Consider the following 115343-nt stretch of genomic DNA (forward strand, 5'->3'; position numbering starts at 1 on the left):
CTCTATCCTTATTAGACCTCCATCAAGACTAAAATTAATCTTAGAGTATTTTTAAAATTTAGTTAATAGTATTTTTAATTACTGTATAGTTATTTAAGATTTTTTAACTTTATATAGCTAAAAAGCTTCAAGTTATTGCTTTAGAAATAATCAAAAAACAAATCTTATCTCTTGTAATTTTATGAACTATTGTTAATTAATGAAAGTAGTCTTTAAGGACGTAAATTAAAATTTAAGACAAGCAACTTGTCTTTTATACCAAAGTTGTTAATATACTCCATTGTATTTTATTGCTGTTTCGGTATCAAACGTCTCATTATTTTGAGGGTTTGGTGTTAATAGGGAAGTTACTAGGAAAAAAGGTATGAGTGCAATTAGCCACGAAGAGCGCGTTCGTCACGAAGGTTTGCGTGAAAAAATCATGTCAGCAGAGCAAGCAGCAACATTTATCTTGCATGATATGAATGTTGGAATGAGCGGTTTCACAGGGGCAGGCTATCCAAAAGCCGTCCCAGCTGCGTTAGCAGAGCGTATAAAAGCGGCGCAAGCTCGCGGCGAAGAATTCAAAATCGGTTTATTAACCGGCGCATCGACTGCTGCAGAATGCGACGGCGTCTTGGCTGAAGCCAATGGTATCAAGATGCGCACGCCTTATCAGTCAGAGCCTGCGCTACGTAAGCAAATCAACGCTGGTGAAACGCATTATTTTGACATGCATTTATCACACGTCGCTCAGCAAAGCACCTTTGGTTTTTATGGTGACATGCACATGGCGGTGGTTGAAGTGGCCGGTATTTTGCCAGATGGTCGCCTGATTCCATCTACCTCTATCGGCACCAATAACGCATGGTTGCACAATGCCGATCAAATTATTTTAGAAGTAAATAGCCGCCAAAGCTTATTGTTAGAAGGTATGCACGATGTTTTTGATGACATTGGTTTGCCGCCGCATCGTAAACCGATTCCGATTACCACACCGGGTGAGCGTATTGGCGAGCCGTACCTAACTTGTGATTTGGATAAAGTCGTCGCCGTGGTCTTAACCGATTCACCTGACCGCAATAGTAAGTTTGCCGATCCTGATGAGTGCTCAACCAAAATTGCCGGCTACATTATCGACTTTTTCCATGAAGAAGTGAAAAAAGGCCGCATGCCAGCCAACTTATTGCCAATTCAGTCTGGGGTTGGTAACGTTGCCAATGCGGTATTGGCGGGCTTACAAGCCAGTCCGTTTGAGAACTTAACTGGCTATACCGAAGTATTGCAAGACGGTATGTTAGATTTGATTATGTCAGGAAAAATGACCCAAGCGTCGGCAACGGCGATGTCGTTAAGCCCAGAGGCGTTGGCGCGTTTTAATGCCAATATTGAAGAATTGCGCAAACGTATTATTTTGCGCCCACAAGAAATCACCAACCACCCTGAAGTATCGCGTCGTCTTGGCGTGCTCGCCATCAATGCGATGATTGAGTGTGACCTTTATGGTAATGTCAACTCAACCCACGTCATGGGTACCAATATGATGAATGGTCTGGGCGGCTCTGGCGACTTTGCGCGTAACGCCTTTACCTCAATGTTTGTCAGCCCGTCAGTTGCAAAAGGCGGCGCTATTTCATGCATCACGCCGATGGTGTCACACGTTGACCATACTGAGCATGATGTGATGATTATCGTCACTGAGCAAGGTTTGGCGGACTTGCGCGGTTTATCACCGCGTCAACGCGCGCAAAAAATTATTGATAATTGCGCGCATCCAGACTATCGCCCAATGCTACAAGATTATTATGACCGTGCTGCACAGACGGCTGGCATGCAAACGCCGCATTTGCTCGATGAATCTTTATCTTGGCATCAGCGTTATGTTGAAACTGGCGATATGCGCGTCAAAAAAGGTTTGGCTTTGGCGGTTTAGGTTTCAGTGCTTAACTAAATGCTTACTGAAAGGCTTAACGCCAAAATCAGTGCCATAGCTGATAACGCCATTAAAAACACCGCTTGTCTATTTAGATGAGCGGTGTTTTTTTCTTTAAAATACAGATACTTTAAAACTAAGGTAAAGGTTAAAAAAGTGGCTTTATAGGTATGTTTTTTAAAGGTTTAACTATGGCTGTTTAAATATTCAATCAATGGCTTAATGCCAGAGTCGGCAATCCCAACGCCTTGGGCGACTAAACGGCCGTCTTTATCTAATACAGATATCAAGTTAGAGTGGTTAATATCACCATTATCGGCAAATTGATATTTGATATTTAAGGTATTGGCAAGCATACGGGTGCTGGCTTCATCGCTACGAATCAGGCGCCAGTTATCACCAAGCTCATTATGCTCAGCAAAGTTTTTCATCACATCAACGGTATCGCGCTCAGTATCCAATGTCGCCAGTAAAAACTCCGTTTGCGCACGCGCTTCAGGCGTCATCTCTTTATACATCTGTTTCATCGTTTGCACCAAGATAGGGCAGGTATGCTGACAGCTGGTATAAGCCATCACCACCACTTGATTTTTGCCCTCAAGCTTATCAAGCTCAAAGGTATGGCCACGATGATCTGTCCAGTCGCCGCCTGCTTGATAAATAGAATACTCTTGCCCGAGCGCTTCTGCTGGTTCTTGGGCATTCATATCGGCATGATTCATCTGTTGATGATCCTTACCTTTCATGTCGTGATGATTATCTGTCGCGACTTTAGATTCAGAAGTAGTATCAGCTTGACTGTCTTGCGTTGTCGCCGAGTTAATCGCGTCAGGATTGCTACAGGCGAGTAAGCCAATACAGAGCCCAGTAGTCAAAGCCAGTTTGATAGCATAAGCCAGATGAGACAATGGCTGAGTTACTGTATTTTTTGAACTTGTATTTTGCAATCTTGTATTTTGCATAGTTTTTATTGTTTTCATAAGGCAATCCTTAAATACCATTAAATTCAATTGAGCATAAAAAGTAGGGCGCTGTGTTAAAAGGGTGTTAGGTTAAAGTAGAGCGCTATGTTAGGGCAAGTTAATTACTAGCACAGCGTAAACCTAGGCTGCTGACCGTGTATTTGGCTTCTAAGCTTGAGCGAAAACCATAGCGCATAAAGGCTGCATAATCACTTGGGTCGACCGCACCTGCTGCACCCGAGCCACAAAACATTTCTTGGTTTAGATTGCTGTCTGAACGTGATTCGCCAGTGACCAAACTATTATTAAAATTCTCTGTCCATTCCCAAATCAAACCGTGCATGTCTTTGACGCCCCAATAGTTGGCAGGGCTTTGTCCGACATCGGCAAGCTGGTCTTTATTACCTGCCGATTTACCATACCAATCAAGAATGCGTTGGTTGTAACCGGCCTCCAAGCTGCCATTTTTATTGGTAGTAGAAGCTTGTGCGACATATTCCCACTGTTCAACCGTTGGCAAGCGCTTGTTTTGCGCGCGGCAATATTGATTGGCGGCATACCATGAGACATTGACCACAGGCTTACGGAAATCCGCCTTTTTAGGCACAGAGATATTTTTGGTATTGATCCAGTGCTTTAGATAACCAGAATCGGCAAAAATAGGTGCAATGGCACGTTGGCGAAACTTTGGATTTTCTTTTATAAATTGATAAAACTGTATATTGGTGACGGGTAGCTCATCAATTTTGAATGTATCGACTGCCACCAATGGTGAATTTTTGCTCAAATATAACGGACGATAAGTGCCGGGCTGAATAGTCAGCTCTTTTGCTTGCGCTTGCGTGCTTATCAACGCAAAGTCGGTTGTGACGCTAAGAGTACTAACGACCAATAACAGTGCGAGCGGGCGAGCAGTCGTATCCACAATCTTCCGAATGTTCATTTTTAGCGTTTTGTTTTTATGAATGCTGCGAGTGTTGCTTTTGCGAGTGTTAGTAATGTAAGTCCATAACATAACTAATCTCCTAGTAAACCAAAAAAAGGACGGTGCCAAACGCTTGTTCAATCAGATACTGTATTGAAAATGACTGTTCAATGAGAGTTTTTTCATCGAACAGTCTAATTGCAACCCTATTAACTAGCGTAGCTTTCTAGGTTATTTACGAGCAGCTTTGACCTCTTCTGGCGTCACTTCACCACCTTTATTGCCCCAACTGTTAATAATATAAGTAACGACGTTGGCGATTTTTTCATCATCTAGAGCAACAGCTGGCATGACACTGTCGTACTCCTCGCCGTTGACGGTAATTTTACCCGTCAAGCCATGCAAGATAGCATCGACGGCGCGTTTAGGGTCTTCGTTGAGGTAGTCAGACTTGGCCAATGGTGGGAAGGCTTTTGGTATACCAGCACCATTTAATTGGTGACAAGCCGCGCAGTTACTAGCGTAAACAGACTCACCCATTTTAATTCTTTCTTGCTTGTTGGCAGCGGTCACGACAGGCGCTGGCGCATTGGTTTTACCAAGACTTTGTGCCGCTGAGCCTTCAGGTAAGTAGACGTCTTCACGCACTTTTCCTGAATATATTTTCTTGTCCTCTGCACCTTTGACATCGATGATACCAAGCGCACCTTTGTTAAATGCCCGGAAAATAGAGTGGTCAACCATCACAAGCTCGCCTGGGACATCTACTTTGAACTGGGTAATCGCAGCGCCCCCTGCGGGGATAAGGGTGGTTTGAACATTATGGTTTTCAGCGCTACCGCCTTCCATATTGACCTTGTCAAATATCTCACCAATCACGTGGAATGAGGACACCAAGTTAGGACCACCGTTACCAACGAATAGACGAACCGTTTCACCGACGTTGGCTTTCAATGAGTTTTCACCGGTGAGCGCCCCAACTGAACCGTTAAATAACACGTAATCTGGCTGCTCTTTTACCGCTTTTTCCATATCAAAAGGCTGCAGTCCTTTATCGCCATAGTTGCCTTTGGTATAAAAATCGCCCTGCATGACATAAAATTCACGATCAACCTTTGGTAAACCGCCTTCTGGCTCAACCAAAATTAGGCCATACATACCGTTTGCGATGTGCATACCGACGGGCGCTACCGCACAGTGATAGACATACAAGCCTGGTTTTAAGGCTTTAAAGTTAAACTCTGAGGTATAACCAGGAGAGGTAAACGAAGCAGCAGCGCCGCCCCCTGGACCTGTCACCGCATGTAAGTCAATATTGTGCGGCATTTTTGAATCAGGGTGGTTTGATAAATGGAACTCAATTTCATCGCCTTGACGTACGCGAATAAATTGTCCTGGTACCTGACCGTCAAATGTCCAGAAGTTGTACTCAACGCCATCTGCTAGACGCATGGTTTTTTCTACAGTTTCCATTTTTACGATGACTTTTGCCGCATAGTCACGATCGATGGGTGGTGGTACTTCAGGCGCATGGGTGATAACCGCATCAATCACTGGTAGCTCGCCATTTTTGGTGGTTGGCGCTTTGCTGTCTTTTGTGGTTTGAGTGGTTTCCACGCTGGTTGCTGTGGCCTTATCAGGGGTTGATTTATCACAACCGACCATTCCTACCGTACCAAGAGCAAGAAGACAAGCTAATGCAAGTTTAGAATAGCTGAGGGCTTGAGGCTGAGAGGTTGTAGAGTTAAAAAGACGCATAAGGCTCTCCAAACATTGAAAATAAGTGGCTCATTTAACAAAGATCGATTTATATCGGTTATTAGTATCCTAATGTGATAGTTAGATAAAGCGAAAATCACTATAGAAATGATAAGATTAAACAACAAAACTATAAAATGTTGAGCTAATAAATTGGCTTCCATAATATGTATTTTAAATGAATGTTTATAAATAAGCGAATTATTTGCGCAATATTCGTTCACGCTTTTTATACTGATGAGTTATAAATTTAATTAGGTGTTCTTAAGATTTGATGCACTAGAAAAGAGAGGAGTAAAGACTTTAAGAATTAAGATTTAAACGCTGAGATAAGCATTTTAGGATTTGAAAATTCTGCTCCAAATTAGTGAAGCTAAGTGGTTATTAAAATTAGCTATTATAGTAAGTTGGGTTAGTATTGTAAGAGTGGCAGACAGTTTATATTCAACGCTGATCGGAATTTTTGTCATTATTGCTATTTTTTCGATAAGACAGACGACGCTTGATGAGTAAGCCGACAATAACCATCAGGATTGATATACCAATGGCCTTAGTATAGGGGGCTAACACGCCTGCGACAGCGTCATAGTTTTGACCCAAGTAATACCCAGCTAGTGCCAATATCGCGGTCCAAATGCTGGCGCCTAAAGCGGTTAGCGCCAAAAAGGGTAAGAGCGACATTTTATTCATGCCAGCAGGGATGGAAATTAGCGAACGCACGCCCGGCACCATACGCCCAAAAAATACTGCCATTTTGCCATGTTTGTCAAACCATGCATTGGCATCGGTGATGTCAGTAGGTTTTATAAACACGTATTTGCCGTATTTCTCAGTGAACTCGACCAAGCGCGGTTCATCGAATTTATGGCCCAAATAGTATAAGGGTAGCGCACCCAGCACCGCGCCAAGCGTTCCAGTTAAAATAACCAAGACAATGCTCATCTCGCCTTTAGAAGCGGCGAAACCAGCAGCGGGCATAATAATCTCAGATGGGATAGGCGGGAAGACGTTTTCAGCAAACATGGCAAATATAATGCCAAAGTAGCCAAACTTTGCCATGATGCCGAGTACCCATTCACTCATTTGATCCATGTAGATCCTAAATAATTGGCAAATTGATGGCTGTCAGTTTATAACAGCCATCAGCTGATAAAAACTATCGACTGGTAAAGGTAATGGTTTTTGTGCCATTAGTAGATGGCTGGCTAATCGTTACTTTACTGTCTAAAATATCGCCGCGCGCATTGATTTTATAACATTCTGACGAGCTGCCGTTAGGATCGTTACTGAGCAGTAAGTTAGCCGAGGTTTCTATGCAAAACCACGCGGTATTATTGCTGTCTCTGGTTAAAGACCAATCTTGATTATAAGTGCCTATTTTTTTGCGCATGCTTCTATCGGCATAGACGTCTTCGGTAATCAATTTGCTCGATGAACCAACCGTTGCCATTTTGGGAATGGTTGTGGTCTGATTCGAGATCGAGTACTTACCTGAGCTGTCAGTGAAACCATGGAATACCAATGGATTAAGGGTAAAGTAATTAATGGCGACTGATTGATCAGTGACTTGATTGTTGACTTTATTAATGGTATTTACTTCAGCGCCTTGGACTTGTTTATTGTTAAATACCATGCTGCCTTTGGGCGTGACTTTGATGTCAGCAGAGGCGGTTTGATTGCCAACGTTTGCCACCAAGCTTTGACTGCGGGCTTTGGTATAAATATTGAGCATGGCCGCTTCAACGGGATATTGAGTGACAATATTGTTTGAATTGCCCGGCGTGGTGCCACCGTTCATGCCGCCTGCACAAGCGCTTAAGCCTACCGATACCGCGATAACTAATCCTAATTTTTTCATGGTGTATTTCCTCGATTTATTTGAGTTTTCTTTATTTAAATAATTATTACCTGCCTACTATAATCGAATTTTTAAGCGCTGACAGCTGCCGTGTATCCTTGTACCTGCCATTCTTACATCATTATAACAACCGATGATTTTGCAGAAATTTATTAAATAAATGCGTGGTAAAAATTCCTAACCAATTAAAATAGGATAAATCGCTGTTTTTTCTGCTCATACCTCTTTAGTCTGTTATCATTTCGTCCTGTAAAAACGCTAGTTTTACTCTATAAGTACCAATTATAAGCATCATTCGTTAGGACGTTAAAATGATCGTCAAGCAAAAGCCAAGCGCCATCAAACTGCTTTTTACCTTGCGTGGCTCCATTCTGCCCAAGGTCTATCCGCAGATTTTGCTCATTAGCTTAATTAGTGCCTTTATTACCAATATTCAGCACGGATTTCCCAGCTCTTTTTCTTCTTATAGCGTCGCGCCGTTTACCTTGCTTGGTATTGCTTTATCGCTGTTTCTAGGTTTTCGCAATAACGCCAGTTATCAGCGCTGGTGGGAAGCTCGAGGACTATGGGGGCAATTGGTCTATGATACGCGCAGCTTTACTCGTCAAGTGCTGTCTTATATAGATGATGAGAGTGAGAAAGGGCACGATAGCCAGCGCCGATTGGTATATTTAAGCATCGCTTTTACTCATGCGCTGCGTCATCGATTGCGTGACAGTGCGCCTTGGCAAGATGTTGAGCGTTTTGTTGAGCCCGTTTATCATACCAGCATGCAACAGGCGCAAAATTTACCGGATTATCTGCTGCGTCTGCTTGGTAAGGAGCTTGGCTATTGTCGGCAGCAGCGCTTGACGTCAGATCTTATGCTGCAAAATATGGACGAGCGCATCAATTCGATGACGGTGGTATTATCCGCCTGTGAGCGTATTCATAGCACGCCATTGCCGTTTGCTTATACGTTACTGGTGCATCGCACGACGTATTTGTACTGCTTTATGCTGCCTTTTGGTCTGGTTTCTTCTTTAGGCTGGGTGACGCCTTTGATTTGCGGCGTTATTGCTTATACCTTTTTTGGTTTGGATGCGCTCAGTGAAGAGTTGGAAGAGCCTTTTGGGCTGGCTGCCAACCAATTACCGCTGACCGCTTTATCCAGGAATATCGAGATTAATTTGCTAGAAGCCTTGGGTGAAACCGAGTTGCCGCCAAACATCATGGCTAAAAACGGCTATTTGCAATAATCTTTTTATCATAAAATGAGTATGGCAACAAAATTTACGCTATTAACATTTATGGCATAAAAAAGACCACTCTAGCGGTCTTTTTTATTTCACCTTGTCATAATGATTATTAAATGCCGTTTAAAAAACTTAGCAGCGTTTGTTGTTGCGTGGCAGGTAATTGTCTAAAACGTGTCTTAGCACTTTCTGCCTCACCGCCATGCCAAAGTATCGCTTCTGTCAAGCTGCTGGCGCGACCATCATGCAAAAACCGTGCTTCTGGGTCACGTGCGACAATACCGATGCCCCATAATGGCGGTGTACGCCACTCATAGCTTTCGGCATTTTTTTCTTTAACGCCGTCATCTAAACCTTTGCCCATATCATGCAGCAATAAATCGGTATAAGGATAAATAGTTTGCTGGGCGAGCAGCGGAAAGCGCCCGCTAGCGCCCGTTTTTTGTTTTGGCGTATGACAGCTCGCGCAGCCCACTTGGGTAAAGAGCTGCGCGCCTTTATTAAAGGTCGATAAATCAGCCACTCGGCGCTCAGGCACTGCCAAGGCGGCCATAAAATCGGTCACCGCATCCAAGCTGCTGTCTGAAACCTCAGGCGTGCCGCCATTGGGCGCTGTCCAACAAATCGGCTGATTGGCTGTACAATTGGGATCCATAAATACGGAAGTGGTCAAACCCATATCTTGTGACATGGCATTGGCGTTTTGGGTGCGTAGGCTTGAGTTAATCGCCTTCCAGCCAAAGCGGCCAATGCGCTGCTGTTTGCCGTCTTGTACCCAATGTACGCGCCCACTAATGCCGTCTTGATTGTTATCGTCAGGGTCAGCTGCCGCAATGATATCCGCCTCAGGAATCAAGTCGAGCAAACCCATGCCGACCAATTGCGGTGAGATGCGCCCACTGATAGCGGTATCTCCCAGCGGCTGATTGGGGTCGGTTGCGCTAAAGTTAAACTGGATACCGGTAGGTTGGTTGCCATTACTCGCTGTGATGGTGTAGCGCATTTTACCTTCGGCTGCGATGCTGGCATCGATACTTTGATGTTGCATTTGCTCGCCGTAATAAGTGTGCGCAAGCCCTTGTTTATTGCCGAGCCTAAATAATATAGCGTCACTTAGCTCGCCATCTGCCGCATAAATGGGTTTGCGTCCTTCAGCACTATGGCACTGGGTGCAGGCATTGGCGTTAAATAAGGGGCCAACGCCATCAAAGAGCACGCGACCCTGGTTGGCTGGCGTCCATTCGGTGATAAAGAGCTCACGACCTGGCGATACGCCGCCCAAGGCACTGCTTGGCAGATTGGGCATAATCTGTAAAAATGGCCTTGAGATATCGGCAGCGATGGTCGCGTTGCCACCGGCTGGTAGCCAATTGATATCAGTTGCAGGATTGTTTGGGCTGTCTGGGTTTTCAGGTATAGTTGGCGGCGTAGGCTGGCTAGGTAAATTCGGGGTGTTAGAGCTGTCATTGTTTGAGTTATCTGAAGCGTCCGAGCCGCCACAAGCGCTTAGTAGTAAAGTTACCGTTAAACAAAATAGCGCACGGCGTATGACAGGGAATAAAAGAGTAGAGAGAGGATTTGAAAGGTTTGGTGAGCAGTGATTTGGTGAATGAGGCAGTAGAGACATGGTAAGACCTAAAATGGCTAAAAATATCATTTATTAAATTATGAAAAAAAATACCAAAGATGAGTAAGCAGAAATTAACAAAACCATAATTTAACAAGGGCAACATGAATTTGGCTGCCCTTGTTCACTACATTTGCTATTGCATACTCATGTTAAAGATAAGTCGCGTTTATAGCTGGCTTGGTAAATTGACTGGCATAGGAGTGTTATACATCCAAACGTGGGTAGTGTCTTTATTACCGAGTGAGCCCTCAAAGCTCCAACCCCATGTAAAGAGTTGACCGTCTCTATGCGAGGTATTGGCATCTTTCTGCAGAGGTTTTTCATGCGCGATTAAGTGCATGACGCCCATAGCCATATTGTCGATATTTTTTAAGTGAGGTAATTTATTGGTCGGCTCATCTAAATCGTTGTAGACAGTTTTGCCTTCGCTATTTGTCTCCCCAAACATACCCCACGCGTAAAGAATACCATCTGTCGCTGAGCCATTTTCCGATGTTCCATTGTTCGATGACACATTGTCCAGTAACGCATAGCTGGCATTGCCATTCGCATAGATGCGGCGAATATTCTTATCAGTAAACCATGGCAGTTTGGTTGGCGTTAGAATGGTATTTGCCCAAGCGCTTTCAGTAGCATTGAATTTTTCGCCGTTATAACCTATTTGGCTACTGGCATTGAGCCCCCAAGCGTAGACGGCTTCTTTATTGGTTAGCGCCAATACATGGTCACGGCCAGCGGTAAGTTGGGTTACTTTTTCAAGGCCAATGTTTGGGTCAGAGGCAAGCTGAGGAGTAGGGACAATAGCGTTAGTAGTATGAACGTCAACATTGGTATGAGCGTTGGTATTGCCGCTCAGAACATCAATACGAATCGGCCTTGCATTAACATTGATACAGTTATTGGCTTTATTACATTCTTGACCGCGACCTAGATTGGCATAGGCGTCGCTGCCCCAACCCCAAACTTGACCTTTATCATCTAACGCGTACGAGCTATTGGCACTGGCCACCACTTGCACAATATGACCGATGTCAGCGGCTGCTGAAAAATCAACCTTAACCGGTGTGCTGCTATTTATCGTTGTAGCATTACCAAGCTGACCTTGGGTATTGGCGCCAAACGCCCACACGCTGCCGTCTTTGGTAAGTACTAAGTTATGCTTATATCCTGCCGCTACCATCACCGCATTGTCAATACCATCAATGGCACCGATATCTAGGCGGCAATCTTCTGTTTTACTACAAGTGTTGCGACCGGTGTTGCCGCGTCCTAATTGCCCAGAAATATCTTCGCCCCAACTATAAACCTGACCTTTAGCATCTAGCGCCAGCGAATGATTTTGGTTAAATTTAATAGACACAAGGTCTTTTGGTGCACTGTGCATCAGCATGGGAGTATCTGGATGACCCATGACGTCAGCAATTTTTGTGGTCATTCCCAGACCGGTTTGCCCATAATTATTGCGCCCCCAGCCATACAGCTGTCCATCGCGCAGAGCAGCTGTATGTGAGCCACCTGCGGCGACAGTATCGCCCAAATACACAGTTTTGATTGAGCGCATAATGTTGCCAGCATTATCTGTAGCTTCTAAGGTGATTTTATTGCTACCTAATGCCAATAAAATACGTGCGTTAAAATCTCCATTTGTATCGTCGTTTAACGTTTCCACTGGCTCTTCATTGCGCTTATATGTCAACGATTTGATGCCACTGCTATCTTGTACTTGCCCAGAGAAAAATATCGCCGCCACCGCACTATAGCCATCTGTAAAATTACTATCGGTGGTTAAAAGCGGCGGTGTCCCATCAATGATTGTGGTGTCATCAGAATCATTGCCACAAGCGGTTAGTATCAAAGTCGCGCTGATAAGTGCCACTGCTTGGGTAAGATGGGATAAGCGCATAAAAACCTCAATAAATTATCAATAAAAGATAGGTATCTGAATATAGGAAATAGCAACATAGCATAAAATGGGCGTAACTATGGATGCGAATAATATTACAAATGATAATTATTATCAATATATAAATAAAAATGTTGATTTAATATTTTAATGATAGGTGTTCTTTATATAAAGGGATGGTTAATGGTTTTATAGGGTGAATCGTAGAGCAGCATCCAAGGCAGGCGAATAAATATTATTGTTAGATAGGCTTTTATCTATGAAAAAGTAAGGTATATTAAGGAGGAAAGTAACTCATTTATACAGACTTGAATTTTTGAAAATTTGGTTCAATAACAAGCTATTAACATCATAATCAACCGCCCATAATTATGAGGATAATTTGAATAAAATAAGCAAAGAAGCCGCTGCATTTACGGCCTTGCCACTCAACATCCAAAACGCGTTAAAGCAAAATAAACGCATCGTCTTTATCGCCAATAACCCTTCTATTAGCACTGATAAACTTGAGCAGTTATTACGTTCGGATGATGTTTTGGTATTATTTAACCATTTCATCCACGCTGAGTTTTTTGCCAACCAGCCGCTCGCCAGTAGCCTGCCTAAATTGTTGTTTTTTCGCCAAATTGGGGACAGTAAACTGCATTTTGGTTTGCCACCGAGGAGCAATAATGTCGCGGTGATGAAGCGCATGGTAAAAGCGGCACCATTAGGTATTTTACTGAGCAATCAGCCTTATCAATTTCCTTTGCCCAGTGATGATCCAAGTCCCGATGATGACCCGATTGATGATGATCGCATACTGACGCTGCCACCAGCAGTGCAAGTGTTGTTGCAAGATGCGGCGCATCATAGCGTGTTATCGGAGCGCCATCCGGTTGTTGATGACTATCCTTACTTTACAGATATTCACTCTTCAGCCCCTTCGTCAGGATTTTTGTTGTATCGATTGTTGCTAGCGGCGCGCGAGCATGTGCAGCTGCTGCAAAACGCCACTCTGCCGCTACAATTATTAATGATAGGTTTTAATGACAATGATAAAACGGCGCACTTTTGGCAAGGGCATAATTGGGAATTTGAGCGCCATGAAATGAGTTCGCCGCCGCCAGAGGTGGAGATCATACGCCAGTATTAGGCAAGGGGAGATTGGTAATTTAAACGTAGGCGGCATCGGCACAATAAGCCAACTCTATCTCTTTACTGCTAGGCTGGCGTAACAGCGTAATTGAATTTGATTGCTCGTGCGTCCAATCAATCAATCCCATTTTGCAGAACTGCTCAAGCCAGCCGCCCATCGGCCAGCATTGCCATTTTTGATAAAAACGATTGGCATTGACGATAATGCTTTCCAAATGATTGAGAGGCGGACGATAGACGGCGTGCTGCTGATGATAAATAAGGTCGGCGGTCAGATAAAAATTAATATCTAACTGACGGGCAGTAAAGGCAAAGTCGGTATCTTCTGCGCCATAACCGGTGTACTGCGTATCAAAACCCCCTATTTGCTCAAACTTTTCACGTTTAATCGCAAAGCATAAACTCCAAAAAGCGCCGTAATCATTTGTTTTTTTAATAGCTGTCGGTACTGCCTCAGTAGACATCGATTGTTTCGCATCGAAGTTATCGCGATAAGGATTATAAACCGACAGATGATTTAAGTAATCATTAGTCAGCGCGCCCTTTTGCAACGCTAAGCTTTCCTCGTTTGATAAAGGTCGCGTCAAATAGCGCGGTTGTCCCATCAGTAGAGCGTTTGGATACTGGCTTAACTTTGTGCTTAGTTGTTCAATAAAGCTCGGCGCTACGATGCAATCAACGTCCAAAAATATCAGCGTGTCATGGCTGGCACGCGCGGCGCCAATATTACGATTATGACCGATATCAAATTCCGTTTTGTCCGATTTTTCTAACGTTTGATGTTCTAACGTTTGATGGTTTGTGCTGTCCGCTAAACCTGCGTTCGTCGGAATCTTGACAATGTTTAAAGCAAAATCAGCCAGACGTTTAGGGTCAGCATCATCATTGACAATAATAACTTCATCGGGCTGAACGCTACCATTCGCAAGGCTACTGAGCAGATTATATAGGTGGCGATTGCGTCCATAACAAGTCGTAATCACCGTTACCGGCATATGCTCAGAAACCGCATTGGAATTGGTGGTGGGTTTTACAGTCATTGTTTGTCAGCGCCTCTCGTATTAATTTGGCTTTTATGTTTTTACTACGACGTTGTTGATAACTATTGCATTTAATGTCCAGGCTTTAAGACAAGCTGCGGCAGCAACCATTGTTCAAACCAAGCTTTAGTCGTTCGATACTCGGCCGTACTCTGCATAAACGCTTGGGCTGTAGGTATAGATTTTTGCTTAAGCGTTGTACTATCAGGCTTTGATAAGGAATGGGTTTGAGTGGATTGGTTAGCAGTTTCTACACTTAGCTTATGTGTGTCGCTTGCATTTATTAACGCTTTAAATTGCTGCCAACTTAATGCCCGTCCTTGGGCTATCAACGCCTCTGCCATTACCTCTTGCTCTTGGTGTGGGCGGTCGTCAGGTAGGACGACCAGCGGCGTCGCATAATCATAGGCTTGGGCGACGGCATTTAGACCGCAAGCCATCAGTAGATAATTGCTATGTTCGATAAATGGCGTTACATCATTTACGTCGGCTGCGATGTCAACATAATGCCGTTTATCATCGTCGATAGGACCAAGCGATATAATAAAAGCATGTGGTAAAAGCTGCCGCAGCTCGGGCAGTTTTGCATCAATAGCTTGATGTCCGCCGTAGCCTTTAATGACGGTAACGATAGTTGGCGTATTTTTATTTTTATCATTTAGCATCAAAGAGAGTGCTTTTTCATCAGTAGTAAGCTGCATTAAGTCTTTTATAAAATCTCGGTAAGTTTGCGCATTCCTTTGCTCAGTGTTGATAAAATCAAGATAGAGGGTCTTTTTAGCCAGCCAATCAGGTGTCATCGTAGATTCTAATGTGCGAGGATAAGGGGCAAGTAAAGCAAGCGCACCAGCGAAAGCGTTTAGATGCGGCTCATCATCGCGAATACCAGGCAGTCTGATATAAAGGTAAGGAACACTGGCGGCGCGGCATAGCATTGCGACTTCAACACTGACATCAATAATCATCAAATCAATGCGGCGCTGATAAATGGTATCCAGTATTTTATGGCTGCGCTGCTGAATATCGCTATTACCCACGGGCGAATAGTGGAGGCTGGCTGGTTGCCAATATTGCCCTGCGCGCCCAGCGAGTACATCATCTGCACGTTCATCCTCTGCTGGCAGTCGTACAATTCGCCCCTCATCTATAGCCGCAAACGTATAAGTATCAGATGTTACGCTAGTAAATACCGTTAATTGCTGTCTTGCTTCAGCGGGTAATAGGGCAGCAAGCTTATCGACTTGGCGGCAATGCCCTGAGCCGTGATGATGGGCATAATAACCAAGCCGCATTATCCTCGCTCCATCATGTTATTTAAGCCACTGCTTGAACCGATTATCGGATCTGCCTTATTGTCTTTGCCCTTTTTATGGTTAAATGAATTCAGTTTTAGATTTGCATCTGTTGGAGTTTCAATATCTTTTTTCTGCTGAATTTTCTGCTGCTCGCTTTCTACTACTGCCGCTCTATACAAGGCTAAATAGCCTTCTACCATGGCTGCTACGGAACAAAACTGTAAGGCGCGTTCTCGGCAGGCTTGACGTGAGATGCTTTTAATCTTAGTAAAGCCTTTGATAAAAGCGTCTTTATCCTCCTTAGCGACGATAACGCCAGTATTTGGTGTAACAATCTCAGCGCTAGCACCGACATCAAAGCCAATCACTGGCGTACCGCAGGCTAGGCTCTCAGCCAGTGTCAAACCATACGGCTCATCCCATGTGCTGGTAAATAGCATGGCAGTCGCTTGACAAAGGTAGCGATTTACCTCGTCTTTGGTAACATGACCGACATAATCAAACAGTTCTTGCGCGCCACTTTCACCATCTTGAGCCAATAGTGGTGCGACTTGTTCATCAAAATACGCTGCGTTGCTTTTGGGACCAGCAATAATGAGTTTTTTTCCAGCTTCCATACAGTATTGCATGGCTAAATGTGTGCCTTTTTCGGGGCAAATACGTCCAAACCAAAAATAAACTTCACCATTTTCACGGGTAAAATCATCCGTAGATTCAATATTGGCGTCAAAGGATTTTACATCAATGCCGTTATAAACCACCGTTGAGGGCACAAACTCTGAAAAAAGCTGCTGTTGGTGTTTACTGATAGCGGTAAACTGGGTGGTTGTACCGTGGCGCAAGGTCAATAGCGCCAAACGCAATTGCGGGAAAATAGGCGTATGAAAGGTGGTAAAAAACCGCGAGCCAAACGCTTGACCAGTCATCATCGGGATATGATGCAGGCTGTGATTATGCACGATGTCAATCTCACCACGTTCATTGCGTTCGATAATATCGCGTAGCACATCTTGATAGACCAAATACTGATACATCTCCTCGCGGCTCATTCCTAAAGTCTCATGCTCATTCGGATAGACCATCTTATCAAATGCTTCTCGGGTTAGCATCGGGACGAGGCGGGCCTGCGTTTGACTGTCTTTATGCGCATAAAGCAAAACCTCGTGACCTTGGGCGACAAGCTCATCACATATAAGCTGGGTAATCATCTCAAGCCCGCCAGCAAAGGGCTGCGCAATAGGATATAAACAATGAGCAATCATCGCAATGCGTAAAGGTTTCTCCACTAACAGGGCAGGGCGTTCAGCAGTATTATCAATAGCCTCTATAAAATTAACAGGGTCAGCAACGGGCATAAGTACCTCAAAGTAAAACGAGCGATTATGGTAAATAAGTAAAAAAGGATTTAATAAAATCAATGCCTAAAGCCAACCATTAAGAATTAATAATCTTTTTGTCTTCAAATGTCGTATGCATTTCAGGTTGCAGTGGTTTTAGCTTTTTAGTTGGTTTGCGAGGCTGACTAGTAGCCAAGGCAACCGTAGGTTTAGACTTAATGCTAATGGTGGACAGATTTTTCTCAGAGACCCTAAAGTTATCAAATGCCACTTTTGCGGCGCCGATTTTTAACGTACAAATTACCAAAGCACAGATAAATAATAGCGGAGAATAAAGCGGCGAAAACGGTGCCACTATAATGGCAGTGATGATATTGAGCAGCAAAATCAGCTTGGGTAACGCCACTATATTTGCACGACGTAATGAGCTTTGAGTGCGAATGTATGCTTGCTTTGGCGTACAGACAAAGGGTTTTTCACTACCCCATAACACAGGCAACCAAGATAGCGCGCCAAGCTCCCAAAAGTTCAGATGCATCAGCCATGCTCTGACACGTATTTTGATACTAGACTGATGGTTTTGATTGAGTTGCTTGTTCAGTGGCGCTTTATCCTGTAAATATGCCCATAATCGCCTTATGGTAAAAATGCCATAACTGGCATAGACCAAGTACAAAGTCGTAAGTAGGGATATATCGGGCATGGCGTCCGAGAACTGAGCTTTTAGAAGTGCGTAGCCAAGGATAAATAAGGTCGCTAGCTGCAAAAATACAAATAAACCCGTAAAGTTTATCCAAGCACTGAGCTGCGAGAGGTGCGCGCGCGTATACGCTAAACCTTTACCCAGACTTTTCGTATCTTGGCTTTTAGTGGGCGAGGCTATCGAAAAATAGTTGCTTAACACCTGCATATTGCCATAGATCCAGCGCCGACGCTGACACATCAAATCATTTAACGAGGTAGGTAAGAGACCTGTCGCAATGACTTCTGGTATGAACTGACTGCGAAACCCTCTCTTATGCATCAAGACGCCCATTTGCGCATCTTCGGTAATCGAGGCACCTGACCAACCGCCTAAGCTCAAAAGATCTGCGCGGCGTATCACTGCATAAGTGCCTGTTGATAGGGCACGCTTACGATTAAAGGGGCGGTATAAATGATGATTAAAATAATGGTTAAGCTCGCTGTGCGTGTCCACTTGCCCAGCACTGCGGTAAAACTGTGGAAACTGCAAAAGCGTATGGTTTGGATATTGCTTAATAGCATTGGCAATAGATATTCTTGCATGCGGAAGTGCTTGATAATCACTATCGACCACCACAATGTGTGAGCAGTCAGGATTCATCAGCCCCAACGCCAAGTTTAACGCGCCTGCCTTAAAGCCTTCTACCGCATCAATATGATAAAATCGGACATTAAGGGCTGAATCTAGACTGGCGCAAAAAGCGGCCAAAGGCTGATATAGTGAGGTGTCTGTATTGTTGTTATCAATAATAAGTATCTCATCAGTCGCCTCTTTAATAGCCAGCAAAGACTGGATAGTCGCAATCACCAGTTCTGGTGGCTCAGACCGTGTCATTAACTGAAAGCTGAGAGACGCAGGAGCTAAAAGATTCTTTTTATGAATTGTCATGGCTTATCCTTAGGCACATACGACGGACGAGAATAGGGGGAAAAGCATGAATGAAAGGCACATGCGAAAAACGAATGTATTAATAGTTATAATGTAGTATTTATTATCTTCTTTTTGATTACCCGTTAAATAGTAATATAAAACTCAGTAACCTTAAGACTGTTAAGTGTTGGTAAATATTTAAGAGTGTAATACTACGTAATTCATACAGCTGATTTCACAGCTGTCAGTACGTAAAACACGATTTAGGAGAGGTTTGTGTTACTGGACGAGTAGCAAAATCCCCGAAATATAGTGACTTAATAATTTCAGAAAATCTTTAGGAAAAAATGACGAGGGTTTAAGAAAAGGAAAAGAGAAGTAAGGGAAATTCGACGAAGAGGGTAGTGTTAAATCATAATCGGCTATAAATTGATTAAAGATAATGAGCCTTATAAACGATAAAAGCGCATTAGACACTTATAGGTAAAAGCCCGCCATGCCCAATACGCTTTATCATCAATAACTAATAAGTCTTAAATGATGTTTAAATCTTAGAATCTAAGATTAATAGTTATTACTGCTGCGCCAATCGTCAACTTCACGTTCGGCATCTTCTTTACTATGGCCATAACGTTCTTGAACACGGCCAACCAACTTATCACGGCTGCCCTCGATGTGCGTGAGATCGTCATCGGTCAAGTCAGCCCACTTCTGTTTTACTGAGCCTTTAAGTTGGTTCCAATCACCTTTTAGCGTATGTTCATTCATAGTGGTATTCCTTTTCCTATTATTAGATTACATTAATTTTTTTAGAACCCATCAATTTGCTTTGTTATATTTCTCACTTATGGGTTATCAGCAGGCACAACTCCTTAGCTAACAAACCTAATATAAACATGGATAATTGCGTTGTCTGTAGCCCCGATGTGTAGAGTGTTACCCAAATCTTAGCGATAGATTCATTGTGTTAGCAAGGTATACGCGGTGTCATAAATGCACTATTTTCATAAAATTTGTCACACTTTTTAAAGCAAATTACTGTGAATGGCTGGTTTCTAAGTTTGCTAAAAATGCGGCAAACCCTTCTGCCGCTCGCGCTTGTAAGCGGCTGCTAGTAATGACCCGAACGCGATTGCTCCAAGTGATAGCAAAATTTTGCTTCTCAAATTTTTTAACCAAATCGACATCTTCATGGCAAGGCAGGGCAGCAAAACCGCCAACAGCGAGATACGCTGCACTACTAAAGCTCAAATTTGCCCCATGAATATGACGATGTCCCATCTTATCTTGATAGTGAGCGATATAGTCTTTGCGGGTTTGGGGCGTTAAATGCGCCCAGTCATCAACGCTCACAACGCCGCATATCATAGCAGTCGGCTGATGATTAATATGAGTGATTTGCTGCGTTAGCCAACCTGCTGTGACAAGCGAATCAGCGTCGGTACAGGCAAGCCAAGTCGCGCCAGAGGCAATCGCATGACGAATGCCCAAATCTCGCACTTGCCCCACGCACCGGTAATCACAGCATAAATAATCCACACCAGCGTGCTTGACCAATGTGAGTGTGTCATCGCTACAACTGTCGAGCACCACGAGCACAGTGGCGGTAATGGTAGAGGGCAGCTGCTCAATGGCAGTCTGCACCGATGCCAAGCATTTAGAGATGGTCAGCGCTTCGTTATGAGCAGGAATGACGATAGCGATATTTGTAGTATTCATGCATTTTATTCGGCGGATTTAACGTTAAACCAAGTTTTCTTGCATAGCCACCGTTTCTACCGAACGTTGCCACACATCCAATAAAAAATCGCTATCGACGACTTTACTTTGATGGGTAAAGGTAGGGTTTTGACTATGAACTTGCTGTATTTGCGCAGAGTTTACCTCATTACTTATTCTATTAAATGCGTGGTGCAGACGTTGGTGTACCGTTTCACCCGTCATGGTAAAGCCATCAATGTTATAGCGCCAATGGCAGCATAGTAACGTGCCGCCTACCGCAAGATTTTGCTGAATCCAAGCGATGACGGTATCAATATCATTTGCCGATAAATAATATAAAATTTCACTAATCACAATTAAATCAAAATGCGATTTCGCAGTCGGTAATATTTTAGGAATGACACCCTGTATGACCTTTACATGCCTGACATCTGCCAAACGTTGCTTAGCCAGTTGCACGGCCTGTTTATTACCGTCAATACTGACCAAGGTCTGACAACGGCTGGCAAGTAGGGCACTGAACACACCGTTACCGCAGCCTAACTCGATGGCATTGGTATATTTTGCTTGTGGCAACACCGCTAGACACATATCGCGTTTGCGCTTTTCATACCAGCGGGTCTGATACTGCCATGGGTCACTATTGTCGTTGTATAACGCGTCAAAATAGCTTTCTGAGTAAGCAGTGATTGTCGTCTCTTTTTTACCATTTGGCAAATCAGTATGAACAGTACGTAAGTCGGTTGTAGACACCTGAAAATTACCGACCTCATGCATTGGTGGTTTCAATTTAAGATTGTGGCTCATATAAATAAACTTCCCAAGGTTGGCTAATTCTAGCGATGGTTTGAGCCGATAAAATAGGCGGGTTGCCTGTGCTTTCATCAACGGTTATTTGGCTTTTGAAGCAGGCGATAGCCTCGGTTTTGCGTTGTAATTGCTCCGGTGTCAAATCCACTCTAAGCGTGCAGTGCCAAGGAATACGACTATCGGCAGGTTTTGCCCAATGCCATGCCCAAATCAACACTTGATAACAGGCGAGTTGGTGTTGCTTAGCGAAAGCGGCGACTACTTGTCCTGTTGCTTCATGATCGGGATGACCATCATGTACAAAAGGCGTGATTAAAATATCATCAGGTTGAATAATTGCTGCTAATTTTTGGTGAAACTGTGCCCGCTCAGCAAAAACGTCACCATCGGTTAGCGCTAAAGACATACAGGTCACCTGCTGAGCAATGCCTAACACTTCTAATGCCGCTAAGCTCTCTTGCGGGCGGATAGTATCAAGCAGATGCGGCTGATAAATCTGCGAGTCTGGGTGACTTTGTGTGCCGTTGGTCACGTGCACAAGGACGATAGGATTACCGTTGGCGGCCAATTGTTGCAGCAGTCCGCCGCAGCCCAATATCTCATCGTCAGGATGCGGCGCAAATACACAGACGCGCTGCTGCGGCGGGAAGCTTTTTGCTATATCTAGTCGAGGTAAATCGTGCAGTCCCTGCCAGTGTTGCCAAGCATCGGTGCTGGTACCATCGCCTTCAATGATACGGTCACCGACAATCGGATGCTCAGGCTTGGCTAAGTGCGCTAAGGGTGCTGAGTGCGCCGACATCACATTATGTGTCGTCAAAGGCTGAGTATCATTTTCTGCCTGATAGCCAGCAAAGTCTTGTACCAGCACATTTGCTTTTGGTGTCATAGTTGCCATATATTGTCCTGCCTGTCTGTCGAATCACTGTTTGTGGCGCGGTCGAAAGCGCTAGATAGCTCGCCGATTTTTTGTAAATCAAAGGCACCATGACTTTGACGAATAAATACCGCCAAATCTGCGGTTAACCTCGCAAAGTGGGCATTGCCACAAAACGGCGCCGCCCCTAATGCTTGTCCGACTGTTTCCATCACTTGGCGTGCTACTCGCTCAACGTTGGCGCGTAATTGACGGATAGCAAGTTCATGGTTTTGCTGCGGCTTACTCTCTATTAAGTCAGCAACATGATAAAAATACTGCTGAGTAACGGCCAATGCTGTGCTGATTTGACCCAAATACATGGCTTTATAATCATTGGGTTTATGCTGATAAGCGGTTATTAAATAATTGGCAATGCGAGCGGTCGCACCGTACCAGCAAGCCGCAACGCCTGCCGCGCCATGCCAAAATCCTACCCGTTCTAAATACGCATTTGGCGCACCTACATTAATGGCGTCTACCTCATGGAACTGTATGGTTGCCGTATCAGTGGCTTGCATGCCGACGGCCTGCCAAGCATTGTTATCAATATCAATGCCAGATTGGTGCATATCCACCATCAATAGTTGCGCTTGTCCCTGCTCATCGCGATAAGTCATCAGCCCATAATCCACGAGGTTGGCGCCTGAGCACCATGCTTTGCTACCACTGATTTTTCCCTCTGTATAACGTATCGGGTCGGGGTGTCCTTCTGCTGCCCAAACCGCCCATAAGCCTTGAGGCGCTTTATCGTAGCCGACTTCATGCAAAATACTTAACGCATCTAAATGCGATTCAAACCATTTCGCAAGCGTTAAATCTAGGCTCGACACGTATGCCAAGACTTGCCATCGAATCAAGGTGTTAGACTGATTTGGCTTGCTTGCTTGTTTATTGTTTTGAGCGTTCGTCGTATCGCCTTCGCTTATAACATTTTCAGCACCGGCAATAGCCCTAGCACCACTAGCAGGGTGAGGGATTTCGTCGCTATAACCGACTAGAATCGTTAATATTTCACGGCGCAACTTATCGATCATAGCCAAACTGCCGATAGTTTGGTTTTCTGCTTGTATAACTTCTTCTATAGCAGATTTTATATTTATTAATAAAGCGTTTTTGGCATCGGGCACTTGCATACAGTCTCCTAATTATTATGAATCAGACATTTGAATGGCTTCAAAAGCGCCATCATCTGCTGACCGTTTTTTATTATCATATCGGCCATCTAAATACAAATCGTCTAAAAAGCGTTGCTGCCAAGCGTATAAGTCATCTTGATGTAGCCCTTGTAGCAATACTTGATAGCGTAACTGTCGCTCTTTTAATGGCATCGTCAATGCCGTTCTCAAGCCTTCTATCATACTCGTAGGCTGATGCGGATCGACAATGACCGCTGCTTGCATTTGCTCAGCGGCTCCTGCGTAACGCGAGAGCATGAGCACGCCCGGATCATCAGGATTTTGCGCGGCGATATATTCTTTAGCCACCAGATTCATACCGTCTTTTAAGGAGTTGACCCAGCCGATATCACTTTGCCAAAATGCGGCCATCAAGGGTTCATGATTTAAGACGTTTTCGCTATATTTAATCGCTTGCCAAGCACCGTTGTCAGTTGAAAATTGCTGATTTATCTCGCTGACTGTTCGTTTAACTTCCTGATAAAGCCGTTGGTAAGTTGGCAAATCTAAGCGACTAGGACAAGCGATTTGTAATAATTGTAGGTGATTTTGATAGCTTGGATAATGCTCTAGAAAGTCACGATAGGCTGAAAAACGTCTTAATAAGCCTTTTGAATAGTCAATTCTATCTACCGCGATAATTTGTTGTGTCGTCGTCTTGTCGGTTTTTTTATATACATTATGGTGCGCCAAATGTGCAGGTAGAGGCGAGGCTAACTGACTGACCTGCTGCTGGATCCTTGCGACATTAATACCGATCGGATAGGCGTTAATCAATAAACAATGCTGAGGTTTAAAGTCTAAATTAAGCGTTAATGCTGTCCCAGATGAGTGGTAAGGGTAAGTATGAGTAAAAGGTTGGTTTTTTTGTAAGACATTGATGGGGGTAAGTCTGACATCGCTGTTCTCTGCTAATGTATCTTCCCTTACATTTTCTTTTACCAAACTGTCTTCGCCTAAGCTTGCTTTTATTAGACTGTCTTTTAAATAATGCTGAAAAACGTCAACGCAATTGGTGCATCCTTGCTGGGTTTGGGTACCGAGCACATCATAATGCGCCAGATGATGAATGAGCTCAGCGCTTTGCTTAAGCTGTTGCCAAAAATCCAGCGCCACAAAGGGAATGTGTAAAAAAAGCCCAATGCGATTGTTTATACCAAGCTTTCGGCAATGATACGCCACACTTAAAAAATGATAATCATGGACCCAGATGACATCGTCAGGCTGGATAATACTTTTTAATTGGCGCGCAAATAAACGGTTGACCGCCTGATAGCCCGCATAATCATCTGCAGCTTGGCTGATAAGCGCTGTTTGCTCATGCAGTAGAGGCCACAATACATTATTGGCAAAACCGCAGTAGAAATGCTGATATTGCTGGGTGGTAAATGCGGTGGTCATATAAGTGATTTGTGTGGCGCGGGTTTTTGCCTTGCTGCTCGCCATAAAGCGATGTTGAATACTGCTAAATGTATTGGCGGCGTCGGTATTATTGGCGTTGTTGTTATTGACGACTTCGCCATTCCAGCCCATCCAGATGACTGATTTGCCGATTAAGACGTCTTGCAATGCGACAGCAAGCCCGCCCGCCATAGGGTGGTTATCGGGCATCTTTACGCGGTTAGATAAGACAATTAAGCGGCTCATGTCAGTGGTCTCGTGGTATTTTTTAATGGGTATCGGTCAGTGTCTATTAGCGGCGGTGCCACTTGCTCTTGCTCTGTTAAACCAGATAACTTGGGAGATAAGGTTAGGCGCTGTTGGCAAAACTTCAAAAAGCTTTCAAGCAATACCGTGACCTCAAAAATATTATTGACATAATAATGCGCACACGTTGGTTCAGTGCCGTCATAACCTACTTTCATACCCATGCCTTTTATGGGTGGTTTAGAATCCTCTCGTGGTTCGTTATTCTTTATAAATCGACTTTTTTCTGTCATGTGCTTGTCGCCTTGTACTGCCATAAATCCTGTTTCATCGGTGATGTCGTCGCCAATAAAGATAGGACAAAGCCTATTGTTAGCCTGAAATTTTTTTAGTAAGGTCAAAATCGCACTGCCTTTATCAGCACTTTTGGGCGCGATTTCCCAGACATATTTACCTTGTTTTACTATCCAATCGGCATGGTTTTTTACGATTGTGGTTATAATGCGATAAGCGATATCGGCTAAGGCGGGATTTTGACGATAATGTAGGGCAACGGAGTAGGGCTTGTCTTCTATGATAAAATCGTCATAGCGCAAGCAAGAGCGGATAAGCGCTTGTTTTATAGCAGCAAGCTCAGCGCTGTCGACGGATGAAACGCTCATATTATTATTAGATTCGTTATCTTCAAAGTCTATTTCTAGTCCATGCGTTGCGGCGATGGGTAAGCTTAGCGGCGCCAGCATTTGCTTTGCTTCGGCTAGACTGCGCCCAGTAACAGCAGCGATTTTGACGCCATAATCTTGTATGTTTTGTAAAAGTGTTAAAGTGGTAGCGGGGATGAAGCTGTCTTTCGGGTTCAAGGTGAAATCAGCAAGCGTGCCGTCGATATCTAAAAACAAGCAGTAGCGCTGCTGATGAGAGAGATAATCAGCGAAGTGATTTGGCGCAATATATATAGGAGGTCTGATAGGGGCGCTATTTGCTGGGACGCTTCTTCCTGAAGTCACATGTTATCCTTATCTTAACGCGTTATATGATGTTCTAAGCTAGCCATCAAGCTTCCTCATAAGTTTGCCATAAAGTCCATCCTACTACGATGGACAAAATATGGTATTTAGTATAAGTTTTTTTAGTATCTGTCTTTTAATTTACAAAAACAATTAGGAAAAGATTATGCATATTAGCGCAAATTTCGATGCCGGTAATATTGAGGTTATCAATGCAGAAGATCAAACCAACATTCAATTGGCGATTCGTCCAGACGTGGGCGGAGAGTTTTTTCAGTGGTTTAACTTTCGTCTATCAGGCGAAGTTGGCGAGCAGTACGTACTCAATATTATGAATGCAGGGAAGGCGTCCTACCTTGCAGGCTGGGAGGATTATCAAGCGGCGGCTTCCTATGATCGCGAATATTGGTTCCGTCTGCCAACCTCTTATAAGGATGGTAAGTTGACTATAACGGCAGAGCTTGCGTGCGAAAGTATTCAAATTGCGTATTTCGCCCCGTACAGCTATGAGCGTCACCAAGACTTGTTAGCCGCTGTACAAGTGCATCCGCTCGCGTGTTTGGAGCATTTGGGCGAAACGCTTGATAAACGCGACTTAACCTTAGTAAAAGTAGGTAATGGTGATAGCAAGAAGCGCAGTATCTGGATTACGGCGCGCCAGCATCCGGGCGAGACAATGGCTGAATGGCTGGTTGAGGGGCTATTGAACAGTTTGTTAGACGAGGATAATCCCACGGCTAAGTTGTTGTTAGAAAAAGCCAATTTTTATATCGTACCGAATATGAATCCTGATGGCAGTGTACGCGGGCACCTGCGTACCAATGCGGTAGGGACGAATCTAAACCGTGAATGGGCAAACCCAAGCTTAGAAAAAAGCCCTGAAGTATTTCACGTCATCAATAAAATGGAAGAAACGGGCGTGGACTTGTTTTATGACGTGCATGGCGATGAAGCGCTGCCGTATGTGTTCCTTGCCGGCTCGCAGGGCACGCCAAGCTATAACGACCGCCTTGCCCATCTACGTGATAAATTCTCAGAAGTCTTAAAATTGGCCAGCGCCGACTTTCAATCTGAATTTGGTTATGATATTGACGCACCCGGCACAGCAAACATGACGATTGCTACCCACTGGGTAGCCGAGCGCTTTGATTGTCTTGCCAACACTTTAGAGATGCCATTTAAAGAGAATGCCAATTTACCTTTTGAAGATACAGGTTGGTCACCTGAGCGCTCTATTAAATTAGGAGAAGCTTCATTGGTCGCTATGCTAGCAGTCGTTGATGAGTTGCGTTAGTCATAAACTTTTTGTGAGTTAATCAGATGGTTTCATGACAATAATTTAATAGTGATGGTTTAATTGGCAGGGTTGAATTGCTTAGAGCAGCGGCTTAAACACTCAGTTTTTAGCTTTTGCTCTAAGCAGATACAATGCTAATAGCGAGCATCAGTGCTTTTATATTTCTTAGATTAACACATGAAGTGCAATACCAAATGCAAGGTGAAAAAAAGACCTAGATGCGCTAGCATCAAAGTTTTTATCCACCGACCAAAGTGAGATTGCAACCATGAGCTATACACATCTAAGCCTAGGTGAACGATACCAGATTTATGCCCTTAAAGGGGCAAAACATAGTATTAAATTTATAGCGAGGGCGTTAAACAGAAGTCCCAGTACCATATCAAGAGAGCTTAGGCGTCATAAAAGCCTACGAGGTTACCGAGCAAAGCATGCTAATAACAAGGCTTGTGACAGACGGGCTAACAACGCCACAACTATTGTGACTGACCTCTGGGCATGGGTGACAGACAAGCTTAAAGAGAACTTGCGTCCTGAGCAAATATCTGGCGTTCATGCTGGTATCAGTCATATGAGCATTTATCGCTATATTTGGCGTGATAAGAAGCAAGGCGGCACATTGTGGCAGTGTCTCAGACGTAAAGCCAAACCATACCGGCAGCGTCTAACCGCTGAGACTCGAGGCCGTATCAATGACAGAGTCTCGATTCATGAGCGCCCTTGTATTGTTGAAGAACGCTCACGTATTGGAGATTGGGAAGCGGATACCGTTATCGGTCAGCATCACAAGCAAGCGATTGTCACGCTCGTTGAACGTAAAACGGGGCTATTGAAGATGAAGCGTGTGGGTCATAAAACAGCACAGCAAGTATCAGAGGCAATGATAGAACTCTTAGCGCCAGTGAGGTTACAGGTTAAGACCATTACCTCTGACAATGGTAAAGAGTTTGCTCAGCATAAGAAGGTGAAACAAAAGCTCTTTAGCGCTTTCTTCTTTGCCGATGCTTATGCGTCATGGCAGCGAGGAACCAACGAGAATACCAATGGCCTTATCAGAGAGTACTTGCCTAAGGGTTGTGACTTTAGACAAATCTCTGATAATGAAATACAGGACATTGAGAACAAACTAAACAACAGACCAAGAAAACGATTAGGGTTTAAAACGCCTATGCAGGCGTTCTATAATATTAATTAAGCGTTGCACTTGGTGTGTTAATCTAAGTTATAAATATCACATGCGACATTAAACAATAAATGACGAGAGGGTATGTATGAAACCTGATAACCATAACTTAACTTTTAAGCAGCATAAATTGTTTGGTGCGCTTATCCTACTGACAGTGACATCGTCGTTATTTGCTTGTAACGACACCAATACCACTGCTGCAACCACAGCGCCTGTAGAGACGGCAACAGACAGCCAGAATTCAAAAGTCCAAACGTCTAAAACTGAGTCGACGAGCTCTAGCAGTAACAGTGATGCGCTGAGAAACGTCTCTGCGACGGTTTATAAAGATGCCAATTGTGGCTGCTGTAAGGAGTGGATTAGCCATGCCGAACATCACGGTATGACTGCGGCGGGACAAGATGTCGCCGACTTAGCAGTTTTTAAAGAACGCTATGGTGTCCCGAGCAATATGCGCTCTTGTCACACGGCGGTCACGAGCGACGGTTATGTATTCGAAGGTCATGTGCCTGCCAAGTATATAGCCCAGTTTTTAGCCAATCCGCCAAGCGAGGCTATTGGTCTTGCCGTACCCGGTATGCCAATGGGTAGCCCCGGGATGGAGTACCAAAATAAATTTTCACCTTATCAAGTGATGCAAATCAACAAAGACGGTAGCACAGCGGTATATGCTGAGGTTGATAGCGCCAATGCCCAGTTATAGCTGAAAAGGATGATTTTTACTGTCCATCGCTAACTTATTAATAATAAGGAAATTATGTAAAGAGAAAGTATTTACATCAGAAAATTCTTATACCACCTGAGAAAAGATAGGATTAAACCATTATAGATCTCTATTTATGAGGCCTATAATGGCTTTTTTGAATAAGTATGAGAGCGTGGCAAACTCTTGACTAGAAAAGATAGGCATAAACTGTTTTTAATACAAGTAACGGCGCTTAAGAAAGATGTATAACTAAGTATATATAAAGGCCTTGAAGAGGGGTTAATTGAGAAAATTTTTTTGTCTATTTATTAATATTATTACTCATGCCGGCCAGCATCAGTCGTTTGCTGGACGATTTGTTCGACTTGCATAAAATCCGTATGCCGCACATCTTTACCGCTGGTGCAAAAAATAACCAGCTCAGCAATGTTGCGAGCATGATCGCCCACCCGTTCTAGGGCGCGCAATACCCATAGTATATTAATCACCTTAGACACATGGCGGCTGTCTTCCATAATATAGGTCATCAAGGCACGCGTGGCCGATTGATACTCTTCATTGACCGCGGTATCGCTTTGCAAGACCGTAAATGCCTGCTGCGGATTCATATTTGAGAAGGCATCAATCGCATCAAGCAGCATTAAGCGCACCTGATTGGATAAATGCTGAACCTCCGAATAACCTCTTGGTGACGCGCCATCTTCAATCAATTGGCAGGCCATACGGGCGATTTTTTCTGCTTCGTCACCGACACGTTCAAAGTCGACAATGCCTTTGCTGAGCGCCATCACTAAACGCAAATCATTGGCGGCTGGCTGGCGCTTGGCGACTAACAAAATAATTTGCTCATCGATTTTAATATCTAGCTGATTGATCAGATGATCATCTTCAATCACTTTTTTTGCGGTCGCCTCATCTGCAGCTATCAGGGCGCGTGTCGCAACCATGACTTGCTCTGCTGCCATGTGACCCATTTGCATAAACAGCTCAATCACGTCATGTAAGTCATTATCAAAACTCTTTGATAAATGCTTTGCCGTTATCGCCATGCTTGCTTCCTTAATCGTATTGGTGTTGCTCATAAAAATATTGCCAAAATGAGTAGCGTGATAAATGACCACTAAAAATGATTGCTTTAAGCAAACAGCAAGTTAGCCATAACGACCAGTAATATAATCTTCAGTCGCTTTTTGTGCTGGGTTGGTGAATATTTGATCTGTCTCACCCATTTCTACCATGTCCCCCAAATACATATAAGCGGTGTAGTCGGAGACGCGCGCGGCCTGCTGCATATTGTGGGTGACGATAGCAATGGTATAGTCATTTTTTAAATCGGTAATCAAATCTTCAATCGCGCCAGTAGAGATGGGGTCGAGCGCTGACGTTGGCTCATCTAATAGCAAGACTTCAGGCTTCGTTGCTACTCCGCGGGCAATACAAAGTCGCTGCTGTTGACCACCCGATAATGACAATCCTGAGGCTTTGAGTTTGTCTTTGACTTCCAGCCATAACGCTGCTTTTTTGAGTGCCCACTCGACACGCTCATCCAGCTCTGCTTTGCTGAGCTTTTCATAGAGACGGACGCCAAATGCGACGTTGTCATAAATAGACATCGGGAAGGGTGTGGGCTTTTGAAAAACCATACCGACACGCGCACGCAGCAAGTTAACATCCATGTCTTTGGCCAAAATATTTTGGCCATCAAGGGTAATTTGACCTTCAGCATGCATACTCGGATACAAGTCATACATACGGTTAAAGGTACGTAGCAGCGTTGATTTACCGCAGCCTGAGGGACCAATAAAAGCGGTGACCTTTTTTTCTGGGATATCGATATTGATGTTTTTTAACGCTTGAAAATCACCATAATAAAAGTCCAAATCGCGAATGGTAATCTTAGCAGGCGGCATATTGTCAGGCATATCCGCCATGGTTTGCTTGATAAGATGGGCGATATCTGGCTGTTTATGCTGACCATGGTTAAACATAGCGTCATCCAGTAAACGGCGTTTGCTGCTGGTATCTGTCATCGGCTTAGTCGCTTTTCTCTCTAATACATCAGTCATAATGGTATCCATCTGTTTTAAAGTCTTGTTAAATGGGGGTGTTTTTTTGCTCTTAGCTATGCGTTTGTTAGCCTTAAATTATCTGCTATGGTCTTTGCCACCGATAAAGCGTGCGGCGATATTTAAGAATAATACTGTCGCAGTAATGAGCAGCGCCGCCGCCCAAGCCAGTGCATGCCAGTTGTCATAAGGACTCATGGCAAACTGATAAATCGTATTGGGTAAGTTGGCCATCGGTTGGCTCATATCGGTACTAAAGTATTGGTTGTTTAGCGCAGTGAATAGCAAGGGCGCGGTCTCACCGGTAATACGAGCAAAAGCGAGCAGCACACCTGTGGTTAGACCAGCTTTGGCAGCTTTCAGCGTCACTGTACTGACCAGCTTCCATTTTGGCGTACCCAGTGCATAAGCTGCTTCGCGCAGTGTGTTAGGCACAAGGTTTAGCATGTTTTCTGTCGTACGCACGACAATAGGAATCACAATCAGCGCCAATGCCAATGCACCAGCCCAACCCGAAAAGCTCTGTCCTTTGACCATCAAGGCATAAATAAACAGACCAATCACGATGGAGGGGGCCGACAATAAAATATCATTTAAGAATCGGGTGACTTTACCCAACATACTGCCATGTGAAAATTCCGCTAAATAAATGCCAGCCATCATGCCGATTGGCGCACCAATCGCCAAGCCCGAAAAAGCCAACATCACTGAACCAACAATGGCGTTGCGTAGACCGCCTTCGCCCATCGGTGGCGGGGTATCTGCCATAAAGACAGGCATCTCAATTAAACCTTGAAAGCCTTCAACAAACAGCGTAATCAAAATCCAAATCAGCCAAAACAAACCAAATACAATCGCTGATAAGGCAAACCCAAGTCCCAATCTATTGATAAAACGGCGCTTGTTATAAAGACGCTTGTTATAACGATCTTCAAAGCTTGCAGAAGGCTGGCTTGGCTGGGTCGTTTGAGTAGTGACTGGTGCTAAAGTCATGAAGTGTTTGTCCTTCTTGAGTCAAATAATGGCGGCAAATAGCGTGTTTTAGTTTGTTTAGGCTTGTTTTTTTGGCTATTTAGAATAGTGTGTTCAATTGCCTGCTTTTTGGTCAATACGCATGAGCATCAGCTTAGATATCGACAAAACGATAAAGGTAATGACAAACAGGATTAACCCTAAATGTAGTAATGACGCTAAGTGCAGCTCACTTGACGCTTCGGCAAACTCGTTGGCCAGCGCTGAGGTAATAGTCACCCCAGAGGTAAATAGGCTTGGGCTGATATTGAAAGCATTACCAATTAAAAAGGTAACAGCCATCGTCTCGCCAAGCGCTCGACCAAGTCCCAAAATCACGCCACCAACCACACCTGCTTTGGTATAAGGTAAGATGATTTTAAACATCACCTCCCACGTAGTGGCGCCCATACCGTATGCGGATTCTTTTAGCAGGTCTGGCACCACAGAGAAAACATCGCGCATGGTAGCGGCGATAAAGGGAATAATCATAATTGCCAGTATTAATGAGGCGGTAAACATACCCAGTCCCATCGGCGCACCGGTAAAAACCTTGCCAATAATAGGTAGGGGGCCAATATTTTCAATAAACCAAGGCTGAATGTGATCACCAAAAAACGGCGCAAAGACAAACAAGCCCCACATGCCGTAGATGATAGAAGGAATACCTGCCAGCAGCTCGATAGCAATACCCAATGGCTTTTTCAAAAAATTGGGGCAAAGTTCCGTTAAAAAGATAGCAATCCCAAAGCTGACTGGTACGGCGATACAGATAGCGATGAGCGAGGTGACCACCGTTCCGTAAATGGGGGCAAGTGCACCGTATTGGTCGTTCACCGTATCCCAGTTATTGCTGGTATAAAATCCCAAGCCAAACTCAGTGATACTTGGCCACGCACCGACAATCAATGACAGCATGATGCCGCCAAGCGACAAGAGCACCAAGATTGCAAATGCTTTGGTGGCATTAACAAAAACTGCATCGTAGCGTTTTTGTTTTGCCAGTTGGGATTTTAGGTCTGCCATAAAAGCCTCTGTTGTTTATCGCTCTAACTTTTCATTATGTTAATGATGAATGGTGTTAACGCTTGCTAGTGTGAAAGCTTGATTGTAAAAAACCTTAGGGATTTTAGCTTTAGCGTCTTACCGTAATAAACTGTGTCATCTAACAACCAGCTATTAAGCTCATTACGGCTAAGACGTCACCAAGCAAACACGCTTTTCAGTATTTGCTTGGTGGCATTAGTTAGCTTATTCTCGAATTAATAAGCCTTGAATTAGTAAGTTTCGAGCTACTGTGCTGAGGTATAAACAGGCTTACCTTCGCTGTCTACCACCTCGTTCCATTTCGCTTTAAATAAAGCCACGGCCGTATCAGAAAAAGGCACGTAATCAAGGCTCATCGCATCATCATCGCCTTGAGCATAAGCCCAATCGAAGAAGTTAAGGACACCTGCCACTTGTTTAGCATCTTGCGGCTGTTTGTGGACTAAGATAAAGGTCGCAGCAGCGATAGGCCATGCTTGGTCGGTCTCAGAGTTGGTGATGACTTTATAAAAGCCTTCTTGCTTTGACCAATCAATGTCCCCAGCGGCGGCGAATGTCTGTGCAGACGGTTGCACGACGTTGCCGGCGGCATTTTTCAGAGCAACGTGTGACATGCCATTTTGCTTAGCATAGGCATATTCAACGTAGCCGATAGAGTTTTTCATACGCGTCACATAGCTTGACACGCCTTCGTTACCTTTACCGCCAGCACCGGTTGCCGAGGTTGGCCATTTCACGGTTTTATCGACGCCAACGCTGTCTTTCCAATCGTTTGACACTTTGGCTAAATAATCGGTAAAGTTAAAGGTTGTGCCCGAACCGTCTGAGCGGAACACTGTGGTAATGGCGGCGTCAGGAAGGCTTAAGTCAGGATTCATAGCTTTGATGGCAGGGTCATCCCATTTGCTGATTTTACCAAGATAGATGTCAGCGAGCATTTTTCCATCGAGCTTCAATTGACCAGGCGCAACGCCATCGATATTGACGATAGGTACCACGCCGCCGATAACGGTCGGGAATTGAATCAGACCGGCTTCCTCTAATTCCGCTGGCGTCATCGGCGCATCGGACGCGCCAAAATCCACCGTTTTTGCGACGATTTGTTTGATACCGCCCGATGAACCAATCGACTGATAGTTCACTTGACCGCCAGTTGCTTTATGATAGGCATCTGACCATTTAGCATAGATAGGCTGCGGGAAAGAGGCGCCAGCGCCGGTGATATTCATCGACACATTGTCTGTTGATTGGACGTCTGTCGACTGAACGTTTGCGGTGTCGGTAGGCGCGGTGGTTGATTGCGCCGAAGTAGCGGGCTCATTGCTTTCATTACTATTGGGGGGTTGATTACAAGCAGCTAAGGTAAAGGTACTCGCGACTGCTAAAGCCATTAATGAATAACGCATTGTTTCTCCTAGAAAGTAATCAGATTTAAGTATGGGGCGTTTATGAATAACAATGTCGCTGCCCAGGTTTTTAGTAATGTATTGCTAACGATGTTTGGTTAGCAAGGTTTTGCTACAAAGACGCTCGGTAGTCAATGAGCACATTGTGCCGAGCAAATATGACAGTTTGATGAAATAAGACATTTTTATGAAAAAAGTTGGTCAATTAAAAACGCAGCCCAATAAAGCAGTCGTTTAAGGGGATTGCGGCTGCTATCTAGCGCAAAATTCGTTATGATGAGCCGTTGGTTTTTTTTGGGGCGTAAGGGTTTAAGGCTAAGCGTTCAAAGCACAGCGCTTAAAGTATAGGGCTGAAAGTACAGTGTTTGAGCTGCAATGTTTAAGGCGCAGCATTTAACGTATCGAGTCACTGTGTCATCAAACTGTCATAATTAAGCCGTTTAATGGGCAGACGTTGATAAGGGCTTAGTATTTTTGTTTTCCAATTTTTTGTCTTTCAATAATGAGGCGATGGTATGCGCAATGAGCAGATTTTGATTGTCGAAGATGAACCTGCAATTCGTGAGATGGTGGTAATGACGCTAGAGATGGCGGGCTTTGAGAGTTTACAAGCGGCTGACGTCGCAGAAGCGCATCAACAAGTGGTGGATCATAGACCCGCGTTGATTTTGCTAGATTGGATGTTACCGGGTGATAAAAGTGGTATTGATTTTTGCCGTATGCTTAAAAATGATGAGATGTTGGCTGAGATACCCGTGATTATGCTGACGGCCAAAAGTGAGGAAGATAGTAAGGTTCATGGGCTTGATGCGGGCGCTGATGACTATATGACCAAACCCTTTTCAACGCGTGAATTAATCTCCAGAATCAAAGCCGTATTACGCCGTAGTCGTGCGCTTAGTAGCGATAAGCCAATTGAAATAGGCAAGCTTAGCCTCGATCCTAAAAGCCAGCGTATCACCGCTGATAATAAAGTCATTGATATCGGACCGACAGAATATCGCTTGCTGGCGTTTTTTATGAGTCATCCCGAGCGTGCTTATACGCGCACCCAGCTGCTAGATCAGGTCTGGGGCGGCAATGTCTATATCGAAGATCGTACGATTGATGTGCACATCCGGCGTTTACGCAAATTACTACAGCCTTATGGTTGCAGTGCCTTGATTCAAACGGTTCGCGGTACCGGTTATCGGTTTTCGAGTCTGGTTGAATAACGCTATCGATTTTGAAAAATAGCCCATTATTTACAAGGCAGCTTACGAGGCAGGAAACCAGCGTTAAGAACATTCAGTGCTCAGAGGCATAAATATTTAGAATATTGAGTACTGAGAAGCATAAGTATTGAGAATATTTGGTGCTAAGAATAGTCAGTGCTAATAATAAGTGCTAAGCATCATACTGGTAATAAAAAAGAGAGAAACACATGATAACGCCAAGGGATATTGAGCAACAGGACATCGAGCAATACTCCACCGATCAGCTGAAAAAAATCAGAAGTGCCTTACGCGCATTGCGAGATGCGGTTATCTTGCTCAATGGTGACGATGGTTTGGAGTGGTGGAATCAGGCCGCCGAAGATTTATTATTGCTACAGTCAGCGGACCATGGCAAAAGTATTTTTGACTTTATTAATGTCCCTGAGTTTCATCAGTACTATCAGAATAAGATCACGCCCAATGATGGCGTACACATGAAGTCATGGCGTGACCCTAACCGTTATCTTAAATGTGAGCTCACGCCTTTTGGCGATGAAAAGCTGCTGATTATTTATGATGTGACCCGCTTACAACACTTAGAGCAAATGCGCCGCGACTTTGTGGCCAATGTCTCGCATGAATTGCGAACACCACTCACCGTACTGATGGGCTATCTGGAGAATTTTTCTGATCAAGAAGAGATGCCGCGGCAATGGCGACGCGGGTTTGAGCTAATGACGCAGCAGACTGCGCGTATGAATAGGGTGGTCAATGACTTATTATTGCTATCACGAATTGAAATCGAAGAGACGCATGAGCTGCATTATATTGATATGACTAAGCTGCTCACCCATGTCTATGACGACGCGCAAGCGTATAATCAAGAATACGGCCATACGCTGCACCTGCAGATAGATACCTATGATGGTCTCTACGGCTCGGAGATGTATTTAAACAGTGCGTTGTCCAATTTGGTCATCAATGCCATTAAATATACGCCAAAAGGCGGCAATATTGTTATCAGTTGGGCAAAAGTGGCAGAAGGCTGTCGCTTTGCCGTCACCGATAATGGTATTGGTATTGCGCCCGAGCATGTCGCGCGATTGACCGAGCGTTTTTACCGAGTAGACAGCGGGCGTAGTCGGGAAACAGGCGGCACAGGGCTGGGGCTAGCAATAGTCAAGCATGTGTTATATCAATACGACACAACCCTGCAAATCGCATCGACAGAAGGCAAAGGCTCAACCTTTAGCGCCGTATTTCCTCCTGCTCATATTCGTTCAGCTGTTATAGATTGAGTTTCTTACCTTTTAGCTTTTAGCCTTTAGGTTTATTATCGTTTACCTTCCTCGGTCAATTCAACATAGCGATTATGATAATTTAACAATACCTTTTAGGATGTGTATAGAATTCAAATGAGTGGCAACCAGATAAAGACACAAGCAAGCATTACCGCTGCTGCATAGCTATCTTTGAGCTTATGATATCGCGTGGCCATGCCCCTAAAATGTTTCAACCTAGCAAAAGCGTTTTCTACCAAGTGACGGCAACGATACAAATACCAGTCTAGTGTGTCATTGTTGCTGTTTTTAGAGTTCGACTTAACGGGTATGACTGATACCACCATGAACGCCAGATATTTGCTCAGGACGCAAGTTCTCTTTAAGCTTGTCTGTCACCCATGCCCAGAGGTCAGCCACAATAGTTGTGGCGTTGTTAGCCCGTCTGTCACAAGCCTTGTTATTAGCATGCTTTGCTCGGTAACCTCGTAGGCTTTTATTGCGTCTAAGCTCTCTTGATATGGTACTGGGACTTCTGTTTAACGCCCTCGCTATGAAATTAATACTATGTTTTGCCCCTTTAAGGGCATAAATCTGGTATCGTTCACCTAGGCTTAGATGTGTATAGCTCATGGTTGCAATCTCACTTTGGTCGGTGGATAAAAACTTTGATGCTAGCGCATCTAGGTCTTTTTTTCACCTTGCATTTGGTATTGCACTTCATGTGTTAATCTAAGTGATTATTTTCATGAGCTTTTGCCATTTACCGGTTTTACGCCAATAACGGTATTGATGATATATGCGAGACCAATGACCGAAATAAGAAGGTAAGTCTCGCCATGGACAGCCTACTCTTATGCGGTACAGCATGCCTTCAACGGTACGTCTTAGATTGGGCTTGTTATATACGTTAATTTGTCGCAATATAATAAATAGCTTGTGCCAAAGTTCATCGTTGAGCTTGGTGCGAGTCATAAGTGATGCCTTATTTCTTTGTTGTGGTAAACAGTAGAGTAAGGCGTTGCTTATGTTTTTCAATGGTTCCTCAATTCTATACAGCCCCTAGATTTTTTGCATCTTTCTGCTTCTCAACTTTATGCTGGTCTTCTGTGCTATCGACTTTCCAATAGCTGGATATGTATAAATGCGTTTTTGGTATTGAAAAATATGTTTTAAAGTGATGGCGCAGGGCGCGCATACTATGAAATTCACATGCTGCCCACACCGCAGGCTGGCCTGCTAGCCACGTAAGCGTTTTAACCCTTTCAAGTAATGGGCTGCTTTCGGTATTTGGATGTGAGTTGATCACCCAGTGAATGTCAACGTTGTCTGGTTTTTTGAGTAGTTGCTTATCCGCTTCACTGGTGACCTCAAGGACTGCATAGCCGCAGGCATCAGCAGGTAGCTGGGCAAGATTAACGCTAATGGCTGGTAGCGCTGTCATATCACCAACCAATAAAAACCAATCTGCCTCATTATTAATCAGCTTCTTTGGCCCTGGGCCGCCGACCAATATTTGCTCACCCACTTGGGCGTTACGTGCCCACATTGAAGCAGGGCCTTCAGCGTCGTGCAAGGCAAAGTCGATATCTATTTCACCCTCACGTTGACCGCTAATGGTATAAGTGCGCATCAGTGGCCGAGCCCCATGGTCTTGAGGAAATATGAGTTTGATATAAGCGCTTTCTTGATCTGTTGGAAAGTCAATCAAGCCAGCACCGCCAAGCGTGACGCGGCACATATGTGGCGTGATGTATTTGGTGCAAATAACATTCAGTATTCTTGGAGCGGGTTTTGCCATTTTGATACCTTTCTTAATTTAAGTGTTTCATGTTTTAAGTCATCAGTTTGGATAACGCCAGTATATAAAATTGACATTCTCTAGTAATGATAAGCTATATATTGTTTAAAAGTTGGCCTTCAGACTGACGGACATCTGGCGCTCGGGTCCCATCCAGCAGTTATTACTATCGTAGCAAGTACCGACATAGGTTTTATCAAACAAATTATTGATACTAGCGCCAACGGTGAGCATCGGATGGATTTGATAGGTGCCACCAATATCTACCAAGGTCACACTTGGCAGCTCGTCTGAATTTTGCTTATCAAGTTGCATGCCGTCTTCATATCGAACCCCTGCATTGAGAGTAAGCTTATCTGTGGCGTAATAGTCTGCCCACAGTGTTGCTTTGTGTTTAGCGGTTTGTGCTGGCGTATTGCCGACCACGTCAGGGTTGAATTCATCTTCGGTAATCTCAGCATCGGTATAGCTGTAGCTTGCAGCAATATCTACCCAATCACTTAGCATGTGGCTGCCTGAAACCTCGAACCCTTTAGAGGTGATTTCACCCGTTTGAGTTTGACTTCTATAACTGATTTCATCAGCCACCACGACGTTCTTTTGCGTAATATCAAACACCGCCAACGTTCCTTGTGTGGCGCGATCTGGGGACAGATATTTGATACCAGCTTCTAACTGGTCAGCGGTGGTGGGCTCAAATGCCTTATTAGTAACAAAGTTGCTACCGACAACAGGCTGAAACGACTGTGAATAGCTGGCATAAGGAGAGAAGCCATTATCAAAGTCATAAATGGCAGCAAGGCGACCACTGGTTTTTGATGCGCTGTTATCAATCGTTTTGTTACTATAAACCGCACCTTTAGAGGCGTCGGTTTGCTCAGTAGTACTGTCGAACTTATCGTGGCGTAATCCTGCTACTACCGTCAAATCTTGCCACTGCATCTCATCTTGTATATAAAACCCCAGCTGGCTTTGTTCGATATCATCTTTCTGTCGATAAATATCTAATGGCAAAGTGTCAGCATTGATTTGGGAAGAATCGGGTTTGGACAAATCAAGGTTGGGGGTGCCATCTGCGCCAGCATCATAATAAGTGGCGCTACTGTCAGTTTCTTGATATTCCACACCAAATAATAAATTATGCGAAGTATTGGCAGTATCTAACTGATAAGCCAGCTGATTGTCTGTGGTCCAGTTGTTCATCTTTTCATCAGTGGTATAGGCCACACGATTTAAAATCTTGTCGCTACCCGTGATAAATCCTTCTTGATTGTACATATTGCGCTGCTGCGCTTCGGCATCGGTATAGCGTAGGATATGCTTAAAGGTTAATTTGTCATTGATAGCCCAGTTGACAGTCACACTTGGCATCAGTACTTCTTTGCTAAAATGATTCCACTCGTCACCTGCGTAGGCATCACTATCTAGCTTGCCATAGCTGGCATTGTAGACTGTCCCAACAGCTGGCAGCGGAGTGGAAGGCACCATCTCTGGATCGTCTTGGTAAAAAAGATTGGCAAGAACGGAGACATCTTCTGTCGGTCGCCATTCAAGTGACGGATTAATTAAAGTGCGTTCTTCTTCTGTGGTCTGCATCTGACCCTCTTTTTTACGTTTTAATGCCACCAAGCGATAATTAAGCGTATCTGAAATAGGGCCTGTCGTATCGACCGACATTTCTTTGAGGTTTTGATTGCCAAAGCGCAACTGTACTTCAGACTCTTGGGTGCTTTTTGGTGTTTTGGCGACCTGATTGACCATGCCACCTGGTGCCGCGTAGCCGTAAAGTGAAGATGCTGGGCCTTTTAACACTTCTACCGCTTCAGTCGCATAAATGTCTACTTGCGGCATCAGGTTCCAAGCGCCGTCGTAGGGGAGGCGCAATCCATCATAAAAATTGGAATAAGTCTTAAAACCACGAATGTTGTATTCATCAAAAATAGATACCGTACCGCGGCTCTCAGTACTCACGCCGGGCTCATAACGCAACGCTGCATTAACGCTATCTGCTTGGCGTTTTTGTAATAGTTCTTGATTGATTCTCGTATAACTCATTGGAGCATCGTTAGGATCTAATGCGGTTTTGGTGCCCGTACTGCGGTAGCTATCGGCATAAACAGTAATAGTATCTAAGGTCGTCGCTGGTGTCGGATTAACAGTAGTAATATTCTCATCTTCGTTTTGGATATCTTCAATATGATTTGTCGTTTCTTCAGCATATGCAGCATGGCTAATACTCATTAATAAACCAATCCTGACTGCTATTCTTAGTTGTTTCTTTCGGGCAGATTTGGAACATAAAAGAGACGGCATCGTATTTCCTTTCAGATAGAAGTAGTTGACGGTTTTAAATTAAAAGATAAGTATATAAATACGGAGATAATGATAACACTAATGATTATTGTTATCATTAAAAAATTACAATAAGAGTTATTATAGACATATTAGAAGTGGTCATTGGCGACACTTACATGAGATACATCAGTCGTGCATTAAATACGGGCAGTACCAAAGAGGTACCTTGGGTGCTAGAACTGTCGCCAATGCTGCTGTCAGGGTCAACCAAAGGTGAGAACGGTAACGCGTCTAATATTCCCATTATGATTGTTACGGTAGATAGGTTTGCTCGTGAGATTGGCTTTGAAGGGTGTTATCAGCTGAATCTACCACAAGGCGCGACAGAAGTGTGGACGATTAGCAAAATTCTATGAGCTATGATATGAAAAGTCCAACGGCTGACCGTACGGTACATATCGACCGCTATTCGGGGAAGATATTGGCTGATATCCGCTTTGAGGATTACAATGATTTCGGCAAATTTATGGCAGCGGGTTCGGCTATTCATATGGGAACGCTAGGATTATGGAGCGTCTTAGCCAATGTGCTGTTTTGCTTATCTGTGATTGCAATTTGTGTGAGCGGTTATGTCATGTGGTGGCAACGTCGTCCTCGTAATACCAACGAAATCACTGGACTAAATCCACCAGCATGTGAACAAGATTTTTCTATATGGTGGCCGTTTGCCATTCCATTGCTTGTGGTGGCTATTATATTCCCAGCAGCAATCGTTGTGATTTTGGCTATTGCGTTATTGGATCTCCTTCTGCTCTCCTGTGTCGAGTTCTTACAGAAGCTATTTAAGTAATCAATACTGTTAAATTTAGTCCGTAATAGTTAACGTCTGATAGATACTGGGCTTAATTGAGGCGACCTTTAGAAGGTAGCCTTTTTTGCTGTGCTATTTTTATTTATAGTGCTTTCTATCAAAATATTTCAATACTGTATTGATAATCATTATTATTATCTTTATCATGTACAAACTCTAATGTAACAAACCATATATTTACTCACCAATACTTTAATAAATAGCTCATTTTTTATAGCGTTTTATTAAGCTGACAAGTAATCGTGAGCATTGTTGCTTTGAATAACTGCCTTCCCTCAAATCCTCCTCACTTTCATTGAGATATCATTGATGTTTATGATTACACAAAGTAGAAAACAGCATAAACCTAACCCTTTAAGTTGGTTTGTTAAACGAACCATGCACCTTTCAGCCATTGCTTCGTTGGCAGTAAGCTCATCTATGATTCATGCTGAAGTATCACAGCAACCAAACGATGACAACGGCATTGAAATCAATAGTGATGACAATAGGTCAGAACCAAGTACCACGCTACCAACTATCGTGGTCATGGCAGAGACCAATAAACAAGTCACGGAAAATACTGACAGCTATACAATCCCTGTCACCAGTAGCGCCACGGGTATGGACTTGTCGGCCAGAGAAACCCCGCAAGCGGTCAGTGTGGTTACCAACCAGCAAATCAAAGATCAAAACTCAAACACCCTAATAGATGTGCTTAAACGCACGCCTGCTATCCAAGTAAGTAGCGTTGATGGCGCGCGTAATGGTCTTTCATCAAGAGGCTTTGCTATCAATAGCTTCCAAATTGACGGCTTAAATACCGACTTTGTCCAGCAAGCTGCCATGGGCGAATACTCTGCTAATACCGCGATGTTTGACCATGTTGAAATCGTACGCGGCGCGACTGGTTTGATGAGTGGCTCAGGAGACCCTTCTGCCAATGTCAACTTGATACGCAAGCGGGCTGATAGTAGCGTTCCTGCTACAGAGCTATCCGCCAATGTTGATCGTTATGGGCAATATGGTCTCAGTGTTGACCGTAGTCAGTCATTAAGCGAAAGTGGGGCGGTACGAGGCCGAGTGGTGGCTAGCTATCAAGATGGTGATACCTTTATCGACCGTCAAGAATTGGGTCAAAGTCTGCTTTATGCCACAGTAGATGCGGACCTGGGCGACAGCACCACGGTCAGTGTGGGTGCTAGCCGTCAACACAATAAATCAAAATCAACCATGTGGGGCGGCTTGCCAAACTATCTAAGTGATGGCTCAAAAGCAGATTGGGATACCAGTAAAAATGGCAGCGCAGATTGGACAAACTGGGATTCTGATAATACCTATTACTTTGCAGATATTGATCATGATTTTAATGCCGATTGGAACTTAACCACCAATGCCAGCTATAACGAGAGTGACAGTAGTCCAAAGTTGCTTTATATGTATGCCAATGGCGACCAAGTCGTGAATCCTGATACCGGACTGATTTTTAACCTAAACCCATTTCATGCCGATACCGAACGCAAACAGTTCAATGTCAAAAGCAAGTTAACCGGTAATTTTGATGCGCTGGGAAAGACGCATAAGCTCATCGTAGGTGGCTCCTATAGCAAAAGTGATCTTGATACTTTTACTTATAAGTCACCGCCTGATGGTATATTGCCGCTCCCAGATTTTTCTGACTGGGATGGCAGTTATCCTGAACCAGAATGGGGAGCGCGCAATCGCAGCTCTGATGTCACAACCAAAGAAAAAGCTATTTTTGCAGCAACTCAGCTCAAACTATCGGATCCTTTAGCCGTTATTTTAGGCACGCGTGTGTCTGATTTTGAACGCTCAGGTGTGCAGTATGGCCGTAACGTCAACACGGAAGCCAAACATATCTGGACTCCGTACGCAGGGATTACCTATGCGGTTAATGACAATCACAGTCTTTATACCAGCTACAGTGATATCTTCAAACCTCAAACTCAGCGTGATATAAACGGTAAATTCCTCGATCCTATCGAAGGTAAAAACTATGAAATCGGCCTAAAAAGTGAGTCAGATAACGGCACATTACAAAGCCAAGTGAGTATTTTCAGAATCGAGCAGGACAATCTTGCTCAACTCGATGGCGGTCAAATAATACCCGGCACCGATCTGGAGAAAGCCTACTACGGAGCAAAAGGTGCCACCAGTCAGGGCGTAGAAGTACAAGTGTCTGGTCAAATCAGCGACCAACTGCAAGCGAGTGTTGGTTATACGCATTTCAATGCTGAAGACAACAAGGGCAAAACCATCAATACAGGCTTTGCTGATACCACACTGAATCTGTTTGCCACTTATAATCTTGCTCATATCATTCCTAATTTAACCATTGGCGGCGGCGTTGACTGGTCAAATGGATACTATGGCATTGTCAAAAACCCTGTGACGAAACAATCTGAAAAGTACGGTCAAGATGACGTGACGCTTGCCAATATCATGGCAAGATATAGCTTTAACGACAATCTTGAAGCGCAGGTTAATGTGAATAATTTGTTCAATCAAAAGTATCTTGCGGGCAGCACTTTTAGTGAATTGACTTACGGTGAGCCTTTGAATGTAGTCGGCAGATTAACCTATCGCTTTTAATCGATCGCTTTCACTTTTATGCCGATCATGACCTTACACTTTCACACGCAGGCAGTCACATGAGTAAGCGCCGTAGCAGTCATGGTTTTTATCTACCTGAGTTTAAAGTCCTCAGTCGTATTTTTTTAGCGATTATTGGTAGCTATGGCATCGCGGTGCTTACGAGTTTGACGTTTTTGGCCTTACCTATAGATGAGATTTCTGCCATCTATTGGGGTCAAATTGCTAGCGTTGTTGTATGCGCGCTCATTCTTGTCTTAGTATTTTTTTTGCGACGTTTATGGCTGGCATGGACGCTGGTCGTCGGTATTGCAGGGATATTAGGGATGTTTGATTATGTCGCTATTTAGATTTTTCTTACCATCAGGCTGTTATTATGCCATCAGACACTACTAAGATCCAAACTGCCACAATCAGTAATATTCAGACAAAAAATAAAACTAAAGTGAAGGGCTATCGAGTTATTTTGTCTGACGTCCATACTTGGTTTGGCCTGTTGTTAGGTTGGTTGCTATTCACCATTTTTCTGATGGGCACAGTCAGTTATTTTAATAATGAGCTGACGGCATGGATGCAACCTGAAATTCCGGCACGCTCTCAGCAAACGCCATTCACGTCTTCAACATTTACGCACAACCGAAATATGACAAATCTAGAAGATAAGTTAGATGGTTTTGCTATGGCAATCACTCACTTACAGCAAACCCAAGCCCATGCCAAAAACTGGTTTATTGCTAAAGATATTGATAGCGATAATATTGCTCAACGTCTGCATATTAATGTGACTACAGATGACAAAAGGCTAAAATACCAGTTTGATACGCAAACCCAAATGGCATATACACCAAGAGATACCGTAGGCGGTCACTTCTTTTATCGTATGCATTTTGATTTGCATTATATGAGTGTGATATGGGCCAGAATTATCGTCGGTATAGCTTCTATGATGATGTTGATTGCTATTATCACAGGCGTTATTGTCCACAAAAAAATATTCACGGATTTTTTTACCTTTCGTTGGGGTAAGGGGCAACGCTCGTGGCTTGATGCGCACAATGCTTTTTCTGTGCTGCCAATACCGTTCCATTTGATGATTACCTTTACCGGCATCATTACCTTGATAACCTTGTATATGCCGTGGGCAGGCATGGTGTCTGGGGTAGATAATGAGCAGTTTTTTAAGGAAATTTACTCTTATCGGGCAGCGGATGCAACCCAGTTACAGGCTGCCCCTATGGCCAGTATTGCTCCATTGCTTGCCACGACACAATCTGATTGGCGAAAACGTAACCCCAATTATACCGTGACCAGTGTCAGTATTAATCATCCCAATACTGACCAAAGTATGATTATTATCGACGGTAAAGCCGAGCATCAATTATCGACATTAGGGGTGTTTCGTATTTATGATGGGCAAACAGGGGAAGTACTCAAAGACAGTCGACCGCCGCCGCTCGCTGTGCAAACACAAGCGGTCATGATAGGTTTGCATGCAGGACGCTTTGCTGATAATTGGCTGCGTTGGTTGTACTTTTTATGTGGTACAGCGGGCTGCGGTATGATTGCATCAGGCTTAGTGCTTTGGACGGTTAAACGTCGCCGCCAATTATTAACTATAGATAAGCCTGATTGGGGATTTTGGTTAGTAGAAAAGCTCAATATTGCCACACTGGCGGGATTACCTTTAGCGATGATAGGTTTTTTATGGCTCAATCGTTTATTGCCGCTTGAGTTAATAGGGCGAGGCAAGTGGGAGGTAGATGGATTTTTTATCATCTGGGCGTTTGGTTTTTTGCTGACGTTATTACTGTCTAGTCGCCAGGCGTGGCGTCTATTATTAACATTGGTCACTCTATTGCTTTTATTCACACCGCTACTCAACGGCCTAACTACCGAGCGCGGATTGCTTCACAGTATCTTGAGCGTCGATGTGCTATTCATCAGCTTTGACGTTATGTTTTTTATTCTAGCCTTGCTGTTTGCTTATATCACTTATGTGGTCAGTTTTAAGAAAGCATCTCACCAGCAAAAAATAAAGTCGCCTAGTCGTTCAAAGCTTCAAATGGAAAATGTATAGTATGTCTAACGCGCTGTTATCTGGATTACTATTGGCATTTAATCTGTTAGGTATGATGGCATTAATGATGACCAGTAAAAGACATAGGGATAAGTTTCATCATTATAAGCAGAAACGATATATCACTAAACAGCAATGGTTACGATGGCTGGGGTTGCTACTGCTATTGATAAGTTTTATCTTCCCTTTTTTTGCACCTCCTACTGGTTATTTTATCGTTGTCTGGTTTGCCAGCTTAATCGTAGCAGCAGGAGTTGTATATTTGAGCATGGTCATTTATGAAAAATTGGCCTAGTCAGTTTATATAAAAGTGCCAAATTCAAAATAAAATGCTGCTATAAAATTTCCCCGCTTGCAGTATGCTTTGATATTAAACATTTTAATAGTACGACTTATTAGCAATTATTCTAGCTGAGCAATTACTCTAACATAGCAATGGCGTCCGCACTGGCACGTTGGCGTTCTTCTGCATTTAACTCCGTAAGTCTTCCTTCTTTCATCATCAGCAAGCGGTCAGCATGCTCAAAATAACCGTCATCATGACTGATAATAAACAGTGTTTTGCCCATGGCTCTTAATTCAGGAATCAGCGTTTGATAAAATACTCGGCGAAAAGCAGGGTCTTGGTCAGCGGCCCATTCATCGAGCAGCAGAAAGTCTTTTTGTTCAGCGACAGCGAGCAGCATGGCCAAGCGTTTGCGTTGTCCTTGTGACAGCTTGTCGGTAGACAGTCGATGGTCAGTTACTGTCACTTTATCTTGCAAATTTAATTTATGCAGCCACTCGGTCATTAAAGACATATCAGGGTCATTGTCTTGGCTGCCAATGAGTTGTTTAAAAAGATGTTGATCGCTAAAAATAGCAGAAAACAGCTGCCGATAATTGGTATTATTTTCCGAATCAATCGTCTGCTGGTCTACTTTTACAGCGCCTGTCGTAGGCGTAAAAATACCAGTAATGATTTTTGCAAGGGTAGATTTACCGCTGCCATTAGAGCCTATCAAAAATACCACTTCGCCGCGCTTCAAGGTGAGATTGACGTTTTTTAGAATATAATCAGTAAGCGACTTATTTTCAGTCACAGTTTCTTGTGTATTGTGGTTTATACCTTGATAGCGATAGCTCACATTGTTCAGTGAGATGGTCTGCCAGTCATTTGCTGCCATATTGGTTAAAAACGCTGGCTGATAATCAGCAAGCGCCAACGTCTGTATTTTATCTAACGCGACTTGCGCCGTTTGTAAAGTGGGATAAGCGCCAACGGCTTGTAGCAGCGGCGATTGCATAAATAGAATGGTTAAAGAAAAAGTGGTGGCAACGCTCATGGGTATATTAAGATAGTTTGAGACCGCAAAGACGACGCCAATCGCTGCAAACATCATAATGTTCGACCAATTCACTGCTGATAAGTGAAAGGTATCCGCTTTAATAACACGCTCTTTATAAGACTGAGCATGACTTAAAAAATCATTGGTATACAGCTTTTGCGCGCGGTGCTGATTAAGTGCAAGCTCTTTTCGCCCTTCGATAATAGATTGATAATCTTGATACAAAAGATCATTAATCTCCCTTAATTCCGTTAAATGCTTATAAACGTGCTTCACCAAAATAGTGCTTATCCAAATCGTCATCACAATCCAAACCATGATGATCAGCAATAATGGCAATGACAACCAACCCAAATATAAGGCAACTCCGCTAGATAAAATAATCCCCTGAACCAACTCTGGCATACGGACAAAGGCGACGGTAATCGATTGGATATCGGTAGACAAGCTGGCGAGTAGTTGGGCGTTCCCTAACTTGTCAATCTGCGGAACGTTGGTATCGATGATTTGTTTGACCAGCTTGGTTCTGAGCTCATACACAAATCTATGACCCAAGCGGGTTAGGGCATATTGCGATAAAAAAGTCGTGACCAATAGCAGAACCACTAACGCTGAAAAATAGCCTAAGCTCTGCCATGATAAGGTATTAAAAACAGGCTGACTGATAAAGGTGTGGTTAATATAAGCAATAATACCCACACTGACCGCGGCATTGACTAAATTCAGTAAGATAACTTTGAGAAAAGGCAGGCGATAATGCGACCAGATCATATGATATAGAGAGGCTGTAGCGCGAGAGGACATAAGGACTCAATAATAAAATGAATTTTGCGTATTTTTAGATAGCACAAAAGGGAGTAGGTGGCGCCTAATCCCTTTTATTTAACTCTGGTAATGATTCTATAACGATAATTTAATCAGTATAGTAGTCTCATTGGCCAAGCTTAGCGTTTAAATTTAAAAGTCAAACGTCGCTGATACTTTTAATGCCGTGGGTTCACCGGCATTTAAATAACCAGCATCTGTATAGCCACCGACTGACTGCCAATAATCTTCGCCCGTGACATTGGTTACCATGCCTTTTAAGGTAACATTTTGTCCGGCCAGTACGGTTTTATAGCGAGCTCCAAGATCTAACGTGGTATAACCGTCAACCTTTAAGGTATTGGCATTATCGGCATAACGAGGGCCTGTATGAATGATGTCACCTGTTAAGGTTAATCCTTCGAGTGCCGCAAAATAGCGATAATGTTGTCGTGTCGTTATTGAAGTATTAACCATATAGGTTACGCTCTAATACGCCGCATCAAATATAGAAAATAAGCCCCGCCAATAATGGCAGCGATGGTGCCAGCAGGAATCTCATAGGGAAATATGAGATAGCGTCCAACCCAGTCTGCTATGACCATTAAGCCGGCGCCTAAGATAGCGGACAGTTGAATTTGACGTTTGAGCTTCACCGCGCCTAATGTGCTGGCAAGGTGAGGAATCATCAGACCCACAAAACTGAGGGGACCCACTGCCAACGTTGATATCGTACTCAGTAATGCTACAAGAATGAGTATCAAGCTTTGATACAATCTCAAAGATACCCCAAGCTCACGGGCAATCCCGCTACCTAGGCTCAATATTTCTAATGGTTTGATGACCATAAAGCTTAATAGGAAAAGTATAAAAGCCAACCCTACTAAAATCCATGCCGTTTCTGGACTGGCAAGGTACGTAGAACCTGATAGCCAACTTAACACCGCTTGTAACCGTTGATCGCCAGATATTTTTACCAGGCTTAATAAACCGCCCATCAATGCGGCAATGGCCACACCAACCAATAATAAATAAGCTGGATTGATTCGACGGGCAAGCCATAAGATCAAACTAAGGACGATAAAAGCGCCCAACAATCCTGATAATATAATACCTGTATAGCCAAAACTGGGTAGGAAAACAAAGGCCAATACCACGCCTATTGCTGAGCCTGAGCTAATACCGAGTACTTCAGGGCTAGCCATAGGATTGCGAGTCAAGGTTTGTAGCAGCACGCCAGCAGTGGCTAGCATTACGCCAGTGGCGGCTGCGCTTAACGTGCGAGGCAATCTAAAGTCAATAATTAAATGTCTTAGCGTACTAAGCTGCCAGCCATTTGAAGTCGCCGTAAAGATAAGTACGCCTATGATCAACAGTATTAAGGCGATTCCCCAACTTATTAAATGAGTGTCACGGCGTTCTGAAATCAAGGTTGGAATAACCTCATCGGTATGTTGACGACTTTGGCTCACAATTAACCATATTACCAATGGCGCACCAAGGATGGCCGTCATTGCATCAGCAGGAATATTTAGGCTTAAATAATGTTGTAACAGCGTCGTGGCATTACTGGTGATCCATAACAACAGCGCTCCAAACACATAACCCAAAAGCAGGCGGTAACCAATACGCCGTACCGAAAACACATTAACCAGTGTGGCAGCTCCCAAACCAATAAAACCAATAGGACCCACGCGACTGACCACTAGGGCGGTCAGTAGTGCCACCAATCCCACTACCAATCCACGAATGAGATTGATAGGAACGCCCAAACTTTTGGCTTGCCTATCATCTAAGCTCATTATTTCTAATGGCTTTAATAAAGGCACTAAGCTAATAAAGGCGACCACACTAGCGGTGCTTAATACGGCAGATACTTGCCAGTTATTCTGCGTGAGACTGCCCGCCGCCCAGACCATAACGTTTAAGGTTTCTTCAGCATAATAAATCAATAATAAAGCAGTAATAGCGCCCAATAAAATATTGGTTACCAGTCCGCCAAGCACCAATACCAAAGGATTCATACGGCTAGGCGCAGCTAGAAGAAAAACAATCGCCATACTACCAAGTGCGCCAATAAAGGCGACCCAAAAACTTCCCCCCAACGCTAAAGTAGGCAGGAATAACGTGACAATGAGCAGCGCCATATTTGCACCGCTACCGACTGCTAGTGTCGTGTCTGAGGCCAATGTGTTTTTTACCAGCTGTTGTAATAAAACACTGACCAATCCTAAAAGACCACCAGCGGTCAATGCTACCAACATAGTCGGTAGGATTTGTAGCTGGATACTCATGTCCGAAAGTGATAGGTCAAAAGAGGGGGTGAACAATTCTAAAAAAGTGAGAGACCATAGCTGATGTACGACTGCATAACCGCTCACTACTGCTAGCAGCATTAAGAAAACGACCATCATATAAATACGGTTAGCAGACAAAAAATTATTTTTATTCATCATAAATCGGTATGGCCTACAAAAGTGACATTCGTTAAGCGCTCAGCCAAAACATTCATAGAAGCCACGCCACTGTTGTTCCATGTCGCAGGCAGTAAGGTGATACAGCGGCCTTTTTTGCTAGATGCATGCGCTTGATTAAAGGAATAACCCAAGCGCTGCCACACCAAGCTGTTTTCTAATTCAAGTTTGAGAAGGTCACTAAGAGGTTCAACGACCACAAGGCAGGTATCGTCATCAAGCTGCGCTAAATCTCCTAGCATAATGGGCGTAAACCCCCATTGATTGCCATCTGCCAACGCCACTAGCTGTAATTCCATCGTGTCTAAAGCAGGTTGAAACAAGCTATTATACGAAAACATACGCAAATTATTGGTATCGGCAAATTGCACGACAGCCAATTTTTTGATATGAGGATAACGCGCATGAAAAGTCTGTCCTGCTTGAATGATTTGTTTCTTACTGTTGTCTAAATAATCTTGCGCGGCTTGCGGTTTATTGATAGATCGGCCCAATTCTAACGTTGGTTCTATAAAGTCCTCCCACTTTGCAATTTTGTTAGAACTGGTCAATTCAATAGAGTGGATAGGCAAATCGCCGTACATAGGACGCAGGTGCGCATAAAAATCGTTGTCTATGACCAAATCCAAATCTAACTGAGAGAACATTTCAGGGTTGGGCTGATAGCGTGTTCCTACGTCGAGAGTCGTATCAGGTATAAGAGGCTTACCGACCCATTCTCTATAGAAAGGTTTATCACCCATAGCAACTGGTGGGTATCCCATGGCAGTCAGCGTCGCCGCAATACCCCAATCAGGCGTCATGACTTTAGGTGTTTTTTGACTTTCTTGAGGCGACATTGCTTGTGGCGCTTGTGATGTAGCGTCAGACGACTGGCAACTGCTTAACAATAAACTTAAGCATAATGCCACACATAGCCCGAACGAAAAGGTGAGCGCTTTCATATAACTGCGACTTTATGAGTAGTGGTAGGATGGGTTAGTAGGGTAAAATCGACACCAAATATCGAGCGCAGTACATCCTTTTCCATCGTGCGTTTTACATCACTCATATGGCACAACTTGCCTTGTTTTAAAGCGATAAATTCATCACAAAACCTTGCTGCTAGATTTAGGTCGTGCAGGATAATCACAACACCTAAGCCTTGCTCATCGACCAATTGACGAATCAGTTTTAACACTTCTATTTGATAGACCACATCCAGCGCCGCTAGTGGCTCATCCAATAGAAGATACTTTGTTTGCTGGGCAAGGCACATCGCCAGCCAGACGCGCGCACGCTCACCACCTGACAACGTCGATACTTGGCGATCTCTAAAGGCGTCAACTTGAGTGAGGGCGATGGCTTTTTCTACTTGTTGACGGTCGTCGGTAGTCGGCTTTTGCAGCCATTTTTGATGAGGGTATCTACCCAACATCACAAGTTCATAGACCGTAAAAGCGCCCGCATCAGGTAGGTTTTGCGGTAAATAGGCAAGATGCGTGGCCAGTCTTTTAGCGGAAAAGCTACGCAAATCTTGACGTTCTATTTCAATGCCACCTTGCGTGGGCGTCATTTCTCCTGCCATGGCTTTTATAAGGCTAGATTTTCCCGAACCATTATGGCCAATGAGGGCATACAGTTTATTTGGTTCGATAATAAAAGAAGTAGGATGAAGCAAAACTTTTTTTTGACGAATTAGGCTTAAATTATTGATGTGCATCATAGTGAGCAGTCGAAAGTAAATGGGGCATTTTAAAGAAAAGTAGCTGGTTAATGCAAATGATTTTCATTTTATTTATGGAATTGAAGCAGTTATTGAGCGCGCCAATAGACTTTTATGACCATATCTTGACGAGATAAACCAAGGGTGGATTTTAATCGTTGTCTTAATGACTTGATGTCCGTCGCTTCAAGCGCGCCCCATACTTTGCCAATCTTAAGAGGCAATGTCGTTAATCTTGCATGTAATAAGCTCATGATTTGTTCAGAGAGATCGATTGTCGGCGTTTTAATGATATGAAGTAGATTGTCTTGTAGAAAACGCTCATCATGACCTAAGTGCTGACAGAGATTGAGAGTGTGTAAATAACTGATGTCTTCTGGATCTTCGGTGATAGTAATGACAAGGGGCGGCAACGGATTTTGCCAGTTTTCTAATAGATTGGCGACGGTAGGTAGAGAGGTTTCATCGCAGATTAATAAGCATTGTCCCTCACTGAGGTGTTCTATTTTTTCTGGATAATCGCGCACCGTTTTTATTGGCATGCCGCAGACGAGAGAGCGTGCCCAATTACCACCTGGCGTGTCGCCATGGATATAAACATCTATCCAAGCTTGAACAGACGAGCGGATTGGATCTCGCCATGCTTTTCGCAGGGTGTAGTAGCGCTGTAAAGGTTTATCGTTATTTTCTGACTCACCATTTATGGTAGATAAAACTTCAGCATTTAACTCAAATAAATACGCGTAGCCTGGATGATTGAGTGGGATATTATCGGGTGCTGTGACCACCAGTCGATACATATTAGGGCTGACATAATAACCATCAATCACGCTAAAGTACTGTTCTTGAAGCTTGATCGTACGCTTACCAAGCTTAGTAGCGGATGCCTGCAATAACGCTATATATTGCTCATGTAGTGTCTCAGCGTCGCTAATAGGCACAAAAAATTTGATAAAGTATTGATGATTAACACTAGAAAGGTTTTCAGCGAGGCTGTTATCTGTAGAACTGCTATCTTTTAACGCATTAGAGTTATTTTGATACCGATTCATCGTCATAACATCTAACAAAAGGCCGTCAGGATACAGCTCTTTTATCGATACTATATCGTACTCGCCGACTGAGGCAGGGGTAAAGGCATTGATAAACATCGCAAGTTCATCTTGATGCTCTTCATTAAGATGGTGAATAAACATGGCTTTATCAGCAAAGGCTAATGGGGTTTTATCGGTGTCATAACGAGTAAGCGTTTCAGCCATAAAGGGTCATCCAAGCCAAAAAATCACATAAGGTTCATTCATATAACCGTCAAGTAAATGGCATTTGAAAATATAAGGTAGCGGAGAATAGAGATAAAAATAGCAAAAGTTTAATCAATAAGTATTGCGAGTCAAGCAAGGCGATAGAATTAGTAATCGATAATATGAATTAAAAATACCTAAGCGTTATTGATAACCATTAACATCTAGATTATTATTACGTTAATAAGGCTGACTGTCAATGCATTTATAAATAGGAAGTTGTGATTTGATTTGTAATGGATAAAGTTCATGCTAAAGAGTAGAAGGTACCCCGTCCTGCTCATCAGTTATTAAGCCATTGCATTTCAACACTTTATAAGCTGAGCTATGCTGAAGAAACCGTAGAGATAAAATTGGTAAACTAAGCGTATTAACAGGAGTTTTCTATGACCAAGAAAGTAAGAATGTAGTGGTCAACTAATTTAGGACATCTGATAAGAGGTTTTGGTTAAAGTAGCGTTTCTCTTTTTCTAGCGGTGTTAAATAATCATTAAAACTGTGCGGTCTCACGATTTGATAGTAGCCCCAGATATAATCAATAATGGCGCTTTTAGCTTCAGTAATATCTTCATAGCCGCCCTTGGGCATCCATTCTGTTTTAAAGCTTCTAAAGAATCGTTCGGTTGGGGCATTATCCCAACAGTTTCCGCGACGGCTCATACTTTGCGTCATGCCCTCACAACTGGCAACGGATTCAGCAAATGTCTTACTGGTGGAATGGGTTCCCTGATCGGAATGAAACAGCACGCCACTGGGTTTGAGCCTAGTGTGATACGCCATCTGTAGGGCTTTAGCGGTCAGCACGCTATCAGGGGAACCTGATACAGCAAAGCCCACCACACGCCGAGCATATAAATCTAAAACAACGGCTAGGTAGCACCAGCCACCCTTGATACGAATGTAAGTCACATCCCCCGTCCAGACTTGGATTGGGCGCTGTTGGGCTAAAGTTGCGAGCTAGGATATTGTCATGCGTTTTATGCGCCTCGTCAGCGTGCTTGTATTTGTGCGTCTTCAATTGACAGCTTTTAAGCCTCATCTGCGCCATAAGTTTACCTACCATATAGCGTGATAGCTTGATGTTGTGTTCATTCATTATTATGGCGGCAATGCTGCGAGCGCCTGCTGAGCGCTTTGAGTCGTTAAATATTTGACGAATTAATACCTTGTGCTTGACGGTTTCAAGACTGATGGGCTTGGGCTGCATGCCATAGTAGTAACTGCTTTTTATCACGCCAAACAGTTTGCACAGAAGACTTTTATTAACATGCTTGTCTTGCTCTGCAAGCTGACTGATTAGCGATAGCCGTTCAGGCTGTCCAAGGCTAGCAGAGCGGAAGCCTTTTTTAAGATGTCACGCTCCATAGTCAGCCGCTTAACTTGTTTGCGCAGTTCTTGAAGCTCGCGCTGCTCATCCGTTAAGGCGTTGCCGACTTTAGGTGCTTGGCCAGTTATTTCTTGACGGTACTGACTCAGCCATTTCTGTAGAGTGGATTTACCTATTCCTAAAGAATTGGCCACGTCAGGTATTTTACGTTTGTGGTCAACAACTAAGCTGATGGCTTCTAATTTGAATTCTCGGGTATATTGGTTGCGTTTGGTGGTCATACTATTTTCCTTCTTTGGGTTAGTATAAACCTCTTATGCGCTGTCCAAGTTTATTATGCCACTACAATAATCGCAATAAGCTGATACTGGACGCCTTGGAAGAAGCTCAGTTTATAAAAAATGATAGCCAGGTCGATGAGATACACACGTACCGAGGCAAAGAGATCGTCCCCGGTGGCCGTGTTGATATCGTCTTATGTGAGATTGATGACAGACGACAGTTGGCGAAATAACGCGGTATAAAAAAGTATATTGATTAATTAAATTGAGGACTCAAAATGACCAACTTACTAGCTAAAAGATTCGGCACCAGTCCACGCTTAGAATTACTCAGCGGTGAATGGTTAAAGCAGGGCATGGGTGCCAAGACCGTTAAGTTTGATATTGGCCAAGGTGGATTGCCTCCTGAAGTGAACTGGGAGGATAAGGCAGCTGCTATTGCATTGATTGAGAGTCGTCACGCTAAAGCGCTGGCGTCTTTGTTGGTATGGGGTGATAACGAATTATGGGACTGGTCAGAGTGCTTTGATATGGTCGTAGAGTATCTTGCGCTTAAGATGTTCGATAGATGCGTCGTAGATGGCCGTGAAGCACCTAGGGGCGGTAAGCAAACCTTAAAGGAGTTATCGTCGCTTGTAGCACGTATGACATTGCATTTTGAGCTATATGATTTGTGGACTATCTACACGGTTGAAGGACGATTGTTGTTTAGTGGGATAAAAATGAATGACAGAACTTACAGTAATTATTTCTTATGCTACCAACGCTAGATGCTAAATGACCTAGAAGAGTTGGTCCACTGTATTAATAATGATATTGCCAAGTATAGATCTAACCTAGCAATAAGCTGTGAGCTGGTTGAAAGCATGTAATTATGATGATGTCATTAGTCTGTCACATTAAGAATCTAGTATAGCGTCATACAAATTCTTGATTAGAAAATAGCAGGTAAGATGATGTTAGATATAAAACAGGAAAAAGACATACAAGTTAGCCCACAAAGTTTTGATGCCATTATGATGTTAGCAATCACTACGGTCGCAGATGATATTGGTGATGCTCCTACCATTGACACGCCATTATTTGATGAAGCTCGAGAGGCTTATTGCGCTGAGCTTTTACAAAGTATTGTTGAATGGCAAAAACAGAACAGCGAAGATCTTTTGTTTGACTCGAATGCTACTCAAAATTACACCTATGCTAAGCGAGAGGCATTAATAAAGGTTGCAGAGGTAAAGCTTTTTAATGCTTTGCACGAAGGAGACTCTATTAGTGAAGAAATGATGATGTAGGGTACTAATCCACTTAATAAAATTTAAAAAATAAAGCAAGGAAGAGCAGGCTTGTCTAGGTATTATTATATGACTTGACCCATGCCGCACTGTAGTGTTATATTTTCTACAATGGCAGTAATTGTAAATTGATTTAAATATGAATGTCTTGAACGAAAGATAACTCTCCGGTTCTTTCGTTTTTTTATTGCCTACGTTTTTGTACCCGATATGTGATTTTCCATATCGGGCTTTTTTATGTCTACGATTTAGCATGGAAGCTGATATGTGCGATCTAACCAACCAAGAGGCCTATGAGCTATGCTGAAGAAACCGTACAAGTAAACTTGGTAAACTAACGACTCAACGAGGAGTTTACCATGTCCAAGAAAGTTAGAACTTACAGCACAGAATTTAAAGCAGAAGCTGTCAAGAAGATAGCGGATAATAATGGCAATATTTCAGCTACTGCAAAGCAGCTCGGGATCGCCATGCAAACCTTATCTAACTGGCAGAATAAAGCCAATCAGGGCAAGCTTGTGGGCACTGAACAATACGATCCTGATCTTATGAGTGCTCTTCAAGAAATAAAGCAGCTCAAGCGTCAGCTCAAAGTGGCTGAAGAGGAGCGCGAGATCTTAAATGAGGAGGGATAAAGCGAAGCACTGCTTCGCCCCGACGCAAGATGAGAGCTATGCTCGAATGAGGCGACGGCGTACTTCGCGAAAAACAGCCCGTAAAGTACGCCTTTATTAAAGACAATCAGCAGATATTTAGCGTCACTACTATGTGCCGTGTATTGAGCGTTAAGCCCTCAAGCTACTACGATTGGCTAAGTCGTGACTTAAGCGAGCAGCAGATACATCGTAATCAGTGCGAGTTACTGGTTAAAGCTGCGCACAGTGAAACCAAGGAACGCTACGGCTTTGAGCGTCTACAGGCGCACCTAAACGGGCAAGGACATGATATCAGCCCTTACATGGTTAGAAGCATTAAAGAGGAGCATGGCATCAAATGCCGTCGCCACAAGCGCTTTAAAGTCACCACTGACTCTAATCACAATAAGCTGGTCTATGACAACGTATTAAATCAGCAGTTTGATATGCAAAGACCGAATCAAGCTTGGGTCAGTGACATCACCTACATCTGGACAAACGAGGGCTGGCTGTATTTAGCAGGCATTAAAGACTTATACACTAAAGAGCTTGTCGGTTACGCCATTAATAAACGCATGACTGCTGATTTAGTTTGCCGTGCACTCACTATGGCAATCAAGAACAAACGACCTCCCAAAGGGCTAATAGTCCACTCTGACAGAGGCAGCCAGTATTGCAGCCATGCCTACCACAAGATCATTAAGCAGCATCAATTTACAGGCTCAATGAGCGCTAAAGGCAACTGTTATGACAATGCGCCGATAGAAAGCTTCTGGGGTACATTGAAGAATGAGCTGATATATCATAAAGATTATAAAACCAGATTTACAGCCATCAACGATATCATTAGATATATCGAGCTGTACTACAACCAGACGAGGATTCAAAAGGGCTTGGGCTATAAATCGCCAAGACAGGTGTGGTTTGATTATTATCGTCAGGCTGCGTAATTAAAATCTCCCAAGTTTAACTGTACGGATTTGACGGCAGGGGTCACTTTAGGTAATGCGAGGTTATGTCTAAATACAATGATTGGTGCGCCCACAGGGACTCGAACCCCGATCGATCGCTTAGGAGGCAACTGCTCTATCCTGTTGAGCTATAAGCGCATAATGGAGTGCTATTGTAGAAAAAACCAGTTACAAAAGCAATGAGTAATCATTAAGCAGCGGGCTTTATGCTCACTTGCCATTGCTAAGGGCGTCGGCGACATCTACTTTCAGCTCGCCTGTTGCTTGTTTGGCGCCTGAGCTCGGTTTGAATAAATTATCCATATCGTTCTTATAGCCATCGATATTGTTATAATCATGCTGACTTAAGATGTCTTGTCCGGTACTTGAAAGCAAAAAGTTTCTAAAATTAATAGCAGCAGGGTTTTGCGTTAATACCACGCCATCTACCGCTTGCTCGCCTCGTAGGGCATAGCCAAAAGAACTCAGGCTACGGGTATTGGTATTATCGCTTTTGGCGTGAGCCGCCACTTCTGCATCAGCTTCATCTACGCCATCTTCTGCTTTTTTAACTTGGGTGCTACTATCATTTAATTTGTTCTGGTTGTGCTTGTCTTGAGCGGTTTTTAATTGTTCTTGCAAAGGCGCTAGGCGCTCTTTTGACAGCTTGCCATTCGCAATGATTAAATCGGTATCTATGAGAAAAGACGCGCGCTCATCGTCGGTGCGATGACTGTCGGCAAAATCATTATCGGATAACGTTAAAAGGGCAGCCGAAGGCACATAGTTTGTTAATATTTGCATATTTGGATAGCGTGCTTGAAAGCTTGCAATCACCGCATCTAAAGGTGCTTGCAGCCCATCTTCTGCTTGGATGTGCAAGGTGCTTTTCGCAATGGTATTTTCGTCATTATCCGCAGACGATGTATCATTGTTATTTGCCATAATCGGCAAAGGGTCCATATTTTTGCGGTTACTGGTCCATAACCAAGTAAAGATGGCGATAAAAATAATCAGCAGCAGTAAAATAAGCCCCGCTAATAGCAGCTTGTAATCTCTCATAAGTTACCGCTCTTTTTTTTGGTTAATGTGGTTAATTGATAGAGTAGATGATAAATGGTAACAGATTTATTCTTGATGGTTTAATACTTCGTCTACTAAATCTGCCAGCATATGAGCAAAGATGTCCGCGTCTTTTGCTACAGGTGCTGCCGTACTTGGCTCATTAGTTTTTTGTTGGGTAGGATTATTTTCGTTATTACTGCTAGCATCATTAGATACTACTTGGAAGCTTGAAACAGGCGCGTTTTGTTTATCAGTCGCTTGAGTAGCTGCCATATTAGTAGACAATGCTTGCAAAGCCTGATGCGCGGCCAATGGCGATTCACCGGTGGTAAGTTTGTCTTTAAGCCATTTAAAACCGTGGGCTTCCCACCATGCTTCAAAGCGTGGTAACGTGCTGCCACGCACCGCTGCTGGCAAGTTTAAAGTACGAAGTTTTTGGGTCAATATCGGGTCGCTAATGGCTTGATGGATGCTAAGATAAAGACCACTGCTATCGTCAGTATAAGGCTGCCTGTTTTGCCATGACCTATCATCAATTTTCATGCGGGGCAATTCCCACAGCTCACCGCGGTAGTATACAACATACAACCGGCGTTTAGGATGAACGAAAATGGCATCAATGGGGCGCATGGGCATAGTATTCTGTTATCTCTTTAACAAAAAAGTTTAGGTAAAGGGTAGAGCGACATCCGTTGTCGCAAGCGCTCTTGCTTTATAGGTGACGTGCTGGTAAACCACCGCGAACAGTGGCACACTGATCAGCAGATTGCGCACGTTATTAGCTTTTCTCACTACCAACCGTGTTATTAATACTCATCGTTTATTATTAGCGACAGTTTTACTGCCAAACACAGGGTGTTATGCATGAATTGGTACTATAATATCTACTGTTTTTAATCGATATTATGCTAGCAGAAATGCAACAGACTAACGAGCAGCAAACATAGATTGATGAGTGTTGCCTACCACGTTTCTTCTTCATAAAAAGTATGAAACCATACGCTATCATCAGCTTTGCCGTAAAATTTACACGCTCGTCGTGTTGTTTTTAATACTCAATTTTTACTATTCCAGCTTTATTCATTCAAATAGATTACCTCATTTATGTTTACCATTATTCAGTCGCACCGCACCGAGCTTTTAGTTGAGCAGTTGTTGGAGGCCTATAAGTCCAAAAATCAACCCATTTTTGAAGAGTTTGTTGTCATTGTGCCATCAATGGTACTTGGTGATTGGCTAGACAAGTCTATTGCAAGCCAAGCGGGTATCAGTACCTTAGTGACGACGACGTTTTGGGGTCAGTATCAGTGGATATTGATGCAGGATGTGTTGAGCCGCCACAATGCCTATTTATTAGAACAAAACCCTGTAGCGTCAACGTTGAATGTGCCTGAGGTGGCAGTGCTGTCACCAACGGTAATGCAGTGGCGATTGTTTGGTTATTTGACTTACTATCAAGAGGCGATTGTCGCTGATGAAAAACATCCCGTTCATCCACTGCTGGCGTCTTTGATTGATGAGCCGCAAGAAGAAGTTCAGCAGGATAAGGCACAGCAAGATGCGCGTATTTGGCAGCTGGCAAGTGATTTGGCGAGGGTGTTTAACCGCTATTTAACCCATCGTGAGGACTGGTTGGATCTGTGGTCACATAATAAGCCGCTTAATGTGGATGCGCTGATAGCGGATAAGGATGCACTATCCTTGCGCTTCGATAAGTATGCACGTGGCACCCCTGAATGGTTGGTGGCGCACTATGTAGAGTTAGAGGTCGCGCAGCGTTTCTTATGGTCGCATTTGTTTGCCGATGTGCATCAGCACCGGGTGGCACTTGAGGATACTTTTTGGTCAGCGCTAAAAAGCAACAAGGCGAATGAGCGTGCTCAACTGCCCAAAGTTCTGCGCATTTTTACCATTCAGCAATTGCCACAAACCGAGCTCGACTTTTTACAGCGCTTGTCACAATACATGGATATCACACTGCTGCACTACAACCCATCCAAGCTGTTTTGGGCGGATATTGTTGATAAATCATGGCTACAGCGTCAACAGATCATTAACCCTGAAAGCGTGTTTCTGCGTGATTATGGTCACAGTCTGCTATCACGTTTGGGCAAACAGTCGCGTGATACCTTTGCCATGCTTGCTAATTTATCGGGTAATGAGCAATACCAAGACGCACTCGTCGAGTGGCAAGATATTTTTAATGAGGGCGATGATAGCAATGATGGCTTGAGCGACGAGTTCAGTATTGATTTTGATGATAGTGCGCAACAGCTGCAAAAGAGCGTAAGCTTATTGAGACGTTTACAAAATGATGTGTTGATGCTCGATGAGCAGTCTACCCAGCAAGCGACCGCGGCCAAAGTATCGCAAGCAGTCAGTAAACAACTAGAGACCGGCTCTGATCAAGATGAGCAAGAGACGCCGTGGTATGACGATGAAGCATTAGAGAATAAACGCTTTGAGAAGGAGCGTTTTTGGGCAATGTCTGCACAAGATAATAGCCTAAGTATTCATTCATGCCATAGTTTGCAGCGTCAACTTGAAGTACTGCGTATTATGATTGGGCGCTGGTTGAATGAGCCATTAAAACCTGGTAAGAAAAAACGCCATATATCCGATATTGTCGTGTTGCTGCCCGATGTTGAGCGTCACCATGCGCTGATCAGCTCTATTTTCGTCAGTGGTAAAGGTCAAGACGGTTTGACCTTGCCTGCAAAGGTAACTGGTGTGGTCGATGCAGATATTCGTCAGCTATGGGAAGCCATTATTGGTTTTTATAAGCTGTTAGGCAGTCATAGTGCCCGCTTTGAAGCGGCAGAGGTGCTTGATTGGCTAATGCTACCACCGCTGTATGAAAGTTTTGGCTTAACCCATGATCAGATGAGCCGTGGTTGTGATTTACTGGTAGAGGCAGGCTTTATTCGCGGCTTTGATGAATGGCATCTTAAACAAACCTTAGATAGCAACGACTATGACTACCGATTTACCTTTGCTCAAGCGCTAGATAGATTAACCTTAGGTCTGGTGATGCCGGAGGCCAGTTTGAGCGATTGCTTATATCCTTTGGCACAGAAGGATTGGCCAAGCACTGCCTTGCCAGAGATGAGTTTGCCACTGCCGCAAGTGAGCCTAAACGATGCGATGATTGTTGAAGCGCTTTGCCGTATTTATGCCGGTTTGACCGCTCGCCGTGATGATCATACACAAAAACTTAAAGCGGAGGATTGGCTTGATCAGATTGAGAAACAAGTCATTCATCGCTATTTCGGTGATGTCGACCAAACCCGTACGATGCGCGCCATCTATAACGCTATGAATGGCTTTAAATCAAGCCTGAGGGCCAATCGTCACTATAGACAGTACGCCAGTAGCGATAGTGTCAGTAATGCTAACAAAAAAGAAGTAGAGCAAAGGCTTGCAGGCGTTGAGCAGTTGCCATTAAAGCTGAGTTTTATGCTGGACAGTATTGAGGCGGAGCTTGAGAGTCAGCAGGTCAGTGCCGAGCCGACTGGGGTGATTACCTTTGGTCGATTTGGTGCATTGAGGAACGTGCCTTTTGATTTGGTGGTGATGCTCAATATGGATCTCTCTGAATTCCCTGGGCGTGATCTTGATAATCGCTATGATTTGATGAAAGCCACTAATGCCCGTCGCGGTGACAGAGTCAGTGAAGATGACGATAATGGTGCGTTTTTAGACGCATTGCTGTGCGCGCGCAGTGCTTGCTGGATATTTTATAACGGTCAAAGTCTGACAGACACCCATGAGCACCTGCCCGCCAACCCAGTCAGTGAGCTATTACAGTTTTTGCAAGGTGAGGTACAGTGGCAGGTCAATTCGCTTGAAGCGTTAGACACATTGCCTCAGAATGTTGACTCTACCACCGAGAGCCTTAAGCGTTATTTACCTAAATTGATTAAGCAGTGGCTGGTGACGGAGCATCCAGCACTACCGTTTCATGAGAGCTTGTTTGAAACAGACATTGAAGACGCGGATATTTTTGAGCAAGCGTCTGACACTCCTAAGCTCAATTTGAATGAAAGCGCAGCTATCCACACTGAAAATAATATTCAAGACAACAGCCTTATTGATAATGCAGATGAGTTAGATGCTCTTTTGAATAAAGCTATGCGCAAAACCAAGCTTGCGCAAAAACGTCAGTTTCCGCCTGCGCCGCTTTGGCAAGCGGTGTTTGATACCTTAAAGGGCAGAGCATTTAGTGAGCATGCAGAACTGGTTGGTTTGCCTACCAAAGCACAGTACGAATCAATCGCTCAGCTGCTTGGTCAATCTCTAGGTCAGTTAGGACAAATAGACAATCAAACTTTAGATGCATTGGCTGAGATGTTGTCACTAGAAGCGACCGCTGTCTCCAGTGATTCTGGTGAGATTAATGACCTTACTAAAAAGGCACTTTCCGAAACTGTATTTAATATTGGAGAGATAGACGTTGAAGGGGTATTGGCCTATCAAGTGCGTCATCCGGCCAAGGAATTTTTGCGTACTCAAAAGGTACATGTGGTGCAAGGCGAGGAAGCGATGGCTCATCAAGAGCCGCTATTCCTGGACAGCCTGACGACCTATCAGATTAAAGAGTATTTGATTAACGAGCTGGCGAGCGATGCCGCCAATAACAGTACCGACAGCGCAGCTAAGCAAGACAGCCCAATCTTGATGTATCAAAAAATCATGCCAGCAGGTGTGGCGCGCCAAACGACCTTGCCTAATCAACAACAAAAACTGCAGCAGCAATGTCAGCAATTTAAAGAGCAGCTAATTGCTAATGGCTGGGACAATGGCTTGGATGATGCTCAGATATTAGAGGCGAGCGATATAGCTGGTTTGCAGCTACTGACCCCAACCACCGAGCATCCCGTTCAGATAGAGCTAGCGGCTGTATTAAATGATACTGATAATGCGCCATTACTGAATCTATTACCCCAATTCATTAAGATAAAAGGCTCAGTACCAATATTAGTACCAATATCAGTTCCTACATCAATACCAGCATCAGTAGCAATAGATGCTAATAACCATCGCGCTAATCTACAGGCAGGTGTGTCCTATGCCGAGCAATCCCCCAAGCAGTGGTTAAACATACTGCCCAATTCTGCTAGCCCCAAGCATTTAATCAAGTTTTGGTTGTCGCATTTGTATTGGCAAGTTGCCAGACGTACCACTGCTGAGCAAGTGGCTCTAAATGATGGGGTGAGTATTTGGCGTTTTAATAAGCCAAGCTCACAAGTCAAAAAGTATGAAAAAGTAACCGCCTTTAAGCTAAACCCTATTGTGTATGAAGATGCCGTGGTTGAGCTAATAAAATGGGCGATATTTGGCAAGCTAGTCGGTCAAGTGCCGATTACCTTATTGCCAGAATATGCGCTCAGTTATCTTGATAAGTGCGCAAAAGCGGCAGAGAGTGAAGATGAGAGCGGCAGCTATTGGCCAAAACGCGCAGACTTCTTAGATTGGCTAAGACCTAACTATCACGTAGACACGGTATATGATACCTGCTCGCAGCATGCCATTTGGCAATACGTACTGCGTGATCAAGACGCGTTTAAAGCTCTATCAGCAGCATTGACGACGTTAGCACAGCCGCTCTATGAGCCGATGTTTACTGCCCTACAAGGTCTAGATAGTTAGCTGGCTAGCTGGTTACTTAAAACTGTTTAAAACGGTTCGTTTTTTGCCCTTTGGCTTAATTGATAATAAAAAGTGTACGCTCATATGACAGAATTTACCGCCACCACTCACATGATGGACATTTCTACCCAGCCACACTCATCCGCTGAGTACCTGAATGAATCGCCTCACTTATTTGATACATATCAGAGTAGGACTGACAGTGAGGTTGCGAATGACGCCATGACTAAGCCTAAGAATAAGAATAAGGCGGATGTGATACCAGCGGTTGATGTTGCATTGACGGGTCGGCATCTTATCGAAGCGTCAGCCGGTACGGGTAAAACGTGGACACTAACTGGCATTGTACTGCGTCTGTTGATTGAAGCACGGCGTGCGCCAGAGCAAATCATTGCGACGACCTTTACTCGCGCCGCGGCAGCTGAAATGCGTCAGCGCATTCATGATCGTTTGGTGGATTTTTATCAGCTGCTGCAATGGGTGAATAGCCTGAGTGCTGACCCCGCTAATAAAGAGAGTTTGTATCCTCATATACTACAGGTGACACCTGATAGTAATAAGGATAAAAAGGCGAGCAAGAACTCAAGCACGGATTCAAACGCTGAAACAGAAACAGATGCTGATGAACTAAATCAAGACGTTGTTTATGACAAAGCTCACGACAAAAAAGCCACTGCTGAAAAGCGCGCACAAGCAAAAAAAGATCGTGAGGATTGGTTGGTCGCGCAGGCTAAATATGCGCGCTTAGATGACATCATGCAAGACCCTATCAATCTGCATTTGGTCGGCTACTTGCTTGATCATGTATACAGCTATCCCATGACGGAAGCCATTCGCCGTACGGCGTTGGTATTAACCACCTTGGATAAGCTGTTTGTCGGTACCCTCGATAGCTTGGCGCAAAAATGGTTGAAAGAGTACAGTAGCGAGACCGGTCATCAGCAAGGCATGGCTATTATTGAAGACAGCAGCATTGAGCAAGTGACGGACAGTATTATTCATGATGAACTGCGTCAGTTTCAAAGTAGGCTGTATCACGAGCAGCCTAAGCTGTATGCATTGATGGATCAGCAAGGTAAGCTGACGGCGGTTGGCGATCATAAAAGTTATGTGACTCGATCGCTTAATTTTATTTCTGCGCCGATTAATGAGGTAAAGCTAACCCAAGGTTTTGACTTTAGTTTGTATGAACAGCTATTACATGAGTTTGCGACATTGGATTTGGCAGATATTCAGCCGTATTTAAATCCTGATTATCGAAAATCTCAAGGGTTTAATGGGCGTTCTAATTTAACGACGCAGTTTGATGCCATTATTGAGGTGCATCAAAAAATAGCGGAGCATCAGCTGGCGTTTACTAATTATCTAAATGAACGTGAAAATAAGATTCTCACCTCATTGCAGGATTCTAGATATCCCAATGAAGAGGGCAAGATTAAGAATTTTAATAAGAATAAAGAAAAAGAGCACGAGGCGTTTTTCGCGTTAGAAACCATCAGTAAGTTAATAGCGATTTTGGATATGGTTGACGGTTTAAATCAGCACATTGTGTTGTTATTAGCCAATCTAAATCGCCATATCGTGCTTGCGGTACGTGACAGGCTGCCGGTTATCTTAGAAGAGCGCGGTGAAACCACCTTTAGCTTGCAGATGGTACGCTTAAACCAAGCATTAACCGGTCGGCAAGGAGAGAAGCTGGCGCGTTATATTCGTCATCACTATCCAGTGGCATTGATTGATGAGTCGCAGGACATCAATGGCGAGCAAGCCATTATGATTGAAAGCATCTATCTGCCGAAGCGTAAACCGTCGGCCAATGACAAGCAGGCTACTACTCATAAAGCCAACCATGAGTTTTTGTTGTTGGTTGGTGATCCTAAGCAGGCTATTTATGGGTTTCGCGGTGGTGATGTCGCCAACTACAATTATATGAAAGCCCAGTTTGACAAAAGCAGCCTTTGGACGCTCGATATTAACCGCCGTTCAAACGCCAGTGTGATTAATGCCCTAAACTGCTGGTTTGGTATGCCTGCGTCTGTGACTAATGAGAATAGGCTCGCACAGTTAGGCATAGGGATTTATTACCAGCACATCAAAGCATATAAAGAAGAAAATCAGCTGTCTTGGTTTAATGAGCCAGACATACTAACCAGTGACCTAAATAGCGATTTAGTGAGTGACTTGGTGAGTGACGTGCTCTCTGCTCAGCCAGTGAGTGTGTTGCACCTGCCTTATGATAAAGACAAGGAGCTTGAGTACGATGAGCATGAAATCACAGCGCGTCATATTGCGACCTTACTCAGCAGTGGTCAGACATTAAAAGGCAAGCCGATTCAGCCGAGCGATATCGGCGTGCTGGCACGTGCCAAAAAAGACTTAAAACGGGTGGAAGACGAGCTAGTAAAGCTCAATGTGCCGACCTTGACCACCAGTGATGTCAGTATCTTTGAAACCGTCATGGCAGAGGATGTGGCAGCGCTGCTGAGTGCCATGCTATATCCTTATCGTCATGACATGATTAATCGGGTGCTGACCAGTCACTTGTATGGCCTGAGTATAAAAGATATCAAAGCCATGATGACTGACCATGAGTCAGGGGTTGTAGATTTAAATAGCGCTAATACAAAAGCCGTTGATAATAAGAAAAGCTATCAAGACTTTATTAGCTATTTAAAAGAAGGCACACAGCGTTGGCAGCACTTTGGCATATTATCGGCCATGCATTACTTGTTAGATCAAAGCCCTGTGCAGCCGCAAGGCGTTTGGCAAGCATTAGCCGCGCATCCAGAAGGCGCGCGTCATATTATGGATTTGCGTCATGTGATGGATATCTTGGCACAGTATGGTATCGGCATGGGTGAATATGAGCTGCTAGCCTGGTTTAGACAAAACATAGATACCGCGCCTAGCAGTGATTGGGCTAAGCAGTATCCGCTACCGACAGAGTCTGGTGTGCAGCTGATGACCATTCATAAATCAAAAGGGTTGGAGTTTCCCATTGTTTATGTGCTGGGTATGGGCGATGCCAGTAGGAAGTCAGGTAATAAAGAAGAATATGGATTGTATCTCTATAACGCGCAACAAAACCCTAGCCAGCAAGGTGCTACTCAACAAGACGCTATTCAACAAAATCAGTCAGTGCTAGCTCAGCAATCGACAGGCAATCAGCGCCGATTCTCTCCTGTACAAGGCTCTGCGACCACAGAGGGCTACTATACCGATATGGAGACGCAAGAGGGCTTTGATGAGATGCGCCGGCTTGGTTATGTGGCATTTACTCGCGCCAGTGAGCAGCTTTATGTGGTGCTGCGGGATCCCCATAACAAAACAGGTTTTGAATTAAAGCCGGTGTTCTACTGGTTTGATTCACCAGAGCCAAAATTTGAATTGCCTGATAGACTTAAAGGCACTATAGGTATGATTAGAGGGCATAAGGTCAATGATTTCTATAACGTTAATTGTGCTGCCGCTAAAGCAGGCGCATTAACGGAAAATGAGCCGCTTGCCTCGATTAAGCCCAAAACAGAGCCTATTAAGTATGATGATTTTTCAGAAGTTATGAAAATCAATTACTTTTACGGTTGGGCTAAGACCAGTTTTACTGCTTTAGCCCGTCAGCTAGACGAATCAACGCAGACAATGGCTATCATGGATGAGCGTATTGATGATGCGATAGATATTGATATGACCGAAACCTCAGTTTCAGTTGTGCCATCACTGAATGATAATGATTCTGCCAACCAAGTCGATGAGTTAAGTCTCAAGCTAGAGGATGATATTCGTTTTACTTTTGTGAAAGGTGCCAATGCGGGTACATTTTTGCATGAGATATTTGAAAAAATTGATTTTAATAATAAATCGCAGTGGTCTGAGATTATCGATAGAGCGATCAGTAGCTATCAGCTGCCATTGGTATATAGCAGCGCTGAAACTCAAAGTCGTCTATTACAAGCGAAGAAGCAAGAGCAAGGCGATAGTACTTCATTAAATACTGATTCATTGGATTCGGACTCGATAGATGCTAGCAAGCATGAAGCTCTCATTGGTTGGATTGAGGAGGTGCTACATACGCCGCTATTAGCGTCCAATCAACCGTTACGCTCTATCGATGCAAGTCATAGGTTCGCTGAATTAGAGTTCAATATGGGACTGTCAGAGCGTTTTAAAGCACAAGATATTAATCAGCTCTTTGAGCAGTACCTGCCTAATGAAACCGACAAACATGTCAATCTGGTTCCGCAAAACAAAGCGCATTTATATCGTTATTTACGTGGTGAAATCGATTTGGTGTATGAGCATGCTGGCAAGTATTATGTCGTCGATTATAAAAGTAACTTTTTAGGAAATAGCCTAAGCGATTATAACGAAGCTACGCTCAAGCAAGCGATGTCTAAAGCAGGGTATTGGTTGCAAGCAGCCATTTATCAAGTGGCATTGCATCGGTTTTTGTCGATGCGAATTGCTGATTATGTAGGCAATGAAGCTAAGTATTTGGGCGCGGTGGAGTATGTCTTTTTACGAGGCGTATATGATCCAACCTCTCAGTTGGTGACTAAAGCAAAAGAGGCGAATGTACTGAGTGGCGGCGACTCAATAGCCAGTGAGACAATGCATGACAAACCAACAAACAGTGCCCGCTATGGACTGGTGACATGGGATATTCCTATTGATTTTATTAAGGCCTTAGATGCATTGTTTGGCATGCCCAGTTAGCAGGGTACACAAAATGAATGCAATTACGAATTTGATGCAACAAATTACTGTAGCGATTAATCCTATAAGTATAGAGAAAAACAGACCATGAGTAATAATTTATGAATAATAATAAGAGCAGCGCTGCTATTAGCTTACAAGAAAGCTGGGCCAGCAACATCAGTGACTATATTTTGCTGCGCCGTCAGCAAACGCATTTAGCGTATAACGTGACCGATGCCAAGCTTAATACTGGTAGTGAAAAAATAGACAGAACACCAGACAGCGGTTTATTTGCAGCCTTATTTACTATGTTAGCCGCGCATTTAGAAGAGGGGCATACTGTACTCACCATTCAGGAAACTGAGCACGAAGTACCGCTCAGCGGTCATATCAATGACGAAGTGGTGACACTATATGCTTGGCAACAGCAGCTGTTAGAGATGCTAGCAATGCCGCTTATTGCCTTGAATGACACTCAAATAGAGGTTCAATCAGAGGTGGGTATTGAGGTATCAATATTCGTACTGCTAGAGAACTTGTTTGCTAAGCAAGACCAGCTATGGGCGCAGCTGGCACTCAGTAATCATGAAAAAGAGATCTTGGTTAAAAGGCTTGATACAGTAGCGGCACTCTACCAATTATTGAAAAATAGTAACTTAACGTTTTTTTCTAAGTTAATCGATGAGCACACTTTGTTCGCTGACGTTAATGCTAATACAAACCAGAATGAAAATATAAATAGCCTAAGCAAAAATAATCAACCTATCGTTTATCAGCTTGTAAATAACAAAAAGGCTGATAAACAAAACGCAGCAATCACTTTTTGGTTACACAGAGCTTGGCAAGCAGAATTTAACTTAGCCGCGCGCATCAACACTATTTTAGACCATCAGGTAACACCGCTAGAGATAGCAATACCCGAAAACCTACACGAAAATCAGATAAAGGCAATTAATGTCGCCAATAACAACGCCTTTAGCATTATTACTGGTGGACCCGGTACGGGGAAGACCTACACCGTTGCTCAGCTAGTGATTGCACTGCAACAGGCAACAGAGAGTGGGGCAGATGCGTCTAAAAGCATTAGATTTAGCACTGACAGTGCTAGCTTGGCATTAGCAGCCCCAACTGGTAAAGCGGCACAGCGTATGCAAGAGTCTTTGCAAGCCGCGTTAGACACCGCGAATGTCGAACTACAATTACAAGAAGCCAAAACCATTCATCGCTTGCTAGGTATCGGACGTACTGGCAGACCGCGTTATGATGCTAATAATCCACTGGGCGAGGATATTATTATCGTCGATGAGGCGTCGATGCTAGGGGTGGAGCTGGCGAACTATCTTGTGAGTGCGGTAAAGCCTGGCGCAAGGCTGATACTACTAGGAGATGCAAACCAATTGGCAGCTGTAGATGCAGGGGCGGTACTGGCTGACTTGTGCCGCATTCCGCGGTTAGAGCCTATCCATGCAGAGCTAACAGAGAGTCGTCGATTTACATCAGATTCGGGTATTGGTAAGCTTGCTTATCAAATTAATAAGGCAAAGACAGATACTCATACTATTTGGCAGCTGTTAAAGCATGATAAGGTACTGAGTTTTCAATATGTGAATAACATTAACCCCTTACAAACAGAAGCTTCTCTACATAATGAAATAGAAAATAGCCTAAGCAAGAATAAAAATATCTCAAACCTCACATCAAACTACCATACTTACATAAACAAAATAAAAACGCTGCTGATAAATCCAATAGAAAAATCCGTGCCAGAATCAGTTAAAGATACCATTGCTTCATTAATGGAAACCTTTAATCAGTTCAGGGTGTTAACTGCTGGCCATAATGGCGAGTGGGGCGACCATTATATTAATAAATACTTTACTCAATGGCACCTTGCTGAGCTTAAGCTACCACTGGGTCAAAACACATGGTTTCATGGTCGTCCCGTTATGGTCCTTCAAAACAATTATGAGCTAGGATTATTTAATGGCGATATTGGGTTTTGTTTGCAAACTGGTAATGAGCGTAGTCGACTCGAAGTGTTTTTTGAAAACAAGAAGCAAGGGATAGCCGTCAATCTTCTCAATGAAGAGGTGATCGCCACAGCCTATGCGATGACTATTCACAAATCGCAAGGGTCTGAGTTTGATCATGTGGCCATTACTTTTGATAATAGTCATGCAAGATTGCTGAGTAAAGAACTTATTTATACCGCTGTGACCCGTGCCAAAAAACAGGTAACCATATATAGTACGAAATCCGCTTTGGAAAAGGCCGTCCAAACACCCACTGAGCGCCATACGGGTTTGGCATTGCAATTTTAATTGCCCCTGACTACAATCAAAGCAATAAGCAATAAAAAAGCATCCAGTCGGATGCTTTTTTATTATGCGATACATTCAAAACACTCAACCAAAGAATGACTAGATTTTGTCTTCTTTAATAGCGTAGATACCAGGCAGATGACGCAAGTAACCATGGAAATCCATGCCACAGCCATAGACATAACGATCTGCAACGTTGATACCAACAAAATCAACATCAAAGTCTGCAACTTTGCGATCATGCTCTTTATTGAGTAATACGCAACATTCAATCGATAAGGGTTTTTCTTTACCTAATTCTTCAACAATGGCTTTTAAAGTAATACCTTCGTCAAAAATATCATCGATTAATAAAACGTGTTCGCCTTCGATACTTACGTCAGGCTTAAATTTCCAATCAAGCTCATTGGTACCCGCATTATCACGATAGCGTGATGCATGGATATAATGCATGCGATGGTAAAAGGTTAGATGAGTCAATAGTTGACCGGCTGGGATAAGTCCGCCGTTCATAACGACCATCACGATTGGATTTAAACCGGCATAATGTAGATTGAGCTGGGCGGCCAAGCGCTCATAAGCAGCGGCTACTTCGATACTGCTGATCAGGCACTCTGAGTTGCGCAGGGTTTTTTCAATTTCTTGGTTGTTAATTTGGGTCATGAGTTGCGCCTTTGATAAAAGTGCCGCCTATTTTAGCAAATTTTAGCAAATTTGCCCAACACTACCGTTTTAATAAAAACATAATAGTTGCTAATACAACCGCTATTCAGGTTTTTTTACGATAAATGGGCGATAATAATTGGCCAAACGATTCAATGATGCATCAGGTAGATCAGGCAGTAATTTATTTAGTGCCATGGTCATTCCTTTATCGATAGCTGCTTTGGCAACTGGCACAGATTTGCGCTTAATCATGCCAAGCTTCAACGTTTCCGCATAGCGACTAATGAAATGCGTTAACGTTTCTTCATTCATCGTTTCAAGTGCCGTTTTAAACGTTTTCATATCTACGTGTTCAGGAGTAACCGCTGCAAAACCAGCATCAATGATTTTGGCGTCAGCATCTGACAATTTAAAACCGATACGCTTTTCACCTTCGTTATCGATAAAGGTCGCTTTATCACGTAAAAAATGAAAACTCGGCAACACTTCTTCGTTATTCTCTTTACCCAATAAAATATTAAGCAGCGTGTCAGTTGCTTTTTCGACCGTACCGACCACTTTACGCATGGCGGCTTGGCGCTCAGGATTTGGAATAATATCTACCAGTCCAACCAATAATTTATCGGTGAGGTCACGCGCCGTTTGGTGGGTTAAGGCATCACGATAGGGGTAGTAATCTGTTTCTACGTTTGATTCAACGATTTGCTCTGCCTCAATAATCAGCGCTTTTAATTCATCTGACGGTATAAATCCAAAATAATGGGCCATTCTAACTCCTGTATTTATCGTTTTTAATGTTTCACCAACGTTACAATTACTGCCAAATGAGTTACTATTTAAGGCATAGAATGCTAAGTCACACAAGAAGTAAAGACTCACCATACTTCATGGCTAATTGGTCAAGCGTTTTGACCTTAAAATACTATGCTTTATTAGCCAGTAATCACAAGAAGATATGCTGTTATCTCATTGATAGCTGTTTTCTTAGCAACTGTTTCTTGAAGAACAGTGAGCCGAGCCTTTCACTGCTCACTAATCTAGCATATTTTTAAGATTTTGATTTAAAAAGCTTGAACTTGTAAGGCTATCTAATACTTGTCTAGGGAGAGATAAGATGAATAGTGCTATTGTACTGTTGGTTGGTGTGGCCGCAATGCTTTGCGGTTATCTGTTTTACTCAAAATTTATCGCCACTAAGATTTTGGCCTTGGATGACAGTCGTCCCACGCCAGCCCATACGATGAAAGATGGGGTAGATTATATCCCCACCAATAAATATGTATTGTGGGGGCATCATTTTACCTCGGTTGCAGGGGCGGCGCCGATTATCGGTCCTGCAATTGCGGTTATTTGGGGCTGGGTGCCGGCCATTATTTGGGTGGTTTTAGGGACCATTTTTATGGCAGGCGTCCATGATATGTCAGCCATTTGGGCCAGTATGCGCAATAAGGGTCAGTCTATTGGCTCGATTGCTGGTACCGTCATGGGCACACGTGTACGTAGCTTAATGATGGTGGTTATTTTCTTATTATTATTAATGGTAAACGCAGTATTTGGCGTCGCTATTGCCAATATGATGATTAAGACCCCATCTTCTGTGTTACCTGTCTGGGGCGCATTGGTCGTGGCCTTCATCATCGGTCAATGTATCTATCGCTATAAGATGAATCTGGTTTGGGTATCCATTATTGGCGTTGTCGCTTTATATGGACTTATTTATCTTGGCCCTATGTTCCCAGTCGTGTTACCAGAGACTTTTATGGGGCTACCAGATAACGCCGTATGGATTATTATCTTATTCGCCTATGCGGCGATTGCCTCATTATTACCAGTATGGATGCTGCTGCAACCGCGCGATTATATTAATGGGTTACAATTATTTGTTGGTTTGATTTTATTGTATGCAGCCGTATTTATTGCGACACCAAACATTGTCGCGCCAGCGATTAATCATGATTTACCCATCGGCACGCCGTCATTAATGCCATTGTTATTCGTCACTATTGCTTGCGGCGCTATCTCAGGATTCCATGGTTTGGTGGCGACCGGAACGACTTCTAAACAGATTGATAAAGAAGGCGATGTACGTTTTGTTGGTTATTTTGGCGCTATGGGTGAAGGTATGCTCGCACTGGGCGCCATTCTTGCGGCCACCGCAGGTTTTGCGACACTCGGTGATTGGCAAGCGGTTTATCAAAAATTTGGCGACGGCTCTATCGGTGCTTTTATTGATGGTGGTGCGACCATCTTAAATGCAGGTGTTGGTATCGATATGGTGCTTTCTCAAACAATGCTCACTGTTATGGCAGCATTATTCGCTGGCACCACGATGGATACGGGTGTCCGCTTACAACGTTATATATTCCAAGAGTTTGGTGAGTTTTATAACATTCCAGTGCTAAGTAAAAGTGTCGTGGCTACTTTCCTTGCCGTCGGTAGCTGTCTATTATTAGCATTTGGCGCCGGTGGTATTGATGGTGCAGGTGGCATGATTATTTGGCCACTATTTGGTACCACCAATCAGCTCATGGCAGCATTAACCCTTATGATTGTCACGGTTATTTTATTACGTAAAGGCAGAGCGGTTTGGTACACCTTAGCACCTTTGTCATTTTTGCTGGTTATGACCATTTTTGCCTTATTGATTCAGCTAAAAACCTTTTTTACCGAGGGCAATTGGCTGCTGATTATTATGGACATTATTATTTTGATCGCAACGATTCTAGTAACGTTCGAGAGTCTATCTGTGCTGCGTAAAGAATGGACATTGCATAAAGGTAAAACGGATTCGTAATTGAGATTAAACCTTATCATTTTTACTTTTATCAAAAAAACGCTAGCAGCAATTGCTGGCGTTTTTTGTATGAGGTAGGCATGATAGAGATGATAGGTAATAAGAAATAAGCAGAGGTGAATAAATCATGGAAGATAACCCGATACCAAAACAAATAGAAAGCCCGTCAAACCAAGTAAAAAACAAAGTACCATGGTGGCAACGTTTTGCGGCAGGACTCAATGAGTTTTATCATGCGCCTTATCGCCAGACGATGGCACGCGCGGCACGTGATGAAGAAGATTTCTTTATGCTGCTGATGTTTGCAGAGAGCCTAGGCATTGATAATCCTGCTAGCTTTTATACCTTGGAGTTGCAGCCGTTATTTTTGGAAAATTTCCATGAATGGCATACGCGCATGGGGTTGGATAAATGCCCCTTTGACCACGTTGGTTGTTGTTAAGTCAACTGCTAGTTAGATTTATAAGAAAAAATGATAAAAAATGAATGAATTAAAATTGAGATAAAAATATGGCATTACACCCTCTACACGGATTAGTAGATCAACTATCGACCCAGCCTATTATCTTTATTGGCGGCAAGGGCGGTGTCGGTAAAACCACGACGGCTGCGGCACTTGCCAGCTATTATGCTAGCCAGCAAAAAAAGACCTTGATTGTCTCAACTGATCCGGCGCATAGCCTCGGTGATGTGTTAAATGTACGGCTCAATAATGAAAAAACTGCGATTACGCCGCATCTTGATGCCATTGAGCTCAACCCCGATGTCATCGTCGATGCGCATTTTGCTCAAGTTGAATCCACCATTAAATCTTATGCCAACCCAGATATGATGCCCAAAATCCGTGAGCATCTAAAGCTATCAAAGTCTGCACCTGGCGCACAAGAAGCGGCCATGCTCGAATCTATATGCCAGCATTTAATCACAGCTGCAGATGCTGACTCTGATAAAAGGTATGAACATATCATATTTGATACCGCGCCCACTGGGCATACGTTGCGCTTACTCGTATTGCCAGAGATGATGGGCGCATGGACAGATGGGCTGCTAGCACAGCAGCGGCGACAGGCAAAATTACGCTCAGTCGCAAACCATTTAGACAGCCACAATCAAAAGAGCAGTCAAAAAGACATCAATAAAAAAGATGTGCCAAATCCGTTTGCCCAAAAAAAGCCCGACCGCTGGGAGCAAGCGGTAGCCGTACTAGAAAAACGTAAACAGCTGTTTCGACAAGCAGGGATATTGCTTCATGACCGTAGCCAAACAGCGATTGTATTGGTGATGACTGCCGATGTGCTACCACTGGCAGAAACCAAACGCGCTATCGAACAGTTGGAAGAAAGTAAACTCACACCAGCCGCGATAGTTATCAATCAGCTGATAGTACCCACGCAGTCAGATGAATTTTGGCTTCTTCGTGCCAAGCGGCAACAGCACTTGCTGCAGGATATTGAAAACAGTTTCTCCAAGTATCCACTGTATCCAATCTACTTGCAGCAAACAGACATACGCGGTACTGAAGCATTAAGTATGCTGTTACGCCCACCATCTTAAAGGTCGCTTGAAAGCCATATGTTTGAAAAATAAAATAAAGCGACGGTTAACACTTAACGCTCAGGCTTATATAACTGTAATTTACTTGCCAGCGACCACGCCATATCTGCACGTAGTAGCTGAGCCTGTTCAGATTTACCGCTACTAAGTGATGACCATTGCGGTTTGCCGCGAGCTTTTTTAAGCTCACTGGGTAATTTATGTGGCGGCCACGGCGTCACGACACTTTCTTCATTATCGTTACTTAGGTTGTCGTTATTTGAGATATCAGCATCGTTTTTTGCGCCGCTATATATCAGTTGGGTGGCATCGGTTGCTGCATGACCACGATGACGCAGTGCGGTGAGCAAATCTATCGCTCGCGTGGCGAGTAAGGTTAGGGTGGCAGGGTCGATATATAAGCGCTTTACGCCAGTGATTTTATCAGCGATGCTACTGGTATTGGATAATAGCCCGCCTGCGATACCACCGATGGCAGCGCCCAAACCTAACGTTGTACCGAGTGCCGCCGCATCAATGCCCAATCCTAATAATGCGCCCGCTGCTGCACCAGATGTCGTGCGAATACCATAGCTTTTGAGCAGTTCAGGGTCAAACGGGTCTTGCTGATAGGCTTGTAACTCAAGTGGCGTTGCTGCCACGGCGTTATCATAAAATTTATATAAGTTAAGCAGGCTGTTCTGCATTGCCCGTTCACTCTGCCTGACCGCTTCTTGCATTTGCGCAAGTACGGGCATTGGATCATCATCTTCACTAATTTCACGCACAAAGGAGGCAACATTTAATAAAAAATCGGCAATGATGATATTGGCCTCCTCATAGAGCTGCGCCCAGTTTTCCGTACGGCGTACCATGAGTTGCTCAAGCATCTCAGAATGGGTGAGCATGATGGCAAGATTTTGCCATAAGCGCATCTCATCCTTAAACTCAAAAGCCACGGAATCAAAACGCGTTGAGATGTGCAAGTTACGTCTTGCGAGCATCGTCTGCCATGCGTCGATATTGGCATCTTGACTGTCAGTAAAGTTAAATACCGGCATAACAGGTATTGCAGCCCACGATAAAATAGCCAGCTCATCTTTATACTTACCGAGTACCGGCTCACGCGCATCGACAACATAGATGGCCATATCACTTGCCAGCAGCTGCCGAATCACTTTGGCTTCTTGGCTGTAGTCCTCATTGCTACCATTGCTAGTTAGCGCATCGCCGCCTTGGGCGATGTCGGCTGCCAAAAACTGCTGCAAACGCTCAATACCGTCACGGCGACTGGCAGTGTTGTCTTCTAGCCAATCCATTAACCCCGAAGCATCTTCTAAACCCGGCGTGTCATACAGCACCACCAATACTTCGCCCGTTTGGCTGTCGGTTAATTTTGCTTGCTCGACATGCCGAGTGGTTGCCGCTTCGTTTTTCACTTCCCCAAAATAAACATCGCGGAGTAACGTACGCAGTAGTGACGTTTTACCGGTATTGGTATGACCAACGACCGCTAGTTTGAGTGCTTCGCCCCTGGCAATGGTCTTTTTAGAGACATTATTATTAAAGGCAGTATTAACCGATAGCGCTTGATCATCTGACGCTGGTTTATCCAGCGATAGCTCTGTATCAGCATTCACATTTTCATTTTTCAAATCAGCTTCTGAGTCGCGTACGGGCTCATAGGCTTTATCGGCGAACAGGCCGACAGCTTTGGCATTATCTTGATGGTTGCTTTGATTATTATTGTCATTGTTCATAATAGAATCTTATTATTAATATTATTGAGTATCGGTATTAGAGTATCTAAACAAGCAAGCTAAACCAAGCCGATTTTTCGAGCGGCAAGGGCGGTCTGCCACTGCTGATAACGAACGCCCTGATTTTCTGCGCTTTGGATTTCTGAGTCTTGCTCTTGCTCGTTGGTGTTAGCGGTGTTGGCATCACCGAGCAGCTGTACAATAAGGCCGTCTGCGGCATGTTCGGCAATACGATCAAGTTTACGCAGTGTACCTCGGTCAGGTAAAGCCTTGCTATGTATACCTAGTAGCACTTGAACCGGATGGCTGTCCAAATAAGTCGTTAAGCGCTCCATATCATCACGGTCGTCAACAATACCGAAATTCTCGACATTGTTAATGTTACTATTACTATGGCTACTTATGTCGGCATTCAGTCCTGATTGCCACCAATGATCCTGCTGTGATGGGTATTCAAGTAGAGCAACCAGTTTCTTGCCAGTACTCACTGTCGCTTTTGGCGCGACAGGAGCAGGCGCTGCCTTAAAATCATCTGCATCGACCACATGACGCTGCCAAAAGTTCAGAATCTTTTGATAATATGGCTGCTTGATATCCAAACGCATCTTTTTACGTCGGAACATCAAGGCGCAAAATATCCAAGCAATCGCCCTTGGTACAATACCGTACATCAGCAAGCTACCGACCAATAAACCTGCCCATTGCCGCGCCATCGATAATGGCATGGCATCCGTCACCAAACGACTCTGCACGATAGCAGCACTGTCCGGCACGGTAAATCCAACTTTGCTTGGTAACCAGCCGAGTATTTGAGTCAAAGTGATCAGCGCCTGATCAGAGAGTAATGTCGACTCCCAACTAAAGCTATACTGGCGCACAATCAACAAAAATATGATCGCCAGCAGCATACCAGTCAAGGTAGCGAGCCACAATTGATGGCTAAAGCGCCCCAGATACCAACGCATACCGCTGTGTTGTAATTGACGCTCGTACAAATCAACCGCCGCTTTGGTGACATCGTCCTTACCGCGTATCAGATAACTTGGACTCACAAAACTGGCAAACCAATTTGACGACTGCTTACCTTGATTAATCAAAGTCATGACTAGCCAGCCTAAGAGCATGATGGTATGAAACCCAAGCAGACAAACCAGCACATAAAAGAAGTTCACCACATTGGTCTGCAGCAAGGTAAACAGCCCCAAAAACCCCGAAATGCACCACAGCACACTCATAACCAGCATAATACCTTTGATGCGCCCATCAATTTTACCAAGCACACGTGCCAGCGCACCGTTACTATCGATACGCGAGGCGCGGCGATGTAACTTTTGAATGGGCTTCCCATCCTCACTTTGCAGCTTTTCTGTGATAAGTAGCGGGTCAGTGGCAAAGACATGCCGCTGCGTCTCAAGCGTTCGTACCAGCTCAGTCAATTGGTCTTGGGGCGATAGCATAGGGCGATGACATCCGTATAAAGGCGTTGGTTAAATTTAAAAGGTTAAGATTAAAGGTTAACGGCAGTTAGACATCTCAACTGATAGATGTCGAGTATTTACCCGTCAGTGATTATTGTAGCCTATATAGAATAGCGATAACTTCTATTATTCTTAGCGTTTTAGCATAGTAAATGTAAAATAAATACGCCAAAATGAATGTAAGTTAGTAGTCGCACATCATAAAAATAGCAATAAGGAATGCCTTATGAATCAAAATAACTACTTCATCGTTGGCGGCACCGGTGGTATCGGTAAAGCGATGGTTAAACAGCTGATAGAGTTAAGTGCTAATAATAAAAGCAGTGGAAAAATATTTGCCACTTATCATACAAATCAGCCTAACTTTGCAGCCGATAATTTGTATTGGTTACCGATGGATGTCAGCGATGAGAAAAGTATCGAGCAAGCCATTGCTGATATTAAGCAGCAAACCACTCATATTGATTGGGCGATTAATTGTGTGGGGCTATTGCATACGCCGCATAATCAACCAGAAAAAGCGCTACGACAATTGGAGACGGACTTCTTTTTACAGAATATGCAGATTAACGCCTTAGCCAGCCTGCTGATTGCCAAGCATATCAAGCCACTACTGGCTAAAGCCGAGCGCAATGCGGATAAGCCGGCGATTTTTGCGACCATATCGGCTCGGGTTGGTAGTATTAGCGACAATCAGCTTGGCGGTTGGTACAGCTACCGTATGAGTAAAGCGGCACTAAATATGGGTATAAAAAATTTGAGCATTGAATGGAGTCGGTCGCTAAAGGATGTCTGCGTGGTCGTCATGCAGCCAGGCACCGTCGATACCCAGTTATCATCGCCTTTTCAGGGCAATGTGGCTGACGAAAAGCTGTTCTCGCCAGCTTATAGCGCCGAGCGTTTACTAGAAGTACTTGATAGGATGACTTCCGCCCAATCTGGTTGTTTTGTCGATTGGGCAGGTGAGTCGATAGCTTGGTAAAAGGCTTGTAAAAAATTGGTAAAAACACGATTCATAAAAACAAAAACGCGCTGAACTATTTATACGCTTTAACATTAATTAGCGACAAATAAATCCATAAACTCATTGACTGGGGTTTGCTCTAAGCGCTTTTGATCATCACATAGCGCAAAAATATCCGCGCAGCGACTGTCAATAAAGCGCGTTGCCACGCTTGCTCGGAACTTTGCTTTGAGTACTGGGATGCCTTCAGCGCGGCGGCGCTTATGACCAATAGGATATTCGACAGCGACTTTATCGGTACTGCTCCCATCTTTAAAGAATATCTGAATGGCATTGGCAATCGAGCGTTTGCTTGGGTCGTGATAATCTTTTGAATAATTGGGATCTTCGACGACGACCATCTTACGGCGCAGTCCATCAATCAAGATATGGTGCTGCTCGTGGTAATCATCTTCATAGTTCTCTGCCATCAAGTCACCCGTCAATAAAGGCACGGCAACCATATATTGCAAACAATGATCGCGATCGGCAGGATTGGCAAGTGCGCCTTCTTTGGAGATAATTCGAATCGCTGAATCATGCGTGGTCAGGACGATTTTTTCAATATCATCGATTCTATCATCAACCATAGGATGCAAAATAACCGCTGCTTCACAGGCAGTCTGGGCATGGAACTCGGCAGGAAAGCTTATCTTAAATAAGATGTTTTCCATCACATAGCTACCAAACTCGCGCTGAAAGGTAAAACGGCGCTCGCCTGCAGGTTTGAGTGCTAGGTCTTTATTGGTATGGCTAAACAACACATCATAAAAGCCCCATTGCGGCGCGGTTAATGCTCCCGGAATGCCCATTTCGCCGCGGCGGGTGATATCGACCAAGCGTACCGCACGACTGGTGGCATCACCTGCCGCCCATGACTTACGGCTACCAGCGTTTGGCGCATGACGATAAGTACGCAGCACTTGACCATCGACAATCGCTTGCGAGATCGCCGCCATGATGCGCTCGCGTGGTAATTTATAGAGTTTGGCGACCACCGCCGTTGAGGCGAGTTTGACGAGGAACACATGGTCAAGCCCGACACGATTAAATGAATTGTCTAAGGCAAGCACACCTTGAATCTCATGCGCCATAATCATCGCTTCTAAAACGTCGTGCATAGTGAGCGGTGCTTTATTTTGGCTGACATTTTGCTGACTGATATAGTCCGCCACTGCCAAAATTCCGCCTAAGTTGTCTGAGGGATGTCCCCATTCAGCAGCAAGCCACGTATCATTATAATCAAGCCAGCGCACCATGCAGCCAATATCAAAAGCGGCTTTAATGGGGTCAAGTCTATGAGGCGTACCAGGGACGCGCGCGCCATTAGGAGTAATTTGATCAGCACAATCGGGTCCGAGGTGTTTGGTACATTCAGGAAAACGCAGTGCCAACAGTCCGCAGCCTAGGGTGTCCATCAGACAGTGGCGAGCAGTATTCCAAGCATCGGCACTATTGGGCGAGTCGTTATCGATAGAGTAATTAAGCATATAGTCGGCGATTTTTTGAATCTCATCGTCATACTCTGGACGGACATTGCTCTCTACCGTAGCGTTTTGAGTCGTAGACATAATCGTTACCTCTTCCTTGAGTCCAATATTGGAGCGATTGATAAGCGACATGATTTATCAATCAGTGATGTAACAAAAATAACATACTCAATATCGAACAACAGTGAAGTCGTGTAAGACTGTTTTATCGTTTCATAAGTTACACCATGAGATAAACCAAACCGACAATGAATAAAAGTGCCAGTATCAAGAGTAAAAAACTGAGAATACTACTCACCATTCCCGAGCTTTCTTTTTTCACCTTTACTTTTTTAATGACAGGTAAAACCATGGTGACATGCTCGATACCGTCTTCAAGGTAGCGTTCACCTTCAACGATAAATCCAAGTGATTCATAAAAGTTTAGCAAATAAGTCTGCGCGGAGATGATGATGGTTTTTTTACCATACTTTTTACGGCAGTATTTGATGGCTTCAAGCATCATTTGACGGGCAACGCCATAGCCGCGATGCTCTGCTAACACCAGAACCCTGCCAATCGCCGGTATCGGACCTGACGGATTAACCGAGGATCTTTTATGATTAAATTGCGGCGGAATGATGCGGCAATAGCCAATCAAGGCTTCGTCTTGATGGGCGACCAGATGCAGACAATCAAAATCCACCTCGTCCATGTCTTGATACGGGCAGTTTTGCTCGACCACAAATACTTGTGAGCGCGCTTTTAAAATATGGTAAACATCAACGGTAGTCAGCTCATCAAAGGTTTTTATAGAAAATTCACAGGTCATAGTTGGCTAGCTTTTAACGATTTAAAGGGTTTTTTAATGTCTTAAAGACTGAGCATTATAACGATTTCGCCTTATATTAACTATTTAAGGTTTGACTGATTTTATCTAAATTCAAACTATCGGACATGGCATTGAATATCTCATAGTATTTACCGTGATTGGCATAAAGCTCCTCATGCGTGCCAGTCTCCATCACACGGCCGTTTTCAATCACCACCAAATCATCGGCGTCAATAATTTGCGAGATATTGTGCGAGACAATAATCACCGTACGGTCTTTTTTAATTAAATCTAGACTGTGCTTAATTTGCTGGGTGGCAATAGCGTCAAGGCTGGCCGTTGGTTCATCCAAAAATACGATCGGTGGGTTTTTTAAAAACATCCTTGCCAGCGCGATACGCTGCTGCTGTCCGCCGGAGAGTAGTTTGGCTTCACTGTCATAGCCTTCAGGCATACCAACGACTTGCTCATGAATAGAGGCTTGTTTGGCGGCGTCGATAATCTCCTCATCGGTGGCATCCATCGCCCCGTAACGAATGTTGTCGGCGATCGTCCCTGAGAAAATATGGTTCTTTTGTAGCACTAAGCCGATTTGCTCACGCAAGTCATGGGTGCTGTAGTCCTCTAAATTACGCCCATCGAGGCAAATAGTGCCGCTGCTTGGATCATAGAATTTGACCAATAAATTAATAATCGTGCTTTTACCTGCGCCACTTAATCCGACCAAAGCGGTGATACGATTGGGATGAATATTAAAACTCACATCATGCAGCGCCTGCTTGCCATTGGGGTAGGAGAAATTGACATCTTTTAGCTCGATATGACCTTTTAAATCGGTACATTTGACTTTACCTTCGTTCTCAATTGCTTGGTCGTCGTCCAAGATATCAAAAAAGCCTTCGGCATAGGTGAGGGCATTATTAATTTGGTCGTAAATGCGGTGCAATTCGCGAATGGGAGCCGCGACGTTTTGAAACAGTAGGATATGGAACATAATGGCGCCAATGGTCATCTGTCCGTTGAGCACAAAATATGAGGTTAGGACAATAATTGCCACCACGCCGATTTGCTCGATAAAGGTTTTGCCAGCGTTATACATAAACGCAATACTGCGAATACGTAGCTGATTGGCGGTCATATCCTTTTGGATGTCCCAATGCTTACCGGACTCAATCGGCTCGCGCACAAAGGATTTAATCACCGTGATAGAGTCAATAATCGAAATCACCAAGCCGCTTTTAGTCTCGCGATATTGGCGCATTTGTTTGCGAAACCCTTGCAGACGGTTGGCTTGGCGCTGACTGACAAAAAAGTAAATCGGCACAATAATCAAACCGACCATACCGACCCAAAAATTGGCGTTAAACATAATGATTAATGACACGATAGCACTGGCAAACAGCGGCAGCATGTCAATAAAGAAGTTTTGTACCAATTGCGTGAGACTGCTGACCCCCAAATCAATGCGGGTTTGCAGCTTACCGCTGGCGTTCTCGTCGCTGGTATAAAACGCCATTTTGTAAGACAAAATACGGTCAACCACCTTTTGTGACAAATCACGCGATAGGTTAATACGGATACGCTCACCAAAATAGCGCTGACCAAAGGTAATGATGACGTTAAGGACTTCTTTCACCAATAAAATCACGCTAATGAGCGTCAGTAATTTTATACCTTCTACCCATGGGTCAGGTAAACCAACAATATTGGTCAAAGTATCGATGGTATATTGCAAGACAAAGGCATTCACCTGCGCGGTAAACGACCCAAGCACTGTCAATATTAAGGTTAAAATAAAAAGCCCGCGATAGGGTCTTGCAAACTCTCCGAGCCTTTTTAAAATCGACCACAGCAAAGCCCCCCGTTCCTTTTTTTTGGTGGGCGGCTTGATGTCTAAAGGAACACGGCGTGGCGGAGTACTCATAGGGTTAAGGCGCTATTTAATTTGATATTGGCATGTATTAACTGCTTATTATTCATAATAATAAGCGACCACCAGTATAAAGACTTTAAGCAGTATCTTAAACCTTGTTACCTTTAATTTTCTTTTAAGTTCGTTTCCTAAAAATTGTCGTTATTAAAAAGCATCCGCTGGTACAAAAACTTCACCAACCATAATACGGCGTGCAGAGCGGCTCATGGAGACTTTTTTGGCTTGCCAGCGTCCGTTCACGCGTTCGGTTTTACCGCCGACGAGTAGCGTTCCTGATGGATGCCCAAAGCGCACTTCACCTAATTCGCTACCACCAGCTGCTTCATTGACCAATGTACCTTGCGTCGTTGCTGCTGCGGCAATCGCCACCGCTGCCGTACCCATCATCGCATGATGTAATTGTCCCATACTCATCGCGCGTACGACTAAGTCGATATCTGCGGCATCAACGGCTTTGCCACTTGAGGCGCTATAACTTTGTGCAGGGGCAACCCAAGCAATCTTTGGAATATGTTGACTACTTTGTGCTTCACTGACGTCTTTAAATAACCCCATCGCAACGCCACCTTTGGCACGGATTGCCTCTAACTTAGCTAAGGTTTCGCTACTACTATTGATGTCGCCTTGCAGCTCAGTACCGGTAAAGCCCAAATCAGCGCTTTTCATAAAGATGGTTGGGATACCGGCACTGATAAAGGTGGCCTTGACGCTATCGGTATTTAGACCACAGCCAGACACATCAAAATCATCGATTAGGTTGCCCGTGGGGAACATATCGCTTGATGAATCTACCGGGTCGATAAATTCGATTTTGACTTCGGCAGCGGGGAAGGTCACACCGTCTAATTCAAAATCGCCGGTTTCTTGCACTTGTACCTTGCCTTGCGCATCTAAGTAAACAGGCACATGAGCGATAATGGTTTTACTGATATTTTCTTGCCAAATGCGTACTTCGCAAATGCCACTCTCACTACTGTCATCAATACTATTAGCAATTTTATCAGCATCAACTAAGCCCATATTAAGCGCACAAGCACCAACTGCTGCGGTTAAATTACCGCAATTTCCCGCCCAATCTATCATAGGTTTGGCGATATTGACTTGTCCAAACAAGTAATTGACATCGTGATCTGCTTGCTTGGCTTTAGATAAAATCACCGTCTTTGAAGTGCTAGAGCTACCATTACCCAAGCCGTCAATTTGCTTGCCATAAGGATCAGGACTACCAATGACCCGCAAGAGGAAATTATCACGCGCCTTGCCAGCCACTTGGCAGCGCTCTGGTAAGTCGGATAATTTAAAAAATGTCCCTTTTGAAGTACCGCCGCGCATATAGGTAGCAGGGACGGAGATTTGTGGGGCAAATTTTGGTGTGTTTTCTAAAGTTGATTGGGTCATTTCTTATTCCTTATATCTGTTTATGAGGATGAGAGTCGTTAATACACTATTTTTGTGGTAAAATACCACAAGGATTAATATTTTGAATATGGAGAAAGTTATGTCCACTGCAAGCATACGTCTTAACAAGGCGCTGGTTGATAAAGCCTATGCGATATCTAAAGCACAACATCGTACCCCGCCAAAGCAAATAGAGCATTGGGCTACCATTGGACAAATTATGGAAGACAACCCTGATATGTCTTACGAATTTGTTCGTCAGCTTTTGATTGCGCAAGCAGAAGTTGATGCTGGTATGGTTGAACCCTACGAATTTGGATAGTTTACTTTGGATAAACAATGACTCAGTCTTTAAGTATTATTCAATCGCATAGTTTTAAAAAAGCCGTTAAAAAATTGCACAATAATCAGAAAGCTGATTTAGATGATGCTGTACGTGCCATCATTGACCATCCTGATATAGGTGTGCAAAAGGTAGGTGACTTATCATCAGTACGAATTTATAAGTTTAAAATGCTAAAGCAGTTAACATTATTGGCTTATCAAATCGATGATGGTCAACTTGTCCTTACCTTGTTAATGTTTGGCCCACATGAGAACCTTTATCGGGACGTTAAATTAATACTTTAATGCTCGTTATAAAGCACTAGGCTCATTATTTTTCATATCTAAAGATTAAAAAACCGATGCCGTATAATTTATACAACATCGGCTCTTTGATTACTCAAAATCCATGCGGATTACGCAATATCTAGCGTGCCATCGATAAACTCTTTGGCAAAGCGTTGTAGCATACCGCCAGCGTTATACATTTTGACTTCATCAGCGGTATCTAAACGGCAGATAACAGGTGCTTTATCGACGGTGCCGTCTTTACGATGAATCACTAACGTCATCTCACCACGAGCAGATACTTCGCCTTCGATATCGAATATTTCAGTACCATCGATATTTAAGGTATTGCGATTGACCCCTTCTTTAAACTGCAAGGGGAGCGCGCCCATACCGACCAAGTTTTGACGATGGATACGTTCAAAATCTTCTGCAACCACGACTTCAACGCCAGCCAGACGTACACCTTTGGCAGCCCAGTCACGGCTTGAGCCTTGACCATAGCCGTCGCCTGCGATGATGATCAGCGGTTGCTCGCGGTTCATATAGGTTTCAATCGCTTCCCACATGCGCATGACCTGACCTTCTGGCTCTACTCTAGCAAGTGACCCTTGAATCACGTCACCGTTCTCGTCGCGTACCATCTCATTGAGCAATTTAGGGTTGGCAAATGTTGCACGCTGCGCCGTTAAGTGATCGCCGCGATGAGTCGCATAAGAGTTATAGTCTTCCGCAGGCAGGCCCATGGTATCAAGGTACTCGCCAGCAGCCGAATCGCCCAAAATCGCGTTAGACGGTGACAAATGGTCAGTGGTGATATTATCGCCAAGCACCGCCAGTGGACGCATACCTTTTAGCTTATTCATCGCCGCCATTTTGCCTTCCCAATACGGCGGACGACGGATATAAGTGGTCATCTCGCGCCAGTCATACAGTGGGCTTAGCGCTTTGCCGGTATCTTTTTTGGCTTCATCGAACATCGGGATATACACGGCGTTAAATTGCTCAGGCTTCACCGCTTTGGCGACGATAGCATCAACTTCATCGTCATCAAACCAGATGTCTTTTAAATACACGTCATTGCCAGCTTGATCTTTACCTAACGAATCTTTTTCGATATCAAAGCGAATGTTACCGGCGATAGCGTAGGCAATCACTAATGGCGGTGACGCTAAAAACGCTTGCTTAGCATACGGGTGGATACGACCATCAAAATTACGGTTGCCAGATAGTACAGCGGTGGTAAATAAGTCACGGTCGATGATTTCTTGCTGGATATCAGGATCAAGCGCGCCACTCATACCGTTACAAGTAGTACAAGCAAAGCCAACCACGTCAAAACCAATTTCTTGTAGCTCTGGCATCAGGCCAGCTTCTTCTAAGTACATCTTGACCGTTTTTGAGCCAGGTGCTAATGACGATTTCACCCAAGGCTTACGCAGCAAACCTTTTTTATTGGCATTACGGGCGACAAGACCAGCAGCAACCATATTGCGCGGGTTAGACGTATTGGTACAGCTGGTAATCGCGGCAATAATCACTGCGCCATCTGGCATTAAGCCATCTTTTGGTTCAGGTAATTTCTCACCTTCGCCATGAGCAATGCCTTTAGCAACCAAGTCAGTGGTTGATACGCGCGCATGCGGCCGCGAAGGGCCTGCCATGTTACGAACGACTTTTGATAAATCAAACTCAAGAACGCGTGGATAAATGGCATTTTCCATACCATCAGCCCACAGACCGGTTTGCTTAGCATATTGCTCGACCAGTTTGATTTGTTCTTCACTACGGCCCGTTAAGCGCAAATAATCGATGGTTTGCTCATCGATATAGAACATCGCGGCAGTGGCGCCATATTCTGGGGTCATATTGGAGATAGAGGCGCGGTCGCCAACACTAAGCTGGCGTGCACCTTCACCAAAGAATTCAATATAAGTAGAGACAACACCAGCATCACGTAAGAACTCGGTCATTGCCAATACTAAGTCTGTACCAGTAATGCCTTTTTGCAATTTACCCGTTAATTTGACCCCAACATAATCTGGCAGGCGCATGTATGAGGGGTTGCCTAGCATGACGCTTTCCGCTTCAAGCCCGCCAACACCGATTGAAATCACACCCAAAGCATCAACCATCGGCGTATGGCTATCCGTACCAACCAAGGTATCGGCAAACGCCACTTGTTCACCGGCTTTATTTTGTACCACTTGCACAACCGGCGACATTTTCTCTAGGTTGATTTGATGCATAATGCCGTTACCAGGCGGTACGACGTTGACGTTATCAAAGGCGTACTGGCACCAGTTGATAAAGTGAAAACGGTCATCGTTACGGCGCTCTTCGATGGCGCGGTTTTTCTCAAAAGCGTTTTCTTCAAAGCCTGCATGCTCAACGGCTAGTGAATGGTCGACAATAAGCTGAGTCGGTACGATAGGGTTTACTTTTGATGGATCACCGCCTTGCTCGGCGATGGCATCACGTAGACCTGCCAAGTCAACAAACGCGGTCTGACCTAAAATATCATGGCAAACGACACGGGCAGGGTACCACGGAAAATCGAGGTCTTGCTTGCCTTCAATATGCTGCTTAAGGGCTGCGGTTAAGTCTTCTGGCGGGCAGCGGCGTACCAAGTTTTCACACAATACTTTTGAGCAGAACGGTAGTTTGTCATAGGCGCCAGCTTCGATATTTTCAATCGCTTCACGGGCGTCAAAGTAATACAAATCAGTATCGGGTAATGGTTTTTTAAATTGTTCATTCATCGGTTGTACGAGGGCGTTGTCCATAAGTCACCTTTGGCTGTTGGCTGGTTGCAATGAGGCTAAAAAGGGGTAAATTTTTTTAGTAAAAGCGTCAAAATAAAATCAGACTTTGCTAAAAAAACTTTTAAGCGTTAATTTTTTAAACATTGAAGGTAGGGAGTTGTAGGGCGTGTCTTCAGCTGTTTTACTAAAAATGAAGATGAAGATGAAGCACACCCTACAAACATATTGTTTTAAGAAAAATTATTATTTCAAGACGAGTTAACGCGCACTCATCTCTGGTACTGGGCGCAGCTCTTCACCGGTATATTCCGCACTTGGGCGAATGATACGGTTATTGGCACGCTGTTCAAAAACGTGGGCCGCCCAGCCGGTTAGGCGCGAGCAGACAAATATTGGCGTGAACAGTTTGGTTGGAATACCCATAAAGTGATAGGCAGAGGCATGGAAGAAATCGGCGTTACAGAAGAGTTTTTTCTCACGCCACATCACTTCTTCACAGCGTACTGATACTGGGTATAGCACCTCATCACCAACGTCAGCAGCGAGCTTTTCCGCCCAGCCTTTAATAACGACGTTACGTGGGTCTGATTCGCTATAGATGGCATGACCAAAGCCCATGATTTTGTCTTTACGGGCCAGCATTGCCATCATCTCTTCTTCAGCTTCGTCGGCTGATGTAAAGCCTTCAATCATATCCATCGCCGCTTCATTGGCGCCGCCATGCAAGTGACCACGTAATGAGCCAATCGCGCCAGTGATACAAGAGTGGATATCAGATAGGGTAGACGCACACACGCGTGCGGTAAAGGTTGAGGCGTTAAACTCATGCTCAGCATAAAGAATGAGCGATACGTTCATAACTTTGGTATGCAGCTCGTTTGGTTTTTCACCTTTAAGCAGATGTAAGAAGTGACCGCCAATCGTATCATCATCGGTTTCGGTTTCGATACGCACATTGTCGTGGGTAAAGCGGTACCAGTAATTGATGATTGATGGGAATACCGCCAGCATGCGGTCGGTTTTATCGTTCTGTTGTGAGAAGTCAGTTTCCATCTCAAGGTTACCAAGCATTGAGCAGCCGGTACGCAATACATCCATCGGATGGGCGTCCGCAGGAATACGCTCAAGCACATCTTTTAATGCTTGAGGTAAGCCGCGTAAACCTTTCAATTTAGTCTGATAAGCATCAAGCTCACTTTGGGTTGGCAAGTTGCCATAAAGTAGCAAATAAGCCACTTCTTCAAAGACGCATTTATCGGCCAACTCTGACACATCATAACCACGATAGGTTAGACCTGAGCCTGATTTACCGACCGTCGATAGTGCCGTCTTGCCCGCGACCTGACCACGTAGACCTGCGCCTGACAATACTTTTGTTGATTGATTCTGTGCTGCCATGTTAAATTCCTTTTGTTGGTAGCTCTTTTTGAGTTAAAAAATAAAGATGACTAAAAGTGAATAAGCAAAACCAAAGGTAGATGATTTTGCTTATGGTTGACTTAATGCTTATTTACTATTGGCAAACAGCTTATCTAGCGTTTGCTCAAACTCATGATAGTTTAAGAAGTCATAAAGCTCCATACGGGTTTGCATGGTATCGACGACTTTTTCTTGCGTGCCATCATCAAGCAGATGCTGATAAACGTTTAATGCCGCTTTATTCATCGCACGAAACGCTGACAATGGATAAAGTACCATATCAACCCCAACTGCATATAACTGTTCGGTAGTATAAAGGTCGGTTTGACCAAACTCAGTCATATTGGCAAGGACTGGAATATCAAGTACATCGGTAAACTTACGGTACATCTCGATATCCGTCAATGCTTCGGCAAAAATCATATCAGCACCAGCTTCTTGGAAAGCAACCGCGCGCTCAACCGCTGCATCAAGACCTTCAACAGATAGGGCGTCTGTACGAGCCATGACCACAAAGTCTTTATCCGTTTTGGCATCAAGCGCCGCTTTTAGGCGATCAACCATCTCTGAGATGCTAACGATTTCTTTATTTGGGCGATGGCCACAGCGTTTTTGCGCTACTTGGTCTTCGATATGCACCGCTGCAACGCCGGCTTTTTCCATTTTCTTAATCGTTTGAGCGATATTAAATGCCCCACCAAAACCGGTGTCGATATCGACCAATAACGGCGTATCCACCGCATCGGTAATACGGCGCGCATCTTCTAAGACGTTATCAAGGCTGGTCATACCCAAATCAGGCAGACCAAATGAGGCATTGGCCACGCCAGCACCAGAGAGGTATAACGCTTGATGACCGACTTGGGTTGCCATCATCGCCGTATAAGCATTAATCGCACCGGCAATCTGTAGTGGTTGGTTATTATCGTTTTTTTGTTTCATTGCACTGCGAAAGCGAGCGCCAGCTGATGAGGTCATGTCGTAGTCCTTACGTGGAGGGATAATCTTATCGATATGATGAAGAAGGATGAGATTGTTGTGCTTGATTATACCCAATTATCCATGACTGCAAAGCGGTGTTTCTCAAGCTTATATTAAATTTACTTTAAACAGTGATTACTTATATTAAATATATTCAATTGTAGAATAGTAATATCCATTTTTTAAACCTTTATCATAATAGTTATTCATATTACTAAAGTCGTCATCTTTACCATATTAATTAATTTACATTTAGTTACAAATAGCTGGGTTTTTTGTCAGTCAACTCTTAAAAAAAATAATCACTTAACAATAAAAAGCCCTCATAGCAGGGCTAAAAGGGCTTTTTTTACTTCTATCATAAAATCTTAATGGTAAATATTGTTTAACCAATAAATCCTGCAAGGTTAGCAAGGAACAAGAGCGCAAAACCTGCCAAGAATATCAGACCTGCAATGGATAAAGCGTTCATACCCATTGATAGTTTTTTATGGTTTTTAACCAATGAATAATTAAGCCAACCAAAAATAGGCGCCGAGACAAACGCCGATATCATCGCAAACTTAAGCATCACCCCTAATTGTCCGGTAAAGAAAGTGATAATCACCAATCCGCCACCAATCGCATAAGTGGTCCAAAAAGCGATTTGTTTTTTATTAATCTCACTTTGACCTTTAATCAAACGCCAGCATTCGGCATTGGCGCGGCCGTAACCATCAGCGCAGGTAATCGTGGTGCCAAACATGCACATAAAGGCGACGAAGGCGACCAGTAGGCGTGACCATTCGCCAATGGTGGCGGTATACATGTTAATCAGCTGATTGATATAAGCGCCGCCGACCAGTTCAATCTCTTGACCCGAGCCATATTGTACGAACACACCTAACGCTAAGAAAAACAGGGCTAAAATAGCCGACACTGCGTAACCAACGTTAAAGTCTAACAAACCTTGGCGGTGAGTGGTGTTGTCGGTTTTTCTTTTGGCTGACGTCCACATCGAAGTAATCGCTGCAAACTCAAGTGGCGCTGGCATCCAGCCCATCAGTGCGACAATGAAACCCAAGGTCGCAAGATTCCAAGGAGATGCGGCGACAAAATCTGTCACCATAACAGTTGGCTTGCCAGCGGCAATGACCACCGCGGCGACCGTTGCTGTGGTCAGGGCAATCATAATCCACTTGGTCACGCCATCGAGCAGCTTATAGTGACCAGCAATCAAGAAGAACCATGATACTGCTACGATAATCATCGACAAGCTCATGGTTGAGAGCTGAACAGAGGCGGGCAGCATAAAGCCTAAGATAACCGCTGCTATTAGGGACACCGCACCCGTACTAATCACCGCTGATAGGATGGAGAGAATAAAGTAAATCCAAAGATAGGCCTTTGAGCGTTTGGCATAGCCTGCGATCAAACTCTCGCCCGTATCATAAACATAATCGGTGCCGAAGCGAAAAAACGGATACTTAAAGACGTTGGCTAAAATAATCATAATCGCCAGCTGCCAGCCATATAGCGCGCCCGCCTGCGTCGATGAAATCAGATGCGAGCCACCGATAGCAGCAGTCGCCATTAATATACCGGGGCCAAAAATCCGCCAGCTAAATCCTTCTTGCTGGGGAACAGCGTACCCAGTTGCGCCATCGTCGGTGGCGCTTGGAGTGTTGAGTGGTTGTGTGGTCATGAATACCTCGAAATGGTTAAAACGGCAAAACATCACTTACCTGTGTCAGTTTGCCAGTGATCATGAGAGAAATGGTTTATACGATATATATAGCAGTTAAACTATAAATATAAAACGATTCATCTTGTATCGACTTTAGCATACTGCTGCTGAGCAAGATAAGGATTATTTTAATTATTATTACTAATAGTTTGCATACCTATTCTTGATGGTTAGCATGATAGTTTATGAATATCAAGGGTTAGCGCCAATTTTTTTGCCGGTTCTTTATACCACAATATGCTGCCGATAGCTGCCATTTCGCACGATTTAAAGCGCTTCGACGTACTTTAATACTCTTTACCCTTGCGAGGTAAAACTTTGCTTGCGATAAGTGATACCGCGGCGCTCATAGACTTGATAAATCGCGCTAAGTAAGTCGGGGATTTTTGGATGGATAAAGTCTTTAAGTGTATGCAGGTAGATAGGAGAGGTAGCATTTTCATGCAATAGGCGACGATAGACGATTTGCTCAGTACGCACCGTTTTTAGGCTGGCAGGGACTAAAGTAATGCCTTCGCCCGCGGCAACCAAACCGAGCGCCACTTGTAAATCACTGACGGTGGTGGTCATAAATGGTGAAATACCATATTGGGCAAATAAATGCAGCAAAGGCTCAGTGACTGGCTCAAAAGAAGGCTGATCGTTAGAAGACTTAATAGGTATCGCGGTCGTCGAAATAGGCAGATGGGTTTGATGGTATAAAATCAAGCGGTTATTTGCCAAGTCAATCAGACGCTGCTCATCGCTATCGGCGAGCGGATGTGCTTTAGGCAGTGCTACCAGATAACGCTCATGCCGCAATAGTATTTGCTGAATCCACGGATCTTGATGCGCAAAACGCCCAAAGCCAATATCAATATCACCGCTTTTTAAGGCGTGAATTTGCTGATAGGAACTGATGTCCTTGAGATTGACCTCAATATCAGGATGAGACTGCTTTAGCTTGGCGATAACCTCAGGTAATAGCCCGTACAGCACCGATGGTACAAAGCCAATATTTAAAGCCGCACTTGGCGCCGATAAGCGCTGGGTCATACTGGTGACGGTATCAATCTCTGTCAGAATGGTGCTGATTTTATCGTAAAAAAACGCGCCCGCTTCGGTCAGGTGGAGCGGTCTATGATAGCGGTCGATTAATTCTACGCCCATATCGGTTTCAAGTTGCTTGAGCAAACGGCTGAGCGTTGGCTGTGACAATCCCGTCTTGCTAGCAGCCGCGCTAAAGCTTTTAAGATCAGCGATAGCGATAAAGGCCTTGAGCTGTTTTAGATCCATATGATGATACTCACTTATTTATGACGCTCATTTAATCAGATATGTTAGCTATTTTAGGCATATAGCAGCGACCCAGCTAAAATTATACTTGAAGGATAGGGAGTGACACACTATATTGTGTGGCAACGATAGTGTTACAATTTAGCAAACAATTGATGTAAATTAGTTATATAGATAAAACGTAAAAAATCATTTATACCTTAATTTTAGCAATCATCTAATTTTTGTGGCATTCACTGTTCTGGTATCTCTTCATGAGCGACAAAAAAAGCAAGAAAAGCACTGATCTAGAGGCAAATTTGGCTAAAATCGCTAATGCTAAGCCGCGTAGACGCTCGCGTAAAAACGATATCTATGAGCGCTTTATCACGCGTGTCGAAAATGTGGACAGCAATGACAATGAAGATGGCGAACAAGCCAGTAGTATTAGCGGCAACGGCAACGGCAGGCTCGCACCGCTAAAAAACGCTGATAAACTGTCCTCATACGAGCCTTTGAGCGCAGCAGAGCTAGAATTGTTCGCCAGCCAGCAAGAGGATTGGCAACCAGAGAGCAGCCTACAGCGAACGAGCAGTAAAAGTACCGGCGTTCATTTGAATTTCTTTGATGAAGATGAGCGTCTAGAGGTAAGTGGTACAGCAAGCAATGAAGCTGACCTACCTCATGATGCTATGGTAAAAGAAAAAGCCTCCTTTTCCAGTACAGACTCTTTAGATGATGCCAAGCACATTTCTAAAAACCATTCTAAAAACGATGAAAACATTCAAGATCATGATTCTAAAAGTACTAATGAGAACATAGATAACGACGGTTTGGTAGTACAAAGTCCAACCGCATTTACCCTCTCAAAAAATAAAAAGCTGGCAAGTAGCAAAAAACCGCTCATTATTGGCATGATAGTGGGCTCATTATTCATTGCTGCGGTGGTACTAGCCCTTATCTTTACGGGGGTCTTATCAACGTCAACCACAGCGCCTGAACCTGAACCTAAATCTAAGGTGGCAGCGTCTGATAACGCTGGCACGACAAACAGTAGTAATAACAGCGATAATAATACCGCAAATGCAACAAATACTTCGAATGATGCCAGCAAGCAACAGCCTGTAAATACTCAGCCTCAGGTGGTAAATACCGACAACAAAGACGTTAATCGTAAACCAGCCGCCGCTATCGATGATTCAGAAAATGAATCGGCATCTGAGCCAGCCATTACATACGAGGACTTTAGAGAAGAGTCACAAAGTACCTTGTATCGTGAGACCAACGATTAAGCTGTGATAATAATGATTTTGAGCAACGAGCTTGTGTTTTGATACCGTTTATCTGTTAATTCTTACGCTCATTCCAAAAATCATTGCATCGTGTCATAGGTTACGTATCATCATATAAAGACGCGGATATATACCGCTCATCATATATATGGATACGGTACTGACTTATGAACCCCTCAAGTAATGACGGAAATCCTGATATCGCTAATAAGCTGCCTAGCAGTAGCCTTAACAGTGATGATGTTATCTTGAATATCGAGGGTCGAAAGCGTATGCGTCGGCCCTATGAGCGCTACATGCAGCAGCAAGATAAGCAAAAAGCGTTAGAAAATTCTGCAGCGGATGCGACTATGGTACATAAGCTACATAAGCAGAGCGAGAACCATCAATCCTTAGATATCATTCATTCTAACGAAACAGTCACAGCTCACCAATCAACCTCTCCATTTTACGCTGACACGGCTAAATCTACAAAGAAACCTAAAAAGAGTAGGTCGCTTAATTATGCCAAGTTTCTCAGTGTCATGGCTATCTTTTGCGCTGTCTTCTTGCTTGCCGTATTTGCCTTCAATTACTTACTCTCAAAAAATTCTCAGGTACCATTAGGAGTTAACAGCACGTCAGTTGCTCAGAATAGGGCATCTGCCAAGCAAATGAATACAAACTTAGCAACCGACCCTAATTCTATTCCTACTTTCATTTCACCACGAGATGAGACAAAAAATGAAAGGCAAAATGGTGATGAGCAAATCAATAATATGAAGGCTATAAAAGTTAAAACAGCACTTAGTGAGCATGATTTTAGATAAGAGGCGCAGAATACCTTATTCCGTGACTCAGAGAAACAGGCTAGCCAGAAACCTGACATTACCACTCAGACAGAAATGAATCCACAGGATTTTAAAGCAGAAGCTAAGAGTATCTTGTATCGGGATGAGACTAAAGCAGGTAATAATCTGAGAAGGTTTTAATTTCAAAGCCTATCTCAGATTATTATGCAATCTTGAATATTATATCAACCACTGTCTATCAACTATTGAGTATTGACTAAAACAGATGTAAATGTAAACCAACAGCTTAGACAGCCTCTATTTCGAGTAGTGTCGTAGATGACGTTTCTAACTGCTCATATTTTATAATCACATCATTACCTTCAAAACTAATATCAAGCTCAACATCATAAGTAGCAAGCATTACACTGTTATCATCCAAGCACTGACCGGTAGCAATGTTAAAGCGCTGCTTATAAATAGGTGAAGCCACATACAACACCGCTTCATCAATACCACCATCGTTGGTAACAGTAGTACCACCCACTAACCCTCTAGATAATACATTGGCCTGACTAAAGGGATCATAGTTATCAAGCGCGAATAGTTTATTGTCTTTAGTACGAAAAATTGCTACTTGTTTGCCCTCTATTAGTGCGCAAACACCAGTTTCAGGGAGAATGTCTTCTAATCTACAAACTATATACTGGTTCATTGGATTATCCTTATTGGTGTATGATCGAAAGTTATTAAGCGGTGATTAAGACAGCTCAGTCGCTAGGATTTTAGCTTTTTCAATATCGGTCGCAGGGCGGATCTGCTCGCGCTCGGTGACAAAGACCACATTGTCATCTCCTTGTTCACTATTGACGAAGTGACGGAAGCGTTTGAGCTTTTCGCTATCGGTGATGGTGGCTTTCCACTCACACACATAGTTGTCGATCAGCAGTTGCATCTGCGCCTCTAGCTCATCAGCGATGCCTAAACTGTCTTCAACAATGACGGCTTGTAAATACGCCAATCCGCCATCTAAGCTCTCGCGCCATTTTGAGGTACGCTGGAGCTTATCTGCTGTTTTGATATAAAACATGATAATACGGTCGATGTATTTGATGACCGTATCGCTATCAAGATCAGTGGCAAACAATTCGCCATGACGCGGGGTCATACCGCCATTACCACAGACAAATAAATTCCAACCATTTTCGGTGGCGATAATACCAAAGTCCTTGCTTTGTGCCTCTGCACACTCGCGTGTACATCCAGACACGCCCATTTTTATCTTGTGCGGTGAACGCACGCCTTTATAGCGGTCTTCTAATCTTAGTGCTAAGCCGACACTGTCATCGACACCGTAGCGACACCAGTTATTACCCACGCAGGATTTAACCGTCCTTAACGACTTACCATAAGCGTGACCAGTCTCAAAACCGGCTTGCACCAACTGTGTCCAGATATCAGGTAGTTGGTCTAGACGTGCACCAAATAAATCCACGCGCTGACCACCCGTAATTTTGGTATATAGATTAAATTCTTTGGCGACTTGTCCAAGGATGATCAGCTTATCAGCAGTGATTTCACCACCCGGCACACGAGGTACGACCGAATAGGTGCCATCTTTTTGTATATTTCCCAGATAGTAGTCATTGCTGTCTTGCAACGATGTCAGTTCAGGCTTGAGCACATAATCATTCCAGCATGAGGCCAAGATGGAGGCGACCGTAGGTTTGCAAATCTCGCAGCCATGACCTTTACCATGCTCCTCCAGTAGCGCATCAAAAGTTCTAATACCATGAACACGAATCAAGCTATAGATCTCTTGACGGGTATAAGCAAAGTGCTCACATAAGTCGTTATTGACCTCAAAACCAAGGGTCGTTAACTGGTAGCTTAAAGTGTCTTTCACCATAGGAGCACAGCCACCACAGCCTGTACCTGCACTGGTACAAGACTTTACTTCGGCAATGGAGTACGCACCGTTCTCAACCGCCGTGCAAATATCGCCTTTGGTGACGTTGTAGCATGAGCAAATCGTAGCGCTATCCGGTAAGTTCTCTATACCCATTGCTGGTTTTTCAACGTTCGGTAAAATCAAGCTCTCAGGATGGGCAGGCAAGTCGACATCATTGAGGTATAGCTGTAATAGATTGTTATAGTCTTCGGTATCACCGACCAATACCGCGCCAAGCAAGCGCTTGTTATCAGGCGTTGTGACCAGTTTTTTATAGATGCCTGTCGCAGGATTTTGATATAAATAGCTCAAGCTGTCTGCGCTTTTGCCATGTGCGTCACCGATACTGCCTACATCCACGCCCATCAGTTTGAGCTTGGTGCTCATATCAGCGCCTGTAAAGGTTTGCGTTTGTTCTCCGGCAATTTGCGCCGCACAAATATTCGCCATGCTATAACCAGGTGCCACTAAGCCAAATACTTGATTATCCCATACCGCGCATTCGCCAATAGCATACACATGTTTGGACGTGGTACGGCACTGCTCATTAATTACAATACCGCCGCGCGCACCCATTTCAATAGCGCACTTAGGGTTGTTTTTGATAATGCCGTCTTGTGGACGAATACCGGCACTAAAGACGATCATATCGGTATCAAGCGAGGTGTCATCGGTGAATTGCATGGTCAGCTGGCACGGGTTCTCATTAAAGGTGCTCAGGTTTTTATGTATGGCGTCGGTATTATCAATAATGGCTTGGGTGTTTTTACCGGTCAATACTTTGACGCCAAGCGCTTCAATTTTTCGTTTCAAAATATCGCCGCCAGCCGCATCAAGCTGTACGCCCATCAACTGCGGGGCAAACTCTACCACATAAGTCTCTAATCCTAAGGTGACCAGTGCTTTTGCCGCTTCAAGCCCGAGTAGTCCTCCACCCACGACCACGCCTCTTTTTACTTTGGGCTGCTCAGCAATGGCAAGAATGTCGTCCAAATCAGCAATGGTGCGATACACATGACAGTGTCGATGCTCTCGTCCTGGAATCGGTGGCACAAACGGATATGAGCCTGTTGCCAGTACCAGCTCACTATATTCAATTTTCTCGCCAGCTTTAGTGGTGATGTATTGATTGGTGGTGTCGATATCTACAATACATTGATTCAAATGCAGCTGAATCTGGGCTGATTCATAGGTGCTCAAATCAACCAAGTTGAGTTTGCTGACATCTTTATGCTCAAAGTAGCTCGATAAATACACCCGATCGTAAGCAGGACGGTTTTCTTCAGCAAACACATGAATTTCAAACTGCTCATGCAAGCCTTTTTCTATGGCGCGCTCAATAAAATGATGCCCAACCATACCGTTGCCAATCACTACCAACTTAGTTTTACCTGCCTTACTCACTATAGTGCTACTCATGTGATTATCCTTAGTCATGCGTTTATCTAAATAGTGCTTACAGCAATTACACCTTCAATAACTGTGCCAAGCACCGTTATATAGCACCATATTTCTAAGCGAAAGGCTGATTACTACAGAAGAAAGCCTGTGTCAATGACAGTATCTTTCTAAGGCAGCGTGGTATTTTCGAGTATATGAATAGGCATGATAAATAAGACAGTCTTCGCTCATTGAATGTGAGGGTATAAAAAATAGATGCACCAAAATAGATAAAACTATGCACCAATTTGTTTGTTTTTATAGCAGTGAGGATTTTAAATTTATCTCGATAAAGTTAGTATTTTCATATAGCTATTAGAGTATGAGTAATTTATCCAAGCTACTTGGATGTCATCTATAGCAACGTATAGACGCTTTTATCAAAGGTAAATTTTATCTTCACAACACGGCTCATAGCGGCAGCTGGCACAGCCATTGCACCCCCTTAAATGCTCTAACAGGTTAGCTCGTTCAATACAATATGTTCTTCGACTTTCCCTGTTGGCCCTAAATTTCACTATTTAAGGAAACCGCTTATGTCGTCATCGCCATCACCGAGCCCTACTGCACCAAATAAAAACAAGCTTAATATCCTCTCCTTTACTGGTAAGAATAAGATACTCCATCTTGGATGGATGGCTTTTTTTCTGACCTTTTTTGTATGGTTTAACCACGCACCATTCTTATCTGCCATCGGTGAGACCTTGAGCTTGACCAAAGACCAAGTCAAAACCTTGTTGATATTAAACGTTGCTTTGACTATTCCCGCTCGAGTCATTATTGGCATGCTGACCGATCGTTTTGGTCCGCGCCTCGTCTATACCGCCATTTTGGCTATTGGAGCGATTCCCTGTTTTACCTTTGCCTTTGCGCAAGATTACAACACGCTGGCATTGTCTCGTTTCTTTTTGGGCTTTGTGGGCGCAGGGTTTGTGGTGGGCATTCGTCTCATGAGTGATTGGTTCCCTGCAAGCGAGTTGGGTACGGCTGAAGGTATTTATGGCGGTTGGGGTAATTTTGGTTCTGCTGCTGCGGCCTTGCTGTTGCCAACAGTAGCTATTATTGCTGCGGCTATGTTTGGTGGCGATGAAGGATGGCGTTATGCGACGGCCACCTCTGGGGTGGTGATGATGCTCTATAGTGTGATTTTTTATAAGATGGTACGTGATACTCCCAAGGGTGCCACGTATTTTAAACCCAAAAAATCTGGTGCCATGATGGTAACCTCAACAGGCGACTTTTGGCTAATGATGACGTTTAAGCTGCCAATGTATTTGGCGTTAGCGCTTCTGGCATGGAAGCTATCACCTGCTGGCGTCAGCTTACTCAGTCAGTCGAGTGTCAATATCGTCTACATCGGATTGGTTGTTTTATATATTTATGAGTTCGTCAGTAGCTATCGTTTTAATAAAGAGGTGTTTACGACTCCTGTGCCAAAAGCGCATCAATATGATTTTAAGCAGGTCGGCATCCTAAATGTTTTATACTTTGCGACCTTTGGCTCAGAGCTTGCCGTGGTGTCTATGTTGCCACTTTTTTATCAAGAGACATTTAACCTATCGATTGTGATGGCAGGGGTTTTGGCCTCAAGCTATGCATTTATGAATTTAATGTCGCGACCGGGCGGCGGTTGGCTCAGTGATAAGTTTGGGCGCAAAATCACGCTGTTGATTTTGACAGCAGGCTTAGCCGTTGGTTATCTATTAATGGGCATCGTTGATTCAACATGGCCGATTGCCTTGGCACTATTCATCACAATGTTTTGCTCGTTCTTTGTGCAGGCGGGTGAAGGCGCTGTATTTGCTGTCATTCCACTGATCAAGCGTAGCATGACCGGACAATTTGCTGGCATGACTGGTGCTTATGGGAATGTTGGTTCAGTTGTTTATTTAACTGTATTGAGTCTGGTCTCTTATCAGGTGTTCTTTATGGTGATTGCAGCGACCGCCGTCATTGGCTTCTTTGCGCTGTTCTTTTTAAAAGAACCTGAAGGTGTCATCATCGAAGAGATGCCTGATGGTAGTTTTGCCCAAATACAAGTGAGCTAAATATGCAAATGAATGAGGCGCTGTGGCAGCTTGATTTTCATAGCATGCAAGGGCGGAAATCCGAGAATCAAGACAGCTTGCTAATCACAACCTGCTTACCATATGACAAGCTTGCCGCATCTGCACCTTTATTGGTGCTGATGGCAGACGGCGTCAGTGCCTGTCAGTTTCCCAAACAAGCCAGTCAATTGGTGGTCAATACTGTCGCGCACCATCTTACCTTAGCACTCAAAAATAAGGCACTTCAAGAAATGGTATTGGCAGAAAACCAAGCGCAATCAGCCAATAAAACACAGGCCAATGGTCAAGAAACATCCATAGACTTTGACGACCATCAAATTGCAATATTGATTCGGGAGGCGGTCCATAAAGCCAACGATGCCCTCTATTTCCCGCAAGTCTATGAGCGCGTGCCACCACTATTATCGACCTTGTCAGGCCTGCTATGTATCGGCGACCGTATTCATCTGTTTCATACAGGCGACTCACGTATTTACCGTATTGGTATTGATAGCATGGCAGTACTTACTAAAGACCATCGCATTCATCATGGGCAAGATAAAGGCGCGCTATCTGCCGCTATTGGCGCGGATACGATGGTCAATCTCCAGCAGTCAGTGTTTACCTTGCATCAAAATGAGTGTTTAGCCTTGATGACCGATGGTGTTTATGAGTCTATTGCAGCGCCCGAGCTTCAGTTCGAGTTATGTACAGCAGTAAAGGCGCTATGTCATCCGAATCAGACGATAGATACGTCGGAGCATAGCTCTATTGACTGGGCGATGAATAGTCTTAGTGTCAGCCAAAGCATATGCCAGCAAGCGTTTAATGAGGGCAGTCATGACAACTTAAGTATGATAATGCTGGGTATGAATATACAAGCACGCCATAAGCAGACGTTTAATGAGCAGAATTCTAGGTCAGGCGAAAGTGCTCATACTAAGGACAATAGTGATTATGAAAACCCTAGCCTTCATGATATCCATCGTTATCAGTTGTTAACGGGGTTGGAAGTTGGGGCGCGGATTGATGGTTTTATCGTCAAGCATATTATAGCCCGCACTGCTCGTAGCGAAGTATATCTAGTAGAAGATGAAAACCATCATCCATTTGTATTAAAGTCACCAAGTCTTAGTGCTATTGCCGATGGTCATTATCTGCGCGAATTTTTAAAGGAGCGTAAAATCGGCCTAAGCTTATCTAAGCACAGACGGGCAGGCGAGCCTGCCTATAATCAAGCGGATCCTAACACCCTATCTATCGACCGAAACTTTACAGACATCACAGACATCAGCGGCATAAAACCCTATATAGACGCGAGCTCAGCGCTTAGCTCATCAGGGTTGCTGCGCTATTACCCCATACCAGCCAGCAGTACATATCTATATTATCTGACCGAATATATTGAAGGTGGGAGTCTAAGAGATTTCATGGATCGTCATGCGCCTTGTGATGTGTGGCAGACCTATGACTTACTCACCAAGATTGGTATGGCGGTTCGGGTGATGCATCGAAACTATCTATTACATCAAGATATCAAGCCTGAAAATATACTACTGACACCGTCAGGTGCGGTCAAATTGATAGATTTCGGTTCAGCCAGCTCATCTATACTCAAAGACAGTACGCGACCTCCCAATGGGGATTTGCACTACGTTGCACCAGAATATTACACCGATGCACCAAAAGGTGTGCACTCTGATTTATTTTCCATAGCTGTGATTGGCTATGAATTGCTAACAGGTGAGCTGCCATTTAGCTCACAAGCGTTAATGCATTCACATCAGGAAAATCATACATTGACCCTACCTACTGAGTTATTACGTCAGCACCGTGTACCCGCTGCCAGCCAGCAAGCATTAATGCGTGCGCTGCATTCTAATCCCCGCGCTCGCTATCAAGCGATTGGCGAGTTCTTACAAGATTTTAACCCTGACAATCACAATCCTAACCATATTAGCGACCCTGAGCCGCTCATCATACGCAGTCCATTACTGGTATGGCATAGCATTTGCTTTATCCAGTTTATAATTATTTTTTCGCTGTTGGCTTATTTTTTATAAGTTCAGTCTCAGCACAAAAAATGATATGACACGCCATTAATTAATGCTGCGCGTTGCGGCTAAGGGATTTTTTGCTCATGTCATCAGATAGATCAAAATTAACAATACAGACAACGTCTTATGCTCATTTAAATGCGGGTATTGTCATTATTGGTGCTGGCATGGCAGGCAGCCGTTTTGCCATTGAGTTGGCACGTGCGCGCCAACAAAGTCAGTCGTCAAATAATCAAAGGTTATTACCGATTATCCTTATCAGTAAAGAGCCGGAGGTCGGCTACAACCGCATTATGCTATCACCAGTACTGGCAGGAGATAGTGCCTTTGACGATACTTATTTATACCAGCAATCAGATTATGAACAGTTGGGTATTATTGTCTTAGCAGGGACTGCTGTTACCGCTGTGGACACCAAGCAACAGTCTATTGAGCTGGATAGTGGACAGACGCTGGTTTATGCCAAGCTGGTTATCGCTACGGGTTCGAGCGCTCGAGTCATACCTTTTCCCAATCATGATGCGACAGGCGTACATGTGTTCCGAGAGGTAGCTGATGTTAATGCTTTAATTGAATACGCGAATCAAGGGAAAAAAGGTTTGGTGATTGGCGGCGGTGTCTTAGGATTAGAAGCCGCTTGTGCGCTAGCTTCCCAAGGGGCAGACATGACGGTCGTTCATGTAGATAGCTATGTTCTTAACAGGCAGCTTGACTTACCGGCTGCCCAGCTATTGCAAGCTGAACTGGCTCGTCGGGGCGTAGCTGTGGAGGTCTCTGCTATTACTGATTGTATTATGGTCAATGACCAGCATGAAGTGGCGGGGTTATCACTGAAAGATGGACGTATCTTGCCAGCAAATTTTATCGTGATGGCAGTAGGGGTGATGCCTAATATAGCACTGGCGAGAGACTGTGGTCTTGAGGTCAACCGAGGCATCCTTGTAGATAACTTTATGCATACGAGCTGTCCTCATGTCTATGCAGTTGGCGAATGCGTAGAGTTGGATGGTGAGCTATTCGGTATGGTGGCACCTGTTAATCAGCAAGTGGATGCCTTAGTCTCTGTGCTAAAAGACACTCTACTATCGGGCGACAGCTTAGGTTCTAAAGAGAACTGGCAGCCTTTTCGCAGTACACCGCTGTCCTTAAAGCTAAAAGTATCTGGCATCAGTGCTTTTTCAGCAGGGCAAGTCGACTTTGAAGAGGAGGAAGCGGCAGCTATCGAAACCATTACTTATCAGCAAACCAGTATAAATCACTATCATTGCCTTTACCTTAGAAACAATAAACTGATCGGCGCTGTACTCTACGGTGAGGTCAATGAGGGCAGTTTCTATAGCCAGCTGATCAACAGCAATAGTGATATCGCGCCTATAAAAGCGGATTTAATATTTGGCGAGGCTTACTGTGATTTGGAGAAGGTAACGACAGATAGTGAGGCTAACGGAGACATGGATAACGATAGCGATCTGGATTTATTAAGCGCAGCAGACATAGTAGGAGCGGCGTCATGAGTGAAGTGATCTTGAGTAATAAACCGAATGCTAGTCAAGAATTAGAAAGTCGTATACGTCGATCTAATAACAAATCTGATGACATGATCAATCCTTCAAAAACGGCTCTTATTGCCACTTATACTGAAGAAATGACATCCACCATACGCACCACTTGTCCTTACTGCGGGGTAGGGTGTGGCGTCTTAGCCAGTGTCGATGCGATAGGGGTAGTGAGCGTAAAAGGAGATCCTGAACATCCTGCTAACTTTGGTAAACTATGCTCAAAGGGCAGTGCGCTGGCACAAACCTTAGGCAGCGAGCGCCGCTTAACTGAGCCTTATTATCAAAATAAACTAGCATCGATGGCACAACAGCAACCCATAACTTACCACTCTCATGCTTATAGCGCTACCGCAGCACTGAACAATCTAGCCTCTACCGTGCCGACCGATTGGAATAGTGTTCTAGATGATATCGCTACTCGCTTAAATGAAACTATCACCAAGCACGGTCGCGACAGCATTATGTTCTATGTCTCAGGGCAGCTGCTCACTGAGGATTACTACGTTGCCAATAAGTTTATAAAAGGCTTTATCGGTAATAATAATATCGACTCCAACTCACGACTGTGTATGTCATCGGCGGTAGCAGGACACAAACGTGCCTTTGGCGCAGATTTAGTCCTCGGTAATTATGAGGACTTAGAGGCCTGCGATTTATTGGTGCTGGTGGGCTCAAACATGGCATGGTGTCACCCTATTTTGTTTGGACGCTTTTTGGCCGCCAAAAAGGCTGATCCCAGTAAAAAACTGATTGCCATTGACCCACGTCGTACCGATTCCTGTGAGTTTGCCGATTTGCATCTACCGATAGCAGCGGGCACCGATACGCATTTATACAATGGTTTATTACATTATCTTAGCGAACACAGCTGCGCTGATATAGGTTATATCGAGCATGGTCATGGTGTTGATGATGCTTTAGCGGCAGCCAACGTCTGGAGCATTGAAAAAGTTGCTCAAGCTTGCCAAGTCAGTATCGACAGTATCCTTGAATTTTATCAGCTAGTCGCAGCTCATGACAAAACAGTAACTGCGTTTAGTATGGGCGTCAACCAGTCAAAGAGTGGCACTGATAAGGTTAATGCCATTATCAACACCCATCTGCTTACGGGACGAGTGGGCAAACCGGGTGCCAGTCCTTTTTCACTCACTGGTCAGCCAAATGCTATGGGCGGTCGAGAAGTAGGCGCGCTGGCTAATTTGCTGGCGGCACATTTAGATTTGAGTAATAGTGTTCATCGTCAACTGGTGGCTGACTTTTGGCAGGCACCTCAGCCTATTACTGCAGAAGTAGGCGTCAAAGCGTGCGATGCTGCCGATGCTATCTTAGATGGGCGGATTAAAGCCATTTGGGTTATGGCAACCAATCCGGTCGTGAGCTTACCTGACGCGGATAAATTTCGCCATGCATTAGCGGCTTGTGACTTGGTCATTGTCTCTGACTGCTCGGTAGACAGTGATACGGTTAAGTGCGCAGATATTGTATTACCTGCCCAAGGTTGGGGTGAAAAGTCAGGCACAGTCACCAATTCTGAGCGACGAATATCAAGACAACGCGCTGTAAAGCCTGCACTCGGTCTTGCCAAACCTGATTGGTGGATACTCTCGCAAGTGGCGAGGCGTATGGGGCTATCAGGGTTTGATTATGATCATCCTAGTGAGATATTTAATGAGTACGTGGCGCTCACTGCTTTTAAGAACAACCCTAGTCAATCAGCATCAAAAAACAATCAACCGCGCTATCTCAATTTGGCTAAAGACTTACCAATGCCAGTTCTAAGTCGCGCTGACTATGAGGTAATACCCCCCTTTCAGTGGGGTGGCGCGCGTATTACACCCACTCAAGTAAACCTCATTGCTATTACGCCTTCAGATAGTGCTAGCCTGCCTAATTTTCATCACTTCCATCAACATCAACGTCGGCAAAACTCGAATAAGAGCGATGTTAAGAATAGAGATAAGCGGCATAACACTGACTTCGACCCCTCAACCGTGAATCTACGCCTGATTACGGGCAGAATACGAGATCAGTGGCATACCATGACACGCACAGGGCTGTCGCCACAGCTCAATCAACATGAATCTGTGCCGACGCTGACTGTCCATCCTAATGAAGCCAAACAACTCGGTGTTGAAAAGGGCGACTATGTGCAGCTACATTCTCGCTATGAGCAGATCCTGCCGAATAGTGAGGCAACAACTATTGATACGAATAATGTTAGTAAAAATGCCGATACAGATAATGAGAATATCGAGCAAACGGTTTTAGCGCAAATCGCCATCAGTGATAGTATGCGTGTTGGTGATGCCTTTATGCCCATACACTGGAGTAATGCCTTTGCTAGCTTTGCACGGGTAGGGACGCTCATCCCGACATTTGTAGATCAATATTCAGGACAGCCTGAGCTAAAAAACTCAGCGATTCGCATGAGCGCCGTGCCTATGCAGACACTTGGCAAGATTATGGTGCATCCTGATTTGCAGGACACCATATTAGTGCACTTGCGTGCGATGACTGCTCATTTTAAGAAGAAAGCAATAGCGGGTGAGTCGCAAACAGCGTCTACAAATTTTGAGTTAAATGGTGCATGTTCGTCTCTCTCACTACCAGCGCTGACATGGAGTATCAGCAGGCAAGCCAATAGTGTGCTCATTACTCTTGCCAGCCCAGCCGAGCGCACAGCTAGGCAGTTGCTTGACCCTAAATTTTGGCAGCAGTTTATCGATGACTATCAAAAGTCTGTATCAGAAAGATTGTTGATTGACAATGCTGACGATACTCTGACGGTTAATAGCGCTTTCACCTTGAGTAAACCAGAGAAGCAACTACGCTTTATCTCGACTCAGTCGGAGGTGAGGAGTGAGGCGTTAGACCATATACCAAGTCCTTTAGACTCTGCTATGCCGAGTGATCAGCTGCTATTAGCCATTTATTTTGCACCAAAAGTGATGTATTTGCCTAGTACACATTGGCTTGACATCTGCTTTGCCAGTACCGATGCCATACCAGTACAGCAGCGTTATAAATGGTTGCTGGCAGGCCGTCCAGCTACCGGCTATATCGATCCAGGTCCGTTGGTGTGCTCTTGCATGGCAGTCGGAGAAAACATTATTGTCAATGCAATCGCCAAGCAGCAGTGTCATAGCGCACAAGCAGTGGGCGAAGCGTGCCGTGCTGGTACCAATTGCGGCTCGTGTGTGGGTCAAATCAATGCGCTTATTGAGGAGTATGCGTCATAGCTGTCTTATAACTTCCTTATAGCCGCCTTATGAAATACAACCAATTGATCAATATGGCATGGGGCTTGCACCGTATATTGCACTAACAGCATCATTAGGAGTCACCGTCATGACGGATTCATCTGCCTTTATCGCAACACTACCTCCAAACGATTTATCTAATAAAAAGTGTGTCGTCAATACACTAAACGCGCCATTAAATATAGCAGCTACAAAAGTAGGTACTGTGCATTTAGTCGGTGCAGGCTCTGGTGATCCTGAGCTGCTCACACTAAAAGCTTTGCGAATCATGCAGAGCGCTGATGTGGTGCTTTATGATAGTTTGGTCTCAGAGGATATCTTGGATATGTGCGAACCAACAGCAGAGAAGATATTCGTCGGTAAACGCCGAGCCAATCATGCGCTGCCGCAAGAAGGCATCAATGAGCTGCTGGTCAAGCACGCGCTGGCAGGTAAAACAGTTGTAAGACTTAAAGGCGGCGACCCTTTTATCTTTGCGCGCGGCGGAGAGGAGCTTCAAGAAGTGGTACGCCATGGTATCTTTTTTGAATCTATTCCCGGTATTACTGCCGCCAGTGCCGCTGCTAGTAGTACAGGTATTCCATTGACGCATCGAGACCATGCGCAGACAGTGAAGTTTGTAACGGCATATAAGAAATCAGGAGCGCCCAACAATAACTATGACGAGCATTTAGATAGCACCCAAACCGTCGTTTTTTATATGGGATTGCATCAGCTAGATGAATTGACCGAAGGGTTAATAGCAGCGGGACGAGATAGCGAAACGCCTTTTGCGGTGATTAGCCATGCCAGCTTGCCCACGCAGCAACTGCTCATCGGTACGCTTGATAGTATCGCTAAGCAGCAAGCCGAAGCGAAATTGCCAACCCCAGCATTACTGATTATGGGCGATGTGGTGACGCTATATCATGAATTTGCAGACTACAACCTTGGTGCATTTGGTAAGCGTGCAGTCTGCAATATTAAGCAATCCATCACCGATAAACATCTTATACCTACTTTTGAGAGTGTTGCATAAAATATAGGGTTAGCCTAAATGCTCAATAAGATGACTTTAAGACAGGCTAATCTTTTAACTATAAATTTCGTAATTGCTCAATTAACCAGCGATGTATACCACTGTCACTGGTACGTGGATGCCATGCCGCGATTACCTTAAAGGTAGGCGGTAATGCTTCGATTTCAATCTCTTTAACTTTACTATTTGGTAATAGTCGCGCAGGGTAAAAGGCAATCATGTCGGTGGTGTGTAGGATATCTGGCACGGCTGAAAAGCTAGGAACTGACATCACAATATGGCGTTTAAGCCCTTTTTCTGCAAACCATTGATCATGCGATCCGCGCAAATTGGCACGCGAAGGCGATACCACCAGCTGCGGGTGTGCGGCAACTTGCGCCAGTGTGAATATCTCTGTTGCAAAGGTGTTTTTATAACCCGTCACACATAAATGCTGTTCTTCAAATAGCGTCACATACGATAAATTATCAGGGATAAACTCTGGAAAAGTAATCAGCAAATCAAGTTCACCTGCCGCAATAAGCTGATTGATATTGTCTGAGGCAAAATCTCTCACTATCAGCTTTAAATGAGGCGCTTCACGGCGTGTGGTACTAAATAACTGCGGCAATAATGCCTGCGTCGCATAGTCGGTTGCACTAATCGTAAAGACGCCTTTGTAGGTTTGCGGCGTAAACACTTCTGGCTCTAACAATACTTCCAACTGTTTTAATATCTCGTCAATCGGTTGCCGCATCGCTAGTGCTTTTGGTGTTGCCACCATGCTATTACCTTGACGAATAAACAAACGATCATCAAACAAATCCCGTAGCTTACGCAACTGCTCACTAATCGCTTGTTGCGTCAGTCCCATTTTGCGCGCAACTTGCGAGAGATTTTGTAGATCAAGTAGTGCCTGCAATACTCTAAGCTGCTTGATATCTAGCCGATTCATACCATTCATAACACTTACCATTAATAGTTGTACCCTAAACAAGAAAGGCTTGTTTCTAATTGTACCTATAAAACTCTATGCTAACCAACATTACTTAAGCAGCCCATTAAACCTAAAAGTAGATTCAGTGGCTCAAAAAACAAGCCTATCCGTTTGCTTTAAAAGAGAGTGTTATGAAACAAGCTATGCCAACTATGCCAAATACCAGTGCGTTATTTTCATCTGTACAACTTGGACCTTATACCCTTAAAAACCGTATCGTGATGCCGCCTTTGACGCGCTCTCGTAGCACGCAACCTGACAATATCCCTAATGATTTAATGGCAAGCTATTATGCACAGCGCGCCTCAGCAGGTTTTATGGTGACTGAAGGTACACAGATTGAGCCGCGTGGCCAAGGTTACGCATGGACGCCGGGTATTCATTCACCAGCGCAAATTGAAGGCTGGAAAAAAGTCACGCAAGCAGTACATGCTAAAGGCAGTATTATTTTTGCGCAGCTTTGGCACGTTGGCCGCGTGTCTCATACCAGCTTACAACCCAATCAAGCGCAGCCTATCGCTCCATCTGCCATTACTGCCACTAACGTCAAAGTATTTATTGAGACAGGTCCAGGCGAGGGCGCTTTAGCCGACCCAAGTGAGCCACGGGCACTGAGCACAGAAGAAGTGGGTGAATTGGTCGCTATGTATGCACAAGCCGCGCGCAACGCACTAGAAGCAGGTTTTGATGGGGTAGAGCTACACTGTGCCAATGGGTATTTGGTCAATCAATTTATCTCTGAGCATAGCAATATACGTGATGATCAATATGGTGGTTCTTTGACCAATCGTCTGCGTTTTTTAAAAGAAGTGGTTGCCACCGTCAGTGAAGTGGTTGGCGCTGATCGTTTAGGCGTACGTTTTGCGCCTTTATTTGCCAGCACGGATGAGACTCGTGTGTATCTAGGCTTAGTAGAAGCAGACCCTCATCATACCTATATTGAAGCGATTAAAGTACTTGAACAGGCGGGCATTGCTTACTTATCCATTGCAGAGGCTGATTGGGATAATGCGCCTGATTTGCCAGAGCCTTTTTATCAAGCGGTCAGAGCTGAGTTTTCAGGACGTATTATTTATGCGGGTAAATACACTGTGCAGAAGTCGGTCGATATATTATCTAAAGGTTATGGGGATTTATTTGCTTTTGGTCGTCCTTTTATTGCTAATCCCGATTTACCTGAACGCATAGCCAATCATTGGCCACTCAATGAGGCAGATCCTGCCACGATGTATGGTGGCACTGCCATTGGCTATAGTGATTATCCTCGCTATCAAGAATAGTCAAAAAAGTAGTGCATAAAACAAGGTTAGTTACGGCCTTGTTTTCACCGCAGCAAGCGATGGCTATAAGCGGTGCAATGACGCTGCAAAAACGCATATAATTTTAAAGATATTCTATTTGTCAGTATTTATCAGTTGGTAGACGCAATGAATAAAAGTTTGAAAGACAGGCTGATACGCATATTAGTAGGATATGTCGGACTTTATCCGACGCTCAAAACCCATGCTATCAGTGACTCTAAAACAGTCTATTTAACATAATATACATTATGCGAAAACAAACCAACGGTCTTAAGAGTTATGTACACAACATTTTTATCTAACTTCATCTGTCATAATTGTCGTTCGTTTCCAGCCAAACTTAAATATCTACAATATTCATCTTCGCATTTAATATTAATACCAGCACCGACTTTAAAATTCATTTAAAACCTCAGCGCCAGCTAACGACAATGCTCTAGCAAATACTCGCGTAAAGATTTTCCATCCTTATCTAGGATGATATCCGTCACTTGGCAAGCCACGTCATGACCAACGCTTTTACATGACAGTTCATAATACACATCATCGCCTTGTGCCAAACTGACTTGCACCAATCCTTGCTCGGTCACTGCAAATTGCTTATCTTGCTCATAATCAGGATCTTGCGAACTCCATAAAACATCATAACCGATATGACAAGACATTTGCTCTCTATCAAAATAATCCCGCTCAAGCTGCATGGCCGCTTTTAGCTCTGGGCTGCCATATTGGTGCAAAACCACTGGATAATCCTGACCCTGATTATCGATATCTTGTTGGTACATATCTGCGATGGTCGTGACTTTCATGGCAAACGTCGTCTGCAAGGCTTCTGTTAGATTGGCGGTCGCAGATATGGCAAAAAACCCTATGATTAACATCATGATAGAAAATATAGTTTTCTGCATGGCGCTCTCCATCGGCTACGACTTATGATGTATTATATTCATAAAAAAGAATATAAACCATCATTTTACGCTATTATTATGTCAATTAAGCTTTTAAACCAAAACCCCGTTTACACAGCAACATTATCAACTTTAGGCAGTTATGAGTACTATTGATAAATAATCGCTACTGATAAGCGAACACCGATGTAAACCAGTAATAACCTAGGTTTCAAGCTATTCTAATTTTAATAAGCTACGATAAGGATATTTTTATGAAGGCATCATCTCGTTTTAATATTTTTCAGTCAGGTTTGTATAAATTAACCACTGCTGCGTGCTTTGCTTCCATACTTTTCGCGACTGGCTGCTCATCTTCCGCTGAGTCTAGCGTCAAAATACCCAGCCAACAAAATGGCAACACCTCAGCACCCGTTGTCTCCGATATGAGCCAGCAAACGCTTAAGCAGCAAGCTTTACGTATCCAGCGAGCCCTAGCGAACAACGACTTTGCGCGCATTACCAACGACATTCATCCGACGCGCGGCGTGCGTTTTTCTATGTATGCCTATGTGCGCCCTGAGACTGATAAAGTCTTTAGCCGCGAGCAGTTTGC

The 115343-nt window shown here is 44.0% G+C and carries 86 protein-coding genes, 1 tRNA gene and 4 pseudogenes (1 of these 91 running past the window's edge); 36 read left to right on the forward strand and 55 right to left on the reverse strand.

Going from position 1 to position 115343, the window contains the following annotated elements; all coding sequences use genetic code 11:
* The first annotated feature begins 364 nt into the window (after window positions 1–364).
* Complete coding sequence (locus JMX70_RS06445) at window positions 365–1912, forward strand: acetyl-CoA hydrolase/transferase family protein (RefSeq protein ID WP_102076275.1); 1548 nt, start codon at window positions 365–367, stop codon at window positions 1910–1912.
* Between the two features lie 185 nt (window positions 1913–2097).
* On the opposite strand, the gene JMX70_RS06450 is transcribed toward JMX70_RS06445, so the two are convergent.
* The 5 genes from JMX70_RS06450 to JMX70_RS06470 form a co-directional block, all read right to left on the reverse strand.
* The gene (locus tag JMX70_RS06450; protein ID WP_201590633.1) at window positions 2098–2892 is read right to left on the reverse strand and encodes an SCO family protein; all 795 of its coding nucleotides are present in this window, start codon (window positions 2890–2892) and stop codon (window positions 2098–2100) included.
* Between the two features lie 100 nt (window positions 2893–2992).
* Window positions 2993–3889: a formylglycine-generating enzyme family protein gene (locus JMX70_RS06455; protein ID WP_227671186.1), complete on the reverse strand. Its 897-nt coding sequence runs from the start codon at window positions 3887–3889 to the stop codon at window positions 2993–2995.
* A gap of 141 nt (window positions 3890–4030) precedes the next feature.
* Entirely contained in the window at window positions 4031–5557 is a 1527-nt protein-coding gene (gene nirK / locus JMX70_RS06460) for a copper-containing nitrite reductase (RefSeq protein WP_227671187.1), read from the reverse strand.
* A gap of 444 nt (window positions 5558–6001) precedes the next feature.
* Entirely contained in the window at window positions 6002–6649 is a 648-nt protein-coding gene (locus JMX70_RS06465; RefSeq protein WP_201590634.1) for a DedA family protein, read from the reverse strand.
* A gap of 64 nt (window positions 6650–6713) precedes the next feature.
* Window positions 6714–7415, reverse strand: a complete 702-nt coding sequence (locus JMX70_RS06470; RefSeq protein ID WP_201590636.1) for a hypothetical protein — start codon at window positions 7413–7415, stop codon at window positions 6714–6716.
* 311 nt (window positions 7416–7726) lie between these two features.
* On the opposite strand from JMX70_RS06470, the gene JMX70_RS06475 reads away from it, so the two are divergent.
* A complete protein-coding gene (locus JMX70_RS06475) occupies window positions 7727–8653 on the forward strand; it encodes a bestrophin family protein (RefSeq protein WP_201590639.1) in 927 nt (308 codons plus the stop codon).
* 109 nt (window positions 8654–8762) lie between these two features.
* Here JMX70_RS06475 and JMX70_RS06480 read toward each other — a convergent pair whose 3' ends face one another.
* A complete protein-coding gene (locus tag JMX70_RS06480) occupies window positions 8763–10277 on the reverse strand; it encodes a di-heme oxidoredictase family protein (protein ID WP_201590642.1) in 1515 nt (504 codons plus the stop codon).
* A 169-nt stretch (window positions 10278–10446) separates the two neighbouring features.
* A complete protein-coding gene (locus JMX70_RS06485) occupies window positions 10447–12183 on the reverse strand; it encodes an RCC1 domain-containing protein (RefSeq protein WP_201590644.1) in 1737 nt (578 codons plus the stop codon).
* Between the two features lie 382 nt (window positions 12184–12565).
* Between JMX70_RS06485 and JMX70_RS06490 the strand changes: the two genes are divergently transcribed.
* Complete coding sequence (locus JMX70_RS06490) at window positions 12566–13318, forward strand: hypothetical protein (protein WP_201590646.1); 753 nt, start codon at window positions 12566–12568, stop codon at window positions 13316–13318.
* 19 nt (window positions 13319–13337) lie between these two features.
* On the opposite strand, the gene JMX70_RS06495 is transcribed toward JMX70_RS06490, so the two are convergent.
* The 11 genes from JMX70_RS06495 to otsB all read right to left on the reverse strand — a co-directional run bounded on the left by JMX70_RS06495 (window position 13338) and on the right by otsB (window position 25887).
* The gene (locus JMX70_RS06495) at window positions 13338–14360 is read right to left on the reverse strand and encodes a glycosyltransferase family 2 protein (protein ID WP_201590648.1); all 1023 of its coding nucleotides are present in this window, start codon (window positions 14358–14360) and stop codon (window positions 13338–13340) included.
* 71 nt (window positions 14361–14431) lie between these two features.
* Entirely contained in the window at window positions 14432–15652 is a 1221-nt protein-coding gene (locus JMX70_RS06500) for a hypothetical protein (protein ID WP_201590649.1), read from the reverse strand.
* A complete protein-coding gene (locus JMX70_RS06505) occupies window positions 15652–17010 on the reverse strand; it encodes a glycosyltransferase (RefSeq protein ID WP_201590651.1) in 1359 nt (452 codons plus the stop codon). Before JMX70_RS06505 ends, JMX70_RS06500 begins: the two co-directional genes overlap by 1 nt.
* Before the next feature lie 79 nt (window positions 17011–17089).
* Complete coding sequence (locus JMX70_RS06510; RefSeq protein ID WP_201590653.1) at window positions 17090–18625, reverse strand: glycosyltransferase family 2 protein; 1536 nt, start codon at window positions 18623–18625, stop codon at window positions 17090–17092.
* 546 nt (window positions 18626–19171) lie between these two features.
* On the reverse strand, window positions 19172–19375 hold the full coding sequence (locus JMX70_RS06515; protein ID WP_068404893.1) for a CsbD family protein: 204 nt from the start codon (window positions 19373–19375) through the stop codon (window positions 19172–19174).
* A 267-nt stretch (window positions 19376–19642) separates the two neighbouring features.
* Window positions 19643–20326 carry a glycosyltransferase gene (locus tag JMX70_RS06520; protein WP_201590656.1) on the reverse strand — a complete coding sequence of 228 codons (684 nt, stop codon included), beginning with the start codon at window positions 20324–20326 and terminating at the stop codon, window positions 19643–19645.
* Between the two features lie 24 nt (window positions 20327–20350).
* The gene (locus tag JMX70_RS06525) at window positions 20351–21136 is read right to left on the reverse strand and encodes a class I SAM-dependent DNA methyltransferase (protein ID WP_201590659.1); all 786 of its coding nucleotides are present in this window, start codon (window positions 21134–21136) and stop codon (window positions 20351–20353) included.
* A complete protein-coding gene (locus JMX70_RS06530; protein ID WP_201591062.1) occupies window positions 21120–21941 on the reverse strand; it encodes a PIG-L deacetylase family protein in 822 nt (273 codons plus the stop codon). Before JMX70_RS06530 ends, JMX70_RS06525 begins: the two co-directional genes overlap by 17 nt.
* Before the next feature lie 83 nt (window positions 21942–22024).
* Window positions 22025–23191, reverse strand: coding sequence for an acyl-CoA/acyl-ACP dehydrogenase (locus JMX70_RS06535; RefSeq protein WP_201590662.1), 1167 nt, complete (start codon window positions 23189–23191; stop codon window positions 22025–22027).
* A gap of 15 nt (window positions 23192–23206) precedes the next feature.
* Window positions 23207–24880, reverse strand: coding sequence for an alpha,alpha-trehalose-phosphate synthase (UDP-forming) (locus tag JMX70_RS06540; protein WP_201590665.1), 1674 nt, complete (start codon window positions 24878–24880; stop codon window positions 23207–23209).
* On the reverse strand, window positions 24877–25887 hold the full coding sequence (otsB, locus tag JMX70_RS06545; protein ID WP_201590667.1) for a trehalose-phosphatase: 1011 nt from the start codon (window positions 25885–25887) through the stop codon (window positions 24877–24879). Before otsB ends, JMX70_RS06540 begins: the two co-directional genes overlap by 4 nt.
* 166 nt (window positions 25888–26053) lie before the next feature.
* Here otsB and JMX70_RS06550 point away from each other — a divergent pair, with 166 nt between their 5' ends.
* From JMX70_RS06550 to JMX70_RS06560, 3 genes are all read left to right on the forward strand, one after another.
* Window positions 26054–27181, forward strand: a complete 1128-nt coding sequence (locus JMX70_RS06550; protein WP_201590670.1) for a M14 family metallopeptidase — start codon at window positions 26054–26056, stop codon at window positions 27179–27181.
* Window positions 27182–27452: 271 nt separating this feature from the next.
* Complete coding sequence (locus JMX70_RS06555; protein ID WP_201590672.1) at window positions 27453–28379, forward strand: IS30 family transposase; 927 nt, start codon at window positions 27453–27455, stop codon at window positions 28377–28379.
* Window positions 28380–28455: 76 nt separating this feature from the next.
* Entirely contained in the window at window positions 28456–29073 is a 618-nt protein-coding gene (locus JMX70_RS06560) for a DUF411 domain-containing protein (RefSeq protein WP_068408350.1), read from the forward strand.
* Window positions 29074–29393: 320 nt separating this feature from the next.
* On the opposite strand, the gene phoU is transcribed toward JMX70_RS06560, so the two are convergent.
* From phoU to pstS, 5 genes are all read right to left on the reverse strand, one after another.
* Window positions 29394–30125, reverse strand: coding sequence for a phosphate signaling complex protein PhoU (gene phoU / locus JMX70_RS06565; RefSeq protein ID WP_201591064.1), 732 nt, complete (start codon window positions 30123–30125; stop codon window positions 29394–29396).
* 102 nt (window positions 30126–30227) lie between these two features.
* Entirely contained in the window at window positions 30228–31154 is a 927-nt protein-coding gene (gene pstB / locus JMX70_RS06570; RefSeq protein ID WP_372828848.1) for a phosphate ABC transporter ATP-binding protein PstB, read from the reverse strand.
* 66 nt (window positions 31155–31220) lie between these two features.
* Complete coding sequence (gene pstA, locus JMX70_RS06575) at window positions 31221–32135, reverse strand: phosphate ABC transporter permease PstA (RefSeq protein WP_201590674.1); 915 nt, start codon at window positions 32133–32135, stop codon at window positions 31221–31223.
* A gap of 93 nt (window positions 32136–32228) precedes the next feature.
* The gene (gene pstC, locus JMX70_RS06580) at window positions 32229–33179 is read right to left on the reverse strand and encodes a phosphate ABC transporter permease subunit PstC (protein WP_201565610.1); all 951 of its coding nucleotides are present in this window, start codon (window positions 33177–33179) and stop codon (window positions 32229–32231) included.
* 266 nt (window positions 33180–33445) lie between these two features.
* Window positions 33446–34606 carry a phosphate ABC transporter substrate-binding protein PstS gene (gene pstS / locus JMX70_RS06585; protein WP_201590676.1) on the reverse strand — a complete coding sequence of 387 codons (1161 nt, stop codon included), beginning with the start codon at window positions 34604–34606 and terminating at the stop codon, window positions 33446–33448.
* A gap of 515 nt (window positions 34607–35121) precedes the next feature.
* Here pstS and phoB point away from each other — a divergent pair.
* Together phoB and phoR are read left to right on the forward strand one after the other, a co-directional pair.
* Window positions 35122–35820 carry a phosphate regulon transcriptional regulator PhoB gene (phoB, locus tag JMX70_RS06590; protein WP_102076460.1) on the forward strand — a complete coding sequence of 233 codons (699 nt, stop codon included), beginning with the start codon at window positions 35122–35124 and terminating at the stop codon, window positions 35818–35820.
* 209 nt (window positions 35821–36029) lie between these two features.
* Window positions 36030–37100 (forward strand): phosphate regulon sensor histidine kinase PhoR, encoded by a 1071-nt coding sequence (gene phoR / locus JMX70_RS06595; RefSeq protein ID WP_201590678.1) that lies wholly within the window; start codon window positions 36030–36032, stop codon window positions 37098–37100.
* Between the two features lie 113 nt (window positions 37101–37213).
* Here the strand turns inward: phoR and JMX70_RS12660 are convergent.
* The 3 genes and pseudogenes from JMX70_RS12660 to JMX70_RS06620 form a co-directional block, all read right to left on the reverse strand.
* Window positions 37214–38057 (reverse strand): annotated as a pseudogene (locus JMX70_RS12660) (transposase).
* Between the two features lie 76 nt (window positions 38058–38133).
* Window positions 38134–38883 carry a siderophore-interacting protein gene (locus JMX70_RS06615; RefSeq protein ID WP_201590680.1) on the reverse strand — a complete coding sequence of 250 codons (750 nt, stop codon included), beginning with the start codon at window positions 38881–38883 and terminating at the stop codon, window positions 38134–38136.
* Window positions 38884–38988: 105 nt separating this feature from the next.
* Window positions 38989–41124 (reverse strand): TonB-dependent siderophore receptor, encoded by a 2136-nt coding sequence (locus JMX70_RS06620; protein ID WP_227671188.1) that lies wholly within the window; start codon window positions 41122–41124, stop codon window positions 38989–38991.
* A gap of 230 nt (window positions 41125–41354) precedes the next feature.
* Here JMX70_RS06620 and JMX70_RS12595 point away from each other — a divergent pair, with 230 nt between their 5' ends.
* The 6 genes from JMX70_RS12595 (at window position 41355) to JMX70_RS06645 (ending at window position 47013) form a co-directional block, all read left to right on the forward strand.
* On the forward strand, window positions 41355–41594 hold the full coding sequence (locus JMX70_RS12595) for a hypothetical protein (RefSeq protein ID WP_265089129.1): 240 nt from the start codon (window positions 41355–41357) through the stop codon (window positions 41592–41594).
* 8 nt (window positions 41595–41602) lie between these two features.
* Window positions 41603–42028: a PepSY domain-containing protein gene (locus tag JMX70_RS06625; RefSeq protein ID WP_265089130.1), complete on the forward strand. Its 426-nt coding sequence runs from the start codon at window positions 41603–41605 to the stop codon at window positions 42026–42028.
* A 336-nt stretch (window positions 42029–42364) separates the two neighbouring features.
* Window positions 42365–44641: a TonB-dependent siderophore receptor gene (locus JMX70_RS06630; RefSeq protein WP_201590686.1), complete on the forward strand. Its 2277-nt coding sequence runs from the start codon at window positions 42365–42367 to the stop codon at window positions 44639–44641.
* A gap of 59 nt (window positions 44642–44700) precedes the next feature.
* Window positions 44701–44991, forward strand: a complete 291-nt coding sequence (locus JMX70_RS06635) for a hypothetical protein (RefSeq protein WP_201590689.1) — start codon at window positions 44701–44703, stop codon at window positions 44989–44991.
* Window positions 44992–45017: 26 nt separating this feature from the next.
* Window positions 45018–46718, forward strand: a complete 1701-nt coding sequence (locus JMX70_RS06640) for a PepSY-associated TM helix domain-containing protein (RefSeq protein WP_201590691.1) — start codon at window positions 45018–45020, stop codon at window positions 46716–46718.
* A 1-nt stretch (window position 46719) separates the two neighbouring features.
* A complete protein-coding gene (locus JMX70_RS06645) occupies window positions 46720–47013 on the forward strand; it encodes a DUF3325 family protein (RefSeq protein WP_193031969.1) in 294 nt (97 codons plus the stop codon).
* Between the two features lie 124 nt (window positions 47014–47137).
* On the opposite strand, the gene JMX70_RS06650 is transcribed toward JMX70_RS06645, so the two are convergent.
* The 9 genes and pseudogenes from JMX70_RS06650 to JMX70_RS06690 form a co-directional block, all read right to left on the reverse strand.
* The gene (locus tag JMX70_RS06650) at window positions 47138–48850 is read right to left on the reverse strand and encodes a multidrug ABC transporter permease/ATP-binding protein (protein WP_201590693.1); all 1713 of its coding nucleotides are present in this window, start codon (window positions 48848–48850) and stop codon (window positions 47138–47140) included.
* A gap of 153 nt (window positions 48851–49003) precedes the next feature.
* Complete coding sequence (locus JMX70_RS06655; protein ID WP_225211715.1) at window positions 49004–49327, reverse strand: TonB-dependent receptor domain-containing protein; 324 nt, start codon at window positions 49325–49327, stop codon at window positions 49004–49006.
* 5 nt (window positions 49328–49332) lie between these two features.
* Window positions 49333–51306: a Fe(3+)-hydroxamate ABC transporter permease FhuB gene (gene fhuB / locus JMX70_RS06660; protein ID WP_201590695.1), complete on the reverse strand. Its 1974-nt coding sequence runs from the start codon at window positions 51304–51306 to the stop codon at window positions 49333–49335.
* Window positions 51303–52268 carry an ABC transporter substrate-binding protein gene (locus JMX70_RS06665; protein ID WP_201590697.1) on the reverse strand — a complete coding sequence of 322 codons (966 nt, stop codon included), beginning with the start codon at window positions 52266–52268 and terminating at the stop codon, window positions 51303–51305. Before JMX70_RS06665 ends, fhuB begins: the two co-directional genes overlap by 4 nt.
* Window positions 52265–53029 (reverse strand): ABC transporter ATP-binding protein, encoded by a 765-nt coding sequence (locus tag JMX70_RS06670; protein ID WP_201590699.1) that lies wholly within the window; start codon window positions 53027–53029, stop codon window positions 52265–52267. The genes JMX70_RS06665 and JMX70_RS06670 overlap by 4 nt, the downstream gene beginning before the upstream one ends.
* Before the next feature lie 89 nt (window positions 53030–53118).
* Window positions 53119–54288 (reverse strand): siderophore-interacting protein, encoded by a 1170-nt coding sequence (locus tag JMX70_RS06675; RefSeq protein WP_201590701.1) that lies wholly within the window; start codon window positions 54286–54288, stop codon window positions 53119–53121.
* A gap of 459 nt (window positions 54289–54747) precedes the next feature.
* Window positions 54748–55263 (reverse strand): annotated as a pseudogene (locus JMX70_RS06680) (IS3 family transposase); the annotation flags it as partial.
* Window positions 55264–55366: 103 nt separating this feature from the next.
* Window positions 55367–55537: pseudogene (locus JMX70_RS12665) on the reverse strand (transposase); the annotation flags it as partial.
* A gap of 89 nt (window positions 55538–55626) precedes the next feature.
* Window positions 55627–55938: a transposase gene (locus tag JMX70_RS06690; RefSeq protein ID WP_201590703.1), complete on the reverse strand. Its 312-nt coding sequence runs from the start codon at window positions 55936–55938 to the stop codon at window positions 55627–55629.
* A 35-nt stretch (window positions 55939–55973) separates the two neighbouring features.
* On the opposite strand from JMX70_RS06690, the gene JMX70_RS06695 reads away from it, so the two are divergent.
* The 4 genes and pseudogenes from JMX70_RS06695 to JMX70_RS06710 all read left to right on the forward strand — a co-directional run bounded on the left by JMX70_RS06695 (window position 55974) and on the right by JMX70_RS06710 (window position 58815).
* Window positions 55974–56171, forward strand: a complete 198-nt coding sequence (locus JMX70_RS06695) for a RusA family crossover junction endodeoxyribonuclease (RefSeq protein ID WP_145989792.1) — start codon at window positions 55974–55976, stop codon at window positions 56169–56171.
* Window positions 56172–56216: 45 nt separating this feature from the next.
* Window positions 56217–56708: a hypothetical protein gene (locus tag JMX70_RS06700; protein ID WP_201590706.1), complete on the forward strand. Its 492-nt coding sequence runs from the start codon at window positions 56217–56219 to the stop codon at window positions 56706–56708.
* Window positions 56709–56891: 183 nt separating this feature from the next.
* Window positions 56892–57230, forward strand: coding sequence for a hypothetical protein (locus JMX70_RS06705; RefSeq protein WP_225211716.1), 339 nt, complete (start codon window positions 56892–56894; stop codon window positions 57228–57230).
* 359 nt (window positions 57231–57589) lie between these two features.
* Window positions 57590–58815 (forward strand): annotated as a pseudogene (locus JMX70_RS06710) (IS3 family transposase).
* A gap of 83 nt (window positions 58816–58898) precedes the next feature.
* Here JMX70_RS06710 and JMX70_RS06715 read toward each other — a convergent pair.
* From JMX70_RS06715 to JMX70_RS06725, 3 genes are all read right to left on the reverse strand, one after another.
* Window positions 58899–58974 (reverse strand) — tRNA-Arg (locus tag JMX70_RS06715).
* A gap of 72 nt (window positions 58975–59046) precedes the next feature.
* A complete protein-coding gene (locus JMX70_RS06720; RefSeq protein ID WP_201590708.1) occupies window positions 59047–59877 on the reverse strand; it encodes a hypothetical protein in 831 nt (276 codons plus the stop codon).
* A gap of 66 nt (window positions 59878–59943) precedes the next feature.
* On the reverse strand, window positions 59944–60516 hold the full coding sequence (locus JMX70_RS06725; protein WP_201590711.1) for a hypothetical protein: 573 nt from the start codon (window positions 60514–60516) through the stop codon (window positions 59944–59946).
* Between the two features lie 468 nt (window positions 60517–60984).
* Here JMX70_RS06725 and JMX70_RS06730 point away from each other — a divergent pair, with 468 nt between their 5' ends.
* From JMX70_RS06730 to recD, 3 genes are all read left to right on the forward strand, one after another.
* A complete protein-coding gene (locus JMX70_RS06730) occupies window positions 60985–65529 on the forward strand; it encodes an exodeoxyribonuclease V subunit gamma (RefSeq protein WP_201590714.1) in 4545 nt (1514 codons plus the stop codon).
* 84 nt (window positions 65530–65613) lie between these two features.
* On the forward strand, window positions 65614–70242 hold the full coding sequence (locus JMX70_RS06735; RefSeq protein WP_201590717.1) for a UvrD-helicase domain-containing protein: 4629 nt from the start codon (window positions 65614–65616) through the stop codon (window positions 70240–70242).
* Between the two features lie 101 nt (window positions 70243–70343).
* The gene (gene recD, locus JMX70_RS06740) at window positions 70344–72545 is read left to right on the forward strand and encodes an exodeoxyribonuclease V subunit alpha (RefSeq protein ID WP_201590720.1); all 2202 of its coding nucleotides are present in this window, start codon (window positions 70344–70346) and stop codon (window positions 72543–72545) included.
* Window positions 72546–72644: 99 nt separating this feature from the next.
* On the opposite strand, the gene JMX70_RS06745 is transcribed toward recD, so the two are convergent.
* Complete coding sequence (locus JMX70_RS06745) at window positions 72645–73208, reverse strand: hypoxanthine-guanine phosphoribosyltransferase (RefSeq protein WP_068404752.1); 564 nt, start codon at window positions 73206–73208, stop codon at window positions 72645–72647.
* A gap of 102 nt (window positions 73209–73310) precedes the next feature.
* Window positions 73311–73979, reverse strand: coding sequence for a hypothetical protein (locus JMX70_RS06750; protein ID WP_068404750.1), 669 nt, complete (start codon window positions 73977–73979; stop codon window positions 73311–73313).
* 346 nt (window positions 73980–74325) lie between these two features.
* On the opposite strand from JMX70_RS06750, the gene JMX70_RS06755 reads away from it, so the two are divergent.
* The 3 genes from JMX70_RS06755 to JMX70_RS06765 all read left to right on the forward strand — a co-directional run bounded on the left by JMX70_RS06755 (window position 74326) and on the right by JMX70_RS06765 (window position 77559).
* A complete protein-coding gene (locus JMX70_RS06755; RefSeq protein WP_068404748.1) occupies window positions 74326–76005 on the forward strand; it encodes a carbon starvation CstA family protein in 1680 nt (559 codons plus the stop codon).
* Between the two features lie 127 nt (window positions 76006–76132).
* Window positions 76133–76447 (forward strand): cory-CC-star protein, encoded by a 315-nt coding sequence (locus tag JMX70_RS06760; protein WP_227671189.1) that lies wholly within the window; start codon window positions 76133–76135, stop codon window positions 76445–76447.
* Between the two features lie 68 nt (window positions 76448–76515).
* Window positions 76516–77559, forward strand: coding sequence for an ArsA family ATPase (locus JMX70_RS06765; RefSeq protein ID WP_193031165.1), 1044 nt, complete (start codon window positions 76516–76518; stop codon window positions 77557–77559).
* Window positions 77560–77612: 53 nt separating this feature from the next.
* On the opposite strand, the gene JMX70_RS06770 is transcribed toward JMX70_RS06765, so the two are convergent.
* Both JMX70_RS06770 and JMX70_RS06775 read right to left on the reverse strand, forming a co-directional pair.
* Window positions 77613–79298 carry a DUF3482 domain-containing protein gene (locus JMX70_RS06770; RefSeq protein ID WP_201590722.1) on the reverse strand — a complete coding sequence of 562 codons (1686 nt, stop codon included), beginning with the start codon at window positions 79296–79298 and terminating at the stop codon, window positions 77613–77615.
* A gap of 59 nt (window positions 79299–79357) precedes the next feature.
* Window positions 79358–80755 (reverse strand): DUF2868 domain-containing protein, encoded by a 1398-nt coding sequence (locus JMX70_RS06775; protein ID WP_201590724.1) that lies wholly within the window; start codon window positions 80753–80755, stop codon window positions 79358–79360.
* Window positions 80756–81002: 247 nt separating this feature from the next.
* On the opposite strand from JMX70_RS06775, the gene JMX70_RS06780 reads away from it, so the two are divergent.
* Window positions 81003–81758, forward strand: coding sequence for an SDR family oxidoreductase (locus tag JMX70_RS06780; RefSeq protein ID WP_201590726.1), 756 nt, complete (start codon window positions 81003–81005; stop codon window positions 81756–81758).
* Window positions 81759–81832: 74 nt separating this feature from the next.
* Here the strand turns inward: JMX70_RS06780 and JMX70_RS06785 are convergent, their stop codons facing one another.
* The 4 genes from JMX70_RS06785 to prpF form a co-directional block, all read right to left on the reverse strand.
* Window positions 81833–83350, reverse strand: coding sequence for a bifunctional 2-methylcitrate dehydratase/aconitate hydratase (locus JMX70_RS06785; protein WP_201590728.1), 1518 nt, complete (start codon window positions 83348–83350; stop codon window positions 81833–81835).
* Window positions 83351–83489: 139 nt separating this feature from the next.
* Window positions 83490–84080 (reverse strand): GNAT family N-acetyltransferase, encoded by a 591-nt coding sequence (locus tag JMX70_RS06790; RefSeq protein WP_198328871.1) that lies wholly within the window; start codon window positions 84078–84080, stop codon window positions 83490–83492.
* A 76-nt stretch (window positions 84081–84156) separates the two neighbouring features.
* Window positions 84157–86004: an ABC transporter ATP-binding protein gene (locus JMX70_RS06795; RefSeq protein ID WP_068404733.1), complete on the reverse strand. Its 1848-nt coding sequence runs from the start codon at window positions 86002–86004 to the stop codon at window positions 84157–84159.
* A gap of 153 nt (window positions 86005–86157) precedes the next feature.
* Window positions 86158–87411, reverse strand: coding sequence for a 2-methylaconitate cis-trans isomerase PrpF (gene prpF, locus JMX70_RS06800; protein WP_201590730.1), 1254 nt, complete (start codon window positions 87409–87411; stop codon window positions 86158–86160).
* A gap of 100 nt (window positions 87412–87511) precedes the next feature.
* Between prpF and JMX70_RS06805 the strand changes: the two genes are divergently transcribed.
* Complete coding sequence (locus JMX70_RS06805; RefSeq protein WP_201590732.1) at window positions 87512–87733, forward strand: TA system antitoxin ParD family protein; 222 nt, start codon at window positions 87512–87514, stop codon at window positions 87731–87733.
* Window positions 87734–87750: 17 nt separating this feature from the next.
* Entirely contained in the window at window positions 87751–88041 is a 291-nt protein-coding gene (locus tag JMX70_RS06810; protein WP_201590735.1) for a type II toxin-antitoxin system RelE/ParE family toxin, read from the forward strand.
* Between the two features lie 110 nt (window positions 88042–88151).
* Here the strand turns inward: JMX70_RS06810 and acnD are convergent, their stop codons facing one another.
* The 5 genes from acnD to JMX70_RS06835 form a co-directional block, all read right to left on the reverse strand.
* On the reverse strand, window positions 88152–90809 hold the full coding sequence (acnD, locus tag JMX70_RS06815; protein WP_227671190.1) for a Fe/S-dependent 2-methylisocitrate dehydratase AcnD: 2658 nt from the start codon (window positions 90807–90809) through the stop codon (window positions 88152–88154).
* A 237-nt stretch (window positions 90810–91046) separates the two neighbouring features.
* On the reverse strand, window positions 91047–92186 hold the full coding sequence (prpC, locus tag JMX70_RS06820; RefSeq protein WP_198328868.1) for a bifunctional 2-methylcitrate synthase/citrate synthase: 1140 nt from the start codon (window positions 92184–92186) through the stop codon (window positions 91047–91049).
* Between the two features lie 108 nt (window positions 92187–92294).
* Window positions 92295–93185 carry a methylisocitrate lyase gene (prpB, locus tag JMX70_RS06825; RefSeq protein WP_201590738.1) on the reverse strand — a complete coding sequence of 297 codons (891 nt, stop codon included), beginning with the start codon at window positions 93183–93185 and terminating at the stop codon, window positions 92295–92297.
* A gap of 388 nt (window positions 93186–93573) precedes the next feature.
* A complete protein-coding gene (locus JMX70_RS06830; RefSeq protein ID WP_404814810.1) occupies window positions 93574–94872 on the reverse strand; it encodes an NRAMP family divalent metal transporter in 1299 nt (432 codons plus the stop codon).
* Between the two features lie 339 nt (window positions 94873–95211).
* The gene (locus JMX70_RS06835) at window positions 95212–96189 is read right to left on the reverse strand and encodes a LysR family transcriptional regulator (RefSeq protein ID WP_201590740.1); all 978 of its coding nucleotides are present in this window, start codon (window positions 96187–96189) and stop codon (window positions 95212–95214) included.
* Window positions 96190–96443: 254 nt separating this feature from the next.
* On the opposite strand from JMX70_RS06835, the gene JMX70_RS06840 reads away from it, so the two are divergent.
* Together JMX70_RS06840 and JMX70_RS06845 are read left to right on the forward strand one after the other, a co-directional pair.
* Window positions 96444–97460: a hypothetical protein gene (locus JMX70_RS06840; protein WP_201590743.1), complete on the forward strand. Its 1017-nt coding sequence runs from the start codon at window positions 96444–96446 to the stop codon at window positions 97458–97460.
* A gap of 167 nt (window positions 97461–97627) precedes the next feature.
* Window positions 97628–98269, forward strand: coding sequence for a hypothetical protein (locus JMX70_RS06845; protein ID WP_201590746.1), 642 nt, complete (start codon window positions 97628–97630; stop codon window positions 98267–98269).
* Window positions 98270–98537: 268 nt separating this feature from the next.
* Here JMX70_RS06845 and nirD read toward each other — a convergent pair whose 3' ends face one another.
* Together nirD and nirB are read right to left on the reverse strand one after the other, a co-directional pair.
* Entirely contained in the window at window positions 98538–98945 is a 408-nt protein-coding gene (gene nirD / locus JMX70_RS06850; protein ID WP_201590749.1) for a nitrite reductase small subunit NirD, read from the reverse strand.
* Between the two features lie 45 nt (window positions 98946–98990).
* Window positions 98991–101600 carry a nitrite reductase large subunit NirB gene (gene nirB, locus JMX70_RS06855; RefSeq protein WP_201590751.1) on the reverse strand — a complete coding sequence of 870 codons (2610 nt, stop codon included), beginning with the start codon at window positions 101598–101600 and terminating at the stop codon, window positions 98991–98993.
* A gap of 557 nt (window positions 101601–102157) precedes the next feature.
* Here nirB and JMX70_RS06860 point away from each other — a divergent pair.
* The 5 genes from JMX70_RS06860 to cobA all read left to right on the forward strand — a co-directional run bounded on the left by JMX70_RS06860 (window position 102158) and on the right by cobA (window position 111563).
* The gene (locus JMX70_RS06860; protein WP_201590753.1) at window positions 102158–103669 is read left to right on the forward strand and encodes a NarK family nitrate/nitrite MFS transporter; all 1512 of its coding nucleotides are present in this window, start codon (window positions 102158–102160) and stop codon (window positions 103667–103669) included.
* A 2-nt stretch (window positions 103670–103671) separates the two neighbouring features.
* A complete protein-coding gene (locus JMX70_RS06865; protein ID WP_201590756.1) occupies window positions 103672–105732 on the forward strand; it encodes a bifunctional protein-serine/threonine kinase/phosphatase in 2061 nt (686 codons plus the stop codon).
* Between the two features lie 77 nt (window positions 105733–105809).
* Entirely contained in the window at window positions 105810–107240 is a 1431-nt protein-coding gene (locus tag JMX70_RS06870; protein ID WP_201590759.1) for an NAD(P)/FAD-dependent oxidoreductase, read from the forward strand.
* Window positions 107237–110524 (forward strand): molybdopterin-dependent oxidoreductase, encoded by a 3288-nt coding sequence (locus JMX70_RS06875; RefSeq protein ID WP_201590761.1) that lies wholly within the window; start codon window positions 107237–107239, stop codon window positions 110522–110524. Before JMX70_RS06870 ends, JMX70_RS06875 begins: the two co-directional genes overlap by 4 nt.
* A 109-nt stretch (window positions 110525–110633) precedes the next feature.
* Entirely contained in the window at window positions 110634–111563 is a 930-nt protein-coding gene (cobA, locus tag JMX70_RS06880; RefSeq protein WP_068408011.1) for a uroporphyrinogen-III C-methyltransferase, read from the forward strand.
* Between the two features lie 58 nt (window positions 111564–111621).
* On the opposite strand, the gene JMX70_RS06885 is transcribed toward cobA, so the two are convergent.
* Window positions 111622–112506 carry a LysR family transcriptional regulator gene (locus tag JMX70_RS06885; protein ID WP_201590764.1) on the reverse strand — a complete coding sequence of 295 codons (885 nt, stop codon included), beginning with the start codon at window positions 112504–112506 and terminating at the stop codon, window positions 111622–111624.
* Window positions 112507–112691: 185 nt separating this feature from the next.
* Between JMX70_RS06885 and JMX70_RS06890 the strand changes: the two genes are divergently transcribed.
* A complete protein-coding gene (locus tag JMX70_RS06890; RefSeq protein WP_201591073.1) occupies window positions 112692–113819 on the forward strand; it encodes an alkene reductase in 1128 nt (375 codons plus the stop codon).
* 443 nt (window positions 113820–114262) lie between these two features.
* On the opposite strand, the gene JMX70_RS06895 is transcribed toward JMX70_RS06890, so the two are convergent.
* Entirely contained in the window at window positions 114263–114748 is a 486-nt protein-coding gene (locus tag JMX70_RS06895; RefSeq protein ID WP_201590767.1) for a hypothetical protein, read from the reverse strand.
* Window positions 114749–115002: 254 nt separating this feature from the next.
* On the opposite strand from JMX70_RS06895, the gene JMX70_RS06900 reads away from it, so the two are divergent.
* Window positions 115003–115343 carry the 5' portion of a hypothetical protein gene (locus JMX70_RS06900; RefSeq protein ID WP_200662224.1) on the forward strand. 334 nt of this gene lie beyond the right edge of the window, so 341 of the gene's 675 nt are visible here — the first part of the coding sequence; its start codon is at window positions 115003–115005; its stop codon lies off the right edge, out of view.

The sequence above is a fragment of the Psychrobacter pulmonis genome, from assembly GCF_904846465.1.
GTDB lineage: Bacteria > Pseudomonadota > Gammaproteobacteria > Pseudomonadales > Moraxellaceae > Psychrobacter > Psychrobacter faecalis.

Excerpts from the sequence above, each read along its gene's own strand:
- pstA (WP_201590674.1), bottom strand. The coding sequence starts at position 32,135 with ATGACTTTAGCACCAGTCACTACTCAAACGACCCAGCCAAGCCAGCCT.
- JMX70_RS06785 (WP_201590728.1), bottom strand. The coding sequence starts at position 83,350 with ATGTCTACGACTCAAAACGCTACGGTAGAGAGCAATGTCCGTCCAGAG.
- prpF (WP_201590730.1), bottom strand. The coding sequence starts at position 87,411 with ATGACCCAATCAACTTTAGAAAACACACCAAAATTTGCCCCACAAATC.
- JMX70_RS06790 (WP_198328871.1), bottom strand. The coding sequence starts at position 84,080 with ATGACCTGTGAATTTTCTATAAAAACCTTTGATGAGCTGACTACCGTT.
- JMX70_RS06515 (WP_068404893.1), bottom strand. The coding sequence starts at position 19,375 with ATGAATGAACATACGCTAAAAGGTGATTGGAACCAACTTAAAGGCTCA.
- JMX70_RS06445 (WP_102076275.1), top strand. The coding sequence starts at position 365 with ATGAGTGCAATTAGCCACGAAGAGCGCGTTCGTCACGAAGGTTTGCGT.
- JMX70_RS12595 (WP_265089129.1), top strand. The coding sequence starts at position 41,355 with ATGAGATACATCAGTCGTGCATTAAATACGGGCAGTACCAAAGAGGTA.
- phoU (WP_201591064.1), bottom strand. The coding sequence starts at position 30,125 with ATGGCGATAACGGCAAAGCATTTATCAAAGAGTTTTGATAATGACTTA.
- JMX70_RS06485 (WP_201590644.1), bottom strand. The coding sequence starts at position 12,183 with ATGCGCTTATCCCATCTTACCCAAGCAGTGGCACTTATCAGCGCGACT.
- prpB (WP_201590738.1), bottom strand. The coding sequence starts at position 93,185 with ATGACCTCATCAGCTGGCGCTCGCTTTCGCAGTGCAATGAAACAAAAA.
- JMX70_RS06470 (WP_201590636.1), bottom strand. The coding sequence starts at position 7,415 with ATGAAAAAATTAGGATTAGTTATCGCGGTATCGGTAGGCTTAAGCGCT.
- JMX70_RS06770 (WP_201590722.1), bottom strand. The coding sequence starts at position 79,298 with ATGAACAATGACAATAATAATCAAAGCAACCATCAAGATAATGCCAAA.
- JMX70_RS06720 (WP_201590708.1), bottom strand. The coding sequence starts at position 59,877 with ATGAGAGATTACAAGCTGCTATTAGCGGGGCTTATTTTACTGCTGCTG.
- JMX70_RS06670 (WP_201590699.1), bottom strand. The coding sequence starts at position 53,029 with ATGATGCACATCAATAATTTAAGCCTAATTCGTCAAAAAAAAGTTTTG.
- JMX70_RS06535 (WP_201590662.1), bottom strand. The coding sequence starts at position 23,191 with ATGCAAGTGCCCGATGCCAAAAACGCTTTATTAATAAATATAAAATCT.
- JMX70_RS06695 (WP_145989792.1), top strand. The coding sequence starts at position 55,974 with ATGCGCTGTCCAAGTTTATTATGCCACTACAATAATCGCAATAAGCTG.
- JMX70_RS06525 (WP_201590659.1), bottom strand. The coding sequence starts at position 21,136 with ATGAGCCACAATCTTAAATTGAAACCACCAATGCATGAGGTCGGTAAT.
- pstS (WP_201590676.1), bottom strand. The coding sequence starts at position 34,606 with ATGCGTTATTCATTAATGGCTTTAGCAGTCGCGAGTACCTTTACCTTA.
- JMX70_RS06640 (WP_201590691.1), top strand. The coding sequence starts at position 45,018 with ATGCCATCAGACACTACTAAGATCCAAACTGCCACAATCAGTAATATT.
- JMX70_RS06750 (WP_068404750.1), bottom strand. The coding sequence starts at position 73,979 with ATGGCCCATTATTTTGGATTTATACCGTCAGATGAATTAAAAGCGCTG.
- JMX70_RS06830 (WP_404814810.1), bottom strand. The coding sequence starts at position 94,872 with ATGACCACACAACCACTCAACACTCCAAGCGCCACCGACGATGGCGCA.
- JMX70_RS06745 (WP_068404752.1), bottom strand. The coding sequence starts at position 73,208 with ATGACCCAAATTAACAACCAAGAAATTGAAAAAACCCTGCGCAACTCA.
- JMX70_RS06510 (WP_201590653.1), bottom strand. The coding sequence starts at position 18,625 with ATGACAATTCATAAAAAGAATCTTTTAGCTCCTGCGTCTCTCAGCTTT.
- JMX70_RS06690 (WP_201590703.1), bottom strand. The coding sequence starts at position 55,938 with ATGACCACCAAACGCAACCAATATACCCGAGAATTCAAATTAGAAGCC.
- prpC (WP_198328868.1), bottom strand. The coding sequence starts at position 92,186 with ATGGCAGCACAGAATCAATCAACAAAAGTATTGTCAGGCGCAGGTCTA.
- JMX70_RS06455 (WP_227671186.1), bottom strand. The coding sequence starts at position 3,889 with ATGTTATGGACTTACATTACTAACACTCGCAAAAGCAACACTCGCAGC.
- JMX70_RS06550 (WP_201590670.1), top strand. The coding sequence starts at position 26,054 with ATGCATATTAGCGCAAATTTCGATGCCGGTAATATTGAGGTTATCAAT.
- JMX70_RS06860 (WP_201590753.1), top strand. The coding sequence starts at position 102,158 with ATGTCGTCATCGCCATCACCGAGCCCTACTGCACCAAATAAAAACAAG.
- JMX70_RS06540 (WP_201590665.1), bottom strand. The coding sequence starts at position 24,880 with ATGAGCCGCTTAATTGTCTTATCTAACCGCGTAAAGATGCCCGATAAC.
- JMX70_RS06805 (WP_201590732.1), top strand. The coding sequence starts at position 87,512 with ATGTCCACTGCAAGCATACGTCTTAACAAGGCGCTGGTTGATAAAGCC.
- JMX70_RS06520 (WP_201590656.1), bottom strand. The coding sequence starts at position 20,326 with ATGAATACTACAAATATCGCTATCGTCATTCCTGCTCATAACGAAGCG.
- JMX70_RS06530 (WP_201591062.1), bottom strand. The coding sequence starts at position 21,941 with ATGTCGGCGCACTCAGCACCCTTAGCGCACTTAGCCAAGCCTGAGCAT.
- recD (WP_201590720.1), top strand. The coding sequence starts at position 70,344 with ATGAATAATAATAAGAGCAGCGCTGCTATTAGCTTACAAGAAAGCTGG.
- JMX70_RS06635 (WP_201590689.1), top strand. The coding sequence starts at position 44,701 with ATGAGTAAGCGCCGTAGCAGTCATGGTTTTTATCTACCTGAGTTTAAA.
- JMX70_RS06650 (WP_201590693.1), bottom strand. The coding sequence starts at position 48,850 with ATGTCCTCTCGCGCTACAGCCTCTCTATATCATATGATCTGGTCGCAT.
- JMX70_RS06810 (WP_201590735.1), top strand. The coding sequence starts at position 87,751 with ATGACTCAGTCTTTAAGTATTATTCAATCGCATAGTTTTAAAAAAGCC.
- pstB (WP_372828848.1), bottom strand. The coding sequence starts at position 31,154 with ATGGATACCATTATGACTGATGTATTAGAGAGAAAAGCGACTAAGCCG.
- cobA (WP_068408011.1), top strand. The coding sequence starts at position 110,634 with ATGACGGATTCATCTGCCTTTATCGCAACACTACCTCCAAACGATTTA.
- JMX70_RS06845 (WP_201590746.1), top strand. The coding sequence starts at position 97,628 with ATGAACCCCTCAAGTAATGACGGAAATCCTGATATCGCTAATAAGCTG.
- JMX70_RS06465 (WP_201590634.1), bottom strand. The coding sequence starts at position 6,649 with ATGGATCAAATGAGTGAATGGGTACTCGGCATCATGGCAAAGTTTGGC.
- JMX70_RS06495 (WP_201590648.1), bottom strand. The coding sequence starts at position 14,360 with ATGACTGTAAAACCCACCACCAATTCCAATGCGGTTTCTGAGCATATG.
- JMX70_RS06840 (WP_201590743.1), top strand. The coding sequence starts at position 96,444 with ATGAGCGACAAAAAAAGCAAGAAAAGCACTGATCTAGAGGCAAATTTG.
- pstC (WP_201565610.1), bottom strand. The coding sequence starts at position 33,179 with ATGGCAGACCTAAAATCCCAACTGGCAAAACAAAAACGCTACGATGCA.
- nirB (WP_201590751.1), bottom strand. The coding sequence starts at position 101,600 with ATGAGTAGCACTATAGTGAGTAAGGCAGGTAAAACTAAGTTGGTAGTG.
- JMX70_RS06780 (WP_201590726.1), top strand. The coding sequence starts at position 81,003 with ATGAATCAAAATAACTACTTCATCGTTGGCGGCACCGGTGGTATCGGT.
- JMX70_RS06725 (WP_201590711.1), bottom strand. The coding sequence starts at position 60,516 with ATGCCCATGCGCCCCATTGATGCCATTTTCGTTCATCCTAAACGCCGG.
- JMX70_RS06735 (WP_201590717.1), top strand. The coding sequence starts at position 65,614 with ATGACAGAATTTACCGCCACCACTCACATGATGGACATTTCTACCCAG.
- JMX70_RS06775 (WP_201590724.1), bottom strand. The coding sequence starts at position 80,755 with ATGCTATCGCCCCAAGACCAATTGACTGAGCTGGTACGAACGCTTGAG.
- JMX70_RS06560 (WP_068408350.1), top strand. The coding sequence starts at position 28,456 with ATGAAACCTGATAACCATAACTTAACTTTTAAGCAGCATAAATTGTTT.
- JMX70_RS06705 (WP_225211716.1), top strand. The coding sequence starts at position 56,892 with ATGATGTTAGATATAAAACAGGAAAAAGACATACAAGTTAGCCCACAA.
- JMX70_RS06870 (WP_201590759.1), top strand. The coding sequence starts at position 105,810 with ATGTCATCAGATAGATCAAAATTAACAATACAGACAACGTCTTATGCT.
- phoR (WP_201590678.1), top strand. The coding sequence starts at position 36,030 with ATGATAACGCCAAGGGATATTGAGCAACAGGACATCGAGCAATACTCC.
- phoB (WP_102076460.1), top strand. The coding sequence starts at position 35,122 with ATGCGCAATGAGCAGATTTTGATTGTCGAAGATGAACCTGCAATTCGT.
- fhuB (WP_201590695.1), bottom strand. The coding sequence starts at position 51,306 with ATGATGAATAAAAATAATTTTTTGTCTGCTAACCGTATTTATATGATG.
- JMX70_RS06630 (WP_201590686.1), top strand. The coding sequence starts at position 42,365 with ATGATTACACAAAGTAGAAAACAGCATAAACCTAACCCTTTAAGTTGG.
- JMX70_RS06655 (WP_225211715.1), bottom strand. The coding sequence starts at position 49,327 with ATGGTTAATACTTCAATAACGACACGACAACATTATCGCTATTTTGCG.
- JMX70_RS06475 (WP_201590639.1), top strand. The coding sequence starts at position 7,727 with ATGATCGTCAAGCAAAAGCCAAGCGCCATCAAACTGCTTTTTACCTTG.
- JMX70_RS06835 (WP_201590740.1), bottom strand. The coding sequence starts at position 96,189 with ATGGATCTAAAACAGCTCAAGGCCTTTATCGCTATCGCTGATCTTAAA.
- JMX70_RS06760 (WP_227671189.1), top strand. The coding sequence starts at position 76,133 with ATGGAAGATAACCCGATACCAAAACAAATAGAAAGCCCGTCAAACCAA.
- JMX70_RS06895 (WP_201590767.1), bottom strand. The coding sequence starts at position 114,748 with ATGCAGAAAACTATATTTTCTATCATGATGTTAATCATAGGGTTTTTT.
- JMX70_RS06890 (WP_201591073.1), top strand. The coding sequence starts at position 112,692 with ATGCCAAATACCAGTGCGTTATTTTCATCTGTACAACTTGGACCTTAT.
- JMX70_RS06625 (WP_265089130.1), top strand. The coding sequence starts at position 41,603 with ATGAAAAGTCCAACGGCTGACCGTACGGTACATATCGACCGCTATTCG.
- JMX70_RS06730 (WP_201590714.1), top strand. The coding sequence starts at position 60,985 with ATGTTTACCATTATTCAGTCGCACCGCACCGAGCTTTTAGTTGAGCAG.
- JMX70_RS06505 (WP_201590651.1), bottom strand. The coding sequence starts at position 17,010 with ATGCCCGTTGCTGACCCTGTTAATTTTATAGAGGCTATTGATAATACT.
- JMX70_RS06665 (WP_201590697.1), bottom strand. The coding sequence starts at position 52,268 with ATGAAAGCGCTCACCTTTTCGTTCGGGCTATGTGTGGCATTATGCTTA.
- acnD (WP_227671190.1), bottom strand. The coding sequence starts at position 90,809 with ATGGACAACGCCCTCGTACAACCGATGAATGAACAATTTAAAAAACCA.
- JMX70_RS06875 (WP_201590761.1), top strand. The coding sequence starts at position 107,237 with ATGAGTGAAGTGATCTTGAGTAATAAACCGAATGCTAGTCAAGAATTA.
- JMX70_RS06700 (WP_201590706.1), top strand. The coding sequence starts at position 56,217 with ATGACCAACTTACTAGCTAAAAGATTCGGCACCAGTCCACGCTTAGAA.
- JMX70_RS06620 (WP_227671188.1), bottom strand. The coding sequence starts at position 41,124 with ATGAGTATTAGCCATGCTGCATATGCTGAAGAAACGACAAATCATATT.
- JMX70_RS06500 (WP_201590649.1), bottom strand. The coding sequence starts at position 15,652 with ATGCGGCTTGGTTATTATGCCCATCATCACGGCTCAGGGCATTGCCGC.
- JMX70_RS06865 (WP_201590756.1), top strand. The coding sequence starts at position 103,672 with ATGCAAATGAATGAGGCGCTGTGGCAGCTTGATTTTCATAGCATGCAA.
- nirK (WP_227671187.1), bottom strand. The coding sequence starts at position 5,557 with ATGCGTCTTTTTAACTCTACAACCTCTCAGCCTCAAGCCCTCAGCTAT.
- JMX70_RS06555 (WP_201590672.1), top strand. The coding sequence starts at position 27,453 with ATGAGCTATACACATCTAAGCCTAGGTGAACGATACCAGATTTATGCC.
- JMX70_RS06645 (WP_193031969.1), top strand. The coding sequence starts at position 46,720 with ATGTCTAACGCGCTGTTATCTGGATTACTATTGGCATTTAATCTGTTA.
- JMX70_RS06675 (WP_201590701.1), bottom strand. The coding sequence starts at position 54,288 with ATGGCTGAAACGCTTACTCGTTATGACACCGATAAAACCCCATTAGCC.
- JMX70_RS06765 (WP_193031165.1), top strand. The coding sequence starts at position 76,516 with ATGGCATTACACCCTCTACACGGATTAGTAGATCAACTATCGACCCAG.
- JMX70_RS06615 (WP_201590680.1), bottom strand. The coding sequence starts at position 38,883 with ATGGCAAAACCCGCTCCAAGAATACTGAATGTTATTTGCACCAAATAC.
- JMX70_RS06795 (WP_068404733.1), bottom strand. The coding sequence starts at position 86,004 with ATGAGTACTCCGCCACGCCGTGTTCCTTTAGACATCAAGCCGCCCACC.
- JMX70_RS06885 (WP_201590764.1), bottom strand. The coding sequence starts at position 112,506 with ATGAATGGTATGAATCGGCTAGATATCAAGCAGCTTAGAGTATTGCAG.
- nirD (WP_201590749.1), bottom strand. The coding sequence starts at position 98,945 with ATGAACCAGTATATAGTTTGTAGATTAGAAGACATTCTCCCTGAAACT.
- JMX70_RS06755 (WP_068404748.1), top strand. The coding sequence starts at position 74,326 with ATGAATAGTGCTATTGTACTGTTGGTTGGTGTGGCCGCAATGCTTTGC.
- JMX70_RS06480 (WP_201590642.1), bottom strand. The coding sequence starts at position 10,277 with ATGTCTCTACTGCCTCATTCACCAAATCACTGCTCACCAAACCTTTCA.
- JMX70_RS06450 (WP_201590633.1), bottom strand. The coding sequence starts at position 2,892 with ATGAAAACAATAAAAACTATGCAAAATACAAGATTGCAAAATACAAGT.